Raw genomic sequence first — 115,343 nt, 5'->3', positions numbered from 1 at the left:
GAGATGTCAATTATTTTTATAAGTAAGTTTAAGCCACCAAAACTAGAAGTTAGAGATATTGTTTATATTGGGATGTTAATGGCACTAAGTTTTATAATTAGCAAATTTAGCATAAACACTCAATTTATATCAATCTCACCAGCATTTATAATAACAGCCATCATAGGAATATCGTATGGACCTGTATGGGGAGCGTCAGTAGCTGGTATATCTGATATACTTTTTACTTTTATCAACGGTCAAATGTACTATCCTGGATTTACTATATCAGCAATATTAACAGGCTTCTTATATGGTATGTTTTTATATAAAAATAAAAATGTCAAGTTTTTACATGTTTTAATATGTCAGTTAATTATTGTTATTTGTGTTTATACTATATTAAATACGATGTGGCTTACCTTATTTTATAACATACCTTGGAAAACTATAATAGTTGCTAGAATAATTAAGCAGTTCGTGGCAACACCAATACAAATTGCTATTATATTTTTAATTCTTAAGAGTAAAAATTTTAATAAAATAATTTTAAAGAAATAGAATAAACAAAGAGTAGATTTTCAATAAGAAAATCTACTCTTTATTTATTTGAAATGATAGGGGGAAGAGATATTTAAATATCATAGTTTCTACTTTACATAATATATATTATACGAAGTATATATTATGTTGAATCAAGGGTGTCCTCCAAATATATGCAATTTGTATTGAACATTTATAAAGATAGAATAAATAACATGTTGCTTATTTATTGATATTTGATAATACGATTCGTCATATCATTGGGTATTTAATTTTACTTAAATATTAACAAAATAAGTATTGTATGTTCTGTCTAAAATATTGACTTTGTGAATTTTTCTATAAAAGCAATTATGTGATGTTTAGTCTTATAGTTTTAACTAAAAAACGAATTCCTACTTTTATGTAAAAGTAGGAATTCAAAATGCTGATAAACTGGCATTTATTAATAACAATATTTTTGTTTTCAATGTATTTATTATATATCAACACGCTTATATAAAATATTATATACATAATTACTCATTAAACATTCGAACATGTTGTTAAAACGCGCATAAAAAAAGAAACGAAATTGACTATTTCGTTTCTTTTTTTATTTTTTCCACTGGGTATCTTTAAATTGCTGTCTGCCACCAAGCTCTTCAATTTGATGCCTTAATGGATTTTTCTTATAAAAATCTTGATGATAATCTTCTGCCTCATAAAAAGGCTTTGCATTTTCAATCTGAGTAACTATTGGTTTATCAAATATTTTTTGTTTAGACAAATTCTTTTTAGAAGTTTCTGCTATTTTTCTTTGATACTCATCTTTAACAAAAATTACTGGTCTATAACTATCTCCTCGGTCTTGAAATTGTCCAGAAGCATCTGTTGGATCGGTTTGTTGCCAATATATTTCTACTAATTCTTCATAAGAAATAACTTGAGGATTGAAAGTTATTTTGACAGCTTCAGTATGACCAGTAGTATGACTACATACCTCTTCATAGGTTGGATTTGGAACATGACCACCTGTATAACCGGAAACCACTTTTTTAATTCCTGGTCTAGTATCAAATGGTTGTACCATACACCAAAAACAACCTCCAGCAAATATAGCTGTATCTAACATGTTAAAACCCCCTTTCAATAATTATTCAAAAATAGATAAGTATTTTTCGTAACCTTTTTCTTTCATTTTACTTTTTGGAATAAATTTTAAAGCTGCAGAATTTATACAATATCTTAAACCACCTAATTTTTTAGGACCATCGGGAAATACATGTCCAAGATGTGAGTCTGCCAATTTACTTCTAACTTCTTGTCTAACCATTCCATGCGATAAGTCTTTATTGATATCAACTTCAGATATAGTCTTTGTAAAAGAAGGCCAACCACATCCGGCATCATATTTATCTTGTGAACTAAAAAGTGGTTCTCCAGAAACTATATCTACATAGATACCATCTTCAAATAAATCATTATATTTACCAGTAAATGGAGTTTCTGTATAGTTATTTTGTGTAACATTATATTCAATATCATTTAAACCACTTTTATCATATTCCATTGATGAGACCTCCTATAATAAATATAAAATGTTTATTTACTATAATATATAAAATAAAACTAATTGCAAATAAAAAGGAATGATATATTTAATATCATTCCTCAAAATTATTCCATTACATCATTTAATGGTGGTACAACTTGTTTCTTTCTAGATACAACGCCTGGTAAATCGATAGTGTCATCAGAAATTTGTTGATTAAAGGCTTTTTCCACGGAATCTTTAGGTTCACCAACAACGATTGCTTTAGAATTACTATCTAAAACATTAGTAGCGATAACCAAGAATAAATCATAACCTTCGGCACTAGCTTCATCTTTCATAGCCGAAACTAAATTATCTTTACGTTTCAAAACATCGTTTAAATCGACAGTGTTAATTTGATCAATACGAACGGATTTACCACCCATTGTGAATGATTTAGCATCACCATCAATCAAGTCCTTGTCGCTTCTAGCATCAACGTTAGTACCTGCTTTTAACATCTTGATACCGTATTCTTCATAATTAATATCGGCAATTTTAGCTAAAGCCTTAACAGCTGAAATGTCTTTGTCAGTAGTAGTAGGAGATTTTAATAATAGTGTGTCTGAAATTATAGCAGATAACATTAATCCTGCTAATTTAGCAGGAATTTCAATTTCATTTTCATTAAACATTTCAAATAAAATAGTGCTAGTACATCCCACTGGTTCTGCACGGTAGAATAAAGGTTTTTCAGTATTAAAGTTAGCGATTCTATGATGATCAACAACATCAGTAACAGTTAATTTATCAATATCGCTAACGCTTTGTTGTGGCTCGTTATGATCACACAACATAACAGCATCAACTTCGTTACTGGCGGTTTCAATAACTCTAGGTTCGTCTTCTTTGAAGTAATCTAAAACAAATTTAGTTTCTTCATTTAATTCGCCTAATGCGACCGCTTCAACATCTTTTCCTAGCTTGGATTGTAAGTACGCTAAAGCTTTAGGAGCCACAATTGCATCAGTATCTGGACTTTGGTGTCCAAAAATTAATTCTTTTGACAAAATAAATTCCTCATTTCTATTGATTATCAGATTTTAACCTAGAAAAGTAATCTTGTTCATTTAAAAATTCTTCAAAATCTTCAAGGAATTGACTAATCCTAGGAATATCACCCTTGTTTTTTCTATAAACAAAAGCTAAATCAAATTTGATGTTAGGTGTAAAACGAGATGCATAAGTTTTGCACTCTTTCATTTTATCACTATTTTTGCTCATAATGAAAGACTCTGGTAAAGCGGTATTAGATTGGGTTTGCATTGAGAACTTTAATAATTGATTAGGTGTTGTGAATCTTGCAACGCTCTTAGGAGCATCTACCATTTGATTTTTAAATGTTTCCCTAATTATATGATTCAAGTAGTAGTCTTCAGGATATGAAGCCCAAGGATGGTTAATAGTATCCTTAAACCTCATTTTTTCTCTATCTTTGAATTTTTCTTCATGATGAATGAACAATAAATTATCACTAATAATCTTTTTAGATTCATATGGTTTCCAGTTTTTAATTGATTCATCTGGTAAATACATAATAGCTAAATCAATTTTATTATTTTCGAGATTTTCCCATATTTCTTTTCTAGTTAGCATATGAATATTAATTCTTAGCTTAGGATTATTATTATATGAATGAATGGCAAAGTTTTCAAAAACTTTATCTTCGATGGAAGATAGTATACCAATGTTAATATCCCCACTAGTAGCACTAGTAGATTGTTCGATTTCATCAGTAGTTTCATTCAAGATTTCATAAATTTTATGAGTAGCATTAAGCATGATGTGTCCAGAATTAGAGAGTCGTAGTTTTTTCCCTATTGAGTAGAATAATGGTGAACCAACTGTTCTTTCTAGCTTTTTAATTTGTTGAGTTAAAGCTGGTTGTGTAATTCCTAAAATTTGAGCAGCTTGCGTATAATTCATAGTATCAGCTAACTGTAGGAAATAAGTTAGTGTTTTTGAAGAAAATATATTTTCTTGTTTAGTCTTTTTTTTCATTAGTAGCTCCTTAATAAAATAATATTATTAATTATAAATTATATAATAAATGATATTTTTATTAAAGATAATTTATAAATTTTTTATTGAAATTATAAATAATGTGTAATTATATATTATGAAATAATCTCAGATATTTTTGCGGGAATACCTTCTTTTTTAACATCAACTATTATTGACCCATTAGATTTACGATTACTCATAGGATAATCATCTGACAATACATCGTGAATTCTACTATTTGCAGTATATATTCTTAGTGGAATATTACTTTCTTCGTTACTAATTATTTTAGCAAAATCAATGATTTCGTATGAATTTCTTTTTAATGGGGTTAAAATCTGCACTCCACGTCTACCACGACTAGTGATTGGGACTTCATTTACTAGCATATTTTTGTATGAGCCTTTTTGAGTGATGATCCCAATTTTATCATTATCACCTACTACTTCCATGTTACATACGAACTCTTCATCCCTTAACTCAATAGACTTAACCCCTGTAGTTCTAGGACCATTAACCGAAACATCACTTAACATAAATCTAGAAGCCATCCCTACATTAGAAATAATCATTATCTCAGCGTCAGGCTTATTATTTGCTACGTATGAAACTTTAACTACCTTCGATTGGTCATCTTTTAATTTTTCATAAGTTAATGAATGTGAACGATAGGTCCTACCAGGAATGACTTTACTAAATTCAGTTTGCTTAATATAGCCATCACTGGTAGCTATTACAAACATCCCGTTTTCTTTTAAAGCCTTAAAATTAAATATATTAATTATTTGTTCATCAGCATCTAACCCAATGGTTTGAGAAATGTGTTCCCCTGTATCTTTCCACTTAACATCAGTAATTTCAAAAACTGGTCGATAAATTAAATGTCCTTTATTAGTGAACATAAAAAGGTGGTCTCTAGTGCTTAATTGTTTAAGAAATATTGGATAGTCATCTTCTTTAAGGCCACAATCATCCACTTCAGAAGCTTTATAAGACCTTAAACTACTACGCTTTAAGTATCCATCATGACTAACTAGCACTACTGTAGTTTCATCCGGAATAGTTATTTTATTACTTACCTTAATATTTTCAATTTCTTTTTCAATGATGGTTTTTCGACTAGAACCATATTCTTTCTTAATATTTAACAATTCATTTTTTAAAACATTATCTAATTTTTCTGAATCATCTAATATATGGTTAAATTCATTTATCTTACCAGCTAATTCGTTTTTTTCAGCTTTTAACTTAGTAACATCTGTATTAGTTAATCTATAAAGTTGCAGTGCCACTATAGAATCTGCCTGTGCTGGAGAAAATTCGTATGTTTCAACTAAATTGTGACTAGCATCTTTACGATTATCACTTTCACGAATAGTATTAATAACTTTATCTAAAATAGACAACGCCTTTATTAAACCATCAACGATATGCTCTCTTTTTTTAGCAACCGATAAATCATATTTGGTACGATTACTAACAATCAAACGTTGATATTCAAGGTATGAACTTAAAATTGATTTTAAAGATAGTCGTTTAGGACACATTTTATCAATCGCAACTACATTAAAATTATAGGTTATCTGTAAATCAGTGTTCTTTAATAAATAGTTGAACACTCCTTGTTGATCTACGTCACGTTTTAATTCAATTGCAATTGACAAACCGTTTCGGTCACTTTCATCCCTAACTTCAGCGATTCCATCAATTTTCTTATTAATTCTAATTTCATCAATTTGTTTAACTAGTTGTAGCTTATTAACCTCATATGGTATTTCAGTAACTCTAATTAGTTGTTTACCACCACGTAGTTTTTCAATGCTCGTTTTTGAACGTACAACTATTCTACCGCGTCCAGTTTGATAAGCTTTCTTAATTTCATCTAGTCCTTGAATAATTCCACCAGTTGGAAAATCAGGCCCCTTAACGAATTGCATTAGGTCATCTAAAGAAGCGTCTGGATGTTTTTGTAAATAGATAACTGCATCAATAACTTCTCCTAAGTTATGTGGTGGAATCTCAGTAGCATAACCAGCAGAAATTCCAGTAGCTCCATTAACCAATAAATTAGGAAACCTAGATGGTAAGACTACTGGTTCTTGTTCAGTATCGTCAAAGTTTGGAATCCAGCTAACTGTATCTTTATCAATATCTCTAAGCATTTCACTAGCAATTTTACTAGTACGTGCTTCTGTATAACGCATAGCAGCTGCTGGGTCTCCATCCATGGAACCGTTATTACCATGCATTTCAATTAATGGATCTCTAAGTTTCCATTCCTGACTCATTCGGACTAACGCTTCATAGATAGAACTATCACCATGGGGATGAAAATTCCCCATTACGTTACCTACAGATTTAGCTGACTTACGAAAACCTTTATCATAAGTATTGCCATCTTTGTACATCGCATATAAGATTCTACGTTGAACTGGTTTTAAACCATCCCGAACGTCAGGCAATGCTCTTTCTTGAATAATTGATTTAGAGTAACGACTAAATCGATCACTCATAATGTCTTCAAGCGTTAATTTTTCAATATTAGTACCACTACTCAAAGTGAGCCCTCCTTGTTAGTTATATGAATTTTGATTATCTAAAATACTGCCGTCTTCTTTAAGTGTAAATTGAACGTTTTTTTCTATCCATTCTCTTCTAGGCTCAACCTTGTCGCCCATTAAAGTAGTTACGCGCTTTTCAGCTAATGAAGCATCATCAATACTTACTTTAATCAAGGTACGATTATCAGGATTCATTGTTGTTTCCCATAATTGGTCAGCATTCATCTCACCTAAACCTTTAAACCTTTGCAGGCTAGGGTGACGTTTACTAAATCCATGCATTAACGTATCTAATTCATCATTAGTCCATGCATATTCAATAACATTTTTTCCATCATCATTCTTACCTTTAACTTTGTATAGTGGTGGTAACGCAATATAAACATGGCCTTGTTCAATCATTGGGCGCATATACTTATAGAAAAATGTTAATAGTAAAATTTGAATATGTGCACCATCATCATCAGCATCAGTCATAATAATTATTTTGTCATAATTAGCTTGCTTAATATCAAAATCAGGGCCCACACCAGCACCAACTGTGTAAATCATGGTACTTATTTCTTCGTTTTTCATAATATCATTTAACTTAGCACGTTCAGTGTTTAGCACTTTACCTCTTAAAGGTAGGATAGCCTGATGTTTGCGGTCTCTTCCCTGTTTAGCCGAACCACCAGCTGAATCTCCTTCAACTAAGAAGAGTTCATTTTTACTGGTGTCTTTAGACTGTGCCGGCGTTAATTTACCAGATAGTAATTTTTCTTTACGATGATGTTTCTTACCATGTCGGCTCTCCTCACGTGCTTTACGAGCTGCTTGACGTGCTTGACGCGCCTTAATTGACTTTTGAACTAGTTGTTGTGAAAAATCGTTGTTTTCTAAAAGAAAGTACAACAATTTATCAGAAACAATACTATCAACAATTTGTCTAACTTCTGGGCTACCCAATTTTTCTTTGGTCTGTCCTTCAAACTGAAGCATTTCTTCAGGCACTTTGATTGAAATAACTGCCGATAATCCTTCACGTACATCACTACCTTCTAAATTGCTATCTTTAGATTTTAAAAGGTTTACGCGACGTGCAAATTCATTGAATGATTTAGTCCATGCACTTCTGAATCCTGATTCATGAGTACCACCATCTTTAGTTCTTACATTGTTTACAAAAGATAAAGTATTTTCAGTGTATCCGTCGTTATATTGGGCGGATATTTCTACTTCAACGCCCTGCTTTTTACCATCAAAGTACATTACTTTACCTAAAGTATGTTTACCTTCATTTAAATATTGAACGAATTCCTTAATTCCGTGTTCAAAATAAAATGTATCACTATTATCGTTACGTTCATCAGTTAAAATTATTTTTATTCCCTTTAATAAAAAGGCTGATTCGCGCAAACGTTCTTTTAAAGTATCATAATTAAAAATTGTCGTTGTAAAGATGGATTTATCTGGTTTAAAAGTTAAAGTAGTTCCACTATGTTCGTTAGTTTTACCTAAGCCATTTAAAGTTCCAACCGGTTTCCCACCATTTTCAAAACTTTCTTCATATTTATGGCCATCCCTAACAATAGTTACTTTCAGTGAAGTCGATAGTGCATTTACTACACTGGAACCTACCCCATGTAACCCACCAGATGTTTTGTAACCACCATTTTCTGAGAATTTACCTCCAGCGTGTAATACTGTGAGAATTACTTCTGGAGTTGGTTTGCCAGATGCATGCATTCCAACTGGCATTCCTCTTCCATGGTCAACGACTGTTATACTGTTATCTTTATGAATGGTAACTTTGATAACATCACCATAACCAGCCAATGCTTCATCAACGGCATTATCTACTATTTCGTATACTAAATGATGCAATCCTTTTGCGTCTGTAGACCCAATATACATCCCAGGTCGTTTTCTTACAGCTTCTAGACCCTTCAAAACTTGAATTGAAGAATCATCATAAGTTTGTTTATGTTCCGGCATTGATAAGCACTCCTTTATTTACAATATATCATAATAAACTATTTTAAAGCGGTTGAAAAGTATCAAAGAACATATGTTCCCTTTAAAAATATAAGCAGTCTTTGTTTTTAAAATATGTTAAAATTGTATCTGCATTAAAATTGGAGGAAATTATCTTGAAAATTGCAATATTATTAATTGTTGCTTATATCTTAGGGTCAATTCCTAATGGTATATGGATTGGAAAGGTATTCTTTAATACTGACATTAGAGAACATGGCTCAGGAAATATCGGTACTACTAATACTTTTAGAGTGTTGGGTAAAATTCCTGGTGCCATGGTTATGGTTTTAGATATTTTAAAAGGTACTCTAGCTACTTTATTACCAATATTATTTAATATCAACCATATTTCGCCTATAATATTTGGAATGTGTGCAGTAATTGGTCATACTTTTTCTGTTTTTGATCATTTTCATGGTGGTAAAGCGGTTGCTACAAGTGCTGGGATGCTACTAGCTTTACACCCGTTTTTATTTGTGTGTGCCTTTTTATTTGAGCTTACTTTTACTTATTTAACAAGTATGGTTAGTTTAGCTAGTATGATATCTTTTCCATTAATTACCATATTGATATTTATGAATCATGATCTACAACTGGGCATCATTGGTGTTATTCTTTCAATATTTATTATTGTTAGGCATATAGGAAATATCAAACGTATACTTAATGGGGATGAAAATTTAATGCCCTTTGGTATTTTATATAAACATATGCACAAAAATTAACAAAAAGCTTTGATGATAGAAATCACCAAAGCTTTTTTATTTATAGAAATTGAATATCTAATCGATACTCACTATTTTTAGATGGCATTAATGCATTAATGCCAGTTTTATTCTTAATTTCATGATTATGATTAGTATTATCAGCAATGCCCCACCATGGCTCGATACATACAAATGAGCCATCTTTCGGATAAGTAGACCATATTCCTGCGTATTTACAATTATAAGCATTCACATTTACTCTAAAGTCACTTTTTTCATTAAATAGCGAAAATGAAGTTTGATCATTGCCATTAGTATCAATAATTTGAGCATCATCTTTAAAGAATTCACGACTAAGTCTTAATGGTACGTTTGCATCTAATTCATCTATGTCATTAAAATCACTTAGTGAATTATTTAAAGGAATATGATTGTATTTGCCACCATTGTTAATTTTGATGGAATAATTATCTATACTTTCAGTTAAATTAAAAGCGGGATGGGCGCCAATAGCGTAGTACATTTCTTTACTGTCATCATTTCTAATATTATACTCAACTTTTAGTTCTTCAGCTTTCAAAATGTAAGTAATTTGCAAAGAAAATTCATATGGATACATTGCCAATGTTTCATCATTTTCAGTTAGTTCAAAAGTAATATGATTCGTATCTTGATCAATAATATTAAAATCATTATCTCTGGCAAATCCATGTTGACCCATTGAATATTTTTTACCATCTAAATAATAAAAATCATCTTTCAAGCGTCCAACGATTGGGAATAATACGGGAGCGTGTCTACCCCAAAAATTTGCATCTGCTTGCCATATATATTCATGACTGGTTTTATTATTTTTTACACTACTTAGTTCGGCACCCTTAGTGTTTAATAGCACAGTTAGATATTCATTTTCTAATTTAACTAACATTATGTCCTCAACTTTCAAATAAAATTTTACAAAATGTAACGTGATAGGTTAGGGTCTTTAGCCAAATTACCGACTTTATCTTCTACGTATTTTTCGGTAATGGTAATATCACCCATTTCCATATCTGGTCCTTCATATAATAAATCTTCCAATAGTTTTTCTAATATTGTGTGCAATCTTCTAGCTCCAATATTTTCAGTATCGCGGTTAACATTAAAAGCGATTTCAGCAATTTTTTCAATTGCTTCCATAGTAAATGTAACTTTAATATTATCAGTACCAATTAACGCAATATATTGCTTAACTAAAGCATTGTTAGGCTCAGTTAAAATTTTAACAAAGTCATCTTTAGTCAATGAGTCTAATTCAACTCTAATTGGTAAACGTCCTTGTAATTCAGCAATTAAATCACTTGGTTTACTTTCAGCAAAAGCTCCTGAAGCAATAAATAAAATATGACTAGTATCAATTAAACCATATTTAGTTTTAATGGTAGAACCTTCAATAATTGGTAAAATATCTCTTTGAACCCCTTCTCTAGATACTTCCCCTCTATTTTTGGAATTACCACCTGTGATTTTATCAATTTCGTCTAAGAAAACAATTCCGGAATTTTCAGCATTCTTAATTGCTTCATCGTATAAGTCTGCTCCATCAACCAGCTTTTCAGATTCTTCACGAATTAATACTTTTCGAGCCTCTGAAACTTTTAAATTACGGGTTATTTTTTTGTTAGGCATTAGTTTACCCAACGTTTCACTAATATCAATTCCCATGGAACCCATATTGTCATTTCCAACGTTTTGTTTAGGATCATCAACTTGAATACTTACCATTTTATCTTCTAAGAAACCTTTAGATAATTTATCGTAAACATCCATACGTTTATTTTTAATTTCATCACTAACGTTTTCTTCATTATCAAAGTTTATATTGTTATAGTTTGGCATTTTACCGTTTTGCATACCTTCCATAACTTTCATGAAATTATTAAATTCCTTGGCAGTAGCCTCTTTATCATCGCTAGTTCTGTTTGGAACTAAAATTTTAACTAACTTATTATTAGCCCTTTTAGTAGCTTCAGCTTCTACATCTACAAATTTTCGTGCTTTTACCATTTGAACTGATTTTTCTACTAAATCTCTAATCATAGATTCAACATCGCCACCTACATAACCAACTTCGGTAAATTTGGTAGCCTCTACTTTAACGAATGGAGCATTAACGATTTTAGCCAAACGTCTTGCAATTTCAGTTTTACCAACCCCAGTAGGTCCAATCATTAACATATTTTTAGGGGTAATGTCTTCTTGCATTGATTTAGGCAATTCCATACGACGATATCTATTACGTAACGCTACTGCAACGGCTTTTTTAGCATTATTTTGTCCAATGATATATTCATTTAATTCTTTAACTATTTGTTTAGGGGTCTTTTCTGTATTCATAATTGCACCTCGTTTAAATATAATTATAGTTCCTCTGAAATAACATTTTGATTTGTAAAAATATCAATACTACCAGCTATGTGAATGGATGCTTCCGCAATTTCTCTAGCCGACATATCTTTTGCATGATGTTTCATAGCAGTGGCTGCGGATAAAGCAAAATTACCACCTGAACCAATAGCTAAAATATCATCATCTGGTTCAATCACTTCACCTGAACCGGAAACCAAAAGTAAATCCTTTTTATCAGCAACAATTAATAAAGCTTCTAGTTTTTGTAATTGTTGGTCGCCACGCCATTCTTGTGCTAATTTTACAGCTGCTTGTTTTAAATTACCGCTGAATTCTTTTAACTTTCTTTCAAATCTTTCTTCCAAAGTAAATGCATCAGATACACTACCGGCAAAGCCAACTGCCACTTTACCATCATATATTTTTCTAACTTTATGAGCAGTTCCTTTCATAATAACTTTTTCACCCATTGTAACTTGACCATCTCCGGCCATTGCAATATGACCATTGTATCTTACAGCACATATGGTTGTTGCTTCAAACTTGACTGACATTTTAAATTACTCCTTTTATTTTGATCTAGGAAAATATTTCATATAATCTTTTAGTAAATGTTCTTTTGTTACGTGCGTATAAATTTGTGTTGTGGATAAACTACTGTGTCCTAATAATTCTTGAACACTTCTTAAGTCTGCACCGTTATCTAACATTTGAGTAGCAAAAGTATGTCTTAGCATGTGGGGATGTATATTAGTTGTTAGAGAAGTCCTTTTTATAATTTGATTCATTATATATTCAATTCCTCTAACTGTTAATTGATCTCCATGATTATTAATCAAAAGATATTTATGCTGCTTTTTATATTTATCCATAACTGGTATTCTACAATTTTTTTCATACAAATCAATTAATATTCTCATATATTTACTAAATGGAATGTTTCTTTGTTTATTTCCTTTACCAACTATTATCATAATTCGATTTTCTTTATCAATATCAAATAGTTTTAAGTTAGAACATTCACTAACTCTAATTCCAGTAGCATATAGTATTTCTAAAATTAAAGTATTACGATAATTTAAATCTGAACGCTTTCCATTTTTTGCTGCTTTAAATAGTTCATTTATTTCCTCTTTATAAAAAAATTTAGGCAGTTTATTTTTATCCCTAGATAAATAAACGAATTCAAATGGATTATTTATTATAACTTCTCTTTTTATTAAATAATTATAGAAATTTTTAATAGAAGAAACTTTTCTATAAATTGTGTTTTTACTATCTGCATTTATAAACTCTAAATATGTTTCAATATCTAAATTATCTACTTCTATAATATCATGATTGCTTTCTGACGATAATTTTTTACTAAATTCTTGCAAATCTATTTTGTATGCGCTGACTGTATTATCAGAATATTGTTTTTCGTTTTGGATGTATTCTAGGTATTTTTTTATTATATTTTTCATTAGTTAAAGTAACTTTTGACATTTAAATTTAAATAAAAAATCTTAAAAAGATTATACTAATTAAGATTTTTTATTCATTATTTTTGAACCTTTTCTTCATAATCACCATTAGGACAGATAACTTGTACTCCACCTTTTATCTTTTTCTCAACTAAGAAGTGATTATCTTTAGGACAATTTCGTCCGATTGGTTTATCCCATGAAACGAAATCACAGTCTGGATACCTAGAACATCCATAAAAGACACGATTACGTTTAGATTTTCTTTCTATAACATCGCCCTTTCCACAAGTCGGACAAGTCACACCTATCTTTTTAACAATTGCTTGTGTATTTCGACAATCAGGGAATCTAGAACAGGCATAAAATTTCCCATACTTACCCATCTTAATGACCATCGGAGATCCACATATCTCACAATCAAAACCAGCTGGTTCATCTTTAATTTGTACACTGGCCATGTTCACTTCAGCATTCGAAACTTCTTTAGAAAATGGTTGATAGAAGTTATCAATAATTTCTACCCAATTGCGTTTAGATTCCTCAATTTCATCTAATTCTTGTTCTAGTGTAGCAGTAAAATCAATATTAATAATATCTGAGAAATAGTTTTCAATAATCTTATTAACGATTTCACCTAATTCGGTTGGTTCAAAACGACGACCAACTAATTTTACATAGTATCTTTTTTGGATAGTGCCCAAAGTTGGTGCATAGGTAGATGGGCGACCTACTCCATTTTCTTCAAGTGTTTTAATTAAATTAGCTTCACTGTATCTAGCAGGTGGTTGCGTAAAATGTTGATCTGGATTGGTTTTCAGTAAAGAAATATCATCGCCTTCAATAATATCAGGTAAAATATTATCTTTTTCGTTATTGCCACCATAAACTTTTAGGAAACCTTCAAAATTAAGTTTAGAACCATTAGATCTAAAAATAACGCCATTTTGTTCAATATCAACTGCCATTGTATCCATAATAGCTGGTGTCATTTGACTAGCCACAAATCTACACCATATCAAATTGTAAAGTCTATATTGATCTTTGGTTAAATAGTCTTTTAAAGCATCTGGAGTTCTAAATACGGAGGTTGGTCTAATAGCCTCATGTGCATCTTGAGCACCTTCAGGTAATTTACCCTTGATTGGTTTAGTAGCAGCATATTCGGCTCCAAAATTATCATGCAAAAACTGTGAAGCTTCATGCTTAGCAATTGCAGAAATTCTAGTAGAATCAGTACGCATGTAAGTAATTAAACCTTGGTTGCCTTCTTTACCAATGTTGATTCCTTCATATAGTTGTTGAGCTGACATCATAGTCTTACCAGTCTTAAAATTCAACTTTCGGTTAGCATCTTGTTGCATTGTACTAGTTGTAAAAGGCACTTGCGGTTGACGCTTACGTTGCTTTTTAACTACTTTTTTAACACTAAATGGCTTTTTAGCATCAATCTTAGACAAAATATTTTGAACATCATCATTATTGTGTAGTTCACGTTTTTTACCATCAACCCCGTAAAAATTAGATTTAAACTGATTTTTACCTTTAGACATCATTGAATCAATAGTCCAGTATTCTTCCGGCTTAAATGATTTAATTGCACGTTCACGTTGGATGATTAACCATAGTGCGATTGATTGCACTCGACCGGCACTCAAACCTTTTTTAACTTTTTTCCATAATAGTGGTGAAATAGAGTATCCCACTAATCGATCTAAAACTCTTCGAGCCTGTTGTGCATTTACTAAATTCATGTCAATGGTTCTAGGGTGTTTAAAAGCTTCTTTCACTGCATCTTTAGTTATTTCATGAAACGCTACCCTATTTTTGTCGTTTACATCTAAGCCAAGCAAATATGATAAATGCCAAGCAATAGATTCACCTTCACGGTCAGGGTCAGATGCTAAATAAACAGCTTTAGCCTTTTTAGCTTCAGTTTTTAAAGCTTTAATGGTATCACCTTTCCCACGAATGGAAATATAGTGTGGTTCATAATTGTTTTCAACATCCACACCCATCTTACTCTTAGGTAAGTCACGAACATGACCCTTACTAGCAACTACTTTATAAGTTCTACCTAAATATTTTTGAATCGTTTTAGCTTTAGTTGGTGATTCAACTATAACCAACTTTTTCTTAGTGCTACGTTTTCTTTTTTTGGTTGTTGTAGCCATTAATATCCCTCATTTTAATATTGAAATTCTTCTATTATGTCTTTAGAGCTTAGGACTGGCTTTGCACCAGCTAAGATTAAATCATTACATCCCTTAGACATAATATCATTAATTCGACCGGGAATCGCAAAAACTTCCCGATTATTTTGTAATGCCAAATTAGCCGTAATCAAACTACCAGAGTGTTCTTTAGCTTCAACCACCAAAACACCTCTGACAAATGCTGCTATAATTCGATTACGTTCTGGAAAGTGGAATTTTGCAGTAGGTGTACCCAATGGATACTCAGTTACAATTAAATAATGCTTAGCTATATATTCCTGTAATTCTTTATTATCAGCAGGATAATATTTATCTAAACTAGTTCCAATAACCGCAATCGTACTACCTCCACTAGCAATAGTACACTGATGGCTTAATTTATCAACCCCTTTAGCAAGTCCAGAAACAATAACTGCATTAGACTTAACACAATTGGGTAAAATATTTTGAAGTGCTTGAATTGCGTAATTTGTATGTTCCCTTGAACCTACTACTCCTAGTAAAAAACTAGCATTTACTAGAGATATGTCACCTCGATAAAACAAAATGTTTGGAGGTAAATAGCCCTCCTTTAGACTATTTGGATAGTTATCATCGACAATACAAATATATTTACTATGTTTTAAATTATTAATGCATTTTTCCTGAATTGAATAACTATCAAAATCATCCATAAATATTTTAGCATTTTTACAGTTCAACTGGGCTATTTGTGAAATAATTTTAGAATTTAAATTATCTATATTGGTAGTGTTTTGATTGGATATAATCCAATTATAAACATTATGCTCACCTTTAATTCCAATTCCTTTAGCTAATCTTAGTTTTAATAGTAATAACCTAATTTCTGCAATCTTCATCATAAAACTCCTTATGGTAATTTATGATGATATACGTATTTATCGGTTAATTATTTTGGTAACTGGGCTAAAGGTCTTTCTATGAATAGAAGTAATACCAAACTTATTTAAGGCATCTAAATGCTTTTTAGTTCCATAGCCGGCATTATGCTTAAAATCATACTCTGGATACTTACGAGCATATTCGTCCATTATATTATCACGAAATACTTTAGCGACAATGCTGGCAGCTGAAATACTAACACTTTTAGCATCACCCTTAATTAATTTAGTTTGATGAATAGGAACATCAATATCCATCGCATCTACAATAACTTCATCAGGTGTTACTTTTAAATTATTAACAGCTTGTTTCATCGCAACCCGAGTTGCTTCATAGATGTTAATGTCATCAATTACGTTATTATCAGCAATACCAATTCCATAGGCAACACAATTATTAATAATTTTTTGATATAAAGACTTTCTAACGCTAGGACTTAGTTGTTTAGAATCGTTAACTTGATAGAGATTAAAATCATGTGGCAAAATAATTGCACAACTAACTACTGGTCCGGCCAATGGCCCACGTCCCACTTCGTCTACACCGGCAATCATTGTTTTTCCCTGCTGCCAAAAACTTTTTTCATAAACAAAGCGCTCCTTAAAAGCTGCTTTTAAAGATTGCAGATGCTTAAGTTGTGTTAGCTTACTATTGAATAACTTTTGCACGCCAACACGCTCATCTTTTTTTATTTCTAGCAAGAAATCGTCATCTAAAGTATCTACTTCTAACAGTTTATTCTTAATTTCTTTTATCGTCAGTTTATTCATTATCATCAACGTCCGATAAAGCATCTAAAGTAATTCTTCCTAACTTACCTCTTCTAAAGTCTAAAATTATTCGATTTGAGGCTCTTTCGTAATCGTCTTGCATCCCTATTTTTTTAGTAATTGTCAGTAATAAATCGACGTCGCTTAATTCGACATCTTGTTCAGATAACTTATAGCGATTGATTAAGCCTTCTTTATCAATATTTCTAAAAATAGACAATGCAAATAAAGCAACATCATCGCTATGATAGATACTATCTTTAATTGCACCTGATAAAGCTAACTTATTAGCAATTTTTTCACTTTGAAATTTAGGCCATAGGATTCCCGGAGTATCTAATAACTCTAAATCTTTACTAGAACGTAACCATTGTTGACCTTTTGTAACTCCTGGACGATTACCAACTTGAGCAGCTCTTTTCTTAACAACTTGATTTAATAAAGTTGATTTACCAACATTAGGAACTCCTACACAAATTGCCCTAATCGAATCGTTTTTCATTCCTTTGGCTTTATTAGCTTCAATTTTATCAGATAAAACATGTTTAACAATTTTAGTTAAATAACTACCCGTAGTATTTTGCTTAGAATCTACAGATATAGCATAGTTACCTTGCTCTTTAAAAAATTTAATCCACTCTTCTGTTTGTTTCTTATTAGCTAAATCAGCTTTAGTTAATATCATTAAATGTGGTTTTTCATTACTAATTCTTTTAACTTCAGGATTGATCGAACTATATGGACATCTAGCATCAACCAACTCTAATACAATGTCTACTAAATGAATATTTTCTTCAAATTGACGAATTGCTTTCGCCATATGTCCTGGAAACCATTGAATTCTTGAACTCATTATAATTACTCCAATCAAAATTTATTTTAAAAACGGTTTAAACAAAAATAAACCTATCTTAAAATAGGTTTACTTCAATTAATTTATGGACAGCAAATAGTTTTGCCAAACATCATCGAAAATTGTCATGCTTGGCAGATAACTAGCATTTTCTTCTAAATATTTAGATATTTCTTCGAAATCAGTTGATTGCTTAGGAAACGACTGGTCTAAAAATGCATTATTAGCAAATTCAGCAATCGGCTCATAACTATTTTCGTTTCTTTCACTCATTAAATATTGATAAAAACTTTTATTCATTTAAATTCCCTCTTAATATTATTTTGGAATCAAAACTTGAAATTTAAAATCACCATCACCGTTCATATCAATTTTAGTGGCTCGATATGATAAATTATCTTTACTACCAAAATCATTTACATTTAAAATAATTTTGCTGTTTTTGCTATCAAGTTTTACCCAGCTAGGTATTTTATAGTTTCGACTGACATATGATAGCACAAATTTTGGTGGAATATTAAGTTTACCAATTTCTAGACCATCGGCATCTAGTTGTATGTTTCCGTCACTAAGCAACTTAGGCTTTAATGCTAAAACATATTTAATCTTAGAGCCCAGAAGTTTAATATTGCCGTAAACATAAGCTCTATCAGTAACTACAAACTTATAGTCCATTTTATCGTTACTTGATGACTGCACCTTTTCTAAATAATATGTTGATAATGCATTTAATTGTTTTTTATTTAATCCAACTGTAATAGGTGTAGCATCATGATTATACTTTTGGCTGACTGCAGTTTTACTTTCGCTAACTGGCGTACTATTTACACTAAACCAAACAAAGCCTGCTCCAATTATAATTGCTAAAATTAATAGTATAAATAAATATTTAAAAATATTAAATCTTTTTTTACGCATATTTTTCCACCATCTTAATATTTATTAAAATTTTCCGTATTTTTAATTACCTTGAATAAATTATCAGTCATTACATCGTAACCAGCATCGTTAGGATGAAAATGGTCTTTATCAGATAGGTAATCGTTTATTTCCTTACTGTCAGATGCATCTTCACTAAAGTCTTTAACATTAAAACTACTGTGATTAGAATCTTTAAGTAACTCTTTACGTTGATTTTCCGTCTTAAATTGGCCATAAGTTAAAGATTTAATATCAACATAATAACAATTTTTATAATCATTAGCCGTCATTGAATTAATTTCGTTTAATTTATCCACATAGTCGGTTATTTTTTCTACGTTTGCAAAGTAAACATATAAAGGATTGTAGACACCAAACAAGTAAATTCTACAGTTAGAATTATAATGTTTAACTGCATGCAATAGTTCGTTCAAACTAGTTTGATACTTATTTAAAGCACTATTCATATTTTTATGAAAAGTATTATCATTAGCAATCAATGCATTTTTTTGTAAAGATTGTAGTAAATCATTACCACCAACTGTAATAACTACCATGTTAGCTTTCTGAATATCTTTTTGAATACTTTCTTTTTGTAAAATACGACGAGTAATTTGGTCACTACGTTCACCAGCAATCCCATAGTTTTTAACATTTAAATCAATTTTTAATCTTTCATCAAATAATTGCTTAATTCTAGGAACATAACCGCCACTGTTGCTAACATCTCCTACTCCTTGGGTTAAGGAGTCACCGATTGCGACTAAATTCATTAATTTAACACGCTCGTCTTCGTTATTAGATGACTGGTCAATTTGTATATGACGATGAACATTCTTGTTATTAATATTAATAGAAAAGTATAATATTAAAGCTACAAAAGAAATTATGAATAGAATAAAATATTTTATAAAACGTTTCAAAATACACACCTGCAAACTTTATTTTATTTTTTGAAAAACTTTAAAATTAAAATCATAGATGTTCTTATCGTCAACTTTTCCAGGGATGGTATTAATTAATTTAAAATTGTCATAATTAATAGTTGGCATATAGGTATCACCATCAAAATCATGTTCAATTTCAGTCTTATATAAACGGTCAGCATATGGCACTAACTGTTCAAATATATTAGCCCCGCCGACTACAAATATTTCTTCATCAACATGCTTTTTACTATACTCAATAAACTCATTAATACTATGGAAAACTAAAACTCCTGCATCATTAATGTTGTTAGAAGTAGTAATCACCATATTTTTACGATTAGGTAATGGTTTGCCAAAACTTAAATAAGTTTTGCGTCCGGTTACAATTGTATTGCCAGTAGTTAGTTTTTTAAAGTATCGCATGTCTGCTGGCAAGTGCCATGGTAAATTGCCGTTTTTACCGATTATATGATTACTGCCTTCTGCCCACAAAAAAGAAATCATCGTATTGTATTACTCCTTAATTTTATTAAACTGCTACTGGTGCCTTGATTGGACCATCGTGGTGGTAGTCGATTACCTTTATATCATCCATATCATAATCAAAAATACTATTTTTATCTGGATTAAGCCATAACTTTGGAGCTTCTTTAGGTGTTCTACTTAACTGTTCTTTAACTTGCTCAATATGGTTGGAATAAATATGTGCATCCCCTAAAGTGTGAATAAATTCACCAGGTTTTAGACCAACTTCTTTAGCAATCAATGAAGTCAACAGAGCATAACTAGCTATGTTAAATGGTACGCCTAAGAAGATATCACCAGAACGTTGATATAGTTGGCAACTTAATTTACCATCATTAACATAAAATTGAAACATAGTATGACATGGCGGCAAGGCCATTGATGGAACATCCTCTGGATTCCAAGCTGATACAATCAATCTTCTGGAATTAGGTTTTTCTTTGATATCTCTAATGACGTTTTTGATTTGATCAATTGTATCACCAGTTGAAGTTTTCCACTTACGCCATTGACTACCATAGACTAACCCTAGATCACCATATTTTTTGCTAAATTCATCATCATTTAAAATTTTTTCGCAAAACATTTTCTTTTGTTTTAGATATACATTTTTAAATTCGTCATCTGTAGCAGCTCTACGACCAAAATCGGTCATATCAGGACCTTTATAGTCTTTGGAATTAACATAATTTTTAAAAGCCCATTCGTCCCAAATGTGATTTTTGTGTTGTAATAAGTATTTAATGTTAGTATCACCTTTCAAAAACCACAATAATTCACTTTTAATAAGCCCAAATGGCACTTTCTTAGTAGTAAGTAGGGGAAATCCTTTACTTAAATCAAAACGCATTTGATACCCAAATGTACTAATGGTTCCGGTTCCAGTACGGTCACCCTTAAAATGACCATCATTTAAAACATATTTTTCTAAATTTAAATAAGCATCTTCTAACATAATAAACCCCAATTTCTTTTTTAATCACTTAAATATTGGCTTAAATATTCCCAACGTTTCATTTTGGCGTCTGATTGTGCCTTATTGGCATCTAATTTAGCTTGTAAATCAGCTAATTTATCATAATCACCACCATTTTCAACCATCATGGATTGAAGCTTAGTGTTTTCTTGATCTAATTTATCAATATCATCTTCAATGTGTTCCCATTCTAATTGCTCAGCATAAGTAAGTTTCTTTTTACTTGTTTCCTTATCGTTAACATCTTCATTAGATTTATTATCATTTTTGCTTTCTTGCTTTTTAGAGTTGGACTTAGCATACTTAGCATTTCTTTGTGCGTTTAATAAATCAGTAAATTTGCCAACGTGCTCTTCAATCTTGGCATTACCTTCAAAAATTAATAATCGATTAGCAACTTTATCTAAAAAGTAACGGTCATGAGAAACTGTAATTACGGTTCCGCTAAAATGATCAATATAATCTTCTAAGACTGTCAAAGTTGATATATCTAAGTCGTTGGTAGGTTCATCTAACAACAAAACATTCGGTTGTTGCATCAATAATTTAAGTAAATATAGACGACGTTTTTCACCGCCTGAAAGCTTTCTAATCAAAGTTCCATGCATAAACTTAGGAAATAAGAATTGTTCCAAAAGTTCAGTAACACTTACTTGATTACCGTCCTTATCAGTAACATGTTGACCTACTTCACTTAAATAATTAATAACTCGTTTATCCTCAGGAATATCTTCAGTTTGCTGAGTGTAATAACCTAATTTTACAGTTTCACCAATATCAACTATGCCTGAATCCAATGGTATCTTTTCAGCAATAACATTCAACAATGTAGTCTTACCGGCACCATTTTCACCACTAATCCCAATTCTTTCAGAACCTTGGATTAAAACGTTAAAGTCCTTTAAAATTTGCTTATTATCAATTCTTAAATTAGCATCTTTGATTTTAATAACTTTCTTACCTAATCGTTGCTGACCTAATGAGATATCAACATCTTTATCAACTTGCAAGTTGCCCACATTATCTTTTAAATCATTAAAGCGATTAATTCTAGCTTGTTGTTTAGTAGAACGTGCTTTAGCACCTTTTTTCATCCAAGCTAACTCTTGCTTATACAGTTGACTTTTTTTGTGCTCAGATTCTTTTTCACGATCAACTCGGTCAGCCTTTTGACTAACATAGTCTTGGTAATTACCAACATATTTATATAGTTTACCAAATGATAATTCCCAAATGTTATTTACTACTTCATCTAAGAAATATCGGTCATGGGTAACTAGTAATAAAGCTCCCTTATACTTAGCAAGATGGTCTTGTAACCAGTAAATTGAATCGAAATCTAGATGGTTGGTCGGCTCATCTAAAATCAATAAATCTGGCGATTGAATTAATACCTGTGCTAGCCCTACTCTACGCTTCTGACCTCCTGAAAGTGTACTAACTTTTTGATGCATGTTATCTATTTTTAACTGGGTCAAAATAGTTTTAACGTCGCTTTCCGCAGTCCAAGCATTTTCTTCGTTCATTTTGGCTTCTGCATCTAAATATTGACGTTCAATCTTACTATCACCGGGATTAGCAGAATATTTATCTAACATTTGTTCATATCGTCTAATGGTATTAAAAATATCTTGGCTACCGGCAAATACAGCATCTAAAACAGTTAATTTTTCATCCAACTCCGGGTCTTGTTTTAAATATCCAATCGTATAAGTTTTAGAAGTAATTATGTTCCCAGTAGAGTCATGATCTGCTCCGGAAATTACATTTAACAAAGATGTTTTTCCACTACCATTAGTTCCAATCAAACCAATTCGATCATGTTCATTTATGATGAAGTCTAAGTCTTTGAATAAAGTCTTTTCACCATATGTTTTAGTTAATTTTTCAGTACGTAAAGTCTGCAAATAACTCACTCTTTCAAAAATTTTTTTGTAAATTCAATAATACTATCTTCGTTATTCATTAATGCTTTATTAACGATATTTAGTTCAATTGCATTCAACAATTTGCCTATTATTGGACCAGGTTTAACCAAACCTAATGACATTAAACGTGAGCCATTAATTTTAATTTCATCCCTACTTTTAACAGTCAAACTATCATATTCACTAATAATTTCATTAGCATCAATAGACATCCCAAGTATTAAAGCCAACTGAACCGTCGAATTAAGTAAAGTTCGTCCAGTATGATACATAAGCATATTATCTAAACTTTTAGTCTGTATAGCACGTAATGCACAAACCATAGTTGTAACGTTTCCAATAATCTGATTAGAAGTCTTCCAAGCTTTTAAAAAAGATTTAATTTGCTTAGTGTTTAAACCAAACTGATAACAAATTAATGTCCAAACTTGGCTTTCATTTTCTAAATATAAATTATTTATATTAAGTACAGATTTAAATTCACTTAAATGATTTTTAAATCCTGGAATATAGTTACATAAATTAGTGTTAAGCATATCTTTAATCCCTTTTAATGGATTTTTACCCAACATCATTTTGACAAATTCAGTATGAATTCTCTCAACCGCAATTTTTTCAAGTAATTCACTATGATTTTTAATAGCATTTAATGTATTTACTTCTACCATAAAGTCCAGCTTACTAGCAAAACGAACGGCCCGCATCATTCTTAAAGCATCTTCATGAAAACGTTCTTCAGGATTACCAACAGCTTTAATCAAATTGTTCTTTAAATCAGTTAAGCCGTCAAATAAATCAATTATCTCACCATTTTCTTTCATAGCTAACGCATTGATTGTAAAATCTCGACGTTTTAAATCCTCTGCTAAAGAACGCACAAAAGTTACTTTATCAGGACGTCGGTAATCCTGATATCCCGATTCTGTTCGAAAGGTAGTGATTTCGTATCCATTTCCATGATCCAACACCATAACAGTACCATGTTCGATTCCTGTATCGACAGTGTGTTTAAATATTTTTTTTATTTCTGCAGGATATGCACTAGAAGCAATGTCAACGTCGTGTATATCTAATCCCAAAACGGTATCTCTGACACTACCACCGACAAAATAAGCTTCGAACCCAGCTTCTTCAATATTCTGCACAATTGGTCTAGCAATTTCAAATTCTCGTGGTAAATTTTTAATTTGCATTCTAAAGCCTCATTTAAAAGTTCTATTAATTTAATATTAACAGATTGATATTAGTAGGAACAATAAAAAATCCAAATTTTGAGACTAATAGGTGCCCAAAAATTGGATTATTTCAAATCATTGTCGATATTCTTCTAATAGCATTGCCATTTCGTCATCAGATGGCACTAACTCCATATAATTTTTCATTAATGCAATTGATTGCTGTAAATCTCCATACTCTCTAAAGAATAGTGCCGCCATTTTTAAGAAACTAGGCATATCTTTAAAGTATGGGATTGCAGCTAGATAATACTTGTTAGCATCTTTCAATGCATCTTGCTTATCATATGAAACTGCTAGATTCCAATAGAATTGCGGATCAATTTGGTCATCTTTCATATATGAGTTAATCAAATCAATATTTTCATCGTAACGCTCTTGCTTAACCAATAAATTAGATAATTCTAGCGCAATTGAAATATCATCTGGATCAATTGAAATTCCCTTTCTAAGGTATTTTTCAGCTTGTTTCTCATCAAATAGTTTTAATGACAATTTAGCAGCAATTACATATAACTTTTCATTGTACTCATCTACACTTAAACCTTCTTGAGCTACTTTTAGAGCTTCCTCATCTTTATGTTCGGCACTTAATGCATCGGCTAGATATGGATATAAAGTAGCATATTGAGAGTCGGTATCTCTTAAGTCTTTAAAAATTTCAATCGCATTAGCATAATCTTTTAACTGAAGGTAGGTAAATGCTGTTTCAAATTTTACATCAGGAGTCATATTAATAGTCTTAATTTGTTTTAAATAACCAATTGCATGGTCAAATTTACCGTCGTTAGCATATGCTATTCCGATTCTTTCGACTACATTTACAGCAGATATATTAGTGATACCTTGCTTAATTAAATGTAAGTACAGTGGAATTGATTTATTAAAGTTACGCATCACAAAATATAATTCGGCAAGCGCAAAAGTAATAACCCTTTCATCAGGATCAATTTTTTTGGCTTCTAAGAGCTTTTCAGTACTTACCTCAAACATGCCTTGCGTTTGATATAAATCAGCTTGAACCATTAAGGATTGCACGTACGCATCAGAAGATGGTTTGATTTCACTTAAATAGTTCAAAGCAGTATCAACATGTCCCTCGCCAATCAATATGTCAGCTAAATTCGTCCTTAATTCATCTTCATCAGGGTATTTACTTAACATTTTAATATATATTTCTTTAGCCTTATCAGAAAATCCTAAAGAATATAATTCTTCTGCCAATGAGTAAAGTAAATCATCGCTGTCCTTTTTTAAAGCTAATTCATATTTATCGTTAAATTCATTTAGTTTACCTGCTTCTAATAAATCCAATGCTTTTTGGGAATAACTCATTAAACTGCCTCCTATATTTTAGGCTGTATCAATTAATAATAAAAAAACCAGCCCGACAAATTGCCGTGCTGGAGTTATTTAGTACAAAACAAATGCTTATTTAACAGCATCCTTTAAAGCTTTACCTGGTTTAAATGCAGGTACTTTGCTTGCAGGAATTTGAATTTCTGCACCAGTTTGTGGGTTACGACCCTTACGAGCGGCACGATCACGTACTTCGAAGTTACCGAAACCGATTAATTGTACTTTTTCGCCTTTAGCTAATTTTTCTTCAACTGAACTAAATACTGCATCAACAGCTGCTGTTGCGTCTTTTTTAGTTAAGCCAGTCTTAGCTGCTACATCACTAACTAATTCTGCTTTGTTAGCCATATATTTCACCTCCCAAAAAGATAGGATTAAACATAGTAAAACATAGTACTATGTTATCACATGTATTAAAGTTATCACATGAAGCCCGCTAGTGCAATGATTTAATCGATATTTTGCATTATTTTCGACTTCTTGGAATGATTTTTAATGGTGTTCCTGTAAAATCATAATATTTTCTAATTTGGTTTTCTAAATATCTAACATAAGAGAAATGCATAAGATCTACATCATTAACAAACACCACAATAGTAGGCGGTGCCGTTTTTACTTGTGTAGCATAATAAATCCTTAATTTACGACCCTTAATACTTGGTGTGGGTGTAATAGCAATCGCATCCATGATAACATCGTTAAGACTAGAAGATGAAATTCTTCTACCATGGTTATCATATACAGTTTTAATTAATTCAGGTAACTTAGCTAAACGTTGCTTAGTTAAAGCTGAAACAAACAGGATTGGTGCATAAGATAAATATTGAAATTCAGCACGAATAGCAGCTTCAAAATCACGTTGTGTGGAATTAGTTTTCTTAAGTGTGTCCCACTTATTAACTAGTATAATTACACCTTTACCAGCATCATGAGCATAACCAGCAATTCTTTTATCTTGCTCTCTAATTCCTTCTTCAGCATTTAAAACTACTAAAGCAATATTACTATTATCGATGGCTTTCATCGCTCTCATAACTGAATAACGCTCGGTATTCTCATATACTTTACCACGTTTTCTTAAACCAGCAGTATCCACCATAGTAAATTCTTGACCATTATCAACGAATTTTGTGTTGATAGCATCCCTAGTTGTTCCAGAAACATCTGACACAATAACTCTTTCTTCACCTAAAATAGCATTTACTAAAGAAGATTTACCAACATTTGGTCTTCCAATCAAACTAAAGCGAATGCTGTCATCTTCTTTATCGTCTTGTTGCTCACTAAAATTAGCAATAACTTGATCTAAAAGATCTCCCAAGCCAATTCCATGCGCACCAGAAATAGCATATGGATCGCCAAAACCTAAAGAATAAAAGTCATAGATGTCAGCACGACTTTCCAAATTATCTATTTTATTTACAGCTAAAACGACTGGCTTATTTGAACGATATAATATTTTAGCAATATTTTCATCAGCGTTAGTTATACCTTCTTTACCGTTTACCATAAAGATAATAACATCTGCTTCTTCTATCGCAATTTCAGCTTGCGCAGTAATTTGCTTAACGAATGGTTGATCACCAATTTCAATTCCACCAGTATCGATAATACTAAATTCATGACCAACCCAATCTCCATGAGCATAAATTCTATCTCTAGTAACTCCAGGAGTATCTTCAACTATAGATATTCTTTCACCGACAACACGGTTAAATATAGTTGATTTACCAACGTTTGGTCTTCCAACAATTGCAACAACGGGTAATCCCATGTCTTGTCCCCATTTCTTTATATTAATAAAAAAATTATCCTCCTAATAAAGAAGGATAATTCAAAAAATAATTTTTAGTCTAATTTCTTACCAACAATATCACCTAAAGTAAAACCTTTTTCTTCTTCAGGAGCATTATCAGTTGATTTATCACTAACTACCTTTTTAGTAGCATCTTTTTTAGAATCATTGCCTTCTGGTTCTGGTTCCAAAGCCTTCATAGATAATGCTAAACGGTGTTCTTCTGGTTGAATGTTTAAAATCTTAGTTTGAACAGATTGACCAACTTTTAAAACATCAGCTGGAGTATCAACGTGTTTATGTGATATTTGTGAAATGTGAACTAATCCTTCAACGCCAGGCATTACTTCAACAAAAGCACCAAAATCAACAAGACGTTTTACTGTTCCTTCAACAACATCGCCTTCATTAAACTTATCTTCAACTTGATCCCATGGTTGTGGTTCAGTTTGTTTAATTGAAAGTGAAATACGACCACGTTCTTCATCAAGTTTTAAGACCTTAACCTTAACTTCTTGACCTACTGATAAAACATCAGATACCTTGTTTACACGGTCATATGAAATTTCTGAAATGTGAACTAATCCGTCCACACCGCCTAAATCAACAAAGGCACCAAAATTAGTTAATCTAGCAACTTTACCTTCGACAACATCGCCTTCATTAAGTTCAATCATAACTTTTTCTCTAGCAGCAGCTTGTTGTTTTTCAACTACTTCACTATGAGATAAAATTAAGCGATTTTCTTCAGGTACGATTTCAACAATCTTACAGTCAAAGTCTTGACCATTGTATTGTTTTAGATTACTTACAAAATGGTTAGCAATCATTGATGCTGGAATAAATCCTCTAACACCATCAACACTAACTACTAAACCACCTTTAACGTTTCTAGTAACTTTAGCACTAACGACGACATCATTGTCAGCGTCAAACTTAGCTTTTAAGTCATCCCATACCTTAAGTGCTTCTAGTCGACGAATTGATAGTAAGAAGCTACCGCCTTCTTTATCATCACCAATACGTGAAATAACAACAACTTTTACCTTGTCGCCAACTTTAAATTGAGATCTTACATCTTCAACTGGTTGTGATGATAATTCCTTACGTGGAATCACACCTTCAACACCGGCATTTTCGATACCAACAACAACTTGTTGGTCATTATCAATAGCTAAAACTTCACCATTAACAACGCTTCCTACTTTAACTTGAGGAACACTATCTAATGCCTCTAATAAATCTTTGTTTGTATTTTCTTCACTCATCCCAAAATTCCTCCTTGAAACAACTCTAACTTGTATTTTAGACTAACTTAGCAATAAATGCTAGTCTGTTGATTATCAAATTAATTATTTTTGATAATTTTAGATATTTCATCGACTACTTCATTAATACTCAAAGAAGTAGTATCTAGTTCAATTGCATCTTTAGCTTTAGTTAAAGGTGACACTTCTCGATGAGAATCTTTATAATCACGTAATTCAATTTCTCTTTTTAACTCTTCTAAAGGTGTGTGAATACCCTTTTCAGCATTATCCTTAAATCTACGTTCAGCTCTTTCAGATACACTAGCAATTAAAAATATTTTAACCTCAGCGTCTGGAATAACCGTGGTTCCAATATCTCTACCATCCATGACAATTCCGCCACAATTAGCAATCGCTTTTTGTTGCTTCACTAAAATAGAGCGCACTTTAGTCAATGCTGCTACTGTAGAAACTGAGTTAGTTACATTTTCTTGTCTAATTTCATTGGTAACTTCATTACCATCAATAAAAACTAGTTGCCCATTAGTTGATGGCTTAAAAGTAATTTTAGTGTTATTTAGCATGTTTACTATTTCAGATTCATTATGTAAATCTATTCCTAGTCGCATTGCCTTTAGAGTAGTGGAACGATACATAGCACCAGTATCACAGTATATATAAGAAAATCTTTTTGCCACTAACTTTGCTACTGTACTTTTCCCAGCTGAAGCTGGACCATCAATTGCCACTCTTAACTTATTCATATAAAATACCACCTATTTTTATCTAACTCGTAATTTTTGACCGGGGTGAATTTGAGATTCGCTGGTCAAATTGTTAAGTCTTAGTAGTTCACTTTCGGAAATACCAGCATTAGTTGCTACTCTATAAACACCTTGTCCTGGTAAGACAGTAGCATATTTTTCACCGTTAGAATTATCAGCTGAGTTACTACTACTTTCTTTTTTCGAACTACTGTTTTCTTTTGATACACTGCTTTGTTCTTTATTGCTGTTAGCTAAACTGCTACTGGCTGAACTCGTATTTTCAGGCTTGCTGGTGGATGATTTATCTACATCAATACTTTTTTTAGAACTACTAGATGTAGTACTCTCACTACTTGAAGCTTTTTTAGAGCTAGAACTAGCTTCACTTTTTTTAGAATTACTAGCTGCTTTATGTTTATTACTTTGACTGCTTTTATGATGACTATATGATGAAACTGAAATACTAGAAGCATTTTTTGCAGACTGACTTTCACCACCATCTGGGCTCTTCAACATGCCAAAAGCTAAAGCAAAAAGAGCAATCATAGCAATGATAGTGACTAAAATGATTGTAGTCACTTTATTGCTATGATTTTGTTTACGCATTTTCGACCTAGATAAGTTACCATCTTTATCTCTATAGTCTTCAAAAGTCTCATTCCAAGGCTCTTTATTTTTATCATTCAAAATCATAACCTCCAGATTAATTAAACTAATTACATATTAACATTATAAAACAAAGAATTGATAATATCTCTCCAATTAGATTTATTTTGGGATGATTTTGAAATATTTTTCCTAAGAAGCCCCAAAAATTTTAAATTTACCGCAGAATTCATAGAACAACATTTATCATTATGATTATCAAAAGATTCATCAAAATGTCGTAATAAATATTTTCTTAAGCAGCCGTTTACACTTACATAATCATGTAACACGTTCAAAGATTCTATTTTGGAATACGTTAAATTACGGAAAGTATCTAATACATAATTTTTAGAGTATCCTTTAGAATAATAAAAATTCAATAGTTTAATTTTATCATCACTATGTTTTGTCACATTTATTTTTGCATAGTTACTAAAGAAAAAGTTAATTTCATCATCATCTGGAACATTTTTCAGTGCTAATCTACGTGATAAATTAATATCGCTATCTTGGTACAACATAAATGCAATGCTTTGTTTACCATCACGTCCAGCTCTGCCAATTTCTTGCATATAATCTTCAAGCGTAGTGGGTAAGTGATAATGAATAACATATCTAATATTGTTTTTATCGATGCCCATTCCAAATGCACTCGTGGCACAAACTAAATCAATTTTATCATTCATAAATTGATGTTGAATTCGGTAACGATCATCATCATTAACTTCTGAATGATATGGTTCAACTCTCAGCAATGTTTTTTGTTTAATTAGTTCTGACATTTGATTAGCAATTTTCTTACTAGAAAAATAAACAATTCCAGGACCTTGTAGCGAGCTAATTAATTTCAATAAATAGATCTGCTTATCTGTATCGTTTAAAAACTTTTGTACTGATAAGTAGATATTACTTCTGTTAACTGAATTGCTAATTATTTCAGTTCGATCATGGTTTAATGATAGTTTATCGATTGTATCTTTTCTAGTTTTTTTGGACGCTGTCGCAGTTAGCATTAAAACTTGCTTTACTTTTAGGGCCTTAATCGACATTGATAAATCTAAGTATTCAGGCCTAAAGTCAATTCCCCATTGAGAAATACAATGAGCTTCGTCGACTACAAACAAATCAATTTTTATTTTTTTTAAACATTTTTGTACGTATTGATCAGATAACATTTCAGGAGAAATAAAAATATATTTATACTTCTTTATATTTTTCATGACAAATAACTTTTCATTTTTGCCTAATGTTGAATTAAAGGCAATCACATTTTTATGACCCAAATATTGCATTCTACTAACTTGATCTTGCATCAAAGAAATTAATGGTGAAATAATCAAAACTGCATTTGGTTTAATTAACCCATAAATCTGATAGATTAAAGTCTTACCAGCACCAGTTGGCAGAATAGCCATAACGTTTTTGTCCTCTAATAAAGCATTCAATACTGCTAACTGTCCTGGTTTAAATGAATCGTATCCAAAATGTTTTTTTAAAATAAACCTTAAACGTTCTGCCTGATTATCATTCATCAACCTTGCTCCTAAAGATTTGATATAGTCTAAAATCAAAAAAACTTAAATTGTCATTTTTAACTGCTGTAAACTGCCAATCATCAATATTTCCCGTGAATCTTTGCTGAAAAATTTTCAAACTCTTTAAACTTAGTAAGCGGTTATAAGGAAATTGTTTTTTGGGTAGCGTTATAGCCGCATTTAATAAGTGTTCTTTTACAGTATTAACTTTTATATGTCTATAGTAAGCAGTTTCATTTAACGAATATCCATCTAAAAATAATTCAAATGTTTTAAGGGATGCGTTACTCATTAAATTAACACGTATGCCAACAGTCAATGGTTCTAAAAAATTATATTCATTACTAGATTTTATAAATTTCAATAACACACAAAACATATCTATCTGTCGAAAATACAACTGTAGAATCGTAGTGTTCAAATATTTTGACTGTTGATCAGCAGTTAGAGCAACTTTAGCATGTCCAGTCAAAGTAGTCATAAGTTGCCAAGCCATGTCATCATTCATAGATTCAGCAAAAGTATATAAAAGTCGATACATCTTAGTCGACAACTGACTGTCTTTATTTAGCTTAAACCATTTTTTTATCAAATTATATTCTAGAATATTCATTTTTAACGGATAATATTTCTTATTTGAAAAACTATATTCCGATGATACCTGTAAAGCTAATAAAAAGCGCTTTTTAAATCTTAAAATATTATATTTATGATAAATTTCAGAATGTCTAGGTAAATAATAGTTGTTTAAAATATCATTTTGTTGTTCTTTACCAGCACTAGTTAATAGCAAATGCTCTCCATCAATAGTTTTTTTCAAATATTTTTTATCGATTAATAATTTTAAGTTGTTGATGATATTAAAATTTTTATAGTTACTAAACAATTCGCAGTAGTTAATTAACTCATATCGCATTCCCCAAAATAATGTTGATACGGTTTTTTTACCTGCCAACAAATTTTCAATTAATTTAGGCCTGCGAGGCTGCGTATCTGAAAATAGTAATATTAAAAAATCATCATCAATTTGCATTTAATTACCTCTTATTAGTTTTTACAATTCTTTTATATATTATTAATAAAGTTAAAGTAACAATTAACCCTTTAATGATATTGAATGGAACTACTGCATACAATACTAAATCTTGAATGCTATAAGCAAACTTAAATCCAATCACATCAATATACAATGGTGTGATTATAAAATAATTTAGCAAAGACATTATTACAGTTAAATTTAATATGGTAACTAAAATACCCAATAATGTTCTTTTAAGCCCACTGAACTTCTCAATAATCAACACTAATGAAAATAAAATAACCAAACTAGAAATAAAAGCCGAGCCAACACCTATTAAGTTAATAATCGATGGTCCTGTAAAAACAAAATACAATAGCGACTTAAGTAATGCAATTATTGCTCCATCACGTTTAGATAGAGTTAATGCCCCTATCAAAATTGGAATATCACTAAAATCAATCGTCATATAACTAGCAATTGGAATGATTGGAAACTTAATGTACATCAAGAAAAAAGATAATCCACTCAAAATAGATATAGTAACCATTTTTTTAACGCTGAATCGTTTTGAACCCATAAAAAAATCCCCTTAATTAAAGAGGCTTATCTTCAAAAAAATCTCTAAGACTAACAAGCCAAAGAGATTTTATGCACGGATAAATAAAATCTTCTTTATACCAGACTATACTGTCGGTTTTGGAATTACACCAAATCAACTATCAGAGATAGGTCACGGACTATTACCGCCGGTCGGGAATTACACCCTGCCCCGAAGACAAACCAATTATTTTATTTTTATAAATATAACATGTTTAATAAATTTAAATCAATTAATTAGTAGCTAGTTCTAACAATTTATCTACTTCATATTTTTTCAATGGTCGCCATTCACCCACTTTTAAGCCTCTTAAATTTAAGAAAGCATAAGATTCTCGTTTAAGCTTCTTAACTGGATGATTAACTGCAGCTAACATGTTTTTAACCTCATGATTACGTCCCTCATGAATAGTTAATTGGATTACTGAAGTATTATTTTTAGGATTTTGCTCGATTAAATTAGTTTTAGCTTTAGCCGTTTTAACTCCTTTAAGCTTAACTCCAACTCGCAATTGCTTTAATTCTTCGTTAGTTGGAATTCCTTCAATTTTAGCAACGTATGTCTTATTAACTTCATATTTTGGATGTGTTAAATAGTTATCAAAGTCGCCATCATTAGTCATTAAGATTAGTCCAGAAGTATCATAATCTAGTCTTCCAACTGGATAAATTCTTTCTTTTATTTCGGGGAAAAAGTCCATAACCGTTTTACGCTTTTTCTCATCTTTAACTGAAGAAATTACTCCTCTAGGTTTGTAAAGCAAGTAATATACCAATTCCTCTTTACCAATTGGCACGTTATCGACCATCACTTCATCAGATACACTAACTTTAGTACCCAATTCAGTTACTACTTTACCATTAACCTTTACTCTACCAGTTTGAATTATAGTTTCTGATTTCCGACGAGAAGCTACTCCCGAGCGAGCCATTAATTTTTGTAATCTTTCCAATCGCTTAATTCTCCTTTATTTCTTTATTAGGTAAATCATCTAAAGTATTCAAACCAAAAGTCTTTAAAAATTTTGAAGTAGTTGAATATAAAGCTGGGTTCCCTAAAACCGTTTTTTTACCACTTTTGTAAATTAACTTCAGTTCTATTAATTTTTGAATGGTTCTAGAACTATTAACACCACGAATCTCATCTAATTCAATTCTAGTTATAGGTTGTCTATAGGCAATAATCGTAAGTGTCTCTAAATTAGATTGACTTAGTTTAACACTAGTATTTCCTACTAACTTAACAATTAAACTATTAATGGATTGTTTAGTGGCTATTTTATATTTATCATCTGATTGTATAATTAACAATCCACTATCATTACTTTTAATTAGCTGTTCAGAAAGTTCCTTTAATGTGTTTTTTATTTTATAATCAGGAAGATTCATGACTTCAGAAAGCTTTTCTAATGAAATTCCGTTACTACCAGATGCATAAACTAAAGCTTCTATCTTACCTTTTTCACTTATCAAAATATATCCCTCAATAATTTAATTAAGTTTTTCTAGAAATAATTCATTATTCAGTTGTGATAATTTAATTAGCTTATTTTTAGACATTTGTAAAACAGCTAAAAAGTCAGTTATAACCTCTTCTAAATCATACTTAAAATCAAAGATATCCATAAAATTTGTTTTATGATTATTACTTAACTTATCCATAATTAAATTACTTTGCTGTTCAATTGAGTAATGCCATTTTTGTATGCTATGAACATTGCCAGTATCTCTGAATCGTTTATTTTTCATTAAATTAATATATATTGTTTTTAATAAATCAACATCTGAATTTTTAATAATCGAATTTTGATTATATTGATTTATATCAGCAGTATAAAAATTACTTTGCTTTTCCTTTAAAGTAAGTAAATGATTAGCGAGGTTTTTATAATGCTTATATTCTAAAAGTTGCTGAACTAGGTCTTCTCTCGGATCTTCTTCTACTTCGTTAAAATCATCATCGTAACTTGGCAACAACATTTTAGCTTTTATATTCATTAATTTTGCAGACATTACAAAATATTCACCAGCAATATCAATATTAAGCTTTTTCATATGCTCTAAATAATTGTTGTACTGATTAGTAATTTGTGAGATTTGAATATCGTATATGTCCATTTTTGAGGATTTAATGAGTTTCAATAATAATTCTAAAGGTCCTTCAAAATTACTTAAATGAACATGCCAATTGTCATTATTGTTCGTCAACGTTACGTTTCTCCCATATTTCACAAATTGAAGTTGTATCCATGGTTCCAACTACTTTTTTATCTAAATATATATGAGATAATTCATCAATCATGACACAACAATTATTAATGCTCCATGATTCTGGAGTTAAAATAATTCTTCTAATTATAATGTTTTTAGGCTTTTCTTCTACCGAAATAAGTCCCGCCCAGTTATTTTCCTGATTTTTCCAAAGATAAATATTTCTTGAGTCACTATTAGAATACCAATCAATTTCTTCACCAACAAAATCAATATTATTGATTTCCGGAAGTAAACTAAGCATATCCATTGCAATCTTTTTATATTCGCTTCGATATTTAAATAACAAATATAACACCTCTTATATAAGTTAGATTTCAGGATGATATTTATCATAAACTTCAGCAAGTCTATGATTAGATATATGTGTATAAATTTGAGTTGTAGAAATATCAGAATGGCCTAATAAATCTTGAACAATTCGTAAATCAGCACCGTTTTCCAAAATATGGGTAGCAAATGAATGGCGCAAAGTATGGGGTGTGACATTTTTTTCAATTCCAGCCAAACTAACATATTTTTTAATTTTTTTCCAAATACTTTGTCTAGAAAGTCCACTACCATGGGCATTTAAAAATAAAAATGGTGAACGACGCTTTTTTAACAAAATTGAGCGACTGTGGTTTAAATAAATATTGATCCATTTACTAGCAACATCACCAATTGGAATTATACGTTCTTTATTTCCTTTTCCAAGGGTTTGAATTAAGCCCACACTTAAGTGTAAATCATCTAGTTTTAAATGTACTAACTCACTAACTCGCAAGCCAGTCGCATACATCACTTCAAAAATAGCTCTATCTCTAATTCCGTACTTATTATCAGTATTAGGCATCGCCAGTAGTTTATCTACTTCCTCAGTAGTTAAAACTGCTGGCAAATGTTGGGCTCTTTTAGGTGTATCTACTTTAGACATAAAGTCATCATTAATATATTTAAATTGTAATAAATACTTAGAAAACTTACGCAATGTAGAAATCATTCTAATCGTAGAATTACGTGCCATCCCAGCTTCACTCATGTTCTTTACATACTTTAAAATAGTATCATCATTTATTTTGTTTAGTTGATTTAAATTATTTAAGTTTAAATAATTAGCAAATCTTTTTAAATCTTGCCGATAACTTTTCAGAGTATTTAATGATAAGCCACGCTCAATTTTTAAAAAATGTAAATAGTCTTCTAATAAATCATTATCTAAAACATTAATAATCGTTATTCAAACTCTTTTCCTTTATCAGTTAAGTAAGTACCATCTTCGGATTGAGCAATTAATTTATTTTTAAGCAAATGACCTATTGCGCGCTTAAATTGACCTTTACTAATTCCAAATAACTTTTTAATATCTTCAGGCTTACTTTTGTCATTGTATGGAATTGAAAAGTCTTCTGAATTTTTCAAAACAGCCATCAACATTTTAGCATCGTCAGATATTGCCTCATATGCTCTTGGACGCATTGATAAATTAAGCGTCCCATCTGGATGTACACCAATTACTCTAACTGACAATCTTTCACCTAATCTAGGTTCTAACTCACGTTCACTAGGATGGATAAAACCAATCCGATAGTCATCAGTTAAAACTTTGGTTCCTGCCAACTTTAATCTAAAAGCAGTGGCTTTTAAGTTAAAGTTCATCATATTTTTATTTCCTGGAATCGAAATAGCTTTAAACACATCTTCATCAGCTAATTCTCCCCAAATACGATTTTTGTTATCAATTTTTAGAGAAATCATAACTTGATCGCCTCTTTGTGGCCATAATGATTTAATTGTTGGTAAATCATCTAACGAAACAGCGATATCCTTGTTAGGTAAACCTATATCAACAAAAACTCCCAAACCAAATTTACTGTTTACAATCGTTCCAAAAGCATAATGGTCTTGTTGTGATTTAGGTGCATCTCTAGTAATTTGCATCTTATGATCTTCATTTTCGTAAGCAAAGCCTTTAAAAGTACTTCCCAATTTTAAGGGCTTAATAATTTCTTTTTTGTCTAGAAAAAAAGTTTCCCCTTCTATTTGTACAAAGTATCTTTTGTCATTTTCATCAGTAACTTTACCAGAAACAATCTTACCTAGAATGTTATTCATTAAAAAACCTCTTTCAATAATATATACGCTAATTTTACACTGTAATTAATACAAAGCAAAGTGTAAAAGCACTATGTACAATAAAAAGACACGCATTTTGCGTGTCTTTTTACCAATAACAACTATTAAAGTGAATTAGCTGCACCGTGGTAAACGATACCGCGTTGAGCATCAACTGTAATAGTTTCACCATCAGAAATTTTTTCTGTAGCCTTATTAGCACCAACAATAACTGGAATCCCCATTGAAATACCAACTACTGCTGCGTGTGATGTTAATCCACCATCTTCAACGATAATAGCACTAGCTTTTTTCATTGCGGGTAGATAATCTTTGTTAGTATTCTTAGCTACTAACACGCCACCGTCTACAGCTTTGCTGTTTGCGTCGGCAGCGTTACTTGCTAAAAAAGCTTTACCAATAACGGCTTTGTCACCGATTCCTTGACCTTGAGTCAATTTTGAACCGATTAACTTAACACGCATAACATTAGTAGTACCTTTTTCACCAACTGGAATACCAGCAACGATTAATACTAAGTCGCCTTCTTTAGCTAAACCAGTTTCAACGGCCTTGTTTGCAGCAAAGTCAAACATACCATCAGTAGTTTCAGGTTTTTCAACAACGATTGGTTGAACACCCCAGTTAATTGTTAAACCACGACGTGTACGGTCATCAAATGTCAATGCTAAAATATCAGCATTTGGACGATATTTAGAAATCATACGTGCAGAGTAACCAGTTGAAGTAGAAGTAACAATAGTCTTAATACCTAAGTCTTTAGCTAAAGCAGCTGCTTCTTTACCAAAGGCTTCAGTAACGTCACCGTTGTTAAATGTTGGACGAGCATCAGCGTAAGTATCGTAATGTTCTTCAGCTTTTTCATCTAGTTTTCTCATCATATCTACAGCTTTAGCTGGGTATTTACCATTAGCACTTTCACCAGAAAGCATAGTAGCATCAGTACCACTGAATACAGCGTATTCAACATCTGAAGCTTCAGCACGAGTAGGACGAGGGTTTTCAATCATTGAATCTAACATTTGAGTAGCAGTAATAACTGGCTTACCCATTTCGTTACATCTGTGGATCATGTGTTTTTGAACGATTGGAACATTTTCTGCTGGAATTTCAACAGCCATGTCACCACGAGCAATCATTAAACCATCAGATACATTCATGATATCTTCAAAGTTGTCGATACCTTCTTGTGATTCAATCTTAGGGAAAATTTGAACATCTTCCATATGTTGTTCTTCAAGTAAAGTACGGATGTCAAGAACATCTTGTGGCTTTCTTACGAAAGAAGCAGCAATGAAGTTAATGTTCATCTTTTCAAGACCGAAACGAATGTCGCTTGAGTCTTTTTCAGTAATACCTGGTAAGTTAATTGAAACACCAGGAGCATCAACTGTTTTACGTGAACCTAGAAGTGCGTCGTTTTGAGCAGTAACAACTAATTCTTTATTAGCTTCATCTTTTTCATCAACAACAGTATCTAAAATACCATCATCAAATAAGATATGACCGCCAACCTTAACATCATCTAGTAATCCAGGATATGTTACAGCAATTTTATCTTTAGTTCCGTCAAGACTTTCGTCCATAGAAATTCTGAATTGGTCACCAGTGTTGTATTGAATTTTACCGTCTTTTTGAACAGTAGTACGAATTTCAGCACCTTTAGTATCAAGCATGATACCAACTGTTTTACCGGTTTTCTTTTCAGCTTCATGCACTTTGTTCAAACGATCAAAATGTTCTTCATGGTCACCGTGTGAAAAGTTAAATCGAAAAATATTAGCTCCTGCTTCGATCAACTTAACGATAGTATCGACGTCGGTACTAGCAGGTCCTAAAGTACTTACGATCTTTGTTTTCTTCATAAGTCAAAATCTCTCCTTTTATTTTGCAGATAATTAATTTAATAAATATCAAACTATCAAATTATTAACTACATAATTAGAATTCAACATAATTGTATCACTTTTTAAAAATTATGTCTGCTATGGATTCCCTGTTTTTTGTAATTTATTTTACAAAAAATCATTTATATACAGCATTATCTTTTCCTAAAATAAGTTTTAACGAATTAATAGCCGAATTGGTCCCATTTATTGAATATGGTTTTCGCAATAATTTATTCGAATCATCTATTTCTCTATGAATAATTATCGAGGTATTTCCAGGATTATTTTTTATAACCGTGTGTATTTTTTTCCAAACATCAGTATTGTCTTTATCTTTGTCTATTTTTAAATAAAGTCTTTTATTACTAGATGCTTTAGGTAGATTCACTGCTAAATTAATATTTTGGGCTATTAGTTGAATTTGGTTATTCTTTTTGGAAGCTTCAACTTTACCACTTACTAAAATAACTTGACCCGTTTTTAAATAGTTTTTAAAAGTTGAGTATGCTTCCGGGAATACAACAATAGTATACTCATTACTCATATCCGATCCATTCACAAACGCCATTTCCTGGCCTTTTTTAGTTCGTATATTTTTAATACTACTAATAAAAAATAGTGTATTTACATAATCAGCATTAAGATTAAACTCGTCACTAAACGTTAATTTAAATTGTTTTTGCAAGTATAAATATTGTTCAACTGGATGCCCAGAGAGATATATTCCTAGGCATTCCCTTTCTTTACCTAACTTTTCTTTGAGTGGAATATCTTTAAAGTGCTGTATTTTAGGCTTTAAATCATTAAATAAATCCATGGAGTTTCCAGACAAGTTGATAGAACTAATGAATTCAGGAATCGAGTTAAGTAATTCTGCTCGATTGTATCCAAAAATATCTAATGCACCTGAATATACTAATAAATTTAAAAGTTCAGCTTTACGAAACTTAGAATCAATTCTTCTAATGAAGTTTTCTAAATTAGTAAATTTGCCATTCTTTCTTTCATCCAATATAAAACGAATAAAATCAGTTCTTAAGCCTTTAATTGCTCTAAGTCCAAATATAATTGCATTATGTTTAATACTAAAAATACTTTCACTCAGGTTAATATTAGGTCCAAATAATTTAATATTTCTTAGTTTGACTTCGTTAAAATAAGTTTTAGTTTTATCTGCATTATTTAAAACTGAATTAAAAATATTTTTATAAAATTCAAGTGGATAATGAACTTTTAAATAAGCTAGCTGAAAAGCCATTTTACTATATGCATATGCATGTGACTTATTAAAACCATAACTAGCAAATTGATCAATGTAAGCAAATGTTCGTTCTGCAACTGATTTCGGAAAGCCATTACTAATTGCACCAGCAATAAATTTGTCACGCATGTTATCCATTACTTCTTGTTTCTTCTTACTCATGGCTCTTCTTAATATATCGGCCTCACCTAAAGTAAATCCAGCCATAATAGAAGCTAGTTGCATAACTTGTTCTTGATAAACAATAATGCCAAAAGTTGGTTGTAATACATTTTTAAGACGCTCGTCTGCATAATTAATTTGATGGTTATCATTCTTACGTTTGATAAAATTGTCAATGTTTTGCATAGGCCCGGGGCGATATAGTGCGTCCACCGCTGCTACTAGCTCAAAATTAGTAGGTTTTAAGCTTCTTAAAACATTTTTAATTCCACTCGATTCAAACTGAAAAACCCCATTAGTGTAGCCATTTTGAAAGTATCGTAGAGTGGATTCATCATTTAAATCAATTTGACTAATTTTTAATAAACTACCTGTATTTTGATAAATATCGTCAACAATATTAGCAATCAGTGAAAGATTTCTTAAACCTAGAAAATCCATTTTTAATAAGCCAACTTGTTCCACATAATTTTTAGAATATTGGGTCATTAATAAGCCTTCGTTACCAAGTTGAACCGGTGAATTATTAATTAATTCATTAGCACTAATGATAACTCCAGCAGCGTGAGTAGAATAGTGTCTAGGAATTCCCTCTAACTTTAAAGCCGTTGCAAAAATAAGCTGATTTAATTTATTTTCGTCAATTAAACTTTTTAACTTATGCGACTGTTTTACAGCATCTAGTAATTTAATATTTAATTGGGTAGGAATTGCATTACTCCATTTACTCATTTGTAAATTATTAAGTCCAAAAACTCTACCTACATCCCTAATTACTTGCTTAGCCGATAAAGTCCCAAAAGTTACAATTTGTGCTACATAATTATCACCATACTTACTATGAACATAATTTAAAATTTCACTACGTTTATCATCTGGAATGTCTAAGTCAATATCTGGCATCTGTGCTCGTTCCTCATTCAAAAATCGTTCAAAAAGCAATCCATATTTAATAGGATCAACATCAGTAATTTTTAAGACATAGGCTACTAATGAGCCAGCAGCTGAACCCCTTCCTGGACCAGTCATAATATTATGGTGATGTGAATAGTTAATTACATCCCAGACAATTAAGAAATAATCGTTAAACCCCATTCGGTTAATAACCGCTAGCTCTTTTTTCATTCGATCCACGTACTTATTGATATTAGCTTTAATAATTTCGTTATTAGAAAGTCGTTCCTTAAGTCCTTGCTTACATAGTTTTTTTAAAAAATCGAATGAAGATAGGTTAAAATCATTTTTGAAATTAGGCAATTGTGGTTTTTGCTTCATAATTTTTAGATTGCAATGACTACTAATATAATGATTAGACGTCAAAGCAGTGGTAAGTTTCTTATCAGTAAAAAATTTACACATCTCTTTACAACCGCGTAACCACTCGCTACCTAGAATATGACTATTTTCTACTGGATCAGTAATTTTTTGACCATTAGCTATATAATTCAAGATTGATACTGCAAAATAATCATTAGCATTCAAGTACTTTACAGTCGATAAAGCAACCATAGAAGTTCCATATTTTTTAGAAAGGTTATTAATAATTTGAATTAAATTATCTGACGTATTAATATCAACACCAAAATAAAGTGACTTTTCGTCTACGTTATTTTGTATGCTTTTTACATAATTAATTGCTAAATCATTTTGGCCCCGCATCAGTAAAGAGAAAACTTCTGAATTTTTAGGTATAATCACAAATAAATGATTCAAATATGGTGTTATATCACTTAGCGTTAATTCATGACCAACATTATCACGTTTTTCGGTCATTTTTAAGGTTGATATTTTCATTAAATTTTTATACCCATTAAAATTCTTAGCTAGCAAAACTAATTCGAATGATTGATCTAATATTTCAGTCCCTGATAGTTCTATTGTTAGTCCAACAATCGGTTTAATGTCATTTTTTAAACATTCATCATAAAATTCTATAGCACCATACATGACATTTCTGTCAGTTAAAGTTAAGCTATCATAGCCTCTACTTTTAGCTTCTAAAACTAAATCTTTTATGGATATATTGCTTTGTAGTAAACTATAAGAGCTGATAACCTGTAATGGGGTATAATTCATAAAATCATCCTTTCTAGCTAAATAAATTATAACAAAATTATTTAAATTTTTATGATACGAATAGTTAGTTTGAATTTTTGCGTGATTTTATGCTAAAATCTTATTGAAATGTGAGGTGGATGTAATGCGTTTTATTTCTGCAAATTTAACAATCATTTTCTGGTCAGCAGTATTTGGTGAAGTTATTGGATACATTTCAAGCGATTTAACCTCTCTACCATACTCAACAACAGAAATTGCAATTGTTTCTGTAATAACTGCTGTCATCTTAGTAAATGGTATCAACTTGATGATGGATAAAAAAGCGATTGAAAAATAAAAGGTTTGAACTGTAAAAGTCCAAGCCTTTTTTATTTTGCATTTACTATTCAAATACTAGCTTATCATCTTTTAAGCTAATTTGTACTTCAGAATTTGGTTTTACTTTACCAGCAATTATTAACTTAGCAAGTGGTGTTTCCACATAACGAGTTATAAATCTTTGTAAAGGTCTTGCTCCATATTGTGGTTGATAACCTTTTTGAGCAATCCAGTTAATAGCATCATCGTTAATATTTATCTTAATTGATTGTTCAATGGTACGTTTGGACAACTTATTAATGACTTTTTTAACAATCAATTTTACATCGCCTAATGACAATGGCTTAAATGTTATGACATCATCAATTCGATTTAAAAATTCAGGCTTAAATTTAATCTTTAATAACGCATCGACTGATTTTTTAGCATCATCACTAATATTACCATCTTTATCCGTTCCACTAAGCAATATATCAGAACCTAGATTAGATGTCATAATTAAAATCGTATTCTTAAAATCAATCGTACGTCCTTGTCCGTCGGTTAAGCGACCATCATCTAATACTTGCAATAAAATATTAAAGACATCTGGATGTGCTTTTTCAATTTCATCAAATAATACAATTGTGTATGGATCACGTCGAACTGCTTCGGTTAATTGGCCACCTTCTTCATACCCTACATACCCAGGCGCTGCACCTACTAATCTTGATACTGATTCCTTTTCCATATATTCAGACATATCGATACGAACCATATGGTCTTCTGAATCAAATAGATTCTGTGCTAATGCTTTAGCTAATTCCGTTTTACCAACTCCGGTAGGTCCTAAGAATAAGAAAGAACCTAATGGTTTACTTGGATCTTGTAGACCGGCCCGAGACCTTAAAACAGCATCAGACACTGCTTCTACAGCCTCATCTTGTCCTACTACTCGTTTATGAAGATTTTTATCAAGGCTTAATAATTTAGCACGTTCGCCTTGCATTAAGCGTTGGACTGGAATCCCAGTTTCTCGACTTAATACATTTGCAATTTCATTTTGCGTAACTGATTCACTGACTAACCAATCATTCGAATGATCTTGTTTTTCCATATCAGCTAGTTCGCTTTCTAATTCTGGAATCGTACCATGTTTCAAAATAGCCGCTTGATTTAAGTCATAATTACTTTCAGCTTGTTGTAAATCATTTTTAGCCTTATCTAATTCACGTTTTTTATCGCCTAATTTTTTAATGGCATCTTTTTCACGTTGCCAACGAGCATTTAAATTATTTACTTTTTCTTTAGTTTCAGCTAGTTCAGGGGTCAATTTAGCTAAACGCTTTTTGGAAGCATCGTCAGTTTCATTTTTTAAAGCTGCTTGTTCTACTTCTTGACGAATCAATTGTCGGTTAGCTTGATCTAATTCGGTTGGACTAGAATTCATTTCTACACGAATTGTGGAAGAAGCTTCATCTACTAAATCAATAGCTTTATCAGGTAAATAACGATCAGTGATATAACGATCAGATAATTTAGCAGCGGAAACCAAAGCATTATCATGAATTCTAACTCCATGATGAATTTCTAGACGTTCTTTAATCCCACGTAAAATAGTAATAGTGTCATCTACAGATGGTTCTTTTACCATTACTCGTTGGAAACGACGTTCTAGCGCTTTATCTTTTTCCATGTATTTACGATACTCGTCAACAGTAGTAGCACCAATCAAATGTAATTCACCACGTGCAAGCATTGGCTTTAGTATGTTACCAGCATCCATACTTCCTTCAGTCTTACCAGCACCTACAATATTATGAATTTCATCAATAAACATAATAATCTTGCCTTCAGACTTTTTAACTGCTTTAAGGACGGCCTTTAAACGTTCTTCAAATTGACCTCTGTACTTAGCACCCGCAATTAGTGAACTCATATCAAGTTCAAATAACGATTTATCACGTAAATTATCTGGAACATCATTAACAGCAATTCGTTTAGCTAACCCTTCTACAATAGCAGTTTTACCTACTCCGGGGTCTCCTAATAGAATTGGATTGTTTTTAGTCATTCTAGATAAAATACGTACTACGTCTAAAATTTCTTCATCCCTACCAATAATAGGACCTAATTTACCTGCCCTAGCTTCTTTAACTAAGTCAGTTCCATACTTTTCTAACGCTTGAAAAGTCTCTTCTTGATTCTTAGAAGTCACTTTTTCGCCTCCACGAATGTTTTTAACGATTTTAATGATAGTATCTCTATCTACGTTGTTGTTTTTTAAATAGTCGGTTAGTTTACAACCACTTAAATCCATTAAAGCAATTACTAAAGTGTCAATTGCAATATATTCATCACCTAAAGCAGTTTTTTCTTTATCTGCATTCTGTAGCAAAGCTAACATATTAGATGATAATGATTGACCATAACTAACGTTTGAACCTTCTACAACTGAAATTGAATCAATTTCACTATCTATTTCTGTTTCTAAATTATCGATGTCTAGCTTAGCTTCAGAAAAAATTTGTCGAGCTAATTCGCCAGGTTGAATTAAAAATTTAAATAAATGTGCAATACTTATATCTTGATGTCTTCGATTACTAGCAACTTTTTGTGCTTCAGCTAATGCTTGATTAACTGATTCTGTAAAATTATCTGGATTCATATATTTTCACCCACTTTAAAATAAAAAATACTTAGTCAGTCATAATTTATGACCTATAAGTATTTTATCAAAAGTATTTATAAGTTAAAAATATTTTGACCTTTTTTGACCTAAATATTTTTAGTATTTAAATTAGCAATTTCAATAATTAAATCAACCGCTTTTTCCATTGTTTGTAACGATACATATTCAAAACGTCCATGCATATTTTCACCACCAGCAAACAAATTAGGTGTCGTAATGCCCATAAAAGAGATTTTAGAACCATCCGTACCCCCACGTACTGGAAAAATATTAGGGGTTATATCTAAATTAAGCATCGCTTGTTTAGCTAAATCTACAACTGTCATATCTTTTTTGATAATTTCAGCCATATTGTAATATTGATCCTTAAGTACCAAATTAACTCTTCCGTCACCATATTTAGCATTAAGTTTATTAACAATGTCTTTAAATAATTTTTTACGATTTTTAAATTTTTCTTGATCATGGTCTCTGATTATATAATTTAAAGTCGCTTGATCTGGAGTTCCACTCATATCCGTTAAAAAGAAGAATCCTTCGCGACCTTCAGTATTTTCAGGACGATCATGTTCTGGCAATAAATTATTGAAATCAATACCGATTTGCAATGCATTAACCATAATGCCCTTTGCTTCGGCTGGGTGTACATCAGTCCCAGATATCTTCAATTTTGCACTTGCAGCATTAAAAGTTTCGTATTGTAAATCACCTAAAGGCCCACCATCTACCGTATAAGCCATATCAACATTGAAATCTTTTACATCAAAATTATCTGCACCTGTCCCTATTTCTTCATCAGGGCCAAATCCCACACTAATGTTACCGTGTTTAATTTCTGGATGACCAATCAAATATTGCATGGCAGTAATAATTTCAGTAACCCCAGATTTATCATCAGCACCTAATAACGTATTACCATCAGTAGTAACTAAAGTTTGACCTACATACTTATTTAAACTACTAAACACTTTAGGATCGAGTTTAAATTTGCTATCACCTAAATTAACAACTCCACCGTCATAATTTTTTATGACTTGCGGATTAATGTTCTCAGAATTAAAGTCTGCTGTATCGACATGTGCTAAGAATCCAATGCTAGGTAAACTTTGGCTAGTATTAGATGTTAAATCAGCAAATAAATAACCACTTTGTGAATTAACCCTAACGTTTTTTAAGCCCATCGACAATAATTCTTGTTTTAAACTATTAATAAAATCAACTTGACAGTTGGTTGAAGGAATTCTTGTACTGTCTTCATCAGATTGCGTATTTATTTTTACATACTTTAAAAATCGATCTAACATACCATCGTATTTGTTCATATTAAATCACTCCTTAACCTTAAATAAAAGTAAATGGATCAGTATTAATCTTGGAAGCTATAACTTCAATATTCCATTCATATTGATGATTCCAATTAGAAAATATTTTTAGTAGCTTTTGCTTACAAATGCTTTCAATATGATGACCGGGGTCAATTACTGAAATTCCATCAGCTAACATGTCATGTCCAGTATGATAATATACATCCCCAGTTATATACACATCAGCATGTTTTTTGATTGCATCATGATAAAATTTACCGCCATCGCCACCTAATATGGCAACTCTTTTAACTATTTTTTGAGGATTATTACTAATAAGTCTGAGGCCCTTAACATTAAAAATCTGTTTACATAAATTAGCGAACTCATTTAAAGGCATTTCAGCAACTAGTTCTCCAATTCTTCCCATATAAAAATCTTTATCATGTTTATTTAACATGAAAGATAAGCCTTCAGTATTTTGTAATTGCAAGGCTTCAGCCAACCAATCATTCATTCCATCAAAAGCATTATCTAAGTTAGTGTGTGCTGCATAAACAGTTATATTATGTTTAATTAATTTAGCATACATCATATTTTGTGGAACTGATAAATCCAAATTTTTAGCTGGTCGAAACATAACTGGATGATGGGCAAATATGAAATCAACGTTATGGTCAATTGCTTCATCTACAACTTCCGGCCTAACATCTAAAGTCGTCACCACTTTATGCACTTCAGCATCTAAAGAACCAATCTGTAATCCAACCGGATCTCCTTTAACCGCTATATCTTTCGGTGCAAACTGTTCAAATCGACTTACTAAATCAATTCCTTTCATTTATTCAACACCTCATCTATCTTAGAAATTTTATCTTCAATTGCATTAATTCGGTCAATAGGCCTATGCTTTTTAGCTTGATTCATTTGATTAATGACTTCACGCATTCTTATCTTTTCATTACACCACTTATCAATAAAAACTTGTGATTGTTCTTTAATTAAAAAGGGTCCAAATTGCAATTCATCATCACTATAATGAATTGTCTCATTTACTTTTTCAGCCACTATTATTTCATAAGTATGGCCATCTTCACGAATAATGTCTTCATTAGTTATTTTATATTCATTGTTCATTAACCATAGTCTAAGTATAAATTCGCCAACGTTTGGCTGTAAAACTAATTTTTCCTTACCACTTAATTTATTTTGACCACGTTTTAAAATATCACGAATTAAAGTACCACCCATTCCAGCAATCGTTATGCAGTCAATATTATCTGATAGTTTAATTGCGTCTAAACCATCAGCTAAACGTGGTAGTATGATATCATCAAATTTTTCTAAGTTAATTTCATGCTCAGCATTTTCTAAAGGTCCCTTAGCAACTTCACCTGCCACTGCAAAGGAAATTTTGTTATTTTTAGCTAAATATACTGGTAAATAAGCATGGTCAGAACCTATGTCAGCCATTCTACTATTTAGTGGAACATAACTGGCAACTTTTTTTAAACGATCTGATAAATGATTAGAGTCCATCATTAAGCTCCTTTTGTTAAAAAATTTATTAAATTTATTATATCTTAAATAAAAAGCAGATGCATACATGCATCTGCTTTTTAAACATCTCATTTTATTCAAGAAAGTCTTTTAATTGTTTACTACGTGATGGATGGCGCAACTTACGTAAGGCCTTAGCTTCAATTTGACGAATTCTTTCACGGGTAACACCAAACACTTTACCAACTTCTTCAAGTGTTCTGGTACGTCCATCGTCCAAACCGAAACGAAGTCTAAGCACATTTTCTTCACGATCAGTTAGTGTATCTAATACACCTTCTAATTGTTCTTTTAAAAGTTCATAAGCAGCATGTTCGGATGGACTAGTGGCATCTTGGTCTTCGATAAAGTCACCTAAATGTGAATCATCTTCTTCACCAATTGGTGTTTCCAATGAAACTGGTTCTTGAGAAATCTTCAAGATACCACGAACTTTTGAAGTTGGCATATCCATTTCAGCACCAATTTCATCAGGAGTTGGTTCACGACCTAAATCTTGAAGTAATTGTCTTTGAATTCGAATTAATTTGTTAATCGTTTCAACCATGTGCACTGGAATCCTAATTGTACGTGCTTGGTCAGCAATAGCACGCGTAATAGCTTGTCTAATCCACCAAGTTGCATAAGTAGAAAATTTAAATCCCTTACGGTAATCAAACTTTTCAACCGCCTTCATTAATCCCATGTTACCTTCTTGGATTAAATCTAAGAATTGCATTCCTCTACCTACATAACGTTTAGCAATGGAAACAACTAATCTTAAGTTGGCTTCAGCCAATTCTTGCTTAGCTGCTTCATCACCATCTTCAATTCTCAAAGCTAAACTAACTTCTTGGTCAGCTGTTAATAGGGAAACTCGTCCAATTTCTTTCAAGTACATTCTAACTGGATCATTTATTTTGACACCAGATGGAGCTGAAGCCGTGTTCTTTAATTCCTTTTGAGTTACCTTTTTAGCAGCTTTCAAAGCACGTGGGTCTGGATCACCATTTTGATCTACAACACTAATTCCAGAATCTTCAATTTTTTCTAATAGCTTATCAGTTTGATTAGTAGTCAACTTAAATGGTAAAGCAATTCCATTATCAATGACGTCATAAGTTACATGCCCTACTTTTTTATACTTTTTAATAAAAGTATTTAAAGAATCTTTATATTCTTTTTTTTCTAATTTTTTGTCAGTCATTCAAAGAGCCTCCTGTTAATCCTTGTCAATCAACTGTTGTTTCTTTTTTAATCCAATGATTTCAATTGCTAACTGTGTTTGACGATCAATATCACCTAATCTAGTAGCTTCTTTAAATTCATCTTTTTTGGACTTTAATTTAATATCTATCGGTGCCTGGTTCATTATTATATTAACATAATCATCAATCTCTTTTGTACTACTTGTGCCTAAAATGTTAGTAACCTCAATATCAATCATTAGTTTTTGCAAATTATCTTCTTTAATAAAATCTGTAAAAGCTGAAATTTCGAATTCATCATGTTCAGTAAAATAGCCCTGTGCTAAGAGAAATAGCATCTGATACGGTTCATGAACAAAATTAAATCCGTCAATTCCCATAATTTTTATCCAAACATCATGATCATGTAACATCCGATATAGCAACATCCGTTCGGCACTTTCGACCTTACTAATTTGACGGTGTTTAGTGGTAGTCGTAATAGAAGAAATATTTTGATTGTTTGAATTGTCAACATTAATTTTTTGGTTACTAAATGAATCTATTTTATTCAGTTGAATAACTAAAGTTTTTTTATCAATCCCAAATTGCTCAGACAGCTGATTTAAATAGATTTCACGTTCAATTGGTTTAGACATTGTCGCAATAATTTTTAATGTATCATCTATATACGCTGCCAAATCTTGCTCATTATTAAGATTACGATTCAATTTAAGATATTGCATCTCAAAAGAAACTGGTGATTCCTTAGCTGAGTTAATGTACTCTAAGAACCTTTGCTCACCATATTGTTTACGATATTCATCTGGATCAACTCCTTTAGGCATTTGAATAACGCCTAATTTTAGTTGACTATTTTGTAGTAATTTTAAGGCACGATTAATCGCATTTTGCCCCGGAGCATCGCCATCATAACAAATATATAAATGTTTGGTGTGCCTTTTTATTTGATAAACTTGATCATTGGTCAAACTAGTTCCCATTGAAGCTATCCCATTTTTAACGCCGGATTGAAAAGCAGAAATAACATCCATAAACCCTTCAAAAAGAATAACTGAATATTGCTTACGAATTTCATCTTTAGCATTGCTAAAATTAAATAAGACTTTACGTTTGTTAAAAATATCAGTTTCGGGACTATTAAGATATTTGGCTTGATTATCTTCATCAAATACTCTACCAGAAAAAGCAACAATAGAACCATTATTATTCTTAATAGGAAAAATTATCCGATTAAAAAATCTATCTTTTAAGTTTCCAGCATCATTTTCAGCAAATAAGCCTGACTTTCTCAGTAAATCAGTAGAAATGTTTTTCTGTTTAAAAAATTCTTCTAATATTTTATTTTTAGGCGCAAATCCTAATTGATAATACTCAATTGTGCTTTTGGTTAAGCCTCTTGCTTGAAGATATTTAAGTGATGGTTCACCAATTTCAGTATTCATCAAAATATGGTGATAAAGTTTACTAGCATCTTCATGTAACTTAATCAGTTCTTGGTTACCATTATTTACATGACCAGTATTTTTGCTTAAATAATCTTTAGAGAGTTCTATACCTTGCATTTCTGCAACTTTAACCACGGCCTCTGGAAATGACAGCCCTTGTAAATCCATTAAGAATTTAAAGACGTTTCCTCCACGTCCACAACTAAAGCAATGAAAAATTTGTTTGTCTTCCGATACTGAAAAAGAAGGTGTTTTTTCAGCTTGAAACGGACATAAACCAAAGTAATTATTTCCAGACTTCTTTAGATGCACAAATGCACTAATTACGTCTAAAACATTAGTTTGGCTTCTAACATTTTCGATGACTGTTTCTGGTATCATAGCCAAAATAAACACCTCCCATATAGCAATATAAAGTCGCACTTTAAAGTGCGACTTTAAAAATATAGATATTAAATCTTATCACATTTTAATTAGTATGCCAAATGAATTACTTAATAATTAATTCATTTAGGTCACCAAACCATTTAATCATATTAGATACAATCGTAAGTTGCTTTAAGTGGTTATTTTTAATTTTTTCATTTTTAGCCATTACCATTGTTTGATCAAAGTAACTATTAATTAAAGCTGGTAACTCTGTTAGTTTTTGATAAGCATCCCTAGCATCTAAAGCAAAGTATCCATCAATTGTTTCATTAACTTTATCAAATAAATCTTTTTCAGAATCATTTTCAAATAAGTTGCTATCTACAGCTAATTCATCATCTTTAAATGATGCTTTTTCGGAAATTCTCAAGACACGATTTAAGGCTTCCATAGAGTCTTTAAAATCATCTTTGTTCTTGTTTTCGTTAAGAACGCTAGCACTATCAAAAATAAATTTAATATTATTGTTTAGACCATTAGCAGCAGCTTCAATAATGTCGTGTGATAATTTGTCACTCTTTAGAACTTTTACAATACGGTCTTTAATAAAGTTTACAATATCTGATATTTCTTTATTTTGATCTAATTGCGGAGCAACTTGTTTATCATTTTCTAATTCTACAAATTGATTCATCATAGCTTTTAATGGTAAATTCCATTGCTTGTTTTCAACAATTCTAACAATTCCATTAGCCTGTCTTCTTAAAGCATATGGATCATTGGAACCACTAGGAATCATTCCTGCTGCAAAGAAAGTTAAAATGCTATCAAATTTATCAGCTAAAGCTAGTACTGAACCAACTTTACTTTCAGGTAATTCACCATTAGCAGAAATTGGCATATAGTGTTCTCTGATTGCCGTAGCTACAGTTTGGTTTTCACCATTAATTAAGGCATATTTTTCACCCATAATTCCTTGTAACTCAGAAAATTCTCCAACCATACCTGTTACTAAATCAAATTTATAAATGTCAGCTGCTCTAGATAAATCTTTAAGTTCAGTATCACTTAAACCTACTTTTTTACCAATGCAATTTGAAATCACATTAACACGTTGCATTTTTTCAAACATAGTAGAAATCTTATCATGGAAACTGACTTTTTTAAGCTTATCAACGTAAAATTGAATATCATTTTTTTGATCTTCATGGTAGAAGAACATTGCATCTTCCAACCTAGCAGTAAGCACCTTTTCATTACCCGTAGATACATTTTCTAGATAATCTGAATTCCCATTACGAACCGAAACAAAGTAAGGTAAAATTTTGCTGTCATTAGCATCTTTTACATAGAAAAATCTTTGGTTATCACGCATTGAAGTAATTAAAACTTCTGATGGTAGTTCTAAGTATTTTTCATCAAAGCTACCAAAGAATGCAGTAGGCCATTCTACTAAGTTATTAACTTCTTCCAATAAACCGGCATCGATGTTAATAGTCCAATTATTATTTTTAGCAATGTCATCGATTTGAGATTCAATCAAGCTCTTACGCTTTTTAGCATCCACAATAACATACTCTTTTTTCAAATCAGCTTCATAATCATCAGCATTATTAATAGTTACGTTTTTACCTAAGAAACGATGTCCACGACTGATACGATTAGATTTAACATCTAAAATTTGCATAGGAACGATCTCATCGTCTAATAATGCAACTATCCATCTAATTGGACGAATGTATTCTAAATGATAAACGTTCCATTTCATCATTGTAGAAAAGTTCATACTAGTAATGATATCTTTCATGCCTGAAAGAATTTCAGCAACTGGTTTACCAGGAATATGTTTTTGAACAAATACATATTCAGTTCCCTTAACTTCTTTAAAAGTAATGTCATCGGTAGTCATACCTTGACCCTTAGAAAATCCAATAGCTGCCTTAGACCAGTTACCTTCAGCATCTAAAGCAATTTTTTTAGCTGGTCCTTTAACTGATTCATCAATATCTGGTTGTTTATCAGCTAGTCCATTAATTTTAATAGTTAATCGACGCGGAGTAGAAAATGGAATGATTTCAGAATAATCCATTCTTGCTTCTTTTAAATACTTTTTAGTTCTATCAACTAATTGTTTAATACTAGGAGTTACTGCATGTGCAGGCATTTCTTCCAAACCAATTTCTAATAGAAATGTATGATCCATTTTATTTATCCTCCTTGTCATCTTTTAATAATTCTGCTCGTTTCTTTTCATCTTTGATTAATGGGAAACCACGTTTTTTACGTTCAGCAATAAAAGCTTTAGCAATAGAACGTGCCATATTTCTAATTCTAGATAGGTATCCAGCACGTTCAGTTACAGAAACCGCACCTCGAGCATCTAACAGGTTAAATGTATGACTACATTTTAAAACATAGTCATAAGCTGGATGAACTAAACCATTTGCAATTTGTTTTTTAGCTTCAGTTTCAAAAGAATCAAACATGTTCAAAAGCATTTCTTGATTGCTTTCTTCAAAACTATATTTTGAATGTTCATACTCAGGTTCTTTAAAAATGTCACCATATTTAACGCCATCGCCCCATTCCAAGTCATATACACTGTTAACATCTTGGATGTATGAAGCTAGTCTCTCTAGTCCATAAGTAACTTCGGCTGCAACAGGATCCATAACTTGGCCACCAACGATTTGGAAATATGTGAATTGAGTAACTTCCATCCCATCTAGCCATATTTCCCAACCAACACCAGCACAACCCATTGAAGGATTTTCCCAGTTATCTTCAACAAATCGAATATCATGTTCCAGTGGATTAATTCCTAATTCTTTCAAACTACCTAAATATAGTTCTTGAATGTTTTCTGGAGAAGGTTTCATAATCACTTGGAATTGATGATGTTGGTATAAACGATTAGGATTTTCACCATATCTACCATCAGCAGGTCTTCTCGAAGGTTCTACATACGCAGCATTCCATGGTTCTGGTCCAATTGCTCTTAAGAAAGTATATGGACTCATAGTTCCTGCACCTTTTTCAGTATCGTATGATTGCATTAACATACAACCTTGTGATGACCAATATTGTTGCAATTTTAAAATTATTTCTTGCATTGAAAGTTTTTTTGTCATTGTTATCCTCCCCATTTTTAATCCATAAAAAAAACCTATGTAAAAAAGTAATAAACAATTTTACATAGGGACGATGTAATCGCGGTTCCACCCTAATTTTGGATTAAATAAATCCAACAACTTAATTTAAAGAGTTCAAAAAGTGCCAATTGGTCTTACAATTAATAACTAGCTCACACCTTACCTAGTCTCGCTGCAAAAAATTGTAAGATAATTCTTTTATCTTAACTCTAATTATTCATATATTTTAATATTAAATTAGCTATTATAAAAAGTCAATTTTATATTTTAAAATTATTGATTTGATCTAAGAAATTTTTACTTTTTAACTTAATTCCTAAATTATTTTCATAAATATTATCAAAGAAACTTCTCAATTCTTTTTTAGTTTGGTTATTAACTTTGATATTTTTTATTTTAGAAATTTCAATTATTGAAAACTTTCTTAGATAAAAAATAGTTTTTTTATCTAACCTAAGTCGATATAAATCTCTGTCAAAGTGGTTTTCGCAAAGCAAACCGCCCATACTTTCAGAATAGTCTAAATTCAAATCAGAACGTCCACAAACCATACATCCACGAAGTTCTGGTGCTACTCCTAATACCGAAAGTAGCTGCAATTCGATAATGTTGGTTATGATTGCTGGGTCTATCCCCGCATCAATTAATCTTAAACTATAGAATAATTTGTTAAACCAATCTATGCTAGTTTTACCATCATCAAAGGCCGTATCTAATAAATTCATAATGTAAGTAGCATAAGCATTTAAATAAATATCATTAGAAATATTCAAGTAATGCTGAACATCAATCGGATTAACTATATATGAAAGTAAGTCTTTTTTTATATTACCAGTATAACTGCCATAACTAAACGGTAAAATATCGGCTGCCATTTTATAATTTTTTCTTCGAGCACCTCTCAAAAAAAACATTTTTGGACCAAATTCAGCAGTGAAAAATTTAACTAGCATGTCATGTTCTCGGTAATTTTTACGATACATAAGAATGCCATGAAAATCTATACAATGATAATCCTTCATAACATCACCTAAAAATATTAATAATTATCTTTACGATAGCCTAAAGATTTAAGCATAGAAGCTTTATCGCGCCATCCCGGTTGCACTTTAACCCATAATTCTAAGAAAACTTTACTTCCTAACAAGTCTTCAATATCCTGACGAGCTAACGTACCAATCTTTTTCAGCATTGCACCTTTTTTACCAATTACAATTCCCTTTTGACCGTCACGTTCAACAATAATTGTAGCTTCGATATGAACTTTTCCATTATCTTGTGATTTCATGCTTTGGATTTCCACTGCAACTGAGTATGGAATTTCTTGTCTAGTTAGCATCAAAATTTTTTCACGAATTAATTCAGAAACAATGAATCTTTCTGGATGGTCAGTAACCTGGTCTTCAGGATAATACTGTGGACCTTCTGGCAATCTATTTTCTAAATTATTGAGTAATTCATCTACATTATTACCCTGCAATGCTGAAATTGGGAAAACTTCGCTCCAATCTAAAGCATTTTTATAAGTGTCCATGATATCTAACAATTTATTAGGGTTAATATCATCAATTTTGTTAATTAATAAATAAATTGGTTTATTAACCTTTTTAAGCTTATCAATAATAAAGTTATCACCAGCGCCCCTAGTTTCAGTTGCACTCACCATGAACAAAACTGCATCTACTTCATTTAAAGCAGACATTGCAGAGTCTTCCATAAAGTCATCCAATTTATTGATTGGTTTATGAATACCCGGTGTGTCTAAAAATACGATTTGAGCATTATCAGTAGTGTAAACACCTTGAATCTTATTTCTAGTAGTTTGAGCTTTATCGCTCATAATTGCTATCTTTTGACCAATAATTCTGTTTAAAAATGTAGATTTACCTACATTGGGACGTCCTACTATCGCAACAAATCCTGAGTGAAATTCTTTATTATCATTCATAAAATTATCCTCCATTATCTAATCAACTTAAAAAAAGATGGTATAAAAATAAGACATCCTATAATAACTGCGAACAAGGCCGATATTAAAACACCACCAGCAGCAACATCTTTAGCTTTTTTAGCTAATATACTGTAATGATTATCAACTATTAAGTCCACAACGGTTTCCACAATTGTGTTTAAAACTTCTGCTGCAATAACAACAAACATTGCAGTAGCTATCCACAGCCATCCATTTATATCAATTTTTAAAATAATTCCCATTATAAAAGCAAATGCTGAAGCAAAAACATGAAAGCGAAAGTTTCTTTCTTCAGTTATTAAAGCCCAAATTCCTTGTAGGGCATGTGCCAGAGACTGACAAAAGTTTTTATTCTTGCCAATCTGCTTTTTACTATCTTTTAAGGCCATAAGAATCCATTATTTTTCTTTGTAATGGGAACATAACTGCCTCGTCTTCTGGCTTCATATGGTCATAACCATTTAAGTGTAGAAAACCATGCACAACCAAAAATCCTAATTCACGTTCGTAAGAGTGATTTAAGAATTCTGCTTGTTCAGCAACTTTGTCAATCGAAACAAAAATATCTCCTATGTTCTTAGGAATTTCAGCTTGCATTTCATCATCCATGATAATTGGGAAATCATCGCTATCATCTTCTATTGCAAAACTAATTACGTCAGTAGCACGGTCTACCCCACGATACTTTTTGTTAATTTGTTGAATTTTGTCATTATTAACAAATGTAACTGACATTTCAGTATTTTCAGCTAATTCGATGTATTTACCTGCATATTCTAAAATATCTTTGATTAAATCAATGTGTTTTTGTGGAACTTTATTTTTTGTTTCATCATAAATTTCTAAATCCATGTTATCTTCCTTAATTAATTATTTTGGTCATTATATTTATCATAAGCGTCAATAATCTTGGCAACGACTGGATGACGAACAACATCAGCAGAATTAAACTTAACAAACCTAATTTTATCAACATTTTGCAAGATTTTTTGTGCTTGTACTAATCCACTACTAGCATGCTTAGGTAAATCTATTTGTGAAATATCACCATTAACAATCATCTTAGAATTAAATCCTAAACGAGTTAAAAACATTTTCATCTGAGCAGTAGTAGTATTTTGTGCCTCATCTAGTATTACAAAAGCAGAATCCAAAGTTCGGCCACGCATATATGCTAGTGGTGCAATTTCAATAACTTCACGTTCCATTAATCTAGCAGTATGCTCAGTACCTAAAACCGCATGCAAAGCATCATAAATTGGTCTTAAATAAGGATCAACCTTTTCTTTTAAGTCTCCAGGTAAGAATCCAAGACTTTCTCCAGCCTCAACTGCCGGTCTGGTTAAAATTATTTTTTCGACTGTGCCCCTTTTCAAAGCTGCGACAGCCATAACTACTGCTAAGAATGTTTTACCAGTACCAGCTGGACCAATTCCAAATGTAATATCATTTCTAGAAACAGACTGTACGTATTGACGTTGTCCGAAATTCTTAACTCGAATTGGTTTTCCATTATTGTCTTTAATTAATATCTGATTATACAAGTCTTGAAAATGTTTTAAAGTACCATTTTTAGCCATGTTCATGGCACTAACAACATCACTGCTGTTAATCGATATTCCTTGTTGAATTATATCTAATAAGTTGCCTAAAATTTGCATGACAGCATTTACATTGTCTTCTGCTCCAGAAACATTAATTTCTGTACCAAAAGGATTGATAGTTACTTCCATGCCTTCTTCTAACAAAGACATAAATTTATTTTGAGCACCTAATAATAAGGATTCGTCATCTAAATTTTTTAAGATAAATTGCTTTTTAGTTTTAGAGTTTTCAGCCAATACAGCTTTCTCCTTTACAAGTTTTATTAATCAAATACTAGCATAATTTTATACTTAAAAAAAGCGGTTTGTTCTATGTACATAAGCTAATTAACATAAAATTTAATTAGCTTATTAATAAGTTTATTTTAGTTGAGACTTAACAGCTTGGTTAACTAGATTTCCATCAGCTTTACCTTTTACTTTGGGCATGACTGCACCCATAACTTTTCCAAAATCAGACATGTTAGAAGCATTAACTTGTTTAATTGCATCTGACACTACTTGATTTATTTCATCTTCTGATAATTGTTTAGGTAAATATTCTTGTAAGATCGATAACTCAGCCTCTTGTTGTTCAACTAAATCATCTCTATCGGCTGCTTTAAATTCAGTGATAGATTCCTTATGTTGTTTAGCTTCACGACTAATAACTGTTATTTCTTCTTCATCAGACAAATCGTGTCCTAGCTTAATTTTTTCATTCATCAAAGAAGCTTTAAGCATTCTTACAACTGTAAGTTTTACTTTGTCGTGTGCTTTCATTGCATTTTTTAAATCATTCATTAAAGAACTAGCTATACTCATAATAAAATCCCCTTTTTAAGTAAATAATAAAAAACGCTCCTGATTTTAAACAGGGGCGTTTTTTACAATAATTAGAAGCGACGTTTTTTCTTGTTATTGCGTTTACGTGCTGCTTCAGATTTTAACTTACGTTTAACACTTGGTTTTTCGTAGAATTCTCGTTTACGGTATTCTCTTAATGTACCGTTTTTAGAAACTGTACGTTTGAAACGACGAAGAGCATCATCAAAAGACTCGTTTTTACGAACAACTGTTTTTGACATATGAAAATTCCCTCCCTCCGAATTCAAAATACAACTTGTTTAAAATGTGTTTTAACAACTTAAACCGGTTCTTAATAATTATACAAAATTAAATATTGTACGTCAATATTTCTATTGAAAATAAAATAAAAATAATTATGCTAAAATATATAAAAAGGCAAAGGAGAATCATGTTATGAAAAAACTAATCGTATTTGCTGTATCTGATTCAAGTGGTGAAACCGCTATGCAAGTAGCCAAAACCGCATGTTCGCAATTTAAAAATATTGAGATTGAATATGAAAGATACCCATTCATTACAACTGAATCTATTTTGAATGGTATTTTAAATCTAGCAGAAAAGAAAAAAGCAATTATTTTTAATACATTGGTGGATACTAATTTAAGTAACATCGTTGCAAATTTTACTAAATCACATGGGTTAAGAAACTTTGACTGCATTCAAGAGCCACTCAAGTTAATATCAGACCAAACTGATGAACACCCCGAAAAGATTACCGGCTTAGTTCATGACTTAAATGAAAACTATTTTGATCGTATTGCGGCTATGGAATTTGCTGTTGCTAATGATGATGGCAAAAACCCACAAAACTTATCGCAAGCTGATATTGTTATTTTAGGTGTGTCAAGAACTTCAAAAACTCCACTGTCACTGTACTTAGCTAATAAGAATCTCAAAGTAGCTAATGTTCCAATTGGTCCAGAAACCCAACTACCTGATGAAATATGGAAAATTGATAAAAATAAAATATTTGGATTAACTAACAGTGTTGCTGCTTTGAAAAAAATTAGAGAAGCTAGAATGTTATCTTATGGCCTAGATATGGAAACTCCATACTCCAATACTGAGCATATTGAAGCGGAATTAGATTATGCTCGAAAATTATATAACAAAATTGGATGCTTAAACATTAACGTATATGATAAATCAATTGAGGAAACTGCAACAATCATAATGGAAAGTCTAAACATCGATACTAGAGAAAAATAAAAGAGCGGTCGCTTAAAAGTGACCACTCTTTTATTTTTGACTTTTAATATCGTCCATCAAATTAGAATTAAATTGATGATTTTTTAACATTTCCACTTCAAAATAATGTGGTGATTTCTTAGTTTTTCCATCCTCTAATTTAACGATTGGTGTTTCCATAATCTTAGGTACGTTAATCAGGGACTCATGATGTGCTATATAGTCCAAACTATCAAAACCAATTGTTCCTAATCCAATAATCTCATGACGATCCTTATGACTACTTGTAGGATTCTTAGAATCGTTTAAATGAACTACTTTAAGTTTTGGTAATCCTATCACTTTATCAAATTCATTTAAAACGTCGTCAAAGTTATTTTTAACATCATACCCAGCGTCATTAGTATGACAAGTATCAAACGTTACGGATAATTTTTCATTTAAATCTACTTTTTCCATAATTGAAGCCAGTTGCTCAAAATTTCGGCCAACTTCAGTTCCTTTACCAGCCATTGTTTCCAATGCAATCTGAGCAGATTGATTAGAATCAATTACTTCATTAAGTCCTTTTGCAATATTTTCAATTCCCTTATCTTCGCCTAAACCGACATGTGAACCGGGGTGTAAAACTATTTGTGTAGCACCAATTGCTTCAGATCTTTCAATTTCATCGTGCAAAAATTGAATAGCAAACTTATAACTTTCTAATTTTTTATTATTAGCTAAATTAATTATATAAGGGGCGTGTACTACTATGCACTTTATATTATGGTCATTCATATATGCATGACCATCTTCAATTCTAAATTTATCAATGCTCTTACGTACCGTATTTTGTGGAGCACCTGTATATACCATAAATGTATTTTCACCATAGCTATTAGCTTCTTCAGCTGCTCCTAACAACATCTTACTTCCACTCATACTTACATGTGATCCAATTAAAAAATTATTTTCCATTTGAAATATCCTCCATTAAGTTAACAACTTGTTTTGAAGATTTATCAGATTCCCAATCACAATATTTATTATAAAAATTATTAAATTTACCTGCAAAACCTTTAAAATTACCATTTAAGTTAAAGTCACTTATTGCTTTTAAAAATTCAGCTTCGGATTCAGCTAAAGGCCCTGGCAATTCATCTTGATAGTCAAAATAAAAACCCCTTAGACTATCTCGATAATGTTCTAAATCATAAGCATAAAAAAGCATTGGTCGTTTTAAATTAGCATAATCAAACATTACAGATGAGTAATCAGTAATTAACAAATCAGAAATTAAATATATCTTGCTGATGTCATCATCAGCTAAAATTTTAACCCTACTTTCAAAGCCCTTAATATTAATATAATCCTTAATTAAATAGTGCGGCCTAATGACTAAAATAGTATCATCAGAAACCTTAGAAAAGAATTTACTAAGGCTAAACGGCAATTCAAAATTATATGCTCCCTTACTAGTATAATCATCATCACGCCAAGTAGGTGCATAGGTAATCACTTTACAGTCAGGATTTCCTACTAAATCATTTTTTAGTTTTCTCATATCAGCATCCCTGTATTGGTATAATACATCATTTCGGGGATAGCCAAAGTCTAAAGATTCGCCTTTAAAATCAAATGCCCGTTTAAAAATTTCTTTAGAATATTGATTTGGCGCAATTAAATAGTCCCAACGATGAGATTCTTTAACAAATCTTTGCTTATATTTTTTAGTATTAGTTCCAGGCATCTCTACGTTATCAATGTCTATACCTAATTTTTTCAAAGGTGTTCCATGCCAAGTTTGAATATAAGTAGTTTTACTATTTTTCTTCCACCAACCTGGAATTCTAGCATTAAAAACCCAAAAATTAGCTCGTGCCATTAGCCAAACCCATTTCGGCATAAATCGCTTAACAATTTTAATATCTGGATGTACTGCCTTAAGTTGCTTGTAAAATTTAGGTTTAACACTAAAATAAGCTAAATTTTTATCATGATGTTTAATCCACTCACGATAAATAGCAGCCGGATTATCATTAATGTCTTTACCACTAAAACTTTCAAAAATAACTAAATTCTTTTTTACAGGTAAACAAATAAACCCATCGTTAATAACGATGAGTCCACCTCTAATGAGAATTTTAATACAATTTATAAATTTTTGCTTTAAACTATTCATAAAAATCCTCATTTCTATTTTTAAATTAAGTCCACAAATCTAGAACGGAATTTGTAATGTAGATGTGAACCAACCAATAAAAAGAATAATACGAAAAGCCAGAAGGTTATTGTTAAAATTGGCTTTTGCCAGAACCAGTCATCCCCTAGCATAGATTCTCTAAATCCAGAAATAATGTAGAAAAATGGATTTAATTGGAAAATTCTTACTAATGGAGCTGGAAAGGCGTTCGTTTCAAAATTGAATAATACCCCAGACATGTAGAAAAGCATTCGCATTAATGATTGTAAGAAAATTCGATAATCCCTTACTAAAATAGTAATAGTTGAATTAAATATACTGAATGCTACTAACCAACATATCATCGCAAAGAAATAGTAAATCCATTGAATCCAGTACATATTTATTACAATTCCGCCTTTAAAGAAAGCAATAAAGATTGATACCACTAACATTGCCCAAAATGAGCTAAGATTGGAAATAACTTTAATCGTTGGTAATACACTAACCGGAAACTTCATTTTAGAAACCATACCAACTTGTTGATAAATACTCTTCGAAGCATCTAAAACTACACTATTCATGTAGAACCAAGGTGTGATTCCAATTACCATCCATGATAAATAATCTACTCCACCAGAAGTTCCTTTTTTAAGGCCGAATCCAAATACTAACCAATAAATTCCAATTTGAATAATTGGATATAGGTATTCCCATACTAATCCTAAATAGTGACTTTGATAGTCAGATTTATCTTGATACCTAGAAATTCTAAACATAATGCCTAGATTTCCAAATTGCTCTTTAATTAATGTAATGACTTCTTTCAAGTCAGTCACACTTCCTTTACTTTAATGTTTTAATATACTTATCAATTAATCTTTCAATTGCAAAACCATCATTGTAAGTATTCCATTTTTGATTAAATTTGCTAAAATCAGTTTTTTGATTTGATTTTATAGCTTTTGCTAAAGTTTTAGTATCCATAATTGGTTTACTTGGTAACCAATTTAACATATCATCTTGAATACCTGGATCTTTTTTATATTTATCTAAATCAAACATGAAAAATAGTAAAGAATGTGCATTAGGTAGTAATGCAAAATCAAATGCGATTGATGAATAATCAGTTATTAGAGTATCTGTAACTGACAATAAATCGTTAGTTGATAATTGACTGTAGAAACACATATTCTTATTATTACTAATTCTTTGTAATTCATGTTCTTTATCTTTTAACAACGGGTGCAACTTAACAACTACTACCGCATCCTCAGTTGAGGATAATACTTTTGATAAATCCTTAGGCGGATTAAATCCAATATCTTCACGATAAGTAGGTGCATATAAAATTACTCGACGATTTTTCAATTCGGGAGCAGCTTTATAGACACGCCTTTTAGCTAAATCTTGCCATTTATTATGAAACAGTCTGTCAGACCTAGGATAACCAATCATTTTCATTCTATAAAATGGAACATGGTAACTATTCTCAAAAACTTTCCCCATTGTCTCGGAAGCAACTACGTAATCATCGAAACTATTGTATACTTTTTGAAAACGTTTTTTATCAGACTTACTTCTCAAATTAGTAGTAGGATCTTCCCATCCAAATTTTTTAATAGCTCCATTGGCATGCCATAACTGGATTATCTTAATTTTTTTAGAGTGAAAAAGTCCTCCTAGAAATGGAAAATAGTTATCACAGAAAATTAATTGACCAGTCATTATTATAGGCAATATCTTGAATACAAAATGGAAACCGTCCCAAAATGGAATCGTTTCTATCCCATAAGCAGCCAGATCCGTCGCTGCAGCTTCAGTAACTGGTTTGTAAAGAACAATCAAGTTACAATCTTTTGGCAAATTGTTTGCAATTTTTTTTATTAACTGTAAGTTATTATCAAAACTCATTATGTAAATAACGTTACGCTTTTTTCTAAAATTACATACAAACGAAATAATTTTTATCAACCACAGATAAAAGACTTTCAATCTATACCCCACCATATAATTTATAATGTTTGATACAAATGGTAATTATAACATAATTTAAAAACAATAATTAAAAAGTTTTGCCTAATTATTTTAACTTATGCTCATAGAAATGACCTAAAATAGTATCAGCTTCGGTCACACTAGCAAACGCTTTGGGATCAGATTCATCAATGGCTTCTTCTAGTTCAGCCATTTCATATCTAGAAATCGTTGTGAATAAAATTGTTTTAACATCATGACGATATGCTCCCTCAGCACCATGTATTATGGTAACACCGCGACGCATATGATTTTGAATACTGTCAACTACTCGTTTAGGGCGATTAGTAACGATTAACACTTGCATTCTTTGCTGTCTAGTATAAGCAAAATCAATTGCTTTAGCATTAACAACAATTCCAATTGCAGAGTAAAAAGCAAATGGCCAACCATATGCAAAACCGGCTGCAGACACAATAAATACATTGAACATAATATTAATATTACCAATACTTTTACCAGTTTTACGCCTAATTACGATACCTAAAATATCTAATCCACCAGTTGAAATTTCATTCTTTAAACTTAAACCTGTTCCAAATCCATTAACTACACCACCAAAAATTGCACAAATCATAGGATCATGTGTTAAATAAACCGGATGCAAAGCTTTAATCATAAAACTAGCTAAAAAAACTGTTAATAGTGTAAACAAAGCAAATTGATGCCCAATTTGTTTCCACGCTAAAACTAATAACGGTATATTAAAAAGTAACAATCCCCAAGATGCAGATATTGTAAAAGGTAGGTATCTTGAAGATAGTGTATTAATTAATTGTGCCAAACCTGTAAAACCAGAAGAATATATATTTCCTGGCGTCCAGAAAAAGTTCATTGCAATTGAAACCATTATTCCATACATAAAAGCAGTAGAAGCTTTAGCTATATATTGATGTCTTCTTAAAACTTTTTGTACATCATCCATAATTATTACTCCTCAACAAAAATATGAAATTAGTATAACATTGAAATGAATAAGTGAATAGTAAAAAAAAGCTGAATAAATCAGCTTTTTTTATTATTAATATGCACTATCATCTGGTTCAATTCCTAAATCTTCTAGTTGTTTTTTAGAAACTGGAGATGGTGCGTTAGTCATTGGCTCAGTTGCTTTAGAATTCTTAGGAAAAGCAATAACGTCACGGATATTTTCAGTTTGAGCTAATAATCTAGCAAAACGGTCTAATCCAATTGCTAAACCACCATGTGGTGGAAAACCATAATCTAAAGCATCCAAGAAGTATCCAAAACGGGCTTGAGCCTTTTCACGATCAAAGCCTAATGCTTTTAGCATTTTAAGTTGTAATTCTTTCTTATGAATACGAATTGATCCACCACCAAGTTCTAGACCATTTAAGATAATATCATAACTTTGTGCATGTGCTTTATGTGGGTCTTCACCGTCATTTAGATAATGTTCATCACCTTCATTAGGCATTGTGAATGGATGGTGAGCTGGAACCCATCTATCAATTCCTTCATCATAATCAAATAATGGCCAATCCACAACCCACAAGAAGTCAAAGACATCCTTTGGAATCATATTTTGTTCTTCAGCAATTGCCACTCGTAAATATCCAAGGGTATCAGCAACCACTTTTTCACGGTCAGCTACAAATAGTAATAAGTCACCCACTTTAGCATCCGTACGTTCTTTAATAGCTGCATCAATTGTTTCATCTTTAAAGAATTTAGCAATTGGACCATTAAATCCTTCATCAGTAACTTTTATCCAAGCTAATCCTTTAGCACCAAATCTTTCCACATATTTGGTGTATTTATCAATGTCTTTTCTTGAATATTTATCAGCGCCACCAGGAACACAAATAGCTTTTACCTTACCGCCATTTTCTACAGTGCTAGAGAATACTTTGAAATCGACATCTTTAACAATATCTGAAATATCTTTCAATTCCATGCCGAATCTAACATCTGGTTGATCAGTACCAAATCTATCCATAGAATCTTGCCAACTAATTCGTTTGAATGGAAGTTTTACATCAATGTCTAAAGCGTCTTTCATTACTTTAGCAATTAAACCTTCTGTAATATCTTGAATATCTTTAGCATTTAAGAATGAAGTTTCCATATCGATTTGAGTAAATTCAGGTTGACGATCACCTCGTAAATCTTCATCACGGAAACAACGAGCAATTTGATAATAACGGTCAAATCCAGAACCCATTAATAATTGTTTAAATAGTTGTGGAGATTGTGGTAAAGCATAGTAAGAACCATGGTATAAACGCGAAGGAACTAAGTAATCACGTGCTCCTTCAGGAGTAGAAACAGTTAAGTTTGGCGTTTCAATGTCAATAAAACCTTGACTGTCAAAGTAACTGTGTACAGATTGCATGATACGGTTTCTTAGCAAAATTCCTTTTTGCACTTCTGGTCTACGTAAATCTAAGTAACGATATTTTAGCTTAGTATCTTCAGAAGCTGAAATTCCATCCTTAATATCGAAAGGAGCGGTTTTGGCTTTGTTGAAAATTTCAACATCAGTTACATCAACTTCGATTTTACCAGTACGCATGTCGTTATTAACTTCTTTATCGCTTCTAGCTACGACTTTACCACGTACTTGAATTACATATTCACTACGAATTTCATCAGCAATGTCTAAAGCTTCTTTACTATATTCTTCACTAAAAACTAATTGAACTATTCCTTCACGATCACGTAAATCTACGAAAATCAATTTACCTAGGTCACGACGTTTTTGAACCCATCCATCTAAACAAACTTCTTTTCCTAAATAGCTTTCGTCAACTAGTCCACAATATGTTGTTCTATCCATATGAACCATCTCCTCTAATCAAAATTTTTTTCTATTACTGCTGAAAAATCATTTTTAACTGAATTTAATGATACTGATACTTCTTTACCAGTTTCCATTGATTTTAAATTTACTGTATTGTTTTCTAACTCTTTATCACCGATGGTAATTGTAAAGTTAGCGTGTAATTTATCTGCAGACTTAAATTGTGCTTTGGGCTTGCGTGATAAATAATCCCTATCTGCAGAAAATCCACGATATCTCAAAGCTTGCACGACTTCTAGAGATTCCAAACTAGCATTTTCACCAATAGCCACTACATACACGTCTAATGGATTAAATTGAGGAAATTCTACTTTTTCTGAATCCATTAATAACAATAAACGTTCTACCCCAAGACCAAAACCAATTCCTGAAACTTCCGGTCCACCTAATTCTGAAACCAGGCCATCGTATCGGCCACCAGCACAAATAGTAGTATATCCACTACCTAAAGCCTTAGAATTAGCCATAATTTCAAAAATTGTATGGTTATAATAATCTAAGCCACGAACAATCGTAGAATCAACAACGTAGTTAATGCCTAAACGTTCTAACAAGTTCGTAACTTTATCAAAATGATTTTTAGCATTGTCAGTCAAGTAATCTAAAATGGATGGTGCATTTTCAACAAATTTTTGATCTTCCGGAGCTTTACTATCCAAAACTCGTAATGGGTTTTTATGTAAACGTTCCTTAGAATCATCACTAAGTTCATCAAAATGTGGTTCCAAATAACCAATTAATGCCTGACGATAATTTTCACGAGTTTCTTTGTCACCTAAAGTGTTAATGGTTAGTTTTAAATCTTTAATACCAAAATGTTGCAATAAATCCATTGCCATTGCAATTACTTCAACGTCTAGTTCTGGTGATTCACTACCAAATGCTTCTACACCAATTTGATGGAACTCACGTAGTCGGCCAGACTGAGGTCTTTCATATCTAAACATAGGGCCAGCATAAAATACTTTAACTGGTTTTTGTACGTCAGGGCCATATAATTTATTTTCGATAAAAGCTCTAACTACCCCAGCAGTTCCTTCCGGTCTTAATGTAATGTGACGGTCACCTTTATCATGAAAATCATACATTTCTTTGGTTACAATATCAGATGTTTCTCCTGAAGTTCTAGAAAAAACATCAAAATTTTCAAACATTGGTGTTCTTATTTCTCTATATCTATAATCAGAAAATAGCATTCTAGCAGTTTCTTCAATGTATTGCCATTTTTCAGATTCTCCGGGTAAAATGTCAGCTGTACCCTTTGGACGTTGATATCTCATAAATAAACCCTCCTAAATGTAAAATAAAAAGCCCTTGACTAAAATATATATATAGCCAAGGGCGCTTAAAAAGCACGGTACCACCTTTTTGATTCTAAAAATAACGCAATTAAACTGCGAATAACCGAAGTCATTAACCTCAAAAGCGTCTTTCAGTAATCTTGAACCCATCTTTTCAGCATTCAGATGTTCTCTTTGCAACAAGATAAACCGTACTATTCTTTATCATAGGTAAAATATTTAATTCTATTTCAGATTAAATTAAAAAATACAAAAAGTCAAGATTTACTATTTATCTTTTTTGGAATCATTCAAAAATAAATTTAAATCATACATGTTAGAAAACTGATAGTCCGCATTTGATTTTTCAATAATAATTGCATCTGGATCAAATAGTCCCGTTTTAATTCCCGCATTTAGACCAGCTTTGATATCTATAATCCGATCGCCAATCATCATGGTTGCGTATCTGTCTAACTTATTTACTTCAATTAAATGATTAATAGCAGCTGGATTGGGCTTTCGCGGAAAATCACTATCTTTATCAACTATATCTTCAAAGCATTTGGACAAATGATTATTGTTTAGTAATTTAAAAAGTGTTTCTTGGTCTCGATGCGTTAAAATGAAATTTTTCATTCCATTATCTACGCTATTTTTCAATAATGATTCAGCATTCTGAAATGGTTTAGCATTCAAAACATTTTGATTTTCAAAGTGTGAATAGTTTTTTCTTAACTTTTCAGGATCTAAATTAAAATGTGCTGAATATTTTTGAATAGCTATAGATAGAGAATGTCTCCGCATTATTTCATATATTTCATACTCGTCAATTTCAAAATCATCGATATGCATCTTGTTCAATGCCAACAGAAAACTGTTAACCATTTGGGGATAGGTATCAAATAAAGTCCCATCAAAGTCCCAAATTATATTTTTCATATAAATCACTCCATAATAAAAGAACCTATTCTAGGTTCTTTTATTTATTATCCGTATCAAAAATAATGGTGCATGGTCCATCATTTTGGATATCAACTTTCATGTCAGCACCAAAAATTCCGGTGCTGACTTTAATTCCGCTAAGTGCCAATTTATCATTAAATTTGTTATATAATTTTTCTGCATATTCAGGTTTACCAGCTTTAACAAATGATGGACGATTACCATGTTTAGTATCAGCATAGAGAGTAAATTGAGATACTGACAAGATTGACCCGTTAACTTGTTTAACGTTTAAATTCATTTTATGTTGGTCATCTTCAAAAATTCTTAAATTAGTTATTTTTCTTATCAAATAGTCTAATTCTTCTTCGGTATCATCATCTTGAATACCCACCAGTAATAAATATCCTAATTTAATTGAACTATATTCTTTACCATCAATTGAAACACTTGCACTGTTTACTCTTTGTAAAACCACTCGCATGCTTACTCACATCCTATTTAATTATTTAAATGGGCGTTGTACGACATAAATATCATGAATGTTTTTAACGTGATCAATAATCATTTTAAGTTGATTAATGTTTCTAACACCTATTTTCATGGAAATAGTAATAAGTTTATCATGTGTAACTTTACCTTCAACTGAATTAATTTGTTTAGTTACGTTATTAACTGTTTTTATCACGTCATTTAAAAATCCACCACGATTATATCCTTGCACTTCAATCATTGCTTCATAAATGTTTTTATTTTCTAAATTATCAGCCCAGCTAACATTAATTAGTCTTTCACCACTATCTTCAGCCTTTTTAATATTTGGACAATCATAACGGTGAACTGAAACGCCTCGACCCTTAGTAATATATCCAACAATTTTATCGCCTGGAATTGGGGAACAACAATGACTTAACCTTAAAAGTAAATTGTCGACACCTTTGATAATAACTCCTTCAGATGTACTGCTGATATTTTTAAACTTGTCATTTTCTTCTGGTGAAATAGTCTGGTGATTTTCTAACAATTCTTTTTGTTCACGTGCTTGTTTTTCTTTTTCTTCAGCATTTCTAATATCTGAGGTTAGGTTATTAACAACACTTTGTGGCTGAACATCTCCAAAACCAATCGCTGCATATAAGTCATCAATGTGATGAAATTTCATTGCATTAAGAACTTTGTTGAGATTATCTTTTTCTAAAACAGCCTTAACATCATAACCATTTTCTTTAATCAATTTATTTAAAGTTTCATGACCATTTAAAATATTTTTGTCGCGATCTCTTTTTTTAAAGAACTGTTTGATTTTATGACGAGCACGACTAGTTGAAACTAAATGTATCCAGTCTTCACTAGGACCTGCAGAATTAGTTGATGTCATGATACTAACAATATCACCATTTTTGATTTTATAATCTAGTGGCACAATTTTCCCATTAACACGAGCCCCAGTAGTTTTATTACCAACATCAGTATGAATTAAGTATGCCAAATCTAATGGCCCAGCGCCCTTAGGAAGTTCAAGCACATCCCCCTTAGGAGTAAATGCATAAACATGATCACCAAATAGTTCGCCCTTCACACTAGTCATAAAGTCTGAAGCATTATCAGTGTCTTCTTGTAATTCAATAATTCGTTTAAACCAATTTAAACGATTATTATCGTTTGAAGATTTAACTTCATCCCTGACGCCTTCTTTATAAGCCCAATGAGCAGCAACCCCATATTCAGCAACTTGTTGCATCTTATGGGTTCTAATTTGCGCTTCTAAAGGTCTGCCTTCAGGTCCAATAACTGTAGTATGCAACGACTGATACATATTAGCTTTTGGCATAGCAATGTAATCTTTAAACCTTCTAGGCATTGGAGGCCATTGTGCATGAATCGCCCCTAAAATTCCATAACAATCCTTAATTGAATCAACAATTACTCTAACTGCCAGCAAATCATATATCTCACTAAACTGTTTATGTTTATCCTTCATTTTTTTATAAACAGAGTAAATATGCTTAGGACGACCATATATCTCGACGTTAGACATGTTTAAACTTTTAATCGACTTTTTAACATCTTTAATAGCTATTTGTATATATTCTTCTCTTTGATTACGCTTAGAATTCATCAAATGAACAATTCGATAATACTGTTGTGGATTTAGATATCTCAATGATATATCTTCTAGTTCCCATTTAATTGTACCGATTCCTAGACGATCAGCTAAAGGAGCATAAATTTCCAAAGTTTCATTAGCAATTCTGCGTTGCTTTTCTGGTCTTAAATGTCCAAGTGTACGCATGTTATGAAGACGGTCCGCTAGTTTAACTATCATCACTCTAATATCCTGACACATTGCTAGCAATAACTTACGATGATTTTCTGCTAATTGCTCTTGATTAGATTTGTACTTAATCTTACCTAATTTAGTAACTCCATCAACAATTAAACCAATGTTATCACCAAATAGTTCTTTAATATCAGACAAATTAGCTCCCGTATCTTCCACTACATCGTGCAAAAACCCAGCACTAATCGTTTCAGCATCCATTTTTAAAGATACTAAAATACTAGCAACCTGAATAGGATGGATAATGTAAGCCTCACCAGACTGACGTTTTTGACCATCATGACAAATTTTAGCAAACTCATAAGCTTTTTTAACCAAAGACAGTTGTTTTTGATTCATATATTTACTAGCTTGATCAAAAACATCGACTGAAGACCATTCTTCATGCTTAGACATATGAAGTCACCCCTTGAAAATAAATTAATTATTAATTCCACATTTTAGCACAGTTTGAAAAATTAAGGAAAACTACCGTAATTCACATTCAAACGATAGTGCCGATAAGAAATACAAAGGTGCTGTTTCTGTACGCAAAATTCTAGCCCCTAATCCACAATTTATGAAACCTAATTCATTTAAACAGTTGACTTCTTTGGGTGAAATACCACCTTCAGGTCCAAAGAAAGCAACGATAGAATTATTCTGTTTTAGATTATCTAAACAAGTTTTTAAAGCTGACTTTTCACCTTGCTTAGCTGATTCTTCATAAGCTAAAACTTTAACATCATAGTTAACATTTTTAATTTCTTGAATGTTATTATAAAAACCAACTTTAGGGATGATGTTACGATGAGATTGCTCAGCGGCACTTCTAGCAATCTTATTCAATCTTTCTAGTTTGCGGTTTATCTTATTACCAGTCCATTTAGCAATAGACCAATCGGTATCAACAAATGTTATGCTCTTAGCTCCCATTTCAGTAGCCTTTTGAACTATCCACTCTGCCTTTTCCTTTTTAGGAATTCCACAAATAATATTTACTGAATAAGGAAACTCCACATTTTTAGGATTTAATTCTAAAATTTTGATATTAACTTCATCTTTAGCAGTAGAAATTAATTGAGCAATAAAATTTTTCTCGCTAGAGTCTACTATCTCACACTTTTCACCAACTTTTGAACGTAATACCGATACAAAATGATGGTATATATCGTTGGGTAAAATAAATGTTTGATGCTCAGTTAATTCTTTATCTATAAAATAGTGTTGCATTAAATATACACTCCTAAACTTCTTTAATAGCTACAATGCCACGCCAATTTTTCAACGCAAAAGTTTGTTTAATCGTAAAATGATTAGTCTTTAGTTTATTGATAGTATCAGTTAACTTTTCATCTATAATTCCTGATATTATAAAGACACCGTTTTCTTTTAAATTATTAAAAGCTTGTGGAATCAATGGAAAAATGGCTTCAGGTAACATATTAGCAACTATTAAATCAACATTACGGCTTATGTTATCCAGCAAACTATTCTTTTTAATCACAATTTCATTTGATAAGTCGTTTAATTCAATATTTTCTTTCGAAGACACAATCGCATTGTCATCGTTATCAAAGGCATAAGTTTTACCTGCCCCCATTTTTTTAGCCGCAATACTTAATATTGCGGTACCGGTTCCTACATCTAAAACTTCTTCTTGTCCTCTTATATACATTTCTAGTGCTTGTAAGCAAAGGATAGTGGTTGGATGTAATCCTGTTCCAAAAGCTTTTCCAGGATTCATTTTCAAAATTATTTCGTCACTATTTGTTGGTTGATAAGCTTTCCATTTAGGTACAACCGTTAAATATCTAGTTATCTTCGTAACTTCATAGTATTTTTCCCACTCGTGACTCCAAGCATCATCATTATTGTCAGAAGTAGTAACTTTAATTTCACCGGGATTTAGGCCATATTCGCTTAGATTGCCTATTTTAGACTTAAGTCCCGGTAATAAAGTATCTAAGTCTATGTCGCTAGAATGATACGAAGTTATCGTTATTCGATTATTTTCTAATTCGTCAATTTTTACTCCAGATGAATCTAAGTCCATCAAAATATTAATAACTGCATCTTTAGCTTCATTATTAACGCTTACTTCTAGTTCTTTCCAAATCATTTCAAAACTCCTATACTCGTTATTTAAGAATAAAAGTGCCTCCAATTACTTGGACGCACTTTTATTTTCTAATTCTTTTGCTTTAATTGCCGCTAATTTTTGTTCATGCTCTTTTAAATGGCTTTCTAAATAAATTAGCAGTCCATTTTCATCGTTAAAAATACGCGGATGGTTTTGCTTATGAAGTCTTAAATCAATTTCATTGATTTTTTGTCTACCGGTCCATTTATGACCATATCTTACAATTAAACGATTGTTCAAATGCTTTTTACCAAATCTAAATACATAAACATTATCTGGAGTAAACAAAGGTCGAATGTAAGTTTTTTTATAGTAATAACCATTGCTGCGTAAAAATTGTTTAGTACGATTTAACATCGTGATACACCCCCCAGAATTAGTTAATAAATTAAACAATCGAACTGACTATATTAATTAATATCATAATAAAGTTTTAACAAAATAGCAAGAAAATTTATCTAACAAAAAAACACCTTTGACAATCATCAAAGGTGTTTTTGAACTATTTTTTACTGTCACCAACATCAAGTGCTTGATGTTTCAAACTTCTAAAGACAAATTTATCAGAAATACCAGTGATACCACCTTGGAAGAAGAAGGCAAACACAGTACCTAATCCAAAGTATTCAATCTTACCAGTAAGAATAACGGCGATAACAGCCATTACAGTAGGTGGAATGTAAGAGAACCACATTGCTTTGGCAGCATTACCATTGCAGTATTTAAAGCGAAGAATTTGCATTAAGTCATCAGCAGGATGTAGAGCTAAGTTAACCCTTTGGTAAATTGAAATAGCAACCGCAATTAAAGCAACACCCAAGAAGTTCAATAATACATATAGCACTATCATAAACATATTGTTAGCATCAGGTAGAACTTTAATAAATACGTTATTAAAGAATTGAATTAATAGTGAGAAAGGTCCAAGGAAGATGGCATTACCAATTGCTCGGCCCCAACTCCAGTGTCCAACTAAAATTGCATTAAGTACAGTAGTCAACATACCTAATCCAAAGAAAGCCCAAAATAAACTCCATTTTCCGTTTCCTAACACGGCAATTCCTAAATTATTTTCTGCAGCTGTCCAGTAAGCAGATCCTAAAAATTGAGGATGAATTTTAGCACTAGTTACAAGTGTTAAAACGTTACCACAAGAATTAATGATTAGAGAAATTGCAAAATAAATGATTGAACTAGTCATTGAAATAGTTCTTTTAGCTTTAACGCTATTTTCCATAAATATCACTCGTCCTTATTAAATTTAAAATAACTTCAGTCATTTGTGAATATATATACTATTTAGTGCAAAAATATTATAAGATAAATAGTTAACTTAATCACAATCACATTCTAATTATAAACAAAAATTCATAAAATACAAGTGTTTATTATACAAAAATGAATGTGATTTTACTATTTAATACTTAGAAAAATTAAATCACCAAAGTTATTTTTCATTGTGAATTTTATAACAATAAGAATTATATAACATTTCATTTATAAAATAAACCCCTATTTTTAAATAAACTAAAAAAGATCTAGCACTTGACTAAGTGTTAGATCTTATAGCTTATTCTAAGTTGTCAGCATTAACATATGCTGGTTTACCATTGTATTCAATTAATGCATATACAATATTTCCAACTTGCTCATCAAAAGCTTGTGACTGTAAAAACATAACTTTATTGACTTTGAATTTGTCGTTAACAGAACAATTGTAATTTTCTAAAAATCCACGACTGTCATCCACAGTAAAATCTTTGTTTACATCCCAAACTGCTGTACCGTCTTTTAATGACATCAGATTGCGTAAATTATATTTAGATAAATTATCATCGAAATTCATCTTAACGTTATTATCATTTAATAACTGATTAACTACTCTTTCAGTAGCGGAACCATCCATCCATTTATTATATTTATTATAAAATGCAATGTATTTATCATCTGGCTCCCAATGATTTTTGAAAATATTATCTAATTCACTGATAACTTCATCGCTGGTTTTAACAATTTTACCAGGAGCACTATTAACAAAATCAAAGTAAAAGCCACGAATATCTCCAGCGTATTTTTCTAAATCATAAGCAAAGAAAATAATTGGACGTTTTAAAATAGAATAATCAAACATTACAGATGAATAATCAGTGATTAACACATCACTAACTAAATATAGTTCTGAAATATCTTCATACAAACTTACATCCATGGCAATATCACTAAAGTCGGATAAGTCTAAACTATTAGATATTAGATAATGCGTTCTAACTAAAATCAAAACATCTTTACCATAATGAGATTTTATTTTATTTAAATCAAGATGTAACCTGGCAGTAAATTCACTATCTTTAACATACTCATCATCACGCCAAGTCGGTGCATATAAAATAACCTTTTTATCACCGCTAATACCAAGCTTATTCTTAATTCTGACTATATCAGCATCAGTATAGTTGGATAAAATATCATTTCTAGGATATCCGGTTAGCATCATTTGATTTTCATTTTTTCTAAATGCTCTTTGCATGATTAAGTTAGAATACATATTAGGTGCAATCAATTTACTCCAACGACGGTCATCGTTATAAACTTGTTTATGATATTTAGCCGGATTATTCCCAGGCATAGTAACAATGTTAACATCGGCCCCAATTGTTTTTAAAGGTGTCCCGTGCCAAGTTTGCAATACAGTAGTATCTTTGGCTGGATGCCACCTAAATGGTCTTCGCACATTAGTTACCCAATATTTAGCACGCGATTGTTTAAAAATACCTTTATAACCAAATCTAACAATATAAGGAATATTATGTTCCTTAAAGTAATCAACATACTCAGAGTTAACATTCCAATACATCTTATACTCTGGATGGTTTTTCTTCATGTATTCATAAATTGCTTTAGGATTATCTGAATATTGAGTACCAAAGAAGCTTTCGAACATAATAATATTCTTCTTAGATAATTTGTTAGAAAGATAGTTAAGCATAGTCGCTTGAAAATTCTTAATTTTAAAGAAATGCCAGAATTTATTAAAAATAACTTTTTTAACTGGTTCTTGATCTAAATCAGAATTCTTGGTAGCCAGGATAGTTTCCACGACGTTTTTAGAGGCATCCCCAGCATTACCAAACTCAGCAAATTTATCGTGAAAATCAGATAATTTGGCATCATATTCCACGGAAATATTACTAATATTTTTGATACATTTAACTAAATCATTTTGGTTTTCGACAATTGGACCAGGAATTTCTTTTTCGTAATCTAAATAAACTCCTCGGTTTTCGTCATCTAAATACCAATCTTTATCATACGCATAAAATAACATTGGACGTTTAAGATGTGCGTAGTCAAACATTACAGACGAATAATCTGTAATCATTAAATCACTAATCAAATATAAATCATTAATATTTTCATAATCTGAAACATCAAAAACAAAACCTGGATTGTCATAAAAACTATTAGAATGTGCTACAAAGTAATGTAAACGAACTAACAGTACGTACTCTTCTGATAAATTTTTCTCTAAATCATCTAGGTTAAGATTAAAATCAAATCCTTCGTCAGCACGATATGTTGGTGCGTATAAAATAACTTTTTTATCTTTTGGAATACCTAGTTTTTCTTTAACATGATTAATGTAAGTCTCATTATTGTTAGTATAAAGTTCATCGTTACGTGGAAAACCAGCCTTAATTAATTTTTGATGATAATCAAAGGCTGAGCTGGCAGTCCTAGCCATATATTCAGATGGAACTACCATATAGTCCCAACGACGATTCCGTCTAGCAAAAGCATTTTGAATTTTGGGTGTTGCAGTTCTGAAATATGGTTCATCGAATCCCATATGCTTTAAGAAAGTTCCATGCAATGTTTCTACTTCAATTTGATTTTTACGTTTCAAATATTGATTAGGAAAATTAGTGTTTTGAATTAAATATTTAGATACAGCTAAATAGTACCAATATTTAAAGCTATCAGTTTTAACTCTAAGTCCATTTCCATTTATCTCAGTCTGACTATTTTTGAAAAACCACACTGTTTTAATTTCGGGATGATGTTTTTGAACATATTCATACATTAATTTTTCATTACTATCAAACTTACTGGACCAATAAGCATCAAATACCATAACTTTACGCAATGGTAATAAACGCATTAATGGGTACAATACGGAATAGCTAATTGCTCGACGAGCCTTACTTTTACTTAAAAAGCCCACAAATGGTTGAGTTACTCTTACAGTTAGCTCATCTAAATGATTACTTTTAGCATTTACAAAGGCAACATCCTGCTTACTATTCAAAGCTATTTTAGTTTTATTAAGTTTAATTGCATCCGTATTAAGTAATTTAACTAATTTAATTGAATTATTAATATTTAAATATAACTTAAATACGTAGTTTCCCTTTAAAATATTCAAATTATCTTGGTGTTTTTTTAGCATCTCAACTTCAAAAGAAAACGCATTATTATTAATTTTAAAGTTACCATTGTCAGCATCGATAACTTTTCTAACCGATTTATCAGTACTAATCATTTCAATTTTGCTTTTGGATAAATCAAGTTTATAATTAGCCAAATCAATATTTAAACTAGTATTAATTTTTAACGTTTTATGACCTACAATTTTAATACTGCTCAAATTAGCGTTTCTATAACTCATAGAAATCAGTATATTTGGTGTATTGTTTTGATATACGTTTAAATCTTTATTATCCAAAACATTAAAATGTTCATTAGAACTATTAACTTCAAATTCATAATTAATTTTATGATTTGTACGAGTATGCAACAGCAATAAATGACCTTTTTTATGCATAAATGTTTTTTCTATACTTTTAATATCAAAACTTATTAAACATTTACCATTGTTTGAAGAGATATTACCATCAACAAATTTTCCGTTATCATCACTAATAATGGCTTTGACTGTATCTGGATTAATAATTCCTGCTTCAAAATTAATCTTATTTTCGTTGATAACTGGTTTTCTAATCCAATTGGCTTTATCTGAACCAATTAAATTTAGAGAATCAACTGTAAAAGATAATTCATTATTAGTATTAAATTTAGAAGAAATTCTAACATTATACTTATCTAATGGTTTTAAAACTTTATCAGTAGCTTTACCTCTAGGATTAGAAATGAATTCACTAGCAATAAATTTCCCGTCTACTTGATTGGTAGAACGGATTTTCCAAGTCCCTATGCCTAAAGTATTGACTGCTTTTTCAATATCAAATCTAAATCGATATTTAGCATTTTTCCAAGCTGACTTGGGCCTTAAAATTCGCTTATATCTGGATGTTGCAATTCTTTTAAAAGAAATTGACATCTGCTTGCCATTATCAACATTGACTAACTTTGCAGATATTTTTTCATTAACATTATTTTCCTTACCCACTCGTTTAACTAATGGCAAATGATTTATTTTGAAAAAGCCAGAGCCAGCAATTTCGGTATCCTGCTTAGCGTAATAAAAATTGTTTAAACGTTGCGCAATATTTAAAGAATCATCGTAAAAATTAATGTTTTTTATTAGTTCAGGGTCATTATTATCTACAATGCTTACAGAATACTTTTTACCTCTAAGTGTATGTTTAAATTCAATTACGTTTTTATCGTAAGTAAATCTCTTCAACAAATTTAAATTGCCAGTTTTAACTGCATAGTATACCACTTGATGTTTTATAGATAATGAACTAGCTAGTTTTAAGTCTAGCATTTGCCAATCTCTTAAAAATTTATACACTAATTCTTGAATCTTGTAGATATAATCTTCTTCATTATCACCAACATTTTCTAAGAAAATGTATAGATCCAAATTCAATATTTTAGTTTTAAAAGCATTAATTAAATCATCATTTTTCAGATAATCATACTTTTTCAAAATATCCCAACAAATATTTAAAGCATTTAAACGACTATTAAAGTTAGTAATCGCATTACGACTTTGCGTAATTGAATCATGTGTTTCTCGCCAACGCCAATTATAAACTACGTCACTAATTACTGTGGTATTTTTAGATAACAAGTGAATTAGCATTGTAAAAGGTATATCTTCATAAATAATATCTGGAATAAATTTAATATTATTATCTTTCAAAAAATCTAGCCGGTACACTTTATTCCAGACAGTTGTGTCATACAAAAGGTCATGATTATTACTAATATGAGTTCGGTCTAAATCATCTTTAACAGCAAATTTGTGTAAAAATGAATTTTGATAACGACTAGAATCAAATCTTTTAACAAAACCTAATGTTACATCAGAATTATTCATCTCAGCTTTATAAACCATTTTAGTATAAGCGTCAGATGGCACAATATCATCACCATCAACAAAAGCTAGATATTTTCCGTTAGCTTTGTCAATTCCAAAGTTTCTAGTAGAACTGATTCCACCATTTTCTTTATGAAAAGCTTTAAAGAAGTCATATTTTTTAGCATACTCATCTATAATTTGCGGGGTACTATCTGTAGCACCGTCGTCAATCATCAAAACTTCTAAATTTTCTTTAGGAAACTCAGTATTAGCAATTGAATCCAAACAATCTCTTAAAAAATTGTCTACATTGTAACAGGCCACTACCACACTAAGATCAGGTCTTTGCATTTAAAAGTTCACCTCAATCAATTTTTTTAACTCTTGCATCATTTTTCAACAACATATTAACCACACGTTCGGATGCATGACCATCTTCCCATTTACTAAATCGTTCATTAAATTTAGCATATTTGTCAGCATATTCAGTGCTTACTTGGTCAATATTCTTAATTGAATCAATAACTTCATCACTAGTTTTCAAAAGTGGTCCTGGTAAGTCTTTATTCATATCTAAATAGAATCCGCGTAACACACTAGCGTATTTATCATAATCATAAACGTAATATAAAATTGGCCTTCTCAATATTGAATAATCAAAGAACACACTAGAATAATCAGTTATTAAAATGTCGGAAATCAAATATAATTCCGATATGTCATCGTAACTAGATTCATTATATACAAAATTGCCAAATCCAGAAGTATCTAAATTGTTAGTGATGAAATAATGCGTTCTAAGTACCATGACATAATCGTCACCTAACTGTTCTCTTAATTTAGCAATATTTAATTTTAACTGAAATTTATATTGACCAACATCAACATATTCATCATCACGCCAAGTTGGAGCATATAGAATAACTTTTTTATTTAATGGAATTCCCAACTTTTCTTTAATATTTCGGGATAATTCTTCACGATTTGGCGCACTTAAAATATCATTTCTAGGATAACCAGACTTAATCATTTTTTGTTCAGGATACATAAAAGCATGCTTAAAAACGTCAACTGAAAATTGATTAGCAGTCACTAAATAATCCCATTGTCGAGATTGCTCATAAAATATTTTTTTATATAGTCTAGTTGCACTGGCTACATTTTCCATGTCAAAAACTAAATGTTTTAAGGGTGTTCCATGCCAAGTAGACATAAAAACAGTTCCTGGTTTCTTATTAAACCAACGTGGTTGACGCATATTTATAACCTGATACTTAGAAATTCCTAAATAATACATATATCTAAAGCCAAATCTTTTAACTACTTTAGTGTTAGGTTCGTTAGCTAAATCTTTTTTGACATTTGAGCCTTTAGCAGCTATCCAAACGTGTTTAAATTGACCAGGATAATGTTTTTGACTGTATTGATAAATATATTTAGGACTATCTGAATAGTTTCGACCTAAAAATGATTCATAAACTATGACTTTTTCATTAACTTTCAATTTTTTACAAATAACTTCATAGTAAGCTCTAGTAATTCCACGCCCTTTATTGCGTAGTATTTTATGTGTATATCTCAAAGCTATAATTAATTTCATTTGTCGAATAGCTTTAGCGTAATTGTGTTTTCTAATATTAAACAAAATATGGCGACTAATAATGTTTACATTTTTAAATAGTCTGTGATCGATGCTAGCAAAATATCCACTCATGATATCCATGATTTCACTTTGCTTACTACTACTGAAGTGATTGTTAACAACAGCATTATAAAAATACTTATTGATTTTTTTAATTGAATGTATAATTATACAATCTTTTAAGTTATTAGCATTGATCAAATCAGCAGTCTTAATGAATGAATTAAGCATTTGATTCCATCTATCATCACATTCAATTTGACTTAATGAAGGGTCGTTAATTGGGTCGTTATGTTTAACCTTTACATATTTAAAAGTATCAAATTCAATGAAGCTATTAATGATATTTAAAACTTTTCCCATAAAATAAAAGTCATCATATAAAGGATTTTCTTCATCAAACAAAATGTCATTATCCCAAATGACCCCCTTAGGGATTATTTTCCCGCTAATTTTTAAATAATGGCTAATTTCTTCAAAAACTGATTTTTTATCAACTTTATGAAATTTATCATTTAGTAATGTTTCTTCTGCTTCTGGCTCTGGCTTACGTCTAAAAGCCCAATTAGGCATTCTAAATTCTTGCTTTTGATTAATTTCATTGAAGTAAGAGTTAACGGGCTCATAGGTTGGATACACTTTTAAATCAACTAAGCAACCCGGTTTTAATTTATCAATCACATTGTTAATTGTGCCAGGTAATAAGAAGTCATCGGCATCTACAAACATTAAATATTCTCCATGTGCCTCACGAATTGCTGCATTCCTTGCTTGAGCAACATTATCTCCATCAAATTTAATGATGTCTACTGGAAAATTTAATCCACTTAAATCAAGTTCACTACTGTTACAAGCTACTATCCATTCAATTTCTTTGTTATCTTGACGATTTAAATTAGTAGCTAATTGTTTTATTTTTTCAATATCTTTAGTTTTGCAAGGAGTAATAATACTCAATTTCATAAACTAAAATCATTCCTTTTCTTTCCATTTTTAATTTCTAAAACGAATTCACACATACCGTATTATATCATTAATAGATACGCTTTAAATTAAAAATTAAAGTCAATTCAATAAAAAAATGGCTCTTATAAGAGCCATTTTTATTATTCTTTACGTGGTAGAAATGCATTTAAAATAATGCCTAACAATGTAGCAACTGCTAATCCACTAAGGGGTAACCACCAAAAAATGTTTAAGCTAAAGTTTCCTACACCTACAACCAAAACTGTTGATACTATCATAAGATTACGTTTGATATTCATATCAACATGATTCTCGATTAGTATTTTAATCCCGCTAGAAGCAATTGTTCCGAAAAGTAAGAAACTAATTCCTCCAATAACCGGTAATGGCATTTGCATAATTAGAACGTTTAGCTTATTTACAAATGAAAAGATAATCGCAAAGATGGCTGCACCAATCAAAACATAAACACTATGCACTTTCGTGATAGCCATAACTCCAATATTTTCACCATAGCTAGTCATTGCTGGGCCACCTAGTAATCCAGCAGCGATTGAAGATAATCCATCCCCAGTTAAAGTTCGGTTTAACCCGGGGTCTTTAATATAATTACGTCCTGTCAATTCATCCAAAACCATAATATGACCCAAATGTTCCGTCATCGTCACTAACGCTATAGGTGCAATCGACAGTATAGCTCCGACTTCTAAATGAACATGATAATTAATAAATGGAATTTCAAATTTAGGCATTGCAAACCATGGTGCTACAGCAATCGTGTGCAAATTAACTAAACCAAACATTATTGAAACAACGTATCCACAAACTACCGCTAGTAAAATTGGAATCAGTCCTAAAAATCCTTTTAAAAATGTATTAAATAAAATTGCTAAAGCTAGAGTAATTAATGCTACTGCTACAAACTTTAAATCGTATTTACCATTATTCATAGTTGCATTTTGTGCTGCACTACCTGCCAAGGACAATCCAATTACCATTACGATAGGGCCTACCACAATTGGTGGTAAAAGTTTATCTATCCATTGCGAACCAACCATCCAAACAATTAAAGCAACAATTAAATAAATAATTCCTACTGCGATTACCCCTTGAGCAATTCCGGGATATCCAGTAGTTTTCATTAAGGCTGTCATGGGGACAATAAATGCAAAGCTAGAGCCCATATAAGCAGGTATTTGTTTCTTGGTAACTAAAATATGCAACAATGTCCCCACGCCTGATGCAAATAAAGCAATGTTTGGACTTAATCCAACTAATAATGGCACAATTACCGTACTACCAAACATTGAAAACATATGTTGCAACGATAGACCAATCCACATTAATAAACTAGGTTTATCGTTAACATCTAATATAACATCATTGTCGTGTTTCAAAAGAATTCCTCCGTCCTAAAATAAAAAGCCTACTAATCCCGTAAGAAAAGTAGACTTTCATTTTTTAACGAATGCTTCTTAGTCTCACGGGACCATTTTAAAGCTCTTATGTTATTTGCAATAATACTAAAGAAAAAACTTTAATTTGTCAAATTTTTTAATTTTTTCCTTTTTCATCTTCATCAGTTTGTAGCACTGCCATGAAAGCTTCTTGAGGAATATCAACTTTTCCAACTGCTTTCATACGTTTTTTACCAGCTTTTTGCTTTTCTAACAACTTCATTCTTCTTGTACGGTCACCACCATAAAGTTTAGCGGTAACATCTTTACGATATGCTTTAATGTTAGTTCTAGCAATAATTTTTGCACCTACAGCAGCTTGAACCGGAATTTCAAAGTTTTGTCTTGGAATAATATTCTTCAACTTACCAACAATGTCACGACTACGACTAGCAGCAAAAGAACGATGTGAAATAAAACTTAAAGCATCAACTTTTTCACCATTTAATAAAATATCGATTTTAACTAAATCTGATTGCTTATAATCTTCTAATTCGTAGTCTAATGATGCATATCCACGCGTAGCTGATTTTAAATTATCGAAGAAGTCAAAAATAATTTCAGATAATGGAATGTGATAAATAACATTGACACGGTAATCATCTACATATTCCATTGTTTCAAATTGTCCACGACGATGCTGACATAATTCCATTACCGCACCCACATAGTCATTAGGTACCATAACAGTTGCTTTTACGTATGGTTCTAAAACTTGTTTAATTTCTGAAGCATCTGGCATTTCAGAAGGATTTTCAACTAGTTTAGTTTCACCATCAGTAGTACTTACATGATAAGTAACAGAGGGAGCTGTCGTAATTAAATCTAAATTAAATTCACGTTCTAATCGTTCTTGAACTACATCCATGTGCAACAATCCTAAGAATCCACATCTAAAACCGAAACCTAAGGCTTGTGACGATTCTGGTTCAAATTCCAACGCTGCATCATTTAATTTTAGCTTTTCTAAAGCTTCTCTCAAATCACCAAATTTAGCATTGTCTGTAGGATAAAGTCCTGAATATACCATTGGTTCCATTTCACGATAACCTGGTAATGATTCGGCTGCTGGATTATCAGCATTAGTAACCGTATCACCTACTCGAGTTTGAGCAATATCCTTAATACTAGCAGTAATGTATCCAACGTCTCCTGCCATTAAATATTCTCTTTGAACTGGATGTGGTGAATTAACTCCCACTTCATTAACTTCATATTCGCTACCACTGTTCATTAAGCGAATTTTATCACCAGGTTTAACTACTCCATCGTATAAACGAACACTTAGCACAACCCCACGATAATCATCATAAATTGAATCAAATACTAACGCCTTTAGAGGATCATCTAAATTACCTTGTGGAGCTGGAACTTTACGAACGATTTGTTCCAATAATTTTTCAATTCCAATTCCTTTTTTAGCACTAGCTAAAACTGCATCGGAAGTGTCTAATCCAATGATATCTTCAATTTCTTTTTTAACACGGTCAGGGTCAGCAGAAGGTAAATCGATTTTGTTAACTACTGGCACAATCTCTAAATCATCATCAATTGCTAAATATACATTAGCTAAGGTCTGAGCTTCAACTCCTTGCGCAGCATCCACCACTAAAATAGCCCCTTCACAGGCAGCTAAACTTCTAGAAACTTCATATGAAAAATCCACATGTCCCGGAGTATCAATTAAATGAAATTCATAATCATGACCATCCTTGGCATGATAATTTAGTTCCACCGCATTAAGTTTAATTGTAATTCCACGTTCTCTTTCCAAATCCATATTATCTAACAGTTGGTTTTTCATATCTCTTTTAGCAACTGTATCGGTCATTTCCAAAATTCGGTCAGCCAAAGTTGACTTACCATGATCGATATGGGCAACAATCGAAAAATTACGAATGTATTTTTGATGCTCTTTCATCTTGTTTATGTCCATATTTGTTTATTCCTACTTTCAATCTCTTAAATTTATACTCTAATTATAACAATCGTAATAATTTATAACAAATAAAAAAGAGCTATTTAAAAATAGCTCTAATCTATTATTTATTACCATTGATAGCATCTTTCATTTTTTCAAAGAAACCACCGTTTTTATATTCTTTATCACCACTAGCTTCAGCAAATGCTTGTAAAGCTTGCTTTTGACGCTTATTCAAGTTCTTAGGTGTAACAACTTTAATATGAACGTGTTGATCACCATTGCCACTACCATTTAGCTTAGGCACACCTTTTCCACGAAGACGGAAAGTAGTTCCAGTTTGCGTACCAGCTGGAATCTTTAGTTCTACATCCCCGTGAACTGTTTTAACTGGAATTTCGCAACCTAAAGCCGCTTGAGCAAATGAAACTTCTTGTTGATAATCTAAGTTAAAACCATTTCTTTCAAATTCATTACTCTTTTTAACCCTAAAGATAATGAATAAATCACCATAAGGCCCGCCATTAGTACCAGCCTCACCTTGACCTTGTAATCTCATTTGTTGATCATCATCAACACCGGCTGGAATATTAACCTCAACTTCATGTTTTTGATTAGTTTTACCTGAACCACCACAAGTTGGGCACTTTTCTTTAATTTCTTTACCTGAACCATTACATACTGGACAAGGTCTTTGGGTTTGCATTCTACCTAAAGGTGTATTACTTACTGCAGTGACATAACCACTACCATTACAGTTATGACAAGTTTCTGGATGAGTTCCAGGTTTAGCACCATTTCCATGGCAAGTGTCACATTGAGCTTCACGGTTATATTTAATGGTAGTTTTCTTACCAAAAATAGCATCTTCAAAATTCAACGTCATTTGATATTGAAGATCTCTTCCTTGCTGTGGAGCATTAGGATCACGTCGACGCTGTCCGCCACCACCGAAGAAAGAACCAAAGATATCACTAAAGTCACCAAAACCGCCAGCGCCGCCAAAGCCTCCGGCACCACCGCCGAAACCGCCACCGGCACCGCCAAAGCCTTGTGGACCATCGGCAGAACCATATTGATCATAATTAGCACGCTTGTTTTTATCACCTAAAACTTCATAAGCTTCAGTTATTTCTTTAAACTTTTTTTCAGCATCTGGTGCTTTATTTAAATCGGGATGATATTTTTTAGATAATTTTCGATATGCATGCTTAATATCACTATCACTAGCATCTCGAGAAACACCTAAAATATCATAATAGTCTTTACTAGCCATGTTTAATCCCCCACAATTTTTATTCAAAAGTCATGCTAAGAGTAGCACATCGTTAAATAAAAAGCCAAAGCCTAACGAGTCAGACTTTGACTTCTTATTCACTCATTAGTAATTACTCGAATCGTAAATTACTTTTTGTCTTTATCATCATTTACTTCGTGGAAGTCACCATCAACGGTGCTGTCATCTTTATTAGATGCGTCACCATCTGAAGCTGATGCGTCTTGACCATTTTGACCTTCAGCTTGTTTTTGTTGATATAACTTAACTGCTAAGGCTTGAACTTGTTTGCTCAATTCTTCTTTCTTAGCTTTCATATCATCCAAGTTGTTGTCTTCTTTGGCCTTCTTCAATGCATCTTCAGCATCTTTAGCTTTCTTGATTTCATCTTCAGATACTTTACCTTCAACTTCTTTCAAAGTCTTATCAGTTTGGAAGATAAGTTGATCAACTTCGTTCTTCAAATCAACTTCAGCTTTACGTTTCTTATCTGCTTCTTCATTCTTTTGAGCTTCATCCATCATCTTCTTGATTTCATCATCTGAAAGACCATTGGAATCTTTAATGGTAATGTTTTGTGACTTACCAGTACCCTTGTCTTTAGCAGAAACGTTAACAATACCATTCTTATCAATATCAAATTTAACTTCGATTTGAGGAACACCACGAGGGGCAGCAGGAATGTCAGTTAATTGGAATTGACCTAAAGTTTTGTTATCAGCAGCCATTGGACGTTCACCTTGTAAAACATGAATATCTACAGCAGGTTGGTTGTCAGCAGCAGTTGAGAATACTTGTGATTTAGAAGTTGGAATAGTAGTGTTACGATCGATTAACTTAGTGAACACACCACCCATAGTTTCAATACCTAATGATAATGGAGTAACATCAAGCAATACAACATCTTTAACATCACCAGTTAGAACTCCACCTTGAACAGCAGCACCTAAAGCAACAGCTTCATCGGGGTTAATTGAGTGGTTAGGTTCTTTACCAGTCCAGTTCTTAACAGCTTCTTGAACAGCTGGAATTCTAGTAGAACCACCATTTAGGATAACTTCATCAATGTCAGAAGTTTGTAATCCAGCATCTTTCAATGCATTTTCAAATGGAACTCTAGTCTTATCAACTAAGTCAGCAGTTAATTCATTAAATTTAGATCTACTCAATGAAGTTTGTAAATGAAGTGGTCCATTTTCACCAGATGAAATGAATGGTAAGCTGATTTCAGTTTCAGAAACACCTGATAAGTCCTTCTTAGCTTTTTCAGCAGCATCCTTCAATCTTTGTAAGGCCATCTTATCTTGTGATAGGTCAACACCATTTTCTTTCTTGAAGTTTTCAATTAACCAATCCATGATTTTCTTATCGAAATCATCACCACCAAGATGAGTATCACCATTAGTAGATAGTACTTGGAATACACCGTCACCTAATTCCAGTACAGAAACATCAAAAGTTCCTCCACCTAAATCATATACCAATACTTTTTCATCTTTGTCTTGTTTGTCTAGTCCATAAGCCAATGCAGCAGCAGTTGGTTCATTGATAATACGCTTGATATCAAGACCAGCAATTTTACCAGCATCTTTAGTTGCTTGACGTTGAGCATCATTAAAGTAAGCAGGAACAGTAACAACTGCTTCGCTAACTGTATCGCCTAGGTAATCTTCAGCAAAACCTTTAATGTATTGTAAAATCATTGCAGAAATTTGTTGAGGTGTGTATTTCTTACCGTTAACATCAACAGTATAATTTTGTTCACCCATGTGACTCTTAATAGATGCAATAGTGTTTGGATTAGTAATCATTTGGCGCTTTGCAACTTCACCAATTTGAGTTTCGTTATCCTTAAATGCTACAACAGAAGGAGTAGTTCTTGAACCTTCTGGATTGGTAATAATTTTTGGTTCTTTACCTTCAAGAACAGCAACAGCAGAGTTAGTTGTTCCAAGGTCAATTCCGATAATCTTGTTACTTGCCATAATATTAATTCCTCCTAAATTTTATTATTGAGCTACGACAACCATGGCTGGACGTATAACTCGATCAGATAATTTATATCCTTTTTGTAAAACTTTAACTACTGTATCAGCCGGATGCTCATCATCAGCAGCCTCAGTTTGAACTGCTTGGCATAGGTTTGGATCAAATTTTTCATTTAATGGATTAATTGATTCAATATCATTTTCGCCAAGTGCTTTGTTAAAATGGCTAATTACCATTTCAACACCTTTTTTAAGTTGTTTACCACTTTCATCATCTACCTCAACTTCTACCGCTCGTTGCAAGTTATCAATAACCGGTAAAATTGAAGAAGCTAATTTTTGACCATCATATTTAAGCATACTAGCTTTTTCGCGTTTAAAACGACTTTGCATATTTTGCATTTCAGCTTCGGATCTTAAATATTTATCAGAAAGTTCGTCTACTTTATTTTCTAATTCCTGAATCTTTTTAGCTTCAGGAGATAATTCCTTAGTCTTAGCTTTTTTCTTGGAAGAATCATCTTTAACTGACTTAGAATTAGATTTCTCTTTTGATGAAACCTTTTGATCAGTATTCTTTTCTTCTTTATCTTTAGCCATTTGAATCCTCCTTTATCAGTCATAATGATTATAGTATTGCAATAGCTTCTTTGACAATTCATCACTAAATCCATTCACAATACTAATTATCTTAGAATATGGCATTCTCGTAGGACCCAAAATCGCTATCATTCCCTTGCCATAAGGCCCAACATCGTAAGAACCCGTAATTACACTATAGTTCTTTAATAGGTCATTATTAGTTTTAGGACTTATTTGTACCGATATAGGGTCACGAGGATTACTAAGCATTTTATAAACATCATCATCCCGATTAAGTAATGCATAAAGTGGTTTTATATAACTAACGTCAGTGTTATCGACAAAATCAAGTAAATTAAGTTGACCACCAACATAATATTTATCACGATTTACTTCACTTAATACGTCATAAAAAGTATCTAAAAATCCGTTAGGCGATTTAATATATTTACTAATCTCTAGCCTAATTTCATCTTTTAACTTATTAATAACGACTGGAATCGGTTTACCAACGAGCTTACTATTAATAACTCGCACCACAGCTTCAAGCTGGCTACCTGTAACATTATCAGGAATATGAAAGATTTGATTTTCAACATCTTGATTATCAGTAACAATAATTGCCATAACTTGATGGTTACCAAGTGGTACTAATCTAAACCCCTCTAATTTACTGCTCATTGCCTTCTCTGGTTTCAAAGTCAAAGCAGTATAGCTAGTAAGGTTAGATAATATATCAGCTGAATGTTTAACAATTTCATCAATTTTATGAAATTTCCCATTCAAAGACTTTTTAATCGTTAATAGTTCTTCGTTAGTAAGTGGTTTCGATGCTAGTAAATTATCAACGTAATAACGATATCCTTCAGTTGAAGGTACTCTACCAGAAGATGAATGAGTTTTATTAATTAAGCCCATTTTCTCTAGATAAGCCATTTCGTTTCTAATCGTTGCAGAACTAACATGTATCGGCAGTTGATTAGATAAAACTTTAGAACCAACAGGCACACCAGACAATGTATAGTCATTTATAATAACTCGCAAAATCATTTTTTGCCTATCACTAAGTATCAAATCAATCACCCCTTTTTAGCACTTAAACACTTTAAGTGCTAACCACATATATAATTTAACAAAACGATACTTATAAGTCAAGAATTGAACTCGATAATATCAAATATTTTTGAAAAATCTTTCAGTAATGATTTTGTCCTGATCCATCTGTTTAATTAGATTGTCAATTCCAGTAAATTTAACTTGATTTCTAATCTTATATAGCCATTCCACACGGACTGTTTCTCCATAAACATTACGATTAAAGTTTAATAGGTTGATTTCCAAAGTGATTGGATTGTTCTCTCCAAAAGTTTCATTTCTACCAATTGAAGCCATTCCTTCAAACCATTCATTGCCAATTCTAACTTTGGTAACGTAAACACCAATAGAAGGCATCATCTGCAATCCATCATAATCAATATTAATAGTTGGATACCCCAGTTCACGACCACGCGCGTATCCATGAACAATTACTCCATCATTTTTAAAATGTCGTCCTAATAGTTTATTAACCGTCTCGATATGCCCATCTTCCAAATTACGTCTAATACGTGTAGAGCTAATCTTTTTGTTGTTAATTAAATTGGGGGCTACTTGAACAACTTCAAAACGATGTTTAGCATATGTAGGCAATAAATCCATATCCGCATTTTTATCACCATAAGTGTGGTCAAATCCAGCAACTACGGTGTCGGCATTAAAATTTTGCACAAGATAATCATCTACAAACATTTGTGGTGATTGTGATTGAAAAGCATAACTATAGTTGATGTAAAAAACATAGTCTACACCTAATTGATTTAGCAACTGCATTTTGTCTTGATAAACCGTAATGTATCGTTTATCATTCCCCTGCATTTTTTTATAAACTAATTCAGGCTTATGATCATAAGTTATCACAGCCAACGGTAAATTCTTCTTTTCAGATATTTCTCTAGCTGAATTGATTACTTTTTGATGTCCCAAATGTAGTCCATCAAAAAATCCCATAGCTATTACTAATGGTTGACTAAGATTTAGTTCCTTTTTTAAAGGATGGTGAATCTTAATTATTTTCAATATTATTAACTCCTAATTTACATTGAACATTTTTTCAGGCTTATAAATATTTTTTTCTGTATCGAAATAATATAAAGCCTTAACGTCATTTCCATATGTTAACACAATATAATTATTATTTTTATTGATAACCCTTGCCGATAAGAAACCACCATTTTGAACAATTTTCCATTGTTTTTCGTCTAATTCAAAATGTTCAAATTCTTTTAAGGCATGATCAATTGAATAAATTATAGAAGATAATTGGTTTTCTTTTACAGCTGATTCAATTTGGTGCAGTGTTACGGTATTTTCTATTTCAAAATTACCACTTTTAATACGTGTTAAATCAGACATCACCGCTGGCATGTTAATTTTTTTACCAAAATCAACTGCTAAAGTTCGAACATAGGTCCCCTTACCACAACCTACTTCAAAATAAATTGTTTGTTGCTTTTTATCTTGATTATAAACGGAAGGTTTTGTCTGCTTAAAATAATCAATTCTAACTTTTCTTTTTGGTCTTTCAACTGGTAAGCCTTCTCTAGCATATTCATACAATCTTTTTCCGTTAACTTTTACGGCTGAATAAATTGGTGGAATTTGAATAAGTTCTTTTTGTACAAATTCTTGTAAGACCTGATTAATTTGGTCATCGGTTAGTGGCGATACTAATTCTTTTTGATCAACTACTTCGCCGTCTAAGTCTTCGGTCGTAGTGGAAAAGCCTAATGTAATACTACCACGGTAGATTTTTCCAGAATTCATTAAGTAATCTACAACCTTAGTTCCATTACCTAAGCAAATGGGTAAGACACCATCAACGTTCGGATCAAGAGTCCCGCTATGCCCAATTTTTTTCATTTTAAGAATACCTCTTAATTTTCTCACACAGTCAAAACTAGTCATTCCACGTTCTTTAAATAATGGTATTATTCCATTTAACATAATTGCCTCCTAGATATCTTCTTATTTGAAAATTATATCATACACAAAAAGAGAGCCCGTTATAAAAGCGAACTCTCTTTTCATATTTTCTATTTATCTGTCTTCACGTTTCAATTTATTAATTAATTGGTCAATTTTACTACCATATTGAATCGAATTATCTAAGGCAAATTTAATTTCAGGTGTTTTATAAATACTTAATCTAGAACCTAGTTCGCCACGAATTAATGGAGTAGCTTTTTCTAGACCCTTTTGAGTATTTTCCTCATCGTTATCCTTATCAGACAAAATACTGTAGTAAATAGTAGACTGCTGTAAATCACCAGTTACATCTACTCCAGTAATTGTAACACCGTTCACACGCGGGTCACGAACACGCTTCAACAGTATATCATTTACTTCACGTTGTATTTCTTGTTCTAATCTACCAACTCTGTAATTTTGTGTCATGATATTTACACTCCCTTAGCAATAAATACTATTTAACAGGAACTTGTTTCATTTCATAAGCTTCGATGACATCGCCAATTTTAATGTCGTTATAATTTTCAATGGTAATACCACATTCGAAACCTTGTTTAACTTCTTTTGCATCATCTTTGAAACGTTTCAAGCTATCAATATCACCACTGTAAATAACAACGTTATCACGAATTAATCTTAGCTTACTATCGTTCTTAACTACACCACTAGTTACCATTCCACCAGCGATAGTTCCAATCTTAGATGCTTTGTAGATTTGTCTAACTTCAACTTCACCTGTAACTTCTTCGGTGTACTTAGGAGCTAGCATCCCTTTCATAGCTGATTCAACTTCATCAATGGCATCGTAAATAACTTGGTGTAAACGAATATCAACGCTGTCTGCATCTGCTTGAATCTTAGCTTGTGGTGTTGGTCTAACGTTAAATCCAATAATAATAGCATTACTTGCTTCAGCTAAAGCAACATCACTTTCGTTAATAGCACCTACTGAACTATGAACAATGTTGACTTTAACACCTTCAACGTCAATTTTTTCTAAACTAGAACTAATAGCTTCAACTGAACCACGTACATCAGCCTTAATAATTACAGCAACTTCTTTCATGTCACCTTCTTTAAGTGAATCAAATAAGTTATCTAAAGTAATACTATTGTTCTTCTTACGTTCTTCAACTTGAGCTTCTTTGGCACGTTCTTCACCGGCAGCACGAGCAGTCTTTTCATCATCAAATACTACAAAACGATCTCCGGCCTTTGGAACATCATTTAAACCAGTTATTTCAACTGGGGTAGATGGCTTAGCGTTATCAATTTCTTTGTTATTTTCATTATTCATTGTACGCACACGTCCGAATGTATCACCAACAACAATTGGATCACCAACGTGCATTGTACCTTGTTGAATTAATAAAGTGGCTACAGGACCACGACCACGATCTAGTCGAGCTTCAATTACCGAACCAGCAGCATGTTGTTTAGGGTTAGCTTTAAGTTCCATAACATCAGCTTGTAATAAAATCATGTCTAACAATTCATCAACGTTAGTTCCCATTTTGGCAGAAATCTTAACAAAAATAGTATCTCCACCCCAGTCCTCAGGAACTAGACCATAACCGGTAAGTTGTTCAATAACGTGATCAGGGTTTGCACCAGGTTTATCAATCTTATTAACAGCAACTATAACTGGAGTTTCGGCAGCTTTAGCATGATTAATAGCTTCTATGGTTTGAGGCATAACACCGTCATCAGCAGCTACTACTAGAATAGTAATATCAGTAACATCAGCTCCACGAGCTCTCATTTCAGTAAATGCAGCATGTCCAGGAGTATCTAAGAAAGTAATATTCTTATCATCATGTTTAATTTGGTATGCACCAATAGCTTGCGTAATTCCTCCAGCTTCACCCGAAGTAATATGAGAATGTCTTAGATAATCAAGCAAAGTAGTTTTACCGTGGTCAACGTGTCCCATGATAGTAACTACCGGAGCTCTAGCTTCTTGATATTTAGTATTGTTATTTTCTTCTTCAAAGAATTTATCAATATCAGAAACATTAACTTCTTGCTTTTCTTCAGCGTTAATTCCATAGTCAGCAGCTAATAATTCAATTGTTTCTTTATCTAATGAAACATTTTGGTTAACCATAACTCCTAACATGAACAATTTCTTAACGATTTCAGCTGGTTCACGATGTAATAGTTTACCAATTTCTTGAGCATTCATACCTACGGAATATACTAAAGTTTCTGGTAATGGTCTTTCTTTTCGTTGATTTGATTTATTTTCTTTATGAATTTGGCGAATACGTTGATTCTTAGTATACATACCACTAAATTTATTGCGACGATTAAATTTATTACGTTTTTTATTAAAACGTTTTTTGTTGTTTTTACCTTTGTTAGCATCGTTGTTACTATGATTGTTAGTAGTATTATTGCTTACATGGCTATTATTAGCTTTATTGGTGGTATTTTTATCATGGCTTGGTTTATTATCATTACCATGACTTTGACCACTACTTTTTACGCTTCCGTGGTAGCTATTATGGTGGTTATTATTATTGTGATAATTATTTTTTTTGTGATTATTTTTGTTTTTAGCAAAGAAATCACGCATTTGTTTTTCTTCATCTTCACCTAATGTTGACATATGGTTCTTGACGTCAAAGCCCTTTTCTTTTGCCTTATCTAAAATCTTCTTACTATCCACTCTAATTTCTTTGGACAATTCATAAATTCTCTTTTTATCCATATCATCACGTTCCTTTTTCGTTATTTTGCATTGTTAATTCAGATAATTTTTTAGAAAAACCTAAATCATCTATGCCTAAAATAGTTCTTTTCATCCCAATTGCATCACTAATCTGAGATTTATTAAATTTACAATTAGTGGGGATATTATAAAATTTAGCTTTATCGTTAAATTTTTTATATACCGAACTACCAGTATCACTTGCAATCAAAAGAAAATGAACTTTATTCTTTTTAATCGAATTCAATATAATATCTTCGCCAGTCACTATTTTACCGGCTCTTTTAGCAATTCCTATTAAATTTAGGAATTTTTGATCTAAAATATTATTTTTCATCGCCAAATAATTGCTTTCTTGCTTGTTTATGATCAATGTACTCAATCAAGTCATCATAAAAATCATCATCTAACTTAACAGAAAATACCTTATCAAAAGTTCTTGATTGCTTAGCTTTTTTAGCAACTTCAACATCAATTGATAAATATGCTCCTCTACCTGATTTTTTACCAGTTTCATCAACTGAAACATTATTATCTTTATCTCTAACGATTCTAACTAGTTCCTTTTTGGGAGCCATTTCGCCAGTGACAATATCTTTTCGCATAGGAATCTTTCTACGTTTCATGTGCAATCTCCTCCCATATTGATATTATGTCATCAATTATTCATTATCTTCAATTATATCAGATGAGTTACCAGAAACCTCAGATTCAGATTTAATATCTATCTTATATCCAGTTAATTTAGCAGCTAAACGAGCATTTTGTCCTTTTTTACCAATTGCTAAAGATAGTTGGTAATCAGGTACAATGACTGTACATGCACGTTCATTTTCTGGATCAAAGATTACGTCAACTACTTCTGATGGATTAAGTGCATTCGCAATGTATTGAGCATTATCGTCTGTCCACTCAACAACGTCCATATTTTCTCCACTTAATTCATTTACAATTGTTTGAACTCTTTGTCCACGTGTTCCAACTGTAGTCCCAACTGGATCAATATCTGGGTTGTTAGAACGAACTGAAACCTTAGCTCTATCACCAGCTTCTCTGGCGATTGAAACAATTTCAACGGTACCATCATAAATTTCTGGGACTTCTTCTTCAAATAATCGTTTTAACAAACCTGGTGAAGTACGACTAACAAATACTTGTGGTCCCTTAGTGGCATCTTCTACTTTATTTACATAAACTTTAACTTTGTCTTGTGGACGGTAGACTTCACCTGGAATTTGATCGCCAGCCGGCATAACTGCTTCTACTTGTCCCAAATCAACGTATACAAAATGACCATCTTGGCGTTCAACTTCACCAGTAATTAATTCATCTTGATATTTGCTAAATTTATTGTAAACCATTGTTCTTTCAGCTTCACGGACACGTTGCATAATAACTTGTTTAGCAGTTTGAGCAGCAATTCTACCAAAATTCTTTGGTGTTACTTCAAACTTAATTTCGTCATCTAATTCATAACCCTTATTAAGCTCTAAAGCATCTTTAATACTTACTTCCAAGCGACTATCAGCAACTTCTTCAACTACTTTTTTAACAGCATAAACATGAATATTGCCTTTTTTATCATCAAATTCAACTTCAACATTTTGTGCTTGTCCATAATTACGCTTGTATGCTGAAGTTAGTGCAGCTTCTAATGCTTCAACAATAATTTCTTTTTTTATACCCTTATCTTCTTCTAAAGAGTTTAAAGCACTAACTAATTCTTTACTCATATTTTTTCTCCTTAATCAAATTTGATTGCTAACCTAGCTTTAGCAATTGAACTCTTTGGTATTTCAACGGTTCGCATAACACTTTTATCGTTATATTCAATAAATAATGTATCGTTTTTAATATCTTTTAAAGTTCCTTCAAATACTTTATTTCCCTTAATAGGCGCATAAAGTGATACGTTTACATAATCCCCAATAGCACTTTGAAAGTCGGAATCTTTTTTCAAAGGACGTTCAGCGCCTGGCGAAGAAACTTCTAAGTAATAAGCTTGTGGAATTGGATCGGGCTCAATGCTATCTAATTTCTCGCTTAACTCATCAGAAACTAGAGCACAATCTTCAATTGTAATACCACCAGTTTTATCGATGTAAACTCTCAAATACCAGCTACCACTTTCACTAACAAATTCAATGTCGTATAAATAAAAATCATATTTTTCTAAAATGGGTTTTAATAATGGAGTTACAGTTTCAATTACTTTACTCAAAAGAATACCTCCTAATCTATAAATATTAGTTCAATAAAAAGAGTGAGCATCCCTGCTCACTCACTTAAGTACTCTATATCTCTCTTATTAGAGTAACATAAAAATACAAAGTTCTCAATTAAAAATCAAACAGACTAAGCTGATTTTCGTCTGGTAAACCTTTTAAGACATTATTTAAATCCATAAATTCAATTAACTTTTTAGAGACTTTACCACGTTTAGATAAATCTTCTTTAGATATAAATGGCTTATCTTCACGTGCAGCAACGATTTGCTTGGCAACATTTAGTCCTAGACCTGGTACTGATCTAAATGGTGCAATAAGCTTATCCCCATCAATCAACCATTTAGAAGCATCAGACTTATCTAAATCAATCATCTTAAAACCAAATCCACGCTCTAGCATCTCGTTAGCTAATTCTAAAACTGTTAATAAATTTTTCTCTTTAGCAGATGCATCGTTCCCCTTATCGGTAATTTCTTTCATAGCAGCTTTAACTGCTTCTTTACCGTGACACATAGACACAATATCAAAGTCATCAGCACGCACAGAAAAGTATGCACAATAATAAACTAGTGGAAAGTAAACTTTAAAATAAGCTACTCTTAACGCCATTAAAACATATGCTGCTGCATGGGCTCGTGGGAACATATATTTAATTTTTAAGCAAGATTCAATATACCAACTAGGAACATTTGTTTGACGCATTTTTGATTGCCACTCATCAGTGATACCACGGCCCTTTCGCACTGATTCCATAACTTGAAATGAGGTTTCTGAATCTAATCCCCAGTTAATTAAATCGGTCATAATATTATCACGGCAACCAATAACGTTCGCAATCGTTGCCTTACCTTCTTTAATTAGCTCATCAGCATTTCCTAACCATACATCCGTACCATGTGATAGTCCCGATATCTGTAACAATTCTGAAAAATTACTTGGGTGAGTTTGTTCCAACATTCCACGAACAAATTTAGTTCCGAATTCAGGAACTCCTAGCGTTCCAGTTTTAGAATTAATTTGTCTTTCGTCTACTCCTAAAATATCAGGTTTAGAAAAAATTGACATAACGCCTGGATCATCCATTGGTATGGACTGTGGATCAATTCCTGATAAATCTTGTAGTGTTCTAATCATAGTCGGATCATCATGTCCCAAAACATCCATTTTAAGAATATTATCATGAATAGAATGGAAATCAAAATGCGTCGTTTCCCAAGCTGCATTTTGGTCATCAGCCGGATATTGTACCGGCGTAAAATCATAAATATCCATATCATCTGGCACAATGATGATTCCGGCGGGATGTTGTCCGGTTGTACGTTTAACTCCAGTCGCTCCCTTAGCTAAACGATCAATTTCAGCAGTTCGTAAGGTTTGCTCAGTATCACGTTCATAGGCTTTTACGTATCCATAAGCCGTCTTATCTGCAATGGTACCAATAGTCCCAGCACGATAAACACTTTTCTCACCAAACAACACTTTTAAATAATTATGTGCAATTGGTTGATAATCTCCCGAGAAATTTAAATCAATATCTGGCACCTTATTACCAGTAAAGCCTAAGAAAGTTTCAAAAGGAATATTATGCCCGTCACCAATCATTAAGGTCCCACATTTTGGACACTTTTTATGTGGTAAATCGTATCCTGAACTATATTCACCTTTCGTGTAAAAATGTGAATACTTACATTCAGGACAACGATAATGTGGCGGAAGTGGATTAACTTCAGTTATTCCAGCCATAGTCGCTACTAAACTAGAACCAACTGAGCCTCTAGAACCAACTAAGTATCCATCTTTATTACTTTTGGCAACTAACCTTTGAGCAATTAGGTAAATAACTGAAAATCCATTACCGATAATACTTTTTAATTCTTTTTTTAGTCTTTTTTCAATGATATCGGGTAAGGGGTTACCATATAATTTATAGGCTGTAGCCATGGTCTTGTCTCTTATCTTATCTTCAGCACCATCCATATGTGGAGTATATAACTTATCTTTAACTGGATGTACGTCGTCAATTTCATCAGCAATTTTATTGGTATTAGTAACTACAATTTTTTTAGCTATGTCTTCACCAAGATAGGAAAAGTCTTTTAACATCTCATCAGTAGTTAAAAAATGTACATCTGGTAATTTTTGACGATTTAGTGGATTAGCCCCACCTTGCGAATGAATTAGAATTTTACGATAAATATAATCATGTGGGTCCAAATAATGAACATCCCCAGTTGCTACTACTGGTTTATTTAATTCTTCTCCTAAATCAACCATATTTTTAACTATTTCCTCTAAATGATTCTGATCATGAATTAATTGCGAATCAATTAGTGGTTGGTAGGCAGCTGATGGCTGAACTTCCAGATAATCGTAAAATTCAGCTTTTTTGCGAGCTTCATCTTTACCCTTTTGCATCATTGCGGTAAAAACTTCACCATTGGCACACGCTGAACCTACTAAGATACCATCACGATATTTTTCTAAAACACTTCTAGGAATTCTAGGAACTCGGTAGAAATAATCAACGTTAGAATAAGAAACTAGTTTAAACATATTTTTAAGACCAACTTGTGTTTTAGCCATTAAAATTGCGTGAAAAGGTCTAGCATGACGATAGGCTCCATTATCAGTCATATGGTCATTTAACTGGTCAATCGTTGTAATGCCATATCTTTTTTCAGCATCTTTCAAGAATAGATAGTTCAGATGACCTGTACTTTCCGCATCAAAAACAGCTCGGTGATGATGCTCTAAAGAAACGTTAAACTTTTTAGCTAAAGTATTTAAACGATAACTTTTGTAATGTGGGTATAAAAACCTCGCAAGTGGTAACGTATCAATAATTGGATTAGAAATTTCACTCATTCCATGTCTCTTATATCCAGTATTCATAAACCCAACGTCAAAAGTAACATTATGACCTACTACAATTGCATCTCCACAAAATTCTCTAAATAGTTTAAAAACCTCTTCTTCACTTTTCGAACCTTTAACCATTTCATCGGTAATAGAAGTCAAATTAGTCGTTTGTTCTGACAAATGAAATCCAGGGTCAATAAATTCTTCAAACTGATTAACAACATTATTATGCACCATTTTAACGGCTGATAATTCGATAACTCGATCATAAATCGCTGATAATCCAGTTGTTTCAACATCAAAAACTACATAGGTAGCACCTAATAGTTCACGACCATCATTATTAAATGAAATTGGGACACCGTCATCGACCACATTAGCTTCAACACCATACAGCATCTTAATGTCATTTTTTTTAGCTGCTTTATACGCAAAGGGAAAGCCTTGAATAGCACTATGGTCAGTGATAGCAATTGCTGGATGTCCCCAATCTTTAGCTCGCTTAACAAAGTCATCAATACTATTAGTTGCATCCATCTGACTCATTTGAGTATGCAGATGTAATTCAATACGTTTTTCATCAGCATTATCATGACGTTCTTCATGCTGCAAAGGATTAATATCGTATGCATTTAAAGTTAGTTCATGGGTATAATTATCTTCTTGTACACTTCCCCTAACTTTTATCCATTCACCTTCTTGTAAGGCAGCAAATTGATTTTTATCTTCATCGTTGTTAGAAAATTTCTTTACTACAATAGAAGAACTATAATCAGTAATTTTTAAAATCATTAATTGTCTACCAGAACGTAATTCCCTAATTTCTTTATCAAAAATATGCCCGTTAACAATTACTGAGCGTTCCTCTTGTAAAATATCAGCTAGCTTTGTAACCGATTCATCACTGTTTATTTTTTTACCAATCGTAACTTTTCCATTGGGAATAGCAGCTTTTTTATTGTTATCACGTTTTTGATTAGCATCTTTTATCGCTTCAACTGCTTTTTGAGCTAACTTAGCATCATCCATTTCTTTTTTTTGCCTAAATTCATTTATTTTTTCTTGTGATGCTGTATTATCAACTCTAATATTAATATGAAACTTAGGAAAACCTAGTTGAGCATACATTTCTTCAATTGGTCCTAAAGCTTTTTGAACCAAAAAGTTTTTAACAATTTCATTTTCAGCTACATATTCAACCTTAGATTCTATCAACTTAGGTGGTTCTGAATTTAATAAAGTTTGAATTAAAGAAGTTGAAACTCCACTATTTTTAATAATCCAAATCCAATATTCGCCAAGCAGTTTGTTATTAAAGTTATTATTCCTGGTCTTTATAAATAAATTGGTTTTGGCAATTGGACTAAAAGTAGCCTGCATACGACTATAAAAGTCGATAAATTTTTTATATGGCAAAATGTTATTTAAACTTATTAAAAAATCCCAACAGTTAGATTTTTCATGAACATTAATTTCATCAATTAAACCACTTTTAAAATCTTCATCACTAACTGAATCTGTCATCTGAAGTTGGTTTAGCAATTTAATAAACAAATCAGGGTTATCCATTAATTTTAAGCCCTCCTAATCAAAGATTAAAAAAGACCAGTTACATCTTTCACTGGTCTTTTTTATTGCTATTGAACATCCTTAAGTAAAATTTCAATTGTATTTTTCAATTCTTCTTTTTTCACTTCAATAGTTTCGCCACTCTTACGAATTTTAATTTCAACAATACCTTCTGAAGCTTTTTTACCAACTGTTACTCTAATTGGAATTCCAATTAAATCTGAATCAGCAAACTTAACTCCCGCACGTTCTTTACGGTCATCAACCAACACTTGATATCCTGATTGAGTTAAATCATCATTAATCTCATTTGCTAAATCCATTTGATCAGCTTTTTTAGCATTTACTGGAATGACATGGATGTCAAAAGGTGCAATTTCTTTTGGCCAAATGAGTCCATTTTCATCAGCTTGTTGTTCAGCAATCGCTGTAAGTAAACGACTAATTCCAATTCCATAACATCCCATCACAACGGGTACTTCACGTCCATTTTCATCTAAAACGTTAGCATTCAATGCTTTAGAATATCTAGTGCCTAACTTAAAGATATGACCAATTTCAATTCCGCGAGTAAAGCTCAGTACTCCGGAACCATCTGGAGAAATTTCTCCTTCTTCAACCATTCTAAAGTCACCATAACTAACATCATTAAAATCACGTTCAGGATTAACATTTGCAAAATGATAACCATCTTCGTTAGCACCGCTGTAAACATTAACCATATCTTTAACATAGTTATCGGCTAGTAACTTTATTGAATCGTCTAAATTAACGGGACCTACGTAACCTCTAGTGGTGTGCATGTATTTTTGAATATCATCAGTCGAAGCTAAATCTAATTCATCAGCTTTTAGATAATTTTTAACTTTTACTTCGTTAATCTCATGGTCGCCACGTAAAGCTACCAACACTGGATTACCATCAGCAATGAACAAAATACTTTTAATGACGTGCTGTGCATCAGTATCTAATAAGTTAACATCATCTTCAATAGATTCCACATCAGGTGTAGATATTTTTGCAATATCTTTAGCTACTTCAGATGACTTTTCACCAGTGTACTTACTAGTTGCCATCTCAATATTGGCAGCGTAATCACCTTCATTAGAGTATACGATTGTATCTTCACCCACTGCAGCTGGGGCAGAAAATTCAGTGGAATCCGAGCCCCCCATTGCGCCACCGTCACCAATAATACTACGGTATTTTAGACCAACTTGATTAAAGATGTTTTCATAAGCTTTCTTCATATCCTTGTAGATGCGGTCTAAATCGTCATCGTTGATTGAAAATGAATAAGCATCCTTCATCAAGAATTCACGACAACGTAGCAAACCATATCTAGGGCGATCTTCATCACGATACTTGGGTTGGATTTGATATAAAACTAATGGTAATTTTTTGTAAGATTTGATTGAATCCTTAATAATTGTTGTGTATGTTTCCTCATGTGTAGGACCTAGTATAAAGTCAGTATCATGACGATTCTTTAGTTTAAACAATTCAGGACCATAAGTAGCTAAACGTCCTGAGTCTTCCCATAATTTTGCGGGTAAGATAGCAGGAACTAAAGTTTCATTAGCATCAATTTTATCCATTTCTTGACGAATAATTTTTTCAATCTTTGAAATAACTCGATATGCTAATGGCAAATAAGCGTACATACCTGCTGAAATTTGTTTAATGTATCCTGCTCTAAGCATTAACTGATGACTTAAAGCCTCTGCACCCTTTGGTGCTTCTTTTAATGTAGGCATTAAAATTTTTGATTGTTTCATATGAATCTCCTTAAAAGAAATATATTACCTTATAAAATATCTTTGTATATCGTTGAAAGTAACTAGTAGCATTAATATTAGTAAGAACACCGCTCCAACTACAGTAATAATGGTTTCTACCTTTTCTGAAACTGGTTTTCTTCTAATGGCTTCAATTATGTTCAATAATATTTTACCACCATCTAAAGCTGGAATTGGTATTAAGTTCATAATCGCCAAATTTATAGATAAAAACGCAAGTAAATTAACGACTCCTAAAACTCCTAATTTGGCTGCCTGTGACGTACTAGCAAATATGGCCACTGGACCTCCTAAGTCATTTAAACTAAAGTGTCCAACAATCATATAATATAGTGCCGACACTAAAGTAGTTGTCATTCGCCAAGTTTGTGTAAATCCAGAAGTTATTTTAGCTGTAAATGAATTATCAGTGGTTTGCGTAATTCCAATTACACCCACTTTTTTGTTATTGTATTCGGAACTACCAGTTTTTAAATTAATTTTACGACTTTGGTTATTTCTCTCTACATCTAAAGCAATTTTCTGATTGGGTTTAGCTTGAATTTGTTTAGTTAAATCATACCAGTTATTAACCTTAGCATCGTTAATCTTTAGTATTTTGTCATTATTTTGTAAACCTGCTTTGGCAGCTATTGAATCGTTAGAGGCTAAATTTACCTTATTAGTATAACTAGAAACGCCACCTTGCATGAAAGAAACGACCGTAAAAGCTACGATTGCAAGCAAAACATTATTAAAAACTCCAGCAAAATTAGTTAAAATTCTTCTAAACAGTGGAGCATTTTGAAACTGAACATCTTCTGGAGCAATTTGAACTTCAGTTCCATCTTCTTCAATAATTGTTGCATCATGATTTACTTTAAAAGTCTTTTTTTCGCTTTCGTCAGCATTCTCAAAACCTTCAATGAACAAATCTTTTTCTAAATCTGCCTTAGTAACCGTCAAGGGTACTCCATTGAATAGTGTTTGTTTATGACTTGTATTAATGGAAATAACTTCATTGTTGTCACTATTAAATTTCAAACTGATAGGCGTGCCAGGCTTAATTTCTTGGGACTCATTATCAGCACTACCTGCCATCCTAACATACCCACCTAGTGGTAATAATCGCCAAGTGTAAGTAGTATTATTCTTACGGTAATAAAAAATTTTAGGACCCATTCCTATTGAAAACTCACGTACCATAATTCCTGATTTTTTAGCTACAATGAAATGTCCAAACTCATGCACAATTACTAATAAACCAAAAACTATAATAAATGAAATTATCGTAGTAATCAAAAGCATTCCTCCTTAATAAAGAACCTTAAATGATTCCAAATAAATGTAATAACGGTAATATAAAAATTAGACTATCAAAGCGGTCTAAAATTCCACCGTGCCCCGGTAAAATTTTCCCAGAGTCCTTCACTCGATAATATCTCTTTAGAGCCGATTCTACTAAATCACCAAATTGACCAGCAATTGAAAGAACGACCGTAATAATCAACATTTCAAAAATATTAAAACCAGCAATTGGATAAATGCAAATCCATAATACCCCAACAATTGTAGCAATTATAGATCCTCCAACCGATCCTTCCCAAGTTTTATTAGGACTAACATTTGGAGCTAATTTATGTTTACCAATTTTACGACCAATTAGATATGCACCACTATCAGTCATCCAAACAATCAATAAGGCATAAAATAAAACTGATAATCCAGCATTTCTTGCCGCAATGAAGTAATGGAAACCATTTCCAACATAAAACATAGCTAAGAAAAGCACTGCTGCATCATCAAATGAAAAAGTATTTTTGGTAACAACAGTTCTGAGTAAAAAAAGCATTGCCACCAAATAAATCCAAAAAGAAGGATTAGCAATATTGAAGGTGCTAAATAACCAGGTAGCCGGAACAATTACTAAGAATACTCCTATCCATGATAGAAAAGCTTCTGGAGAAACTAATAGTTTCTTCTTCATAATTAATATTTCAGACATTGCTACTAAACCTAAAAATATACCAGCAATATCTACAAATATTCCACCAGCAATAACTATCGGAACAAAAATAATCAAAGCTATTACAGCAGTTAAAACTCTTTGTTTCATAATCTATATATCTCCTATATATTTAATTAACTATTTTAATCCACCAAATCGGCGATGTCTATTTTGATATTCTAATATGCAATCGGACAGTATTTCAGCATCAAAGTCTGGCCAATTTTCATTTCTAAAGACAAATTCACTATATGCAACTTGCCAAAGTAAAAAGTTAGACAATCTTTTTTCACCACTAGTTCTAATTAGCAAATCTGGATTGGCTAATTTACCTAAGTTAGTGGTCATTAAATTATTTTGTACCGTTTCTTTAGAAATATCATCGATATCTATTTCATTATTTTTAACCAAACGGGCTATCTTTTGAATAGATGTAACTATTTCATCTTGAGCACCGTAGTTCAAGGCAAAATTTAAAATCATTCCATCACAATTAGCGGTGGCTTCGATTGCTTTTTTTACTGCTTGTTGTGTTTGTTCAGGAAGTTGGTTAATGTAACCCATAACTTGAACTTTAACATTATTAGCTATTAAATCCGGAATAAAGTCATTAAAAAATTTACTAGGTAATCCCATTAAATAGTTAACTTCTTTATCTGGTCGACGCCAGTTTTCAGTAGAAAAAGCATATAAAGTTAAAACCTTAATTCCTAAAGCTGAAGCGGCCTTAGTAATAGTCTTAACAGTATTCATCCCTTTCTTATGTCCAGCAATTCTAGGCATGTGACGTGCTTTAGCCCATCTACCATTACCGTCCATAATAATTGCAACATGTTTGGGAATATTATTATTATCTATCTTAAAACTTTCAACATTTTTTGATTTAAACATCATTTCACCACTTTAAAAATAATAAAGGATGAGAATAATCTCATCCTTTATAAAATATAAAAATAAATTATTGGATTAATCTCCATTCTCCACGTTTTGTTTCAGCTAAGGTATTGAAGTATTTTAATAATTGGTTAGCATCAGCAGCGCTGCGTGAACCTAACATATTTAAACCTTCTCCAGTAGGAATTGGATCGCTTAAGTCTGTAATTTCATTGTCATTTTCGATAGTTGCTTGAGTAAATGCCATAATCCAGTCTTCTTCAATAAGTTGAGAAACTACAAAAAACATATTAAAGTCATCAGCAACAAAAACTGGCATAACATAAATACCATCTTGTATTTCTCTAAGTTGGTTACCATTGTATGATAATGCTTGTAGATTTTTACCAGTTAAGGGTTTATCTAGTTTAAAAATCATTTTTTCAAATTCTTTAGTTCCAGGTGTTATCTCTTGTTCTGCCATAAAATAAAAACTCCTATATAAATAAATTTATTAACCGTTCATTACTTCTTTTTCTTTATCAGCAACGATTTGTTCAACATTTTTAATTGATGCATCTGTGATTTTTTGAATTTCATCTTCTAAACGATGAGCTTCATCATCAGTAAAGTCATCATTTTTATTACCTTTTTTAACTGAATCCATTGAATCGCGTCTAACATTTCTAACCGCAACCTTGCTTTGTTCACCAGTTGCCTTTACTTGCTTTGCGATTTCTTTTCTTCGTTCCTCAGTTAGTTGAGGTACTACTAAACGAATGTTGTCACCATCGTTAGCTGGATTAATTCCAATGTTAGCTTCCAAAATACCTTTTTCAATATTATCCAAAGCACTTTTATCGTAAGGTGTCACCATAATTACACGTGGTTCAGGAATAGTTATAGAAGCAATTTGGTTTAATGGTGTGTCAGCGCCGTAATAACTCACTGTTACATTATTTAATAAGCTAGCATTTGCATGTCCAGCTCTAATGGTGCTTAGTTCTCTTTTTAAAGCTTGTTCAGCTTTACCCATTCTATCTTTAGATGAGCTAATTATTTCATTTGAGTTCATAAATTTATTTTCCTTTCACTGTTGTTCCAATGTGTTCACCTTGAACAACTTTTTTTATGTTACCAGATTTATTTAAATTAAATACAACTAAAGGAATGCTATTATCCATAGACAATGTACTTGCTGTGGAGTCCATAACTTTTAATCCTTTATTAATAATATCCATTTGAGTTAATTCATCATACTTTACAGCGTTTGGATTCTTATTAGGATCATCTGAATAAATTCCATCTACCCCATTTTTAGCCATTAGAATTGCATCGGCATGTATTTCTGCAGCTCTAAGTGCTGAAGTAGTGTCAGTAGAAAAATAAGGATTCCCAGTTCCACCTGAAAAAATAACTACACGATTCTTTTCTAGATGACGAACCGCTTTTCTACGAATGTATGGTTCAGCAATTTGACGCATTTCAATTGATGTTTGCACTCTTGTAGGTACATTTAAGGACTCCAAATTATCTTGTAATGCTAGACCATTCATAATGGTAGCAAGCATTCCAATGTAATCTGCTTGAGTTCTTTCCATACCCATTTGCGAACCAGCAATTCCGCGCCACATGTTACCACCACCTACGACGATGGCAATTTGTATACCTAAGTCATAAATATCTTTGACTTCTTCAGCAATTTTTTTAATAACTGGCGGATTGATTCCAAATCCTTGATTGCCAGCCAAAGCTTCTCCGCTTAGCTTTAAAACGATACGTTTATATTTCAAGTCTGACATCAATGTTCCTCCCAGGATGTTGTTTATTAATTATAATTTTAGCATAATATATAAAACAACGATAGTTTATTACCATATAAAGATACAAAAAAAGACGTGCCACGCACATCTTTTTTTAAATGAATTATTTCATTTGTTCTTTAACTTCATCAGCAAAGTTAGTTTCTTGTTTTTCAATACCTTCTCCAACTTCGTAACGAGCGTAATCCTTTAGTTTACCACCCTTAGAAGCAACGTATTGAGAAACTGTTTGGTCAGAATCCATAACAAAGTCTTGGTCAGCTAAACTAATTCCTGATAAGAACTTGTTAAGTCTACCTTCAACCATTTTTTCAACAATATTTTCTGGTTTACCCTCATTCAAGGCTTCTTTCTTAAGAACTTCTTTTTCGTGTTCCAAACGGTCTTGAGGAACAGAATTGCGGTCCAAGTATTCAGGATGAGCTGCTGCAGTATGCATAGCAACGTGTTTTGCAGTTTCATCATCAGCACCATCAATAAGTACTAAAGCACCAATTAAACCACCGTTGTGTAAGTATGCACCAAAGTGTTCGTTTTCAGATTTGTTGAAGATTTGGAAACGACGTAAAGTGATTTTTTCACCAGTGATTTGAGTAGTGTTAATGATAGTATCATTAACTGTACCCTTATCAGTCTTTAATTGTAAAGCGGCTTCAACATCAGCAGGTTTTTCTTGAACAATTTTGTTAGCAATTAGTTCTACTAATTGAATAAAATCATCATTACCAGCAACGAAATCTGTTTCAGCATTAACTTCAACAATAGCAGCAGTGTCACCATCAACAGCAATTCTAGTTAAACCAGCAGCTGCAACACGGTCACTCTTCTTTTGAGCCTTTGCAATACCTTTTTCACGTAAGTAATCAAGTGCTTTTTGTTCGTCACCATCAGAAGCAACTAAAGCTTTTTTAGCATCCATCATACCAACACTAGTCTTGTCACGTAGTTGTTTTACTTGAGCAGCAGTTATTTTTGCCATAATTAATGGCCTCCTTATCTTTATACAATAAACAAAAATATTATAAAAGGCTGACTTAGCCCAGGCCTTTTCCGGTCTAAAAACATAAGTCAGCCTAAGTGTTTAACAAATACTATTTAGATAATTATTTGTTTTCACTTTCGTTATCTTCTTCTTTGAAGGTGTTTTCGTCAACTTGTTCTTCACCTTGGTTACCTTCAACAATAGCATCAGCCATCTTAGAAGTAATCAAACGAACAGCACGAATAGCATCATCATTTGATGGGATAATAACATCGATATCATCAGGATCAGTGTTAGTATCAACCATGGCAACAATTGGAATGTTTAATTTGTGTGCTTCGTTAACAGCTAATTGTTCTTTACGAGGGTCTACAATAAACATAACATCAGGAATCTTAGGCATATCTTCGATACCACCTAAGAATTTTTCTAATTTAGCAGTTTTCTTTTTAAGTAAGGAAACTTCTTTTTTAGGTAAACGTTCAAAAGTACCATCTTCGGCCATCTTCTTAAGGTCTTTTAAGTACTTGATACGACTTTGAATTGTATCCCAGTTAGTTAAAGTACCACCTAACCAACGATGGTTAACGTAGTATTGGCCAGCTCTTTTAGCTTCTTCTTCGATGGAATCTTGAGCTTGTTTTTTAGTACCAACAAAAAGTACAACAGCACCCTTAGCAGCTTCATCTTTCATGTAGTTGTAAGCATCATCAGCCATCTTTACAGTTTTTTGTAAATCGATGATGTAGATACCATTACGTTGAGTAAAGATGTATTTAGCCATCTTAGGGTTCCAACGACGAGTTTGGTGTCCAAAGTGAACACCGGCTTCTAATAATTGTTTCATAGAAATAACAGACATGTTATTAGTCCTCCAAATTAGTTTTTTCCTCCCCGCAGGTCATGTAGATAAGAAACTTATTCAGCACTATCTTAACTATCACTACAGGTGTGAATTGATATTTATTAATACCGATAAGTATTATAACTAAAATTTAAGTAACAATCAACTAAAAGTTATTTAAATTCTACTAATTTATCGGAAGTTCCTTTTTCAATCAAATCTTTATTTGCACTCATTGAAAATTTAACCATGTTTTGTACGGCCGTTTTAGTATAAAAGGCAATATGTGGAGTAACTAATACATTCTCACGTTGCATTAGATTCTTCAGTCTTTCATCTGGTATTTTATCAAAGCTACCAAAATCTTTATTAAAAATACCAACTTCATCTTCATAAACATCTAAAGCAGCTCCAGCAACTTTACCACTATCTAAAGCTCTAATTAGCGCATCGGTATCTATTAAAGTTCCACGGGCTGGGTTTAAAATCCAAACGCCGTCTTTCATTTTGGCAAAGGCATCATCATTTAACATGTGTTCATTTTCTTTAACTGCAGGTGCATGAATGGATAATACATCTGATTGTGCATATAACTCGTCAGGAGTATCTACATAAATACCTTCTTTTTCAAGTTCTGGATTATGATAAATGTCATATGCAATAACTTTAGCACCAAACCCTCGATAAATATTAATTGCTGCGCGTCCAATACGACCAGTAGCAAAGACTCCTACCGTCATTTTATTTAATTCATCTGCTTGGTCAGGGGCCCAAGTTAAATCGCCAGCGGCTTGTTTTTGATCAAATTTTTTAGTTCTTCTTAATAATCTCATTAGTTCAGTTACGGTAAATTCAGCAATTGCTTGAGGAGAATAAGCAGGAACATTAGTAACCTTGATTTCATTGGCTTTAACAGCATTAGAATCAACATTATCTACTCCAACATTTCTTAATGATAATGCCTTAATACCAAACTGGCCTAGTTTATCTAACACTGATTTAGTATATGGTTTTTGTTGATATGCAACTACCCCATTACAACCTTCAGCTTCTGAAACTGTCGAGTCGTCAAGTAAGCGTTTTTCTATCGTTACTTCAACTTCCGGATTTTCTTGTTCCCATTCTTTAAAATATGGTAATTCGTCATCTCTTACACCATAAGCAATAATTTTCATGTGAAAAAACCTCCAGCACATTATTTAATATTAGTAATTAATAATTGCTAACGATAGTAATTATAACATTTACATCAACTAAAGTAAGCGACAATCCACTCCATGCCCTAATAAGTACTTAATCTTATTACTTCTAGTTTGATGTTTAAACCAATATTCTTTTCTTAATGCTGAACTTTTATCGGTAAAGCCCTCATAGTATATAAGTTTCACTGGCAAATGAAATCTAGTATATTTAGCACCTTTTCCACTTTGATGCTTAATAAGTCTTTTTTGAACATCATTAGTGTATCCACCATATAAAGAATTATCACCGCATCTTAATACATAGAAAAAATAATTATTATTTTCCATACAACATTTCTCTAACTAAAGGATTATACTCATTTTTTTGATTATAAACTGTAATAGGTGGCAAAACCTTTAGCCCACCAACTTTACCACTCTTAATACCTTCAACTAAGACAATATTAGCGTTTTTATTAACCCGAGGATATACAAATTGCACTTGCTTAGGAATAATTCCGTACTTACTCATTTTATTCATTAATTCAGTTAGTCGATCAGGACGATAAACAAAAAAAGCTTTCCCGTTAGTTTTTAACAAACCTTGGCTAATTTGCATAATGTCATCTAAATTGGTGGTTATTTCATGCCTAGCTATTGCTAAGTATTTATTTGGATTCTTTTTACTAGCTTTAAAATTAGGAAAATACGGCGGATTACAAGTTATAATATCTACAGAGTCTTTTGGTACATGTCTAAAACTATTCAATAAATCATCTTGAAAAACATCTATTTTATTCTCTAAATGATTTAATAATACGCTGCGTTTAGCCATATCTGCTAATTTAGTTTGTAATTCTATTGAATTAATTGAACCATTAATTTTATGTGCTAAAAAGAGACCTACAGCACCATTTCCTGCACATAAGTCTACCAATTTAACCTTTTTTAATGGTATTTTAGTAAAATAAGCCAGTAAGACTGCATCTAATGAAAAAGAAAACACTTCTGGATTTTGAATTATTTTAACATCACTACTATATAGCTGATCAATTCTTTCATTTTCATTTAATTTTACATTCATAAATAAGACCATCCTAAAAATAAAAAATTTACATAGAACATAATTTATATAATAATATAGATTGGGAAAAATAGAGAGGAGAAATATAATGTATTCTTTTTTAAGAGTATTGGCACGTGTTATTTTCTTTTTAATCAATGGAAAAATGTCAATTAAAAATAAAGAAAAAATTCCGGAGGGCAATTACATACTAGTAGCACCACATCGAACTTGGTTTGACCCGCTTTATTTCGCATTGGCTGCTAGTCCTAAAAAATTTGCTTTCATGGCAAAAAAGGAGTTATTTAAAAATCCTATTTTACGATTCATTCTAGTGCATGCCCACGTAATTAGTGTTGACAGAGAAAATCCAGGTCCATCAGTAATTAAAGAACCTGTCAAAGCTCTAACCAAAAGTGAATTATCATTGATAATATTTCCTTCAGGAACTAGACATTCAAGCGAGCTAAAAGGTGGAGCATCTTTAATTGCTAAGATAGCAAATAAACCGTTAGTACCTGCCGTATATCAAGGACCACTGTCATTAAAAGCATTGTTTTCTAGAAAGAAAACTTACGTAAACTTTGGTGAACCAATCTATATAGATCGCAAGATAAAGCTAAATGACGAGGCTCAAAAAGATATTGAAAAAAGAATGCAAGATGCTTTTGACAAACTAGACAAAGAAATAAACCCCAGTTTTAAGTACGTTGATGTATCTAAGAAAAAATAAAAAGAAGTGTGAGTTTTGAACCGCCTTACAAAAGTTAGTTTTAATGTCCAACTTTTGTAAGGCGGTTCAATTTTAGTTCACACTTCTTTTTATTTTGCATGTGCCTTCATGCTATTCATCATTTGATGTAACTTTTTAGCAGAAGGTTTTTGACCCATTTGTAGCATCATTGCTCTTAATTGGTCTTCATTAATTGGTGGATTGTCACGTAAGTATTTTTCCATATATTTACGTGCAATGTAAAATCCACCCACAACTCCAACTAATAATGCAACGATTACTAGCATAATCCAGATTCCAGTGCTCACTATTTACACTTCCCCTCTGTTAAACTAACTTATATGGTTAATTCTACACAAAATCAATCAATATTTAAAGATGGTAAAGTTAAAAAGTCTTAATCATCCCTTAAATTCTTTTTACGTTGAACTTCTCTAACTTTTTCCGGTGTTACTTCTTTACCTTCTTTATTAAAAATTCTAGTCATTTCAATTTGACTACGAAAGTTTTCTTTAAATCTTTTAACATACTTTTTACGTAATTTTTTTTGTTCTTCCTGTTCCGAAACTGTTAAACCTTCATCAGTTTTTGCTTTATGAGCTAATTCATTAATTCTAGGAATTAATTCTTTTAAAACTTTATCTTCTGCCATTTTATATCTCCTTAATTAGTTATTAAATATTTTTAGGGGAACATTAGTTTGAATGTCCCATCAGCCTATGCTAACATTGTTGATAACATTATTAGTATAACGAGGTGATATAGTTTTGAAAATAGATAATACTAAAAATTCTAAACAATTTGATATTTTAATGTTTATTTGGAAAAAAATCAATGAACAAGGTTACCCGCCTACAGTCAGAGAAATTGGAGATGCTGTATCTTTGTCATCGACTTCTACTGTTCATGGCCATCTAACACGTTTAGAAAAGAAAGAACTAATTAAACGTAATTCGGCTAA

The 115,343-nt window shown here is 31.8% G+C and carries 104 protein-coding genes and 1 riboswitch (1 of these 105 only partly in view); of the genes, 6 read left to right on the top strand and 98 right to left on the bottom strand.

What is annotated here, in order from left to right:
• Nucleotides 1-3: 3 nt before the first annotated feature.
• Entirely contained in the window at nt 4-540 is a 537-nt protein-coding gene (locus FD06_RS06615; protein WP_056966918.1) for a folate family ECF transporter S component, read from the top strand.
• A 577-nt stretch (nt 541-1,117) separates the two neighbouring features.
• On the opposite strand, the gene msrA is transcribed toward FD06_RS06615, so the two are convergent.
• The 6 genes from msrA to parE all read right to left on the bottom strand — a co-directional run bounded on the left by msrA (nt 1,118) and on the right by parE (nt 8,640).
• Nucleotides 1,118-1,636: a peptide-methionine (S)-S-oxide reductase MsrA gene (gene msrA / locus FD06_RS06610; protein WP_056966916.1), complete on the bottom strand. Its 519-nt coding sequence runs from the start codon at nt 1,634-1,636 to the stop codon at nt 1,118-1,120.
• Nucleotides 1,637-1,657: 21 nt separating this feature from the next.
• The gene (msrB, locus tag FD06_RS06605; RefSeq protein WP_056966914.1) at nt 1,658-2,074 is read right to left on the bottom strand and encodes a peptide-methionine (R)-S-oxide reductase MsrB; all 417 of its coding nucleotides are present in this window, start codon (nt 2,072-2,074) and stop codon (nt 1,658-1,660) included.
• 107 nt (nt 2,075-2,181) lie between these two features.
• A complete protein-coding gene (locus tag FD06_RS06600; RefSeq protein WP_054656843.1) occupies nt 2,182-3,108 on the bottom strand; it encodes a manganese-dependent inorganic pyrophosphatase in 927 nt (308 codons plus the stop codon).
• Nucleotides 3,109-3,124: 16 nt separating this feature from the next.
• A complete protein-coding gene (locus FD06_RS06595; protein ID WP_056966912.1) occupies nt 3,125-4,099 on the bottom strand; it encodes a LysR family transcriptional regulator in 975 nt (324 codons plus the stop codon).
• Nucleotides 4,100-4,215: 116 nt separating this feature from the next.
• Nucleotides 4,216-6,660, bottom strand: a complete 2,445-nt coding sequence (gene parC / locus FD06_RS06590; protein WP_082605328.1) for a DNA topoisomerase IV subunit A — start codon at nt 6,658-6,660, stop codon at nt 4,216-4,218.
• A 15-nt stretch (nt 6,661-6,675) separates the two neighbouring features.
• Nucleotides 6,676-8,640 (bottom strand): DNA topoisomerase IV subunit B, encoded by a 1,965-nt coding sequence (parE, locus tag FD06_RS06585; RefSeq protein WP_054656845.1) that lies wholly within the window; start codon nt 8,638-8,640, stop codon nt 6,676-6,678.
• A gap of 155 nt (nt 8,641-8,795) precedes the next feature.
• Between parE and plsY the strand changes: the two genes are divergently transcribed.
• Nucleotides 8,796-9,407, top strand: a complete 612-nt coding sequence (plsY, locus tag FD06_RS06580; protein ID WP_082605327.1) for a glycerol-3-phosphate 1-O-acyltransferase PlsY — start codon at nt 8,796-8,798, stop codon at nt 9,405-9,407.
• Between the two features lie 40 nt (nt 9,408-9,447).
• Here the strand turns inward: plsY and FD06_RS06575 are convergent, their stop codons facing one another.
• The 32 genes from FD06_RS06575 to dnaE all read right to left on the bottom strand — a co-directional run bounded on the left by FD06_RS06575 (nt 9,448) and on the right by dnaE (nt 43,245).
• Nucleotides 9,448-10,317, bottom strand: coding sequence for an aldose 1-epimerase family protein (locus tag FD06_RS06575; RefSeq protein ID WP_056966910.1), 870 nt, complete (start codon nt 10,315-10,317; stop codon nt 9,448-9,450).
• Between the two features lie 26 nt (nt 10,318-10,343).
• Nucleotides 10,344-11,768: an ATP-dependent protease ATPase subunit HslU gene (hslU, locus tag FD06_RS06570; protein WP_420834753.1), complete on the bottom strand. Its 1,425-nt coding sequence runs from the start codon at nt 11,766-11,768 to the stop codon at nt 10,344-10,346.
• Nucleotides 11,769-11,788: 20 nt separating this feature from the next.
• Nucleotides 11,789-12,331, bottom strand: a complete 543-nt coding sequence (hslV, locus tag FD06_RS06565; RefSeq protein ID WP_054656849.1) for an HslVU peptidase proteolytic subunit — start codon at nt 12,329-12,331, stop codon at nt 11,789-11,791.
• Between the two features lie 15 nt (nt 12,332-12,346).
• On the bottom strand, nt 12,347-13,243 hold the full coding sequence (locus FD06_RS06560) for a tyrosine recombinase XerC (RefSeq protein WP_056966906.1): 897 nt from the start codon (nt 13,241-13,243) through the stop codon (nt 12,347-12,349).
• Nucleotides 13,244-13,320: 77 nt separating this feature from the next.
• Nucleotides 13,321-15,417 (bottom strand): type I DNA topoisomerase, encoded by a 2,097-nt coding sequence (gene topA, locus FD06_RS06555; protein ID WP_056966904.1) that lies wholly within the window; start codon nt 15,415-15,417, stop codon nt 13,321-13,323.
• 14 nt (nt 15,418-15,431) lie between these two features.
• Nucleotides 15,432-16,319 carry a DNA-processing protein DprA gene (gene dprA, locus FD06_RS06550; protein WP_054656851.1) on the bottom strand — a complete coding sequence of 296 codons (888 nt, stop codon included), beginning with the start codon at nt 16,317-16,319 and terminating at the stop codon, nt 15,432-15,434.
• A 39-nt stretch (nt 16,320-16,358) separates the two neighbouring features.
• On the bottom strand, nt 16,359-17,132 hold the full coding sequence (locus tag FD06_RS06545) for a ribonuclease HII (RefSeq protein WP_056966944.1): 774 nt from the start codon (nt 17,130-17,132) through the stop codon (nt 16,359-16,361).
• Nucleotides 17,125-17,985, bottom strand: coding sequence for a ribosome biogenesis GTPase YlqF (ylqF, locus tag FD06_RS06540; RefSeq protein WP_056966901.1), 861 nt, complete (start codon nt 17,983-17,985; stop codon nt 17,125-17,127). Before ylqF ends, FD06_RS06545 begins: the two co-directional genes overlap by 8 nt.
• A gap of 78 nt (nt 17,986-18,063) precedes the next feature.
• Nucleotides 18,064-18,285: a YozE family protein gene (locus FD06_RS06535; RefSeq protein ID WP_054656852.1), complete on the bottom strand. Its 222-nt coding sequence runs from the start codon at nt 18,283-18,285 to the stop codon at nt 18,064-18,066.
• 18 nt (nt 18,286-18,303) lie between these two features.
• A complete protein-coding gene (locus FD06_RS06530) occupies nt 18,304-18,903 on the bottom strand; it encodes a YpmS family protein (RefSeq protein WP_056966900.1) in 600 nt (199 codons plus the stop codon).
• A 14-nt stretch (nt 18,904-18,917) separates the two neighbouring features.
• A complete protein-coding gene (locus FD06_RS06525) occupies nt 18,918-19,829 on the bottom strand; it encodes a GDSL-type esterase/lipase family protein (RefSeq protein WP_056966897.1) in 912 nt (303 codons plus the stop codon).
• 18 nt (nt 19,830-19,847) lie between these two features.
• On the bottom strand, nt 19,848-20,339 hold the full coding sequence (locus tag FD06_RS06520; protein WP_056966895.1) for a dihydrofolate reductase: 492 nt from the start codon (nt 20,337-20,339) through the stop codon (nt 19,848-19,850).
• 25 nt (nt 20,340-20,364) lie between these two features.
• Entirely contained in the window at nt 20,365-21,315 is a 951-nt protein-coding gene (locus FD06_RS06515; protein ID WP_056966893.1) for a thymidylate synthase, read from the bottom strand.
• 20 nt (nt 21,316-21,335) lie between these two features.
• A complete protein-coding gene (locus FD06_RS06510) occupies nt 21,336-23,243 on the bottom strand; it encodes an ABC-F family ATP-binding cassette domain-containing protein (RefSeq protein WP_056966891.1) in 1,908 nt (635 codons plus the stop codon).
• A 5-nt stretch (nt 23,244-23,248) separates the two neighbouring features.
• Nucleotides 23,249-24,457 carry a CCA tRNA nucleotidyltransferase gene (locus tag FD06_RS06505; protein ID WP_056966889.1) on the bottom strand — a complete coding sequence of 403 codons (1,209 nt, stop codon included), beginning with the start codon at nt 24,455-24,457 and terminating at the stop codon, nt 23,249-23,251.
• A gap of 117 nt (nt 24,458-24,574) precedes the next feature.
• Entirely contained in the window at nt 24,575-25,834 is a 1,260-nt protein-coding gene (locus tag FD06_RS06500) for a tetratricopeptide repeat protein (protein WP_056966887.1), read from the bottom strand.
• 96 nt (nt 25,835-25,930) lie between these two features.
• Nucleotides 25,931-26,206 (bottom strand): HU family DNA-binding protein, encoded by a 276-nt coding sequence (locus FD06_RS06495; protein WP_054656863.1) that lies wholly within the window; start codon nt 26,204-26,206, stop codon nt 25,931-25,933.
• Between the two features lie 118 nt (nt 26,207-26,324).
• Complete coding sequence (gene der, locus FD06_RS06490) at nt 26,325-27,632, bottom strand: ribosome biogenesis GTPase Der (RefSeq protein WP_054656865.1); 1,308 nt, start codon at nt 27,630-27,632, stop codon at nt 26,325-26,327.
• Nucleotides 27,633-27,706: 74 nt separating this feature from the next.
• Nucleotides 27,707-28,921 carry a 30S ribosomal protein S1 gene (gene rpsA / locus FD06_RS06485; RefSeq protein ID WP_056966885.1) on the bottom strand — a complete coding sequence of 405 codons (1,215 nt, stop codon included), beginning with the start codon at nt 28,919-28,921 and terminating at the stop codon, nt 27,707-27,709.
• Between the two features lie 80 nt (nt 28,922-29,001).
• Nucleotides 29,002-29,667 (bottom strand): (d)CMP kinase, encoded by a 666-nt coding sequence (gene cmk, locus FD06_RS06480; RefSeq protein ID WP_054656867.1) that lies wholly within the window; start codon nt 29,665-29,667, stop codon nt 29,002-29,004.
• A gap of 18 nt (nt 29,668-29,685) precedes the next feature.
• Nucleotides 29,686-30,357, bottom strand: coding sequence for a LysM peptidoglycan-binding domain-containing protein (locus FD06_RS06475; protein WP_056966883.1), 672 nt, complete (start codon nt 30,355-30,357; stop codon nt 29,686-29,688).
• A gap of 29 nt (nt 30,358-30,386) precedes the next feature.
• Nucleotides 30,387-31,850, bottom strand: coding sequence for a RecQ family ATP-dependent DNA helicase (locus FD06_RS06470; protein ID WP_056966881.1), 1,464 nt, complete (start codon nt 31,848-31,850; stop codon nt 30,387-30,389).
• Nucleotides 31,843-32,886, bottom strand: a complete 1,044-nt coding sequence (locus FD06_RS06465; protein WP_056966879.1) for a helix-turn-helix domain-containing protein — start codon at nt 32,884-32,886, stop codon at nt 31,843-31,845. Before FD06_RS06465 ends, FD06_RS06470 begins: the two co-directional genes overlap by 8 nt.
• Nucleotides 32,887-32,890: 4 nt before the next feature.
• Entirely contained in the window at nt 32,891-33,451 is a 561-nt protein-coding gene (locus tag FD06_RS06460) for an ECF transporter S component (protein WP_056966877.1), read from the bottom strand.
• An 84-nt stretch (nt 33,452-33,535) separates the two neighbouring features.
• A riboswitch (FMN riboswitch) is annotated at nt 33,536-33,655 on the bottom strand.
• A gap of 49 nt (nt 33,656-33,704) precedes the next feature.
• A complete protein-coding gene (locus FD06_RS06455; protein ID WP_082605325.1) occupies nt 33,705-34,424 on the bottom strand; it encodes a pseudouridine synthase in 720 nt (239 codons plus the stop codon).
• Between the two features lie 4 nt (nt 34,425-34,428).
• A complete protein-coding gene (gene scpB, locus FD06_RS06450) occupies nt 34,429-34,944 on the bottom strand; it encodes an SMC-Scp complex subunit ScpB (RefSeq protein WP_056966875.1) in 516 nt (171 codons plus the stop codon).
• 18 nt (nt 34,945-34,962) lie between these two features.
• Nucleotides 34,963-35,679 carry a segregation and condensation protein A gene (locus tag FD06_RS06445; RefSeq protein WP_054656885.1) on the bottom strand — a complete coding sequence of 239 codons (717 nt, stop codon included), beginning with the start codon at nt 35,677-35,679 and terminating at the stop codon, nt 34,963-34,965.
• Nucleotides 35,666-36,031, bottom strand: coding sequence for a hypothetical protein (locus FD06_RS06440; RefSeq protein ID WP_054656887.1), 366 nt, complete (start codon nt 36,029-36,031; stop codon nt 35,666-35,668). The genes FD06_RS06445 and FD06_RS06440 overlap by 14 nt, the downstream gene beginning before the upstream one ends.
• A 21-nt stretch (nt 36,032-36,052) precedes the next feature.
• Nucleotides 36,053-36,955 (bottom strand): site-specific tyrosine recombinase XerD, encoded by a 903-nt coding sequence (gene xerD / locus FD06_RS06435; protein ID WP_156403106.1) that lies wholly within the window; start codon nt 36,953-36,955, stop codon nt 36,053-36,055.
• A gap of 2 nt (nt 36,956-36,957) precedes the next feature.
• On the bottom strand, nt 36,958-37,836 hold the full coding sequence (locus tag FD06_RS06430; protein ID WP_056966870.1) for a CvfB family protein: 879 nt from the start codon (nt 37,834-37,836) through the stop codon (nt 36,958-36,960).
• 125 nt (nt 37,837-37,961) lie between these two features.
• Entirely contained in the window at nt 37,962-39,722 is a 1,761-nt protein-coding gene (gene pyk / locus FD06_RS06425) for a pyruvate kinase (RefSeq protein ID WP_056966869.1), read from the bottom strand.
• A 160-nt stretch (nt 39,723-39,882) separates the two neighbouring features.
• On the bottom strand, nt 39,883-43,245 hold the full coding sequence (gene dnaE / locus FD06_RS06420; RefSeq protein ID WP_056966867.1) for a DNA polymerase III subunit alpha: 3,363 nt from the start codon (nt 43,243-43,245) through the stop codon (nt 39,883-39,885).
• A 124-nt stretch (nt 43,246-43,369) separates the two neighbouring features.
• Between dnaE and FD06_RS06415 the strand changes: the two genes are divergently transcribed.
• A complete protein-coding gene (locus FD06_RS06415) occupies nt 43,370-43,564 on the top strand; it encodes a DUF2929 family protein (protein ID WP_054656894.1) in 195 nt (64 codons plus the stop codon).
• 45 nt (nt 43,565-43,609) lie between these two features.
• Here FD06_RS06415 and clpB read toward each other — a convergent pair whose 3' ends face one another.
• The 15 genes from clpB to rpsU form a co-directional block, all read right to left on the bottom strand.
• Nucleotides 43,610-46,192, bottom strand: a complete 2,583-nt coding sequence (clpB, locus tag FD06_RS06410) for an ATP-dependent chaperone ClpB (RefSeq protein WP_056966865.1) — start codon at nt 46,190-46,192, stop codon at nt 43,610-43,612.
• A gap of 110 nt (nt 46,193-46,302) precedes the next feature.
• Nucleotides 46,303-47,538 (bottom strand): peptidase T, encoded by a 1,236-nt coding sequence (pepT, locus tag FD06_RS06405; RefSeq protein WP_056966863.1) that lies wholly within the window; start codon nt 47,536-47,538, stop codon nt 46,303-46,305.
• Nucleotides 47,539-47,557: 19 nt separating this feature from the next.
• Nucleotides 47,558-48,361, bottom strand: coding sequence for a Nif3-like dinuclear metal center hexameric protein (locus FD06_RS06400; RefSeq protein WP_056966860.1), 804 nt, complete (start codon nt 48,359-48,361; stop codon nt 47,558-47,560).
• The gene (locus tag FD06_RS06395) at nt 48,358-49,059 is read right to left on the bottom strand and encodes a tRNA (adenine(22)-N(1))-methyltransferase (RefSeq protein WP_054656896.1); all 702 of its coding nucleotides are present in this window, start codon (nt 49,057-49,059) and stop codon (nt 48,358-48,360) included. The genes FD06_RS06400 and FD06_RS06395 overlap by 4 nt, the downstream gene beginning before the upstream one ends.
• Nucleotides 49,060-49,153: 94 nt before the next feature.
• A complete protein-coding gene (gene rpoD / locus FD06_RS06390; RefSeq protein WP_056966858.1) occupies nt 49,154-50,266 on the bottom strand; it encodes an RNA polymerase sigma factor RpoD in 1,113 nt (370 codons plus the stop codon).
• Between the two features lie 15 nt (nt 50,267-50,281).
• Nucleotides 50,282-52,096 (bottom strand): DNA primase, encoded by a 1,815-nt coding sequence (dnaG, locus tag FD06_RS06385; protein ID WP_237757243.1) that lies wholly within the window; start codon nt 52,094-52,096, stop codon nt 50,282-50,284.
• Nucleotides 52,097-52,205: 109 nt separating this feature from the next.
• Complete coding sequence (glyS, locus tag FD06_RS06380) at nt 52,206-54,287, bottom strand: glycine--tRNA ligase subunit beta (RefSeq protein ID WP_056966854.1); 2,082 nt, start codon at nt 54,285-54,287, stop codon at nt 52,206-52,208.
• Nucleotide 54,288: 1 nt separating this feature from the next.
• Complete coding sequence (gene glyQ / locus FD06_RS06375) at nt 54,289-55,215, bottom strand: glycine--tRNA ligase subunit alpha (RefSeq protein ID WP_056966852.1); 927 nt, start codon at nt 55,213-55,215, stop codon at nt 54,289-54,291.
• Nucleotides 55,216-55,496: 281 nt separating this feature from the next.
• Nucleotides 55,497-56,258 carry a DNA repair protein RecO gene (gene recO, locus FD06_RS06370; protein WP_056966850.1) on the bottom strand — a complete coding sequence of 254 codons (762 nt, stop codon included), beginning with the start codon at nt 56,256-56,258 and terminating at the stop codon, nt 55,497-55,499.
• Nucleotides 56,259-56,275: 17 nt separating this feature from the next.
• On the bottom strand, nt 56,276-57,199 hold the full coding sequence (gene era / locus FD06_RS06365; RefSeq protein WP_056966848.1) for a GTPase Era: 924 nt from the start codon (nt 57,197-57,199) through the stop codon (nt 56,276-56,278).
• Nucleotides 57,199-57,597: a diacylglycerol kinase family protein gene (locus FD06_RS06360; protein WP_056966846.1), complete on the bottom strand. Its 399-nt coding sequence runs from the start codon at nt 57,595-57,597 to the stop codon at nt 57,199-57,201. Before FD06_RS06360 ends, era begins: the two co-directional genes overlap by 1 nt.
• Entirely contained in the window at nt 57,581-58,060 is a 480-nt protein-coding gene (ybeY, locus tag FD06_RS06355) for an rRNA maturation RNase YbeY (RefSeq protein WP_056966844.1), read from the bottom strand. Before ybeY ends, FD06_RS06360 begins: the two co-directional genes overlap by 17 nt.
• 14 nt (nt 58,061-58,074) lie before the next feature.
• The gene (locus FD06_RS06350; RefSeq protein WP_056966842.1) at nt 58,075-59,049 is read right to left on the bottom strand and encodes a PhoH family protein; all 975 of its coding nucleotides are present in this window, start codon (nt 59,047-59,049) and stop codon (nt 58,075-58,077) included.
• A gap of 123 nt (nt 59,050-59,172) precedes the next feature.
• Nucleotides 59,173-59,616, bottom strand: a complete 444-nt coding sequence (locus tag FD06_RS06345) for a GatB/YqeY domain-containing protein (protein WP_056966839.1) — start codon at nt 59,614-59,616, stop codon at nt 59,173-59,175.
• A 71-nt stretch (nt 59,617-59,687) separates the two neighbouring features.
• On the bottom strand, nt 59,688-59,879 hold the full coding sequence (gene rpsU, locus FD06_RS06340; protein WP_056966837.1) for a 30S ribosomal protein S21: 192 nt from the start codon (nt 59,877-59,879) through the stop codon (nt 59,688-59,690).
• Between the two features lie 175 nt (nt 59,880-60,054).
• Between rpsU and FD06_RS06335 the strand changes: the two genes are divergently transcribed.
• A complete protein-coding gene (locus FD06_RS06335) occupies nt 60,055-60,870 on the top strand; it encodes a pyruvate, water dikinase regulatory protein (RefSeq protein ID WP_054656898.1) in 816 nt (271 codons plus the stop codon).
• Between the two features lie 30 nt (nt 60,871-60,900).
• On the opposite strand, the gene FD06_RS06330 is transcribed toward FD06_RS06335, so the two are convergent.
• The 43 genes from FD06_RS06330 to FD06_RS06120 form a co-directional block, all read right to left on the bottom strand.
• Complete coding sequence (locus FD06_RS06330; RefSeq protein WP_082605323.1) at nt 60,901-61,809, bottom strand: deoxyribonuclease IV; 909 nt, start codon at nt 61,807-61,809, stop codon at nt 60,901-60,903.
• Nucleotides 61,799-63,013: a CDP-glycerol glycerophosphotransferase family protein gene (locus FD06_RS06325; RefSeq protein WP_056966834.1), complete on the bottom strand. Its 1,215-nt coding sequence runs from the start codon at nt 63,011-63,013 to the stop codon at nt 61,799-61,801. The genes FD06_RS06330 and FD06_RS06325 overlap by 11 nt, the downstream gene beginning before the upstream one ends.
• Before the next feature lie 20 nt (nt 63,014-63,033).
• The gene (locus FD06_RS06320) at nt 63,034-63,843 is read right to left on the bottom strand and encodes an ABC transporter permease (RefSeq protein WP_056966832.1); all 810 of its coding nucleotides are present in this window, start codon (nt 63,841-63,843) and stop codon (nt 63,034-63,036) included.
• Between the two features lie 16 nt (nt 63,844-63,859).
• Complete coding sequence (locus FD06_RS06315; protein ID WP_056966831.1) at nt 63,860-65,008, bottom strand: CDP-glycerol glycerophosphotransferase family protein; 1,149 nt, start codon at nt 65,006-65,008, stop codon at nt 63,860-63,862.
• An 88-nt stretch (nt 65,009-65,096) separates the two neighbouring features.
• On the bottom strand, nt 65,097-65,975 hold the full coding sequence (locus tag FD06_RS06310; RefSeq protein WP_056966830.1) for a YitT family protein: 879 nt from the start codon (nt 65,973-65,975) through the stop codon (nt 65,097-65,099).
• Nucleotides 65,976-66,071: 96 nt separating this feature from the next.
• The gene (gene aspS, locus FD06_RS06305; RefSeq protein ID WP_054656900.1) at nt 66,072-67,850 is read right to left on the bottom strand and encodes an aspartate--tRNA ligase; all 1,779 of its coding nucleotides are present in this window, start codon (nt 67,848-67,850) and stop codon (nt 66,072-66,074) included.
• 14 nt (nt 67,851-67,864) lie between these two features.
• On the bottom strand, nt 67,865-69,154 hold the full coding sequence (gene hisS / locus FD06_RS06300; protein ID WP_056966828.1) for a histidine--tRNA ligase: 1,290 nt from the start codon (nt 69,152-69,154) through the stop codon (nt 67,865-67,867).
• A 288-nt stretch (nt 69,155-69,442) separates the two neighbouring features.
• Nucleotides 69,443-70,096, bottom strand: a complete 654-nt coding sequence (locus FD06_RS06295; protein WP_056966826.1) for an HAD-IA family hydrolase — start codon at nt 70,094-70,096, stop codon at nt 69,443-69,445.
• A 40-nt stretch (nt 70,097-70,136) separates the two neighbouring features.
• Entirely contained in the window at nt 70,137-70,583 is a 447-nt protein-coding gene (dtd, locus tag FD06_RS06290; RefSeq protein ID WP_054656906.1) for a D-aminoacyl-tRNA deacylase, read from the bottom strand.
• A 21-nt stretch (nt 70,584-70,604) separates the two neighbouring features.
• Nucleotides 70,605-72,836 carry a RelA/SpoT family protein gene (locus FD06_RS06285; RefSeq protein ID WP_056966824.1) on the bottom strand — a complete coding sequence of 744 codons (2,232 nt, stop codon included), beginning with the start codon at nt 72,834-72,836 and terminating at the stop codon, nt 70,605-70,607.
• 72 nt (nt 72,837-72,908) lie between these two features.
• Nucleotides 72,909-73,652, bottom strand: coding sequence for a 16S rRNA (uracil(1498)-N(3))-methyltransferase (locus tag FD06_RS06280; protein ID WP_054656908.1), 744 nt, complete (start codon nt 73,650-73,652; stop codon nt 72,909-72,911).
• 13 nt (nt 73,653-73,665) lie between these two features.
• Nucleotides 73,666-74,541 (bottom strand): 50S ribosomal protein L11 methyltransferase, encoded by an 876-nt coding sequence (gene prmA, locus FD06_RS06275; RefSeq protein WP_054656909.1) that lies wholly within the window; start codon nt 74,539-74,541, stop codon nt 73,666-73,668.
• Nucleotides 74,542-74,586: 45 nt separating this feature from the next.
• Nucleotides 74,587-74,919, bottom strand: coding sequence for a hypothetical protein (locus FD06_RS06270; RefSeq protein WP_054656911.1), 333 nt, complete (start codon nt 74,917-74,919; stop codon nt 74,587-74,589).
• 145 nt (nt 74,920-75,064) lie between these two features.
• Nucleotides 75,065-75,799 (bottom strand): DUF6198 family protein, encoded by a 735-nt coding sequence (locus FD06_RS06265; protein ID WP_056966823.1) that lies wholly within the window; start codon nt 75,797-75,799, stop codon nt 75,065-75,067.
• 333 nt (nt 75,800-76,132) lie between these two features.
• Nucleotides 76,133-81,181 carry a bifunctional glycosyltransferase/CDP-glycerol:glycerophosphate glycerophosphotransferase gene (locus FD06_RS06260; RefSeq protein WP_056966821.1) on the bottom strand — a complete coding sequence of 1,683 codons (5,049 nt, stop codon included), beginning with the start codon at nt 81,179-81,181 and terminating at the stop codon, nt 76,133-76,135.
• Between the two features lie 13 nt (nt 81,182-81,194).
• Nucleotides 81,195-83,435: a bifunctional glycosyltransferase family 2 protein/CDP-glycerol:glycerophosphate glycerophosphotransferase gene (locus FD06_RS06255; protein WP_056966819.1), complete on the bottom strand. Its 2,241-nt coding sequence runs from the start codon at nt 83,433-83,435 to the stop codon at nt 81,195-81,197.
• 143 nt (nt 83,436-83,578) lie between these two features.
• Entirely contained in the window at nt 83,579-84,835 is a 1,257-nt protein-coding gene (locus tag FD06_RS06250) for a uracil-xanthine permease family protein (protein WP_054656942.1), read from the bottom strand.
• 157 nt (nt 84,836-84,992) lie between these two features.
• Complete coding sequence (gene lepA / locus FD06_RS06245) at nt 84,993-86,831, bottom strand: translation elongation factor 4 (RefSeq protein ID WP_056966817.1); 1,839 nt, start codon at nt 86,829-86,831, stop codon at nt 84,993-84,995.
• 106 nt (nt 86,832-86,937) lie between these two features.
• The gene (gene dnaJ / locus FD06_RS06240; protein ID WP_056966815.1) at nt 86,938-88,092 is read right to left on the bottom strand and encodes a molecular chaperone DnaJ; all 1,155 of its coding nucleotides are present in this window, start codon (nt 88,090-88,092) and stop codon (nt 86,938-86,940) included.
• Nucleotides 88,093-88,220: 128 nt separating this feature from the next.
• On the bottom strand, nt 88,221-90,077 hold the full coding sequence (gene dnaK, locus FD06_RS06235; RefSeq protein ID WP_054656944.1) for a molecular chaperone DnaK: 1,857 nt from the start codon (nt 90,075-90,077) through the stop codon (nt 88,221-88,223).
• Nucleotides 90,078-90,101: 24 nt separating this feature from the next.
• A complete protein-coding gene (gene grpE, locus FD06_RS06230; protein WP_056966813.1) occupies nt 90,102-90,680 on the bottom strand; it encodes a nucleotide exchange factor GrpE in 579 nt (192 codons plus the stop codon).
• 15 nt (nt 90,681-90,695) lie between these two features.
• The gene (gene hrcA / locus FD06_RS06225; RefSeq protein ID WP_082605333.1) at nt 90,696-91,733 is read right to left on the bottom strand and encodes a heat-inducible transcriptional repressor HrcA; all 1,038 of its coding nucleotides are present in this window, start codon (nt 91,731-91,733) and stop codon (nt 90,696-90,698) included.
• Between the two features lie 102 nt (nt 91,734-91,835).
• Nucleotides 91,836-92,777 (bottom strand): riboflavin biosynthesis protein RibF, encoded by a 942-nt coding sequence (ribF, locus tag FD06_RS06220; RefSeq protein WP_056966810.1) that lies wholly within the window; start codon nt 92,775-92,777, stop codon nt 91,836-91,838.
• 12 nt (nt 92,778-92,789) lie between these two features.
• Nucleotides 92,790-93,704, bottom strand: a complete 915-nt coding sequence (gene truB / locus FD06_RS06215; RefSeq protein ID WP_056966809.1) for a tRNA pseudouridine(55) synthase TruB — start codon at nt 93,702-93,704, stop codon at nt 92,790-92,792.
• Nucleotides 93,705-93,797: 93 nt separating this feature from the next.
• Complete coding sequence (gene rbfA / locus FD06_RS06210) at nt 93,798-94,154, bottom strand: 30S ribosome-binding factor RbfA (protein ID WP_054656948.1); 357 nt, start codon at nt 94,152-94,154, stop codon at nt 93,798-93,800.
• A 28-nt stretch (nt 94,155-94,182) separates the two neighbouring features.
• Nucleotides 94,183-96,441: a translation initiation factor IF-2 gene (gene infB, locus FD06_RS06205; protein ID WP_056966807.1), complete on the bottom strand. Its 2,259-nt coding sequence runs from the start codon at nt 96,439-96,441 to the stop codon at nt 94,183-94,185.
• A gap of 4 nt (nt 96,442-96,445) precedes the next feature.
• Nucleotides 96,446-96,778: a ribosomal L7Ae/L30e/S12e/Gadd45 family protein gene (locus tag FD06_RS06200; RefSeq protein ID WP_056966805.1), complete on the bottom strand. Its 333-nt coding sequence runs from the start codon at nt 96,776-96,778 to the stop codon at nt 96,446-96,448.
• The gene (gene rnpM, locus FD06_RS06195; protein WP_056966803.1) at nt 96,768-97,067 is read right to left on the bottom strand and encodes an RNase P modulator RnpM; all 300 of its coding nucleotides are present in this window, start codon (nt 97,065-97,067) and stop codon (nt 96,768-96,770) included. The genes FD06_RS06200 and rnpM overlap by 11 nt, the downstream gene beginning before the upstream one ends.
• A gap of 36 nt (nt 97,068-97,103) precedes the next feature.
• Nucleotides 97,104-98,174: a transcription termination factor NusA gene (nusA, locus tag FD06_RS06190; protein ID WP_056966801.1), complete on the bottom strand. Its 1,071-nt coding sequence runs from the start codon at nt 98,172-98,174 to the stop codon at nt 97,104-97,106.
• A gap of 11 nt (nt 98,175-98,185) precedes the next feature.
• Nucleotides 98,186-98,662, bottom strand: a complete 477-nt coding sequence (gene rimP, locus FD06_RS06185) for a ribosome maturation factor RimP (protein WP_056966799.1) — start codon at nt 98,660-98,662, stop codon at nt 98,186-98,188.
• 118 nt (nt 98,663-98,780) lie between these two features.
• Nucleotides 98,781-103,097, bottom strand: a complete 4,317-nt coding sequence (locus FD06_RS06180) for a PolC-type DNA polymerase III (protein ID WP_056966797.1) — start codon at nt 103,095-103,097, stop codon at nt 98,781-98,783.
• Nucleotides 103,098-103,165: 68 nt separating this feature from the next.
• Nucleotides 103,166-104,875, bottom strand: coding sequence for a proline--tRNA ligase (locus tag FD06_RS06175; RefSeq protein WP_056966796.1), 1,710 nt, complete (start codon nt 104,873-104,875; stop codon nt 103,166-103,168).
• Nucleotides 104,876-104,899: 24 nt separating this feature from the next.
• Nucleotides 104,900-106,177: an RIP metalloprotease RseP gene (gene rseP, locus FD06_RS06170; RefSeq protein ID WP_056966793.1), complete on the bottom strand. Its 1,278-nt coding sequence runs from the start codon at nt 106,175-106,177 to the stop codon at nt 104,900-104,902.
• Between the two features lie 25 nt (nt 106,178-106,202).
• Entirely contained in the window at nt 106,203-106,991 is a 789-nt protein-coding gene (locus tag FD06_RS06165) for a phosphatidate cytidylyltransferase (RefSeq protein WP_054656950.1), read from the bottom strand.
• Between the two features lie 30 nt (nt 106,992-107,021).
• Nucleotides 107,022-107,777, bottom strand: a complete 756-nt coding sequence (locus FD06_RS06160) for an isoprenyl transferase (protein ID WP_056966792.1) — start codon at nt 107,775-107,777, stop codon at nt 107,022-107,024.
• 64 nt (nt 107,778-107,841) lie between these two features.
• On the bottom strand, nt 107,842-108,240 hold the full coding sequence (locus FD06_RS06155; RefSeq protein ID WP_056966790.1) for a hypothetical protein: 399 nt from the start codon (nt 108,238-108,240) through the stop codon (nt 107,842-107,844).
• A 30-nt stretch (nt 108,241-108,270) separates the two neighbouring features.
• Complete coding sequence (frr, locus tag FD06_RS06150) at nt 108,271-108,831, bottom strand: ribosome recycling factor (protein ID WP_056966788.1); 561 nt, start codon at nt 108,829-108,831, stop codon at nt 108,271-108,273.
• 4 nt (nt 108,832-108,835) lie between these two features.
• The gene (gene pyrH / locus FD06_RS06145) at nt 108,836-109,558 is read right to left on the bottom strand and encodes a UMP kinase (RefSeq protein WP_056966786.1); all 723 of its coding nucleotides are present in this window, start codon (nt 109,556-109,558) and stop codon (nt 108,836-108,838) included.
• A 124-nt stretch (nt 109,559-109,682) separates the two neighbouring features.
• Entirely contained in the window at nt 109,683-110,558 is an 876-nt protein-coding gene (tsf, locus tag FD06_RS06140) for a translation elongation factor Ts (protein ID WP_056966784.1), read from the bottom strand.
• A 124-nt stretch (nt 110,559-110,682) separates the two neighbouring features.
• Nucleotides 110,683-111,423: a 30S ribosomal protein S2 gene (rpsB, locus tag FD06_RS06135; protein ID WP_054656952.1), complete on the bottom strand. Its 741-nt coding sequence runs from the start codon at nt 111,421-111,423 to the stop codon at nt 110,683-110,685.
• A gap of 155 nt (nt 111,424-111,578) precedes the next feature.
• Nucleotides 111,579-112,580 carry a D-2-hydroxyacid dehydrogenase gene (locus tag FD06_RS06130; RefSeq protein ID WP_056966782.1) on the bottom strand — a complete coding sequence of 334 codons (1,002 nt, stop codon included), beginning with the start codon at nt 112,578-112,580 and terminating at the stop codon, nt 111,579-111,581.
• Nucleotides 112,581-112,658: 78 nt separating this feature from the next.
• A complete protein-coding gene (locus tag FD06_RS06125) occupies nt 112,659-112,934 on the bottom strand; it encodes a GIY-YIG nuclease family protein (protein WP_056966781.1) in 276 nt (91 codons plus the stop codon).
• The gene (locus tag FD06_RS06120; protein ID WP_054656954.1) at nt 112,924-113,670 is read right to left on the bottom strand and encodes a tRNA1(Val) (adenine(37)-N6)-methyltransferase; all 747 of its coding nucleotides are present in this window, start codon (nt 113,668-113,670) and stop codon (nt 112,924-112,926) included. Before FD06_RS06120 ends, FD06_RS06125 begins: the two co-directional genes overlap by 11 nt.
• 85 nt (nt 113,671-113,755) lie before the next feature.
• Between FD06_RS06120 and FD06_RS06115 the strand changes: the two genes are divergently transcribed.
• On the top strand, nt 113,756-114,382 hold the full coding sequence (locus FD06_RS06115) for a lysophospholipid acyltransferase family protein (RefSeq protein WP_056966937.1): 627 nt from the start codon (nt 113,756-113,758) through the stop codon (nt 114,380-114,382).
• An 89-nt stretch (nt 114,383-114,471) separates the two neighbouring features.
• Here the strand turns inward: FD06_RS06115 and FD06_RS06110 are convergent, their stop codons facing one another.
• Together FD06_RS06110 and FD06_RS06105 are read right to left on the bottom strand one after the other, a co-directional pair.
• On the bottom strand, nt 114,472-114,690 hold the full coding sequence (locus FD06_RS06110; protein WP_054656956.1) for a YneF family protein: 219 nt from the start codon (nt 114,688-114,690) through the stop codon (nt 114,472-114,474).
• 89 nt (nt 114,691-114,779) lie between these two features.
• Nucleotides 114,780-115,034 (bottom strand): DUF896 domain-containing protein, encoded by a 255-nt coding sequence (locus FD06_RS06105; RefSeq protein WP_054656958.1) that lies wholly within the window; start codon nt 115,032-115,034, stop codon nt 114,780-114,782.
• Between the two features lie 121 nt (nt 115,035-115,155).
• On the opposite strand from FD06_RS06105, the gene lexA reads away from it, so the two are divergent.
• Nucleotides 115,156-115,343, top strand: the start of a protein-coding gene (gene lexA / locus FD06_RS06100) for a transcriptional repressor LexA (protein WP_082605332.1). The gene runs 442 nt beyond the window's last position; the window shows 188 of its 630 coding nt (coding positions 1-188); its start codon is at nt 115,156-115,158; its stop codon lies off the right edge, out of view.

This window comes from Apilactobacillus ozensis DSM 23829 = JCM 17196 (genome assembly GCF_001435995.1).
GTDB lineage: Bacteria > Bacillota > Bacilli > Lactobacillales > Lactobacillaceae > Apilactobacillus > Apilactobacillus ozensis.
The sequence above is the reverse complement of the archived record's forward strand: the minus strand, read 5'-3'. Positions and strand labels throughout refer to the sequence as shown.

What these genes read in the sequence shown, in the direction of transcription:
- FD06_RS06615 (WP_056966918.1), top strand. Translation starts at nt 4, where the DNA reads ATGTCAATTATTTTTATAAGTAAGTTTAAGCCACCAAAACTAGAAGTT.
- msrA (WP_056966916.1), bottom strand. Translation starts at nt 1,636, where the DNA reads ATGTTAGATACAGCTATATTTGCTGGAGGTTGTTTTTGGTGTATGGTA.
- msrB (WP_056966914.1), bottom strand. Translation starts at nt 2,074, where the DNA reads ATGGAATATGATAAAAGTGGTTTAAATGATATTGAATATAATGTTACA.
- FD06_RS06595 (WP_056966912.1), bottom strand. Translation starts at nt 4,099, where the DNA reads ATGAAAAAAAAGACTAAACAAGAAAATATATTTTCTTCAAAAACACTA.
- parE (WP_054656845.1), bottom strand. Translation starts at nt 8,640, where the DNA reads ATGCCGGAACATAAACAAACTTATGATGATTCTTCAATTCAAGTTTTG.
- FD06_RS06575 (WP_056966910.1), bottom strand. Translation starts at nt 10,317, where the DNA reads ATGTTAGTTAAATTAGAAAATGAATATCTAACTGTGCTATTAAACACT.
- hslV (WP_054656849.1), bottom strand. Translation starts at nt 12,331, where the DNA reads ATGTCAGTCAAGTTTGAAGCAACAACCATATGTGCTGTAAGATACAAT.
- FD06_RS06560 (WP_056966906.1), bottom strand. Translation starts at nt 13,243, where the DNA reads ATGAAAAATATAATAAAAAAATACCTAGAATACATCCAAAACGAAAAA.
- topA (WP_056966904.1), bottom strand. Translation starts at nt 15,417, where the DNA reads ATGGCTACAACAACCAAAAAAAGAAAACGTAGCACTAAGAAAAAGTTG.
- dprA (WP_054656851.1), bottom strand. Translation starts at nt 16,319, where the DNA reads ATGAAGATTGCAGAAATTAGGTTATTACTATTAAAACTAAGATTAGCT.
- FD06_RS06545 (WP_056966944.1), bottom strand. Translation starts at nt 17,132, where the DNA reads ATGAATAAACTGACGATAAAAGAAATTAAGAATAAACTGTTAGAAGTA.
- ylqF (WP_056966901.1), bottom strand. Translation starts at nt 17,985, where the DNA reads ATGAGTTCAAGAATTCAATGGTTTCCAGGACATATGGCGAAAGCAATT.
- FD06_RS06535 (WP_054656852.1), bottom strand. Translation starts at nt 18,285, where the DNA reads ATGAATAAAAGTTTTTATCAATATTTAATGAGTGAAAGAAACGAAAAT.
- FD06_RS06530 (WP_056966900.1), bottom strand. Translation starts at nt 18,903, where the DNA reads ATGCGTAAAAAAAGATTTAATATTTTTAAATATTTATTTATACTATTA.
- FD06_RS06520 (WP_056966895.1), bottom strand. Translation starts at nt 20,339, where the DNA reads ATGATTTCTTTTTTGTGGGCAGAAGGCAGTAATCATATAATCGGTAAA.
- FD06_RS06515 (WP_056966893.1), bottom strand. Translation starts at nt 21,315, where the DNA reads ATGTTAGAAGATGCTTATTTAAATTTAGAAAAATATGTTTTAAATGAT.
- FD06_RS06505 (WP_056966889.1), bottom strand. Translation starts at nt 24,457, where the DNA reads ATGCAAATTAAAAATTTACCACGAGAATTTGAAATTGCTAGACCAATT.
- FD06_RS06500 (WP_056966887.1), bottom strand. Translation starts at nt 25,834, where the DNA reads ATGAGTTATTCCCAAAAAGCATTGGATTTATTAGAAGCAGGTAAACTA.
- FD06_RS06495 (WP_054656863.1), bottom strand. Translation starts at nt 26,206, where the DNA reads ATGGCTAACAAAGCAGAATTAGTTAGTGATGTAGCAGCTAAGACTGGC.
- der (WP_054656865.1), bottom strand. Translation starts at nt 27,632, where the DNA reads ATGGGATTACCCGTTGTTGCAATTGTTGGAAGACCAAACGTTGGTAAA.
- rpsA (WP_056966885.1), bottom strand. Translation starts at nt 28,921, where the DNA reads ATGAGTGAAGAAAATACAAACAAAGATTTATTAGAGGCATTAGATAGT.
- cmk (WP_054656867.1), bottom strand. Translation starts at nt 29,667, where the DNA reads ATGAATAAGTTAAGAGTGGCAATTGATGGTCCAGCTTCAGCTGGGAAA.
- FD06_RS06470 (WP_056966881.1), bottom strand. Translation starts at nt 31,850, where the DNA reads ATGAATGATAATCAGGCAGAACGTTTAAGGTTTATTTTAAAAAAACAT.
- FD06_RS06465 (WP_056966879.1), bottom strand. Translation starts at nt 32,886, where the DNA reads ATGCAAATTGATGATGATTTTTTAATATTACTATTTTCAGATACGCAG.
- FD06_RS06460 (WP_056966877.1), bottom strand. Translation starts at nt 33,451, where the DNA reads ATGGGTTCAAAACGATTCAGCGTTAAAAAAATGGTTACTATATCTATT.
- FD06_RS06430 (WP_056966870.1), bottom strand. Translation starts at nt 37,836, where the DNA reads ATGAATAACATTCTAGGTAAGATTGTTTCTGGTAAAGTTACTGATGAA.
- pyk (WP_056966869.1), bottom strand. Translation starts at nt 39,722, where the DNA reads ATGAAGAAAACAAAGATCGTAAGTACTTTAGGACCTGCTAGTACCGAC.
- dnaE (WP_056966867.1), bottom strand. Translation starts at nt 43,245, where the DNA reads ATGAATTATACCCCATTACAGGTTATCAGCTCTTATAGTTTACTACAA.
- FD06_RS06415 (WP_054656894.1), top strand. Translation starts at nt 43,370, where the DNA reads ATGCGTTTTATTTCTGCAAATTTAACAATCATTTTCTGGTCAGCAGTA.
- clpB (WP_056966865.1), bottom strand. Translation starts at nt 46,192, where the DNA reads ATGAATCCAGATAATTTTACAGAATCAGTTAATCAAGCATTAGCTGAA.
- pepT (WP_056966863.1), bottom strand. Translation starts at nt 47,538, where the DNA reads ATGAACAAATACGATGGTATGTTAGATCGATTTTTAAAGTATGTAAAA.
- FD06_RS06400 (WP_056966860.1), bottom strand. Translation starts at nt 48,361, where the DNA reads ATGAAAGGAATTGATTTAGTAAGTCGATTTGAACAGTTTGCACCGAAA.
- FD06_RS06395 (WP_054656896.1), bottom strand. Translation starts at nt 49,059, where the DNA reads ATGGACTCTAATCATTTATCAGATCGTTTAAAAAAAGTTGCCAGTTAT.
- rpoD (WP_056966858.1), bottom strand. Translation starts at nt 50,266, where the DNA reads ATGACTGACAAAAAATTAGAAAAAAAAGAATATAAAGATTCTTTAAAT.
- dnaG (WP_237757243.1), bottom strand. Translation starts at nt 52,096, where the DNA reads ATGATACCAGAAACAGTCATCGAAAATGTTAGAAGCCAAACTAATGTT.
- glyS (WP_056966854.1), bottom strand. Translation starts at nt 54,287, where the DNA reads ATGGATCATACATTTCTATTAGAAATTGGTTTGGAAGAAATGCCTGCA.
- glyQ (WP_056966852.1), bottom strand. Translation starts at nt 55,215, where the DNA reads ATGACAAAAAAACTTTCAATGCAAGAAATAATTTTAAAATTGCAACAA.
- recO (WP_056966850.1), bottom strand. Translation starts at nt 56,258, where the DNA reads ATGAAGGATTATCATTGTATAGATTTTCATGGCATTCTTATGTATCGT.
- era (WP_056966848.1), bottom strand. Translation starts at nt 57,199, where the DNA reads ATGGAGGATAATTTTATGAATGATAATAAAGAATTTCACTCAGGATTT.
- FD06_RS06360 (WP_056966846.1), bottom strand. Translation starts at nt 57,597, where the DNA reads ATGGCCTTAAAAGATAGTAAAAAGCAGATTGGCAAGAATAAAAACTTT.
- ybeY (WP_056966844.1), bottom strand. Translation starts at nt 58,060, where the DNA reads ATGGATTTAGAAATTTATGATGAAACAAAAAATAAAGTTCCACAAAAA.
- FD06_RS06345 (WP_056966839.1), bottom strand. Translation starts at nt 59,616, where the DNA reads ATGAGTATAGCTAGTTCTTTAATGAATGATTTAAAAAATGCAATGAAA.
- rpsU (WP_056966837.1), bottom strand. Translation starts at nt 59,879, where the DNA reads ATGTCAAAAACAGTTGTTCGTAAAAACGAGTCTTTTGATGATGCTCTT.
- FD06_RS06335 (WP_054656898.1), top strand. Translation starts at nt 60,055, where the DNA reads ATGAAAAAACTAATCGTATTTGCTGTATCTGATTCAAGTGGTGAAACC.
- FD06_RS06330 (WP_082605323.1), bottom strand. Translation starts at nt 61,809, where the DNA reads ATGGAAAATAATTTTTTAATTGGATCACATGTAAGTATGAGTGGAAGT.
- FD06_RS06325 (WP_056966834.1), bottom strand. Translation starts at nt 63,013, where the DNA reads ATGAATAGTTTAAAGCAAAAATTTATAAATTGTATTAAAATTCTCATT.
- FD06_RS06310 (WP_056966830.1), bottom strand. Translation starts at nt 65,975, where the DNA reads ATGGATGATGTACAAAAAGTTTTAAGAAGACATCAATATATAGCTAAA.
- aspS (WP_054656900.1), bottom strand. Translation starts at nt 67,850, where the DNA reads ATGGATAGAACAACATATTGTGGACTAGTTGACGAAAGCTATTTAGGA.
- hisS (WP_056966828.1), bottom strand. Translation starts at nt 69,154, where the DNA reads ATGAGATATCAACGTCCAAAGGGTACAGCTGACATTTTACCCGGAGAA.
- FD06_RS06295 (WP_056966826.1), bottom strand. Translation starts at nt 70,096, where the DNA reads ATGAAAAATATAATTTGGGACTTTGATGGGACTTTATTTGATACCTAT.
- dtd (WP_054656906.1), bottom strand. Translation starts at nt 70,583, where the DNA reads ATGCGAGTGGTTTTACAAAGAGTAAACAGTGCAAGTGTTTCAATTGAT.
- FD06_RS06285 (WP_056966824.1), bottom strand. Translation starts at nt 72,836, where the DNA reads ATGTCTAAGCATGAAGAATGGTCTTCAGTCGATGTTTTTGATCAAGCT.
- FD06_RS06280 (WP_054656908.1), bottom strand. Translation starts at nt 73,652, where the DNA reads ATGCAACACTATTTTATAGATAAAGAATTAACTGAGCATCAAACATTT.
- prmA (WP_054656909.1), bottom strand. Translation starts at nt 74,541, where the DNA reads ATGATTTGGAAAGAACTAGAAGTAAGCGTTAATAATGAAGCTAAAGAT.
- FD06_RS06270 (WP_054656911.1), bottom strand. Translation starts at nt 74,919, where the DNA reads ATGTTAAATCGTACTAAACAATTTTTACGCAGCAATGGTTATTACTAT.
- FD06_RS06265 (WP_056966823.1), bottom strand. Translation starts at nt 75,799, where the DNA reads ATGGAAAATAGCGTTAAAGCTAAAAGAACTATTTCAATGACTAGTTCA.
- FD06_RS06260 (WP_056966821.1), bottom strand. Translation starts at nt 81,181, where the DNA reads ATGCAAAGACCTGATCTTAGTGTGGTAGTGGCCTGTTACAATGTAGAC.
- FD06_RS06255 (WP_056966819.1), bottom strand. Translation starts at nt 83,435, where the DNA reads ATGAAATTGAGTATTATTACTCCTTGCAAAACTAAAGATATTGAAAAA.
- lepA (WP_056966817.1), bottom strand. Translation starts at nt 86,831, where the DNA reads ATGGACATAAACAAGATGAAAGAGCATCAAAAATACATTCGTAATTTT.
- dnaJ (WP_056966815.1), bottom strand. Translation starts at nt 88,092, where the DNA reads ATGGCTAGTAAAGACTATTATGATATTTTAGGTGTTTCTCGAGATGCT.
- dnaK (WP_054656944.1), bottom strand. Translation starts at nt 90,077, where the DNA reads ATGGCAAGTAACAAGATTATCGGAATTGACCTTGGAACAACTAACTCT.
- grpE (WP_056966813.1), bottom strand. Translation starts at nt 90,680, where the DNA reads ATGGCTAAAGATAAAGAAGAAAAGAATACTGATCAAAAGGTTTCATCA.
- truB (WP_056966809.1), bottom strand. Translation starts at nt 93,704, where the DNA reads ATGTTAAATGGAATAATACCATTATTTAAAGAACGTGGAATGACTAGT.
- rbfA (WP_054656948.1), bottom strand. Translation starts at nt 94,154, where the DNA reads ATGACACAAAATTACAGAGTTGGTAGATTAGAACAAGAAATACAACGT.
- infB (WP_056966807.1), bottom strand. Translation starts at nt 96,441, where the DNA reads ATGGATAAAAAGAGAATTTATGAATTGTCCAAAGAAATTAGAGTGGAT.
- FD06_RS06200 (WP_056966805.1), bottom strand. Translation starts at nt 96,778, where the DNA reads ATGAAAAATAATATTTTAGATCAAAAATTCCTAAATTTAATAGGAATT.
- rnpM (WP_056966803.1), bottom strand. Translation starts at nt 97,067, where the DNA reads ATGAAACGTAGAAAGATTCCTATGCGAAAAGATATTGTCACTGGCGAA.
- nusA (WP_056966801.1), bottom strand. Translation starts at nt 98,174, where the DNA reads ATGAGTAAAGAATTAGTTAGTGCTTTAAACTCTTTAGAAGAAGATAAG.
- FD06_RS06180 (WP_056966797.1), bottom strand. Translation starts at nt 103,097, where the DNA reads ATGGATAACCCTGATTTGTTTATTAAATTGCTAAACCAACTTCAGATG.
- FD06_RS06175 (WP_056966796.1), bottom strand. Translation starts at nt 104,875, where the DNA reads ATGAAACAATCAAAAATTTTAATGCCTACATTAAAAGAAGCACCAAAG.
- FD06_RS06165 (WP_054656950.1), bottom strand. Translation starts at nt 106,991, where the DNA reads ATGAAACAAAGAGTTTTAACTGCTGTAATAGCTTTGATTATTTTTGTT.
- FD06_RS06160 (WP_056966792.1), bottom strand. Translation starts at nt 107,777, where the DNA reads ATGATGTTTAAATCAAAAAATGTTGAAAGTTTTAAGATAGATAATAAT.
- FD06_RS06155 (WP_056966790.1), bottom strand. Translation starts at nt 108,240, where the DNA reads ATGGCAGAACAAGAGATAACACCTGGAACTAAAGAATTTGAAAAAATG.
- frr (WP_056966788.1), bottom strand. Translation starts at nt 108,831, where the DNA reads ATGAACTCAAATGAAATAATTAGCTCATCTAAAGATAGAATGGGTAAA.
- pyrH (WP_056966786.1), bottom strand. Translation starts at nt 109,558, where the DNA reads ATGTCAGACTTGAAATATAAACGTATCGTTTTAAAGCTAAGCGGAGAA.
- tsf (WP_056966784.1), bottom strand. Translation starts at nt 110,558, where the DNA reads ATGGCAAAAATAACTGCTGCTCAAGTAAAACAACTACGTGACAAGACT.
- rpsB (WP_054656952.1), bottom strand. Translation starts at nt 111,423, where the DNA reads ATGTCTGTTATTTCTATGAAACAATTATTAGAAGCCGGTGTTCACTTT.
- FD06_RS06130 (WP_056966782.1), bottom strand. Translation starts at nt 112,580, where the DNA reads ATGAAAATTATTGCTTATGGTGTAAGAGATGACGAATTACCATATTTT.
- FD06_RS06125 (WP_056966781.1), bottom strand. Translation starts at nt 112,934, where the DNA reads ATGGAAAATAATAATTATTTTTTCTATGTATTAAGATGCGGTGATAAT.
- FD06_RS06120 (WP_054656954.1), bottom strand. Translation starts at nt 113,670, where the DNA reads ATGAATGTAAAATTAAATGAAAATGAAAGAATTGATCAGCTATATAGT.
- FD06_RS06105 (WP_054656958.1), bottom strand. Translation starts at nt 115,034, where the DNA reads ATGGCAGAAGATAAAGTTTTAAAAGAATTAATTCCTAGAATTAATGAA.